The 111,547-nt window shown below is 66.4% G+C and carries 109 protein-coding genes, 1 tRNA gene and 1 riboswitch (1 of these 111 running past the window's edge); of the genes, 43 read left to right on the forward strand and 67 right to left on the reverse strand.

The window, feature by feature from the left end:
• The 5 genes from H7F16_RS01265 to H7F16_RS01285 form a co-directional block, all read right to left on the reverse strand.
• Positions 1 to 793, reverse strand: partial view of an adenosine deaminase gene (locus H7F16_RS01265; RefSeq protein ID WP_185795743.1) — the 5' portion only. It extends 185 nt beyond the left edge of the window; only the first 793 of its 978 coding nucleotides appear in the window; it begins with the start codon at positions 791 to 793; its stop codon lies beyond the left edge, outside the window.
• Positions 790 to 1,983: a phosphopentomutase gene (locus H7F16_RS01270; RefSeq protein WP_185795744.1), complete on the reverse strand. Its 1,194-nt coding sequence runs from the start codon at positions 1,981 to 1,983 to the stop codon at positions 790 to 792. The genes H7F16_RS01265 and H7F16_RS01270 overlap by 4 nt, the downstream gene beginning before the upstream one ends.
• Complete coding sequence (locus H7F16_RS01275) at positions 1,980 to 3,287, reverse strand: thymidine phosphorylase (protein WP_185795745.1); 1,308 nt, start codon at positions 3,285 to 3,287, stop codon at positions 1,980 to 1,982. Before H7F16_RS01275 ends, H7F16_RS01270 begins: the two co-directional genes overlap by 4 nt.
• Position 3,288: 1 nt before the next feature.
• Positions 3,289 to 3,681, reverse strand: a complete 393-nt coding sequence (locus H7F16_RS01280) for a cytidine deaminase (RefSeq protein WP_185795746.1) — start codon at positions 3,679 to 3,681, stop codon at positions 3,289 to 3,291.
• Positions 3,682 to 3,951: 270 nt separating this feature from the next.
• Positions 3,952 to 5,049, reverse strand: coding sequence for a cupin domain-containing protein (locus H7F16_RS01285; protein WP_185795747.1), 1,098 nt, complete (start codon positions 5,047 to 5,049; stop codon positions 3,952 to 3,954).
• 152 nt (positions 5,050 to 5,201) lie between these two features.
• Here H7F16_RS01285 and H7F16_RS01290 point away from each other — a divergent pair, with 152 nt between their 5' ends.
• From H7F16_RS01290 to H7F16_RS01310, 5 genes are all read left to right on the forward strand, one after another.
• Positions 5,202 to 7,481: an NADP-dependent malic enzyme gene (locus H7F16_RS01290; RefSeq protein ID WP_185795748.1), complete on the forward strand. Its 2,280-nt coding sequence runs from the start codon at positions 5,202 to 5,204 to the stop codon at positions 7,479 to 7,481.
• A gap of 145 nt (positions 7,482 to 7,626) precedes the next feature.
• Positions 7,627 to 8,427 (forward strand): outer membrane protein, encoded by an 801-nt coding sequence (locus H7F16_RS01295; RefSeq protein ID WP_185795749.1) that lies wholly within the window; start codon positions 7,627 to 7,629, stop codon positions 8,425 to 8,427.
• A gap of 224 nt (positions 8,428 to 8,651) precedes the next feature.
• Positions 8,652 to 10,544 carry an AMP-binding protein gene (locus H7F16_RS01300; RefSeq protein ID WP_185795750.1) on the forward strand — a complete coding sequence of 631 codons (1,893 nt, stop codon included), beginning with the start codon at positions 8,652 to 8,654 and terminating at the stop codon, positions 10,542 to 10,544.
• Positions 10,545 to 10,602: 58 nt separating this feature from the next.
• The gene (locus H7F16_RS01305; protein ID WP_185795751.1) at positions 10,603 to 10,995 is read left to right on the forward strand and encodes a hypothetical protein; all 393 of its coding nucleotides are present in this window, start codon (positions 10,603 to 10,605) and stop codon (positions 10,993 to 10,995) included.
• Positions 10,992 to 12,398, forward strand: a complete 1,407-nt coding sequence (locus tag H7F16_RS01310) for a sigma-54-dependent transcriptional regulator (protein WP_185795752.1) — start codon at positions 10,992 to 10,994, stop codon at positions 12,396 to 12,398. The genes H7F16_RS01305 and H7F16_RS01310 overlap by 4 nt, the downstream gene beginning before the upstream one ends.
• A gap of 307 nt (positions 12,399 to 12,705) precedes the next feature.
• Here the strand turns inward: H7F16_RS01310 and H7F16_RS01315 are convergent, their stop codons facing one another.
• Complete coding sequence (locus H7F16_RS01315) at positions 12,706 to 13,473, reverse strand: NAD kinase (protein ID WP_185796594.1); 768 nt, start codon at positions 13,471 to 13,473, stop codon at positions 12,706 to 12,708.
• Between the two features lie 232 nt (positions 13,474 to 13,705).
• Between H7F16_RS01315 and glyA the strand changes: the two genes are divergently transcribed.
• The 3 genes from glyA to H7F16_RS01330 all read left to right on the forward strand — a co-directional run bounded on the left by glyA (position 13,706) and on the right by H7F16_RS01330 (position 16,913).
• Positions 13,706 to 15,001 carry a serine hydroxymethyltransferase gene (glyA, locus tag H7F16_RS01320; RefSeq protein ID WP_185795753.1) on the forward strand — a complete coding sequence of 432 codons (1,296 nt, stop codon included), beginning with the start codon at positions 13,706 to 13,708 and terminating at the stop codon, positions 14,999 to 15,001.
• A 209-nt stretch (positions 15,002 to 15,210) separates the two neighbouring features.
• A complete protein-coding gene (locus H7F16_RS01325) occupies positions 15,211 to 16,101 on the forward strand; it encodes a DUF817 domain-containing protein (RefSeq protein WP_185795754.1) in 891 nt (296 codons plus the stop codon).
• An 8-nt stretch (positions 16,102 to 16,109) separates the two neighbouring features.
• Entirely contained in the window at positions 16,110 to 16,913 is an 804-nt protein-coding gene (locus tag H7F16_RS01330) for an alpha/beta fold hydrolase (protein ID WP_185795755.1), read from the forward strand.
• 9 nt (positions 16,914 to 16,922) lie between these two features.
• On the opposite strand, the gene H7F16_RS01335 is transcribed toward H7F16_RS01330, so the two are convergent.
• From H7F16_RS01335 to H7F16_RS01395, 13 genes are all read right to left on the reverse strand, one after another.
• On the reverse strand, positions 16,923 to 17,405 hold the full coding sequence (locus tag H7F16_RS01335) for a cytochrome b (RefSeq protein WP_185795756.1): 483 nt from the start codon (positions 17,403 to 17,405) through the stop codon (positions 16,923 to 16,925).
• A gap of 185 nt (positions 17,406 to 17,590) precedes the next feature.
• Positions 17,591 to 19,315 (reverse strand): coiled-coil domain-containing protein, encoded by a 1,725-nt coding sequence (locus tag H7F16_RS01340; protein ID WP_185795757.1) that lies wholly within the window; start codon positions 19,313 to 19,315, stop codon positions 17,591 to 17,593.
• Positions 19,312 to 20,442 (reverse strand): protein-glutamate methylesterase/protein-glutamine glutaminase, encoded by a 1,131-nt coding sequence (locus H7F16_RS01345; protein WP_422121100.1) that lies wholly within the window; start codon positions 20,440 to 20,442, stop codon positions 19,312 to 19,314. Before H7F16_RS01345 ends, H7F16_RS01340 begins: the two co-directional genes overlap by 4 nt.
• A 6-nt stretch (positions 20,443 to 20,448) precedes the next feature.
• Positions 20,449 to 21,294, reverse strand: a complete 846-nt coding sequence (locus tag H7F16_RS01350) for a CheR family methyltransferase (RefSeq protein WP_241741121.1) — start codon at positions 21,292 to 21,294, stop codon at positions 20,449 to 20,451.
• Between the two features lie 15 nt (positions 21,295 to 21,309).
• On the reverse strand, positions 21,310 to 21,840 hold the full coding sequence (locus H7F16_RS01355; protein WP_241741124.1) for a chemotaxis protein CheW: 531 nt from the start codon (positions 21,838 to 21,840) through the stop codon (positions 21,310 to 21,312).
• Between the two features lie 10 nt (positions 21,841 to 21,850).
• The gene (locus tag H7F16_RS01360; RefSeq protein ID WP_185795759.1) at positions 21,851 to 23,530 is read right to left on the reverse strand and encodes a methyl-accepting chemotaxis protein; all 1,680 of its coding nucleotides are present in this window, start codon (positions 23,528 to 23,530) and stop codon (positions 21,851 to 21,853) included.
• A 30-nt stretch (positions 23,531 to 23,560) separates the two neighbouring features.
• Complete coding sequence (locus tag H7F16_RS01365) at positions 23,561 to 24,043, reverse strand: chemotaxis protein CheW (RefSeq protein WP_185795760.1); 483 nt, start codon at positions 24,041 to 24,043, stop codon at positions 23,561 to 23,563.
• Positions 24,040 to 26,106, reverse strand: coding sequence for a chemotaxis protein CheA (locus tag H7F16_RS01370; RefSeq protein ID WP_185795761.1), 2,067 nt, complete (start codon positions 26,104 to 26,106; stop codon positions 24,040 to 24,042). The genes H7F16_RS01365 and H7F16_RS01370 overlap by 4 nt, the downstream gene beginning before the upstream one ends.
• On the reverse strand, positions 26,106 to 26,471 hold the full coding sequence (locus H7F16_RS01375; RefSeq protein ID WP_185795762.1) for a response regulator: 366 nt from the start codon (positions 26,469 to 26,471) through the stop codon (positions 26,106 to 26,108). The genes H7F16_RS01370 and H7F16_RS01375 overlap by 1 nt, the downstream gene beginning before the upstream one ends.
• On the reverse strand, positions 26,468 to 26,779 hold the full coding sequence (locus tag H7F16_RS01380; protein ID WP_185795763.1) for an STAS domain-containing protein: 312 nt from the start codon (positions 26,777 to 26,779) through the stop codon (positions 26,468 to 26,470). The genes H7F16_RS01375 and H7F16_RS01380 overlap by 4 nt, the downstream gene beginning before the upstream one ends.
• Before the next feature lie 208 nt (positions 26,780 to 26,987).
• Positions 26,988 to 27,704, reverse strand: a complete 717-nt coding sequence (locus H7F16_RS01385) for a hypothetical protein (RefSeq protein ID WP_185795764.1) — start codon at positions 27,702 to 27,704, stop codon at positions 26,988 to 26,990.
• Positions 27,705 to 27,809: 105 nt separating this feature from the next.
• Entirely contained in the window at positions 27,810 to 29,357 is a 1,548-nt protein-coding gene (locus H7F16_RS01390; protein WP_185795765.1) for a CsgG/HfaB family protein, read from the reverse strand.
• On the reverse strand, positions 29,348 to 29,872 hold the full coding sequence (locus H7F16_RS01395; RefSeq protein ID WP_185795766.1) for a hypothetical protein: 525 nt from the start codon (positions 29,870 to 29,872) through the stop codon (positions 29,348 to 29,350). Before H7F16_RS01395 ends, H7F16_RS01390 begins: the two co-directional genes overlap by 10 nt.
• 188 nt (positions 29,873 to 30,060) lie before the next feature.
• Here H7F16_RS01395 and H7F16_RS01400 point away from each other — a divergent pair, with 188 nt between their 5' ends.
• Positions 30,061 to 30,426 (forward strand): hypothetical protein, encoded by a 366-nt coding sequence (locus H7F16_RS01400; protein ID WP_185795767.1) that lies wholly within the window; start codon positions 30,061 to 30,063, stop codon positions 30,424 to 30,426.
• 361 nt (positions 30,427 to 30,787) lie between these two features.
• Here the strand turns inward: H7F16_RS01400 and H7F16_RS01405 are convergent, their stop codons facing one another.
• The 8 genes from H7F16_RS01405 to H7F16_RS01440 form a co-directional block, all read right to left on the reverse strand.
• A complete protein-coding gene (locus tag H7F16_RS01405; RefSeq protein WP_185795768.1) occupies positions 30,788 to 31,039 on the reverse strand; it encodes a hypothetical protein in 252 nt (83 codons plus the stop codon).
• 132 nt (positions 31,040 to 31,171) lie between these two features.
• Positions 31,172 to 31,804, reverse strand: coding sequence for a response regulator (locus H7F16_RS01410; protein ID WP_185795769.1), 633 nt, complete (start codon positions 31,802 to 31,804; stop codon positions 31,172 to 31,174).
• A gap of 380 nt (positions 31,805 to 32,184) precedes the next feature.
• Positions 32,185 to 32,260: transfer RNA gene (locus H7F16_RS01415), tRNA-Ala, on the reverse strand.
• An 81-nt stretch (positions 32,261 to 32,341) separates the two neighbouring features.
• On the reverse strand, positions 32,342 to 32,788 hold the full coding sequence (trxC, locus tag H7F16_RS01420; protein WP_185795770.1) for a thioredoxin TrxC: 447 nt from the start codon (positions 32,786 to 32,788) through the stop codon (positions 32,342 to 32,344).
• 58 nt (positions 32,789 to 32,846) lie between these two features.
• Positions 32,847 to 33,164 (reverse strand): DUF3775 domain-containing protein, encoded by a 318-nt coding sequence (locus H7F16_RS01425; protein WP_185795771.1) that lies wholly within the window; start codon positions 33,162 to 33,164, stop codon positions 32,847 to 32,849.
• Between the two features lie 88 nt (positions 33,165 to 33,252).
• Positions 33,253 to 33,564: an AzlD domain-containing protein gene (locus H7F16_RS01430; protein ID WP_185795772.1), complete on the reverse strand. Its 312-nt coding sequence runs from the start codon at positions 33,562 to 33,564 to the stop codon at positions 33,253 to 33,255.
• Positions 33,561 to 34,247 carry an AzlC family ABC transporter permease gene (locus H7F16_RS01435; RefSeq protein WP_241741127.1) on the reverse strand — a complete coding sequence of 229 codons (687 nt, stop codon included), beginning with the start codon at positions 34,245 to 34,247 and terminating at the stop codon, positions 33,561 to 33,563. The genes H7F16_RS01430 and H7F16_RS01435 overlap by 4 nt, the downstream gene beginning before the upstream one ends.
• Before the next feature lie 343 nt (positions 34,248 to 34,590).
• The gene (locus tag H7F16_RS01440) at positions 34,591 to 35,565 is read right to left on the reverse strand and encodes a 1-phosphofructokinase family hexose kinase (RefSeq protein WP_185795774.1); all 975 of its coding nucleotides are present in this window, start codon (positions 35,563 to 35,565) and stop codon (positions 34,591 to 34,593) included.
• A gap of 176 nt (positions 35,566 to 35,741) precedes the next feature.
• Here H7F16_RS01440 and wrbA point away from each other — a divergent pair, with 176 nt between their 5' ends.
• The gene (gene wrbA, locus H7F16_RS01445) at positions 35,742 to 36,335 is read left to right on the forward strand and encodes an NAD(P)H:quinone oxidoreductase (RefSeq protein WP_185795775.1); all 594 of its coding nucleotides are present in this window, start codon (positions 35,742 to 35,744) and stop codon (positions 36,333 to 36,335) included.
• A gap of 152 nt (positions 36,336 to 36,487) precedes the next feature.
• Here wrbA and H7F16_RS01450 read toward each other — a convergent pair whose 3' ends face one another.
• Both H7F16_RS01450 and H7F16_RS01455 read right to left on the reverse strand, forming a co-directional pair.
• A complete protein-coding gene (locus H7F16_RS01450; protein WP_185795776.1) occupies positions 36,488 to 37,414 on the reverse strand; it encodes an MBL fold metallo-hydrolase in 927 nt (308 codons plus the stop codon).
• 73 nt (positions 37,415 to 37,487) lie between these two features.
• Positions 37,488 to 37,919, reverse strand: a complete 432-nt coding sequence (locus tag H7F16_RS01455; protein ID WP_185795777.1) for a metallopeptidase family protein — start codon at positions 37,917 to 37,919, stop codon at positions 37,488 to 37,490.
• Positions 37,920 to 37,998: 79 nt separating this feature from the next.
• Here H7F16_RS01455 and gltX point away from each other — a divergent pair, with 79 nt between their 5' ends.
• The 9 genes from gltX to H7F16_RS01500 all read left to right on the forward strand — a co-directional run bounded on the left by gltX (position 37,999) and on the right by H7F16_RS01500 (position 47,782).
• On the forward strand, positions 37,999 to 39,327 hold the full coding sequence (gltX, locus tag H7F16_RS01460) for a glutamate--tRNA ligase (RefSeq protein ID WP_185795778.1): 1,329 nt from the start codon (positions 37,999 to 38,001) through the stop codon (positions 39,325 to 39,327).
• Positions 39,328 to 39,414: 87 nt separating this feature from the next.
• Positions 39,415 to 40,779 (forward strand): MATE family efflux transporter, encoded by a 1,365-nt coding sequence (locus H7F16_RS01465; RefSeq protein ID WP_185795779.1) that lies wholly within the window; start codon positions 39,415 to 39,417, stop codon positions 40,777 to 40,779.
• Positions 40,780 to 40,845: 66 nt separating this feature from the next.
• Positions 40,846 to 40,951, forward strand: a riboswitch (glycine riboswitch).
• 141 nt (positions 40,952 to 41,092) lie between these two features.
• Entirely contained in the window at positions 41,093 to 42,229 is a 1,137-nt protein-coding gene (gcvT, locus tag H7F16_RS01470; protein ID WP_185796597.1) for a glycine cleavage system aminomethyltransferase GcvT, read from the forward strand.
• 10 nt (positions 42,230 to 42,239) lie between these two features.
• Entirely contained in the window at positions 42,240 to 42,599 is a 360-nt protein-coding gene (gene gcvH / locus H7F16_RS01475) for a glycine cleavage system protein GcvH (protein ID WP_185795780.1), read from the forward strand.
• A gap of 100 nt (positions 42,600 to 42,699) precedes the next feature.
• Complete coding sequence (gene gcvP, locus H7F16_RS01480) at positions 42,700 to 45,537, forward strand: aminomethyl-transferring glycine dehydrogenase (protein WP_185795781.1); 2,838 nt, start codon at positions 42,700 to 42,702, stop codon at positions 45,535 to 45,537.
• 157 nt (positions 45,538 to 45,694) lie between these two features.
• The gene (locus H7F16_RS01485; protein ID WP_185795782.1) at positions 45,695 to 46,288 is read left to right on the forward strand and encodes a DUF1285 domain-containing protein; all 594 of its coding nucleotides are present in this window, start codon (positions 45,695 to 45,697) and stop codon (positions 46,286 to 46,288) included.
• On the forward strand, positions 46,288 to 47,064 hold the full coding sequence (locus tag H7F16_RS01490; protein WP_185795783.1) for a hydroxypyruvate isomerase family protein: 777 nt from the start codon (positions 46,288 to 46,290) through the stop codon (positions 47,062 to 47,064). The genes H7F16_RS01485 and H7F16_RS01490 overlap by 1 nt, the downstream gene beginning before the upstream one ends.
• Before the next feature lie 73 nt (positions 47,065 to 47,137).
• Positions 47,138 to 47,323, forward strand: a complete 186-nt coding sequence (locus H7F16_RS01495) for a zinc-finger domain-containing protein (RefSeq protein ID WP_185795784.1) — start codon at positions 47,138 to 47,140, stop codon at positions 47,321 to 47,323.
• Positions 47,324 to 47,434: 111 nt separating this feature from the next.
• Entirely contained in the window at positions 47,435 to 47,782 is a 348-nt protein-coding gene (locus H7F16_RS01500; RefSeq protein WP_185795785.1) for a phasin family protein, read from the forward strand.
• A gap of 25 nt (positions 47,783 to 47,807) precedes the next feature.
• On the opposite strand, the gene H7F16_RS01505 is transcribed toward H7F16_RS01500, so the two are convergent.
• A complete protein-coding gene (locus H7F16_RS01505; RefSeq protein ID WP_185795786.1) occupies positions 47,808 to 48,305 on the reverse strand; it encodes a hypothetical protein in 498 nt (165 codons plus the stop codon).
• A 139-nt stretch (positions 48,306 to 48,444) separates the two neighbouring features.
• Here H7F16_RS01505 and polA point away from each other — a divergent pair, with 139 nt between their 5' ends.
• Complete coding sequence (gene polA / locus H7F16_RS01510; RefSeq protein WP_185795787.1) at positions 48,445 to 51,264, forward strand: DNA polymerase I; 2,820 nt, start codon at positions 48,445 to 48,447, stop codon at positions 51,262 to 51,264.
• A complete protein-coding gene (locus H7F16_RS01515) occupies positions 51,246 to 51,830 on the forward strand; it encodes a YdeI/OmpD-associated family protein (protein ID WP_185795788.1) in 585 nt (194 codons plus the stop codon). Before polA ends, H7F16_RS01515 begins: the two co-directional genes overlap by 19 nt.
• Positions 51,831 to 51,899: 69 nt before the next feature.
• Here the strand turns inward: H7F16_RS01515 and H7F16_RS01520 are convergent, their stop codons facing one another.
• The 3 genes from H7F16_RS01520 to H7F16_RS01530 all read right to left on the reverse strand — a co-directional run bounded on the left by H7F16_RS01520 (position 51,900) and on the right by H7F16_RS01530 (position 54,449).
• A complete protein-coding gene (locus H7F16_RS01520) occupies positions 51,900 to 52,364 on the reverse strand; it encodes a DUF1203 domain-containing protein (protein ID WP_185795789.1) in 465 nt (154 codons plus the stop codon).
• Positions 52,365 to 52,479: 115 nt separating this feature from the next.
• Positions 52,480 to 52,860, reverse strand: a complete 381-nt coding sequence (locus tag H7F16_RS01525; protein ID WP_185796598.1) for an HIT domain-containing protein — start codon at positions 52,858 to 52,860, stop codon at positions 52,480 to 52,482.
• 11 nt (positions 52,861 to 52,871) lie between these two features.
• Positions 52,872 to 54,449: a DUF5928 domain-containing protein gene (locus H7F16_RS01530; RefSeq protein ID WP_185795790.1), complete on the reverse strand. Its 1,578-nt coding sequence runs from the start codon at positions 54,447 to 54,449 to the stop codon at positions 52,872 to 52,874.
• A 166-nt stretch (positions 54,450 to 54,615) separates the two neighbouring features.
• On the opposite strand from H7F16_RS01530, the gene H7F16_RS01535 reads away from it, so the two are divergent.
• From H7F16_RS01535 to H7F16_RS01545, 3 genes are all read left to right on the forward strand, one after another.
• Positions 54,616 to 55,434, forward strand: coding sequence for a sulfotransferase family protein (locus H7F16_RS01535; RefSeq protein ID WP_185795791.1), 819 nt, complete (start codon positions 54,616 to 54,618; stop codon positions 55,432 to 55,434).
• A 101-nt stretch (positions 55,435 to 55,535) separates the two neighbouring features.
• Positions 55,536 to 56,234, forward strand: a complete 699-nt coding sequence (locus H7F16_RS01540; RefSeq protein ID WP_185795792.1) for an SDR family NAD(P)-dependent oxidoreductase — start codon at positions 55,536 to 55,538, stop codon at positions 56,232 to 56,234.
• 82 nt (positions 56,235 to 56,316) lie between these two features.
• Positions 56,317 to 57,849 carry a cryptochrome/photolyase family protein gene (locus H7F16_RS01545; protein ID WP_185795793.1) on the forward strand — a complete coding sequence of 511 codons (1,533 nt, stop codon included), beginning with the start codon at positions 56,317 to 56,319 and terminating at the stop codon, positions 57,847 to 57,849.
• 22 nt (positions 57,850 to 57,871) lie between these two features.
• Here H7F16_RS01545 and H7F16_RS01550 read toward each other — a convergent pair whose 3' ends face one another.
• Complete coding sequence (locus H7F16_RS01550; protein ID WP_241741133.1) at positions 57,872 to 59,359, reverse strand: MORN repeat-containing protein; 1,488 nt, start codon at positions 59,357 to 59,359, stop codon at positions 57,872 to 57,874.
• Positions 59,360 to 59,580: 221 nt separating this feature from the next.
• On the opposite strand from H7F16_RS01550, the gene H7F16_RS01555 reads away from it, so the two are divergent.
• The 5 genes from H7F16_RS01555 (at position 59,581) to H7F16_RS01575 (ending at position 68,087) form a co-directional block, all read left to right on the forward strand.
• Complete coding sequence (locus H7F16_RS01555; protein ID WP_185795795.1) at positions 59,581 to 61,239, forward strand: NAD+ synthase; 1,659 nt, start codon at positions 59,581 to 59,583, stop codon at positions 61,237 to 61,239.
• Between the two features lie 115 nt (positions 61,240 to 61,354).
• On the forward strand, positions 61,355 to 62,356 hold the full coding sequence (locus H7F16_RS01560) for an AAA family ATPase (protein ID WP_185795796.1): 1,002 nt from the start codon (positions 61,355 to 61,357) through the stop codon (positions 62,354 to 62,356).
• Positions 62,356 to 63,240, forward strand: a complete 885-nt coding sequence (locus tag H7F16_RS01565; protein ID WP_185796599.1) for a DUF58 domain-containing protein — start codon at positions 62,356 to 62,358, stop codon at positions 63,238 to 63,240. Before H7F16_RS01560 ends, H7F16_RS01565 begins: the two co-directional genes overlap by 1 nt.
• On the forward strand, positions 63,241 to 65,997 hold the full coding sequence (locus H7F16_RS01570; protein ID WP_185795797.1) for a DUF4159 domain-containing protein: 2,757 nt from the start codon (positions 63,241 to 63,243) through the stop codon (positions 65,995 to 65,997). It begins immediately after the preceding gene.
• On the forward strand, positions 65,994 to 68,087 hold the full coding sequence (locus tag H7F16_RS01575; RefSeq protein WP_185795798.1) for a hypothetical protein: 2,094 nt from the start codon (positions 65,994 to 65,996) through the stop codon (positions 68,085 to 68,087). Before H7F16_RS01570 ends, H7F16_RS01575 begins: the two co-directional genes overlap by 4 nt.
• 15 nt (positions 68,088 to 68,102) lie before the next feature.
• Here the strand turns inward: H7F16_RS01575 and H7F16_RS01580 are convergent, their stop codons facing one another.
• The gene (locus H7F16_RS01580; RefSeq protein WP_185795799.1) at positions 68,103 to 68,792 is read right to left on the reverse strand and encodes a DUF599 domain-containing protein; all 690 of its coding nucleotides are present in this window, start codon (positions 68,790 to 68,792) and stop codon (positions 68,103 to 68,105) included.
• A gap of 87 nt (positions 68,793 to 68,879) precedes the next feature.
• Here H7F16_RS01580 and H7F16_RS01585 point away from each other — a divergent pair, with 87 nt between their 5' ends.
• The 5 genes from H7F16_RS01585 to H7F16_RS01605 all read left to right on the forward strand — a co-directional run bounded on the left by H7F16_RS01585 (position 68,880) and on the right by H7F16_RS01605 (position 74,160).
• Positions 68,880 to 70,313 carry an FAD-linked oxidase C-terminal domain-containing protein gene (locus tag H7F16_RS01585; protein WP_185795800.1) on the forward strand — a complete coding sequence of 478 codons (1,434 nt, stop codon included), beginning with the start codon at positions 68,880 to 68,882 and terminating at the stop codon, positions 70,311 to 70,313.
• 72 nt (positions 70,314 to 70,385) lie between these two features.
• Positions 70,386 to 71,462 (forward strand): FAD-binding protein, encoded by a 1,077-nt coding sequence (locus tag H7F16_RS01590; protein WP_185795801.1) that lies wholly within the window; start codon positions 70,386 to 70,388, stop codon positions 71,460 to 71,462.
• 1 nt (position 71,463) lies between these two features.
• The gene (gene glcF, locus H7F16_RS01595) at positions 71,464 to 72,738 is read left to right on the forward strand and encodes a glycolate oxidase subunit GlcF (RefSeq protein ID WP_185795802.1); all 1,275 of its coding nucleotides are present in this window, start codon (positions 71,464 to 71,466) and stop codon (positions 72,736 to 72,738) included.
• A gap of 40 nt (positions 72,739 to 72,778) precedes the next feature.
• Positions 72,779 to 73,579, forward strand: a complete 801-nt coding sequence (locus H7F16_RS01600) for a trypsin-like serine peptidase (RefSeq protein ID WP_185795803.1) — start codon at positions 72,779 to 72,781, stop codon at positions 73,577 to 73,579.
• 122 nt (positions 73,580 to 73,701) lie between these two features.
• Positions 73,702 to 74,160: an Hsp20 family protein gene (locus H7F16_RS01605; RefSeq protein WP_185795804.1), complete on the forward strand. Its 459-nt coding sequence runs from the start codon at positions 73,702 to 73,704 to the stop codon at positions 74,158 to 74,160.
• A gap of 195 nt (positions 74,161 to 74,355) precedes the next feature.
• Here H7F16_RS01605 and H7F16_RS01610 read toward each other — a convergent pair whose 3' ends face one another.
• Both H7F16_RS01610 and H7F16_RS01615 read right to left on the reverse strand, forming a co-directional pair.
• A complete protein-coding gene (locus tag H7F16_RS01610; RefSeq protein ID WP_185795805.1) occupies positions 74,356 to 74,910 on the reverse strand; it encodes a peptidoglycan-binding protein in 555 nt (184 codons plus the stop codon).
• A 175-nt stretch (positions 74,911 to 75,085) separates the two neighbouring features.
• Positions 75,086 to 76,564 carry an NAD-dependent succinate-semialdehyde dehydrogenase gene (locus tag H7F16_RS01615; protein WP_185795806.1) on the reverse strand — a complete coding sequence of 493 codons (1,479 nt, stop codon included), beginning with the start codon at positions 76,562 to 76,564 and terminating at the stop codon, positions 75,086 to 75,088.
• Positions 76,565 to 76,674: 110 nt separating this feature from the next.
• Here H7F16_RS01615 and H7F16_RS01620 point away from each other — a divergent pair, with 110 nt between their 5' ends.
• Positions 76,675 to 77,454 carry an alpha/beta hydrolase gene (locus H7F16_RS01620; RefSeq protein WP_185795807.1) on the forward strand — a complete coding sequence of 260 codons (780 nt, stop codon included), beginning with the start codon at positions 76,675 to 76,677 and terminating at the stop codon, positions 77,452 to 77,454.
• 31 nt (positions 77,455 to 77,485) lie between these two features.
• On the opposite strand, the gene H7F16_RS01625 is transcribed toward H7F16_RS01620, so the two are convergent.
• The 3 genes from H7F16_RS01625 to ubiA form a co-directional block, all read right to left on the reverse strand.
• Entirely contained in the window at positions 77,486 to 77,815 is a 330-nt protein-coding gene (locus H7F16_RS01625) for a hypothetical protein (RefSeq protein ID WP_185795808.1), read from the reverse strand.
• Positions 77,816 to 77,836: 21 nt separating this feature from the next.
• A complete protein-coding gene (locus H7F16_RS01630) occupies positions 77,837 to 80,242 on the reverse strand; it encodes an OmpA family protein (protein ID WP_185795809.1) in 2,406 nt (801 codons plus the stop codon).
• Positions 80,243 to 80,373: 131 nt separating this feature from the next.
• Positions 80,374 to 81,357 (reverse strand): 4-hydroxybenzoate octaprenyltransferase, encoded by a 984-nt coding sequence (gene ubiA / locus H7F16_RS01635; RefSeq protein WP_241741135.1) that lies wholly within the window; start codon positions 81,355 to 81,357, stop codon positions 80,374 to 80,376.
• 30 nt (positions 81,358 to 81,387) lie between these two features.
• On the opposite strand from ubiA, the gene H7F16_RS01640 reads away from it, so the two are divergent.
• From H7F16_RS01640 to H7F16_RS01650, 3 genes are all read left to right on the forward strand, one after another.
• On the forward strand, positions 81,388 to 82,113 hold the full coding sequence (locus tag H7F16_RS01640) for a 16S rRNA (uracil(1498)-N(3))-methyltransferase (RefSeq protein ID WP_241741137.1): 726 nt from the start codon (positions 81,388 to 81,390) through the stop codon (positions 82,111 to 82,113).
• Positions 82,110 to 82,649 carry a hypothetical protein gene (locus H7F16_RS01645; protein WP_338401965.1) on the forward strand — a complete coding sequence of 180 codons (540 nt, stop codon included), beginning with the start codon at positions 82,110 to 82,112 and terminating at the stop codon, positions 82,647 to 82,649. The genes H7F16_RS01640 and H7F16_RS01645 overlap by 4 nt, the downstream gene beginning before the upstream one ends.
• 109 nt (positions 82,650 to 82,758) lie before the next feature.
• Positions 82,759 to 84,105: a glutamate--cysteine ligase gene (locus H7F16_RS01650; protein ID WP_185795813.1), complete on the forward strand. Its 1,347-nt coding sequence runs from the start codon at positions 82,759 to 82,761 to the stop codon at positions 84,103 to 84,105.
• A gap of 177 nt (positions 84,106 to 84,282) precedes the next feature.
• Here the strand turns inward: H7F16_RS01650 and H7F16_RS01655 are convergent, their stop codons facing one another.
• The 5 genes from H7F16_RS01655 to H7F16_RS01675 all read right to left on the reverse strand — a co-directional run bounded on the left by H7F16_RS01655 (position 84,283) and on the right by H7F16_RS01675 (position 86,891).
• Positions 84,283 to 84,837: a F0F1 ATP synthase subunit B gene (locus H7F16_RS01655; protein ID WP_185795814.1), complete on the reverse strand. Its 555-nt coding sequence runs from the start codon at positions 84,835 to 84,837 to the stop codon at positions 84,283 to 84,285.
• Positions 84,838 to 84,841: 4 nt separating this feature from the next.
• Complete coding sequence (locus H7F16_RS01660) at positions 84,842 to 85,387, reverse strand: F0F1 ATP synthase subunit B' (RefSeq protein WP_185795815.1); 546 nt, start codon at positions 85,385 to 85,387, stop codon at positions 84,842 to 84,844.
• Positions 85,388 to 85,470: 83 nt separating this feature from the next.
• A complete protein-coding gene (locus tag H7F16_RS01665) occupies positions 85,471 to 85,710 on the reverse strand; it encodes a F0F1 ATP synthase subunit C (RefSeq protein WP_185795816.1) in 240 nt (79 codons plus the stop codon).
• A 58-nt stretch (positions 85,711 to 85,768) separates the two neighbouring features.
• Entirely contained in the window at positions 85,769 to 86,542 is a 774-nt protein-coding gene (locus tag H7F16_RS01670; RefSeq protein WP_185795817.1) for a F0F1 ATP synthase subunit A, read from the reverse strand.
• A gap of 1 nt (position 86,543) precedes the next feature.
• Positions 86,544 to 86,891: an AtpZ/AtpI family protein gene (locus tag H7F16_RS01675; RefSeq protein WP_185795818.1), complete on the reverse strand. Its 348-nt coding sequence runs from the start codon at positions 86,889 to 86,891 to the stop codon at positions 86,544 to 86,546.
• A 211-nt stretch (positions 86,892 to 87,102) separates the two neighbouring features.
• On the opposite strand from H7F16_RS01675, the gene H7F16_RS01680 reads away from it, so the two are divergent.
• Positions 87,103 to 87,447 carry an ArsR/SmtB family transcription factor gene (locus H7F16_RS01680; protein WP_185795819.1) on the forward strand — a complete coding sequence of 115 codons (345 nt, stop codon included), beginning with the start codon at positions 87,103 to 87,105 and terminating at the stop codon, positions 87,445 to 87,447.
• Between the two features lie 187 nt (positions 87,448 to 87,634).
• Here the strand turns inward: H7F16_RS01680 and H7F16_RS01685 are convergent, their stop codons facing one another.
• Positions 87,635 to 89,140: a malonate--CoA ligase gene (locus H7F16_RS01685; protein WP_185795820.1), complete on the reverse strand. Its 1,506-nt coding sequence runs from the start codon at positions 89,138 to 89,140 to the stop codon at positions 87,635 to 87,637.
• 195 nt (positions 89,141 to 89,335) lie between these two features.
• Between H7F16_RS01685 and H7F16_RS01690 the strand changes: the two genes are divergently transcribed.
• The gene (locus H7F16_RS01690) at positions 89,336 to 89,503 is read left to right on the forward strand and encodes a hypothetical protein (protein WP_185795821.1); all 168 of its coding nucleotides are present in this window, start codon (positions 89,336 to 89,338) and stop codon (positions 89,501 to 89,503) included.
• Here the strand turns inward: H7F16_RS01690 and H7F16_RS01695 are convergent.
• From H7F16_RS01695 to rplS, 3 genes are all read right to left on the reverse strand, one after another.
• Positions 89,472 to 90,281, reverse strand: a complete 810-nt coding sequence (locus tag H7F16_RS01695; protein ID WP_185795822.1) for a division plane positioning ATPase MipZ — start codon at positions 90,279 to 90,281, stop codon at positions 89,472 to 89,474. The genes H7F16_RS01690 and H7F16_RS01695 overlap by 32 nt on opposite strands.
• A gap of 257 nt (positions 90,282 to 90,538) precedes the next feature.
• Positions 90,539 to 90,760, reverse strand: coding sequence for a 50S ribosomal protein L31 (gene rpmE, locus H7F16_RS01700; protein ID WP_185795823.1), 222 nt, complete (start codon positions 90,758 to 90,760; stop codon positions 90,539 to 90,541).
• Between the two features lie 10 nt (positions 90,761 to 90,770).
• Positions 90,771 to 91,145 (reverse strand): 50S ribosomal protein L19, encoded by a 375-nt coding sequence (rplS, locus tag H7F16_RS01705; protein ID WP_185795824.1) that lies wholly within the window; start codon positions 91,143 to 91,145, stop codon positions 90,771 to 90,773.
• 414 nt (positions 91,146 to 91,559) lie between these two features.
• Here rplS and H7F16_RS01710 point away from each other — a divergent pair, with 414 nt between their 5' ends.
• Complete coding sequence (locus tag H7F16_RS01710) at positions 91,560 to 92,453, forward strand: DMT family transporter (RefSeq protein ID WP_185795825.1); 894 nt, start codon at positions 91,560 to 91,562, stop codon at positions 92,451 to 92,453.
• On the opposite strand, the gene trmD is transcribed toward H7F16_RS01710, so the two are convergent.
• From trmD to ffh, 6 genes are read right to left on the reverse strand one after another with little or no spacing between them, the layout of a single operon-like run.
• Positions 92,450 to 93,271 (reverse strand): tRNA (guanosine(37)-N1)-methyltransferase TrmD, encoded by an 822-nt coding sequence (gene trmD, locus H7F16_RS01715; protein WP_185795826.1) that lies wholly within the window; start codon positions 93,269 to 93,271, stop codon positions 92,450 to 92,452. The genes H7F16_RS01710 and trmD overlap by 4 nt on opposite strands.
• Positions 93,268 to 93,777, reverse strand: a complete 510-nt coding sequence (gene rimM, locus H7F16_RS01720) for a ribosome maturation factor RimM (protein WP_185795827.1) — start codon at positions 93,775 to 93,777, stop codon at positions 93,268 to 93,270. The genes trmD and rimM overlap by 4 nt, the downstream gene beginning before the upstream one ends.
• Before the next feature lie 57 nt (positions 93,778 to 93,834).
• A complete protein-coding gene (rpsP, locus tag H7F16_RS01725; protein WP_185795828.1) occupies positions 93,835 to 94,188 on the reverse strand; it encodes a 30S ribosomal protein S16 in 354 nt (117 codons plus the stop codon).
• A 57-nt stretch (positions 94,189 to 94,245) separates the two neighbouring features.
• Positions 94,246 to 94,542: a chorismate mutase gene (locus H7F16_RS01730; RefSeq protein ID WP_185796600.1), complete on the reverse strand. Its 297-nt coding sequence runs from the start codon at positions 94,540 to 94,542 to the stop codon at positions 94,246 to 94,248.
• Positions 94,543 to 94,556: 14 nt separating this feature from the next.
• Positions 94,557 to 95,090 carry a GNAT family N-acetyltransferase gene (locus tag H7F16_RS01735; RefSeq protein ID WP_185795829.1) on the reverse strand — a complete coding sequence of 178 codons (534 nt, stop codon included), beginning with the start codon at positions 95,088 to 95,090 and terminating at the stop codon, positions 94,557 to 94,559.
• Positions 95,087 to 96,586: a signal recognition particle protein gene (gene ffh, locus H7F16_RS01740; protein WP_185795830.1), complete on the reverse strand. Its 1,500-nt coding sequence runs from the start codon at positions 96,584 to 96,586 to the stop codon at positions 95,087 to 95,089. Before ffh ends, H7F16_RS01735 begins: the two co-directional genes overlap by 4 nt.
• Before the next feature lie 327 nt (positions 96,587 to 96,913).
• Here ffh and H7F16_RS01745 point away from each other — a divergent pair, with 327 nt between their 5' ends.
• Together H7F16_RS01745 and H7F16_RS01750 are read left to right on the forward strand one after the other, a co-directional pair.
• Entirely contained in the window at positions 96,914 to 97,798 is an 885-nt protein-coding gene (locus tag H7F16_RS01745) for a LysR family transcriptional regulator (RefSeq protein WP_185795831.1), read from the forward strand.
• Positions 97,795 to 98,700, forward strand: coding sequence for a DMT family transporter (locus H7F16_RS01750; RefSeq protein WP_338401939.1), 906 nt, complete (start codon positions 97,795 to 97,797; stop codon positions 98,698 to 98,700). The genes H7F16_RS01745 and H7F16_RS01750 overlap by 4 nt, the downstream gene beginning before the upstream one ends.
• A 49-nt stretch (positions 98,701 to 98,749) precedes the next feature.
• On the opposite strand, the gene H7F16_RS01755 is transcribed toward H7F16_RS01750, so the two are convergent.
• From H7F16_RS01755 to H7F16_RS01810, 12 genes are all read right to left on the reverse strand, one after another.
• Complete coding sequence (locus H7F16_RS01755; protein WP_338401940.1) at positions 98,750 to 99,511, reverse strand: ion channel; 762 nt, start codon at positions 99,509 to 99,511, stop codon at positions 98,750 to 98,752.
• Positions 99,508 to 101,013: an aldehyde dehydrogenase (NADP(+)) gene (locus tag H7F16_RS01760; protein WP_185795832.1), complete on the reverse strand. Its 1,506-nt coding sequence runs from the start codon at positions 101,011 to 101,013 to the stop codon at positions 99,508 to 99,510. The genes H7F16_RS01755 and H7F16_RS01760 overlap by 4 nt, the downstream gene beginning before the upstream one ends.
• A gap of 79 nt (positions 101,014 to 101,092) precedes the next feature.
• Complete coding sequence (locus tag H7F16_RS19950; RefSeq protein WP_185795833.1) at positions 101,093 to 102,664, reverse strand: histidine kinase dimerization/phosphoacceptor domain -containing protein; 1,572 nt, start codon at positions 102,662 to 102,664, stop codon at positions 101,093 to 101,095.
• A gap of 217 nt (positions 102,665 to 102,881) precedes the next feature.
• Positions 102,882 to 103,592 carry a phosphate regulon transcriptional regulator PhoB gene (gene phoB, locus H7F16_RS01770; RefSeq protein ID WP_185795834.1) on the reverse strand — a complete coding sequence of 237 codons (711 nt, stop codon included), beginning with the start codon at positions 103,590 to 103,592 and terminating at the stop codon, positions 102,882 to 102,884.
• Positions 103,589 to 104,299, reverse strand: a complete 711-nt coding sequence (gene phoU, locus H7F16_RS01775; protein WP_185795835.1) for a phosphate signaling complex protein PhoU — start codon at positions 104,297 to 104,299, stop codon at positions 103,589 to 103,591. The genes phoB and phoU overlap by 4 nt, the downstream gene beginning before the upstream one ends.
• Positions 104,300 to 104,309: 10 nt before the next feature.
• Positions 104,310 to 105,104 carry a phosphate ABC transporter ATP-binding protein PstB gene (pstB, locus tag H7F16_RS01780; RefSeq protein ID WP_185795836.1) on the reverse strand — a complete coding sequence of 265 codons (795 nt, stop codon included), beginning with the start codon at positions 105,102 to 105,104 and terminating at the stop codon, positions 104,310 to 104,312.
• 11 nt (positions 105,105 to 105,115) lie between these two features.
• Positions 105,116 to 106,447: a phosphate ABC transporter permease PstA gene (gene pstA, locus H7F16_RS01785; RefSeq protein ID WP_185795837.1), complete on the reverse strand. Its 1,332-nt coding sequence runs from the start codon at positions 106,445 to 106,447 to the stop codon at positions 105,116 to 105,118.
• Complete coding sequence (gene pstC / locus H7F16_RS01790) at positions 106,444 to 107,901, reverse strand: phosphate ABC transporter permease subunit PstC (RefSeq protein ID WP_185795838.1); 1,458 nt, start codon at positions 107,899 to 107,901, stop codon at positions 106,444 to 106,446. The genes pstA and pstC overlap by 4 nt, the downstream gene beginning before the upstream one ends.
• A gap of 57 nt (positions 107,902 to 107,958) precedes the next feature.
• A complete protein-coding gene (locus tag H7F16_RS01795; RefSeq protein ID WP_185795839.1) occupies positions 107,959 to 109,011 on the reverse strand; it encodes a PstS family phosphate ABC transporter substrate-binding protein in 1,053 nt (350 codons plus the stop codon).
• A gap of 176 nt (positions 109,012 to 109,187) precedes the next feature.
• Positions 109,188 to 109,835, reverse strand: a complete 648-nt coding sequence (locus tag H7F16_RS01800) for an aspartate/glutamate racemase family protein (RefSeq protein WP_185795840.1) — start codon at positions 109,833 to 109,835, stop codon at positions 109,188 to 109,190.
• Positions 109,835 to 110,671, reverse strand: a complete 837-nt coding sequence (locus tag H7F16_RS01805) for an ABC transporter permease (RefSeq protein ID WP_185795841.1) — start codon at positions 110,669 to 110,671, stop codon at positions 109,835 to 109,837. Before H7F16_RS01805 ends, H7F16_RS01800 begins: the two co-directional genes overlap by 1 nt.
• A 1-nt stretch (position 110,672) precedes the next feature.
• Positions 110,673 to 111,536 carry an ABC transporter permease subunit gene (locus H7F16_RS01810; RefSeq protein WP_185795842.1) on the reverse strand — a complete coding sequence of 288 codons (864 nt, stop codon included), beginning with the start codon at positions 111,534 to 111,536 and terminating at the stop codon, positions 110,673 to 110,675.
• Positions 111,537 to 111,547 lie beyond the last annotated feature (11 nt).

Genomic DNA, 111,547 nt, shown 5'->3' on the forward strand with positions numbered 1-111,547 from the left:
CGCGCTCGTAAAGCTGGCTGATCGGATGCTTGCGCCAGCCGTCATAAATGCCCAGCGCGATGTTCGATCCGGGACAGACTTCGAGAACGATGCCCGCTTCCGCGATTTCATCGACCAGCGCCAGGTCCTCGATGGCCCGCACCCCGTGCCCGATGCGCTCGACGCCCAGATCGCGGATCGCATCGCGCACCGAGTCGGGTCCGCCCCATTCGCCCGCATGGGCAGTCAGCCGCAAACCCGCCTCGCGGGCGCAGTCGAATGACCAACGGAAGTCCTTGGGCGCACCGATCTTCTCATCCCCCGCGATGCCGAACCCGACGATCCAGTCCCCCGCCGTTTCCGCCGCACAGCGCGCCGTCTCGCGCGCCTTGTCGGGGCCGAAATGCCGGATGCAGGTGATGATGCCGCGCAGGGTGATGCCGAAATCGCGCTCGGCCTTGTCGCCCGCCTCGCGGATGGCGTGCAGGTATTCGCGCCATGCCCCCACATCCCGCCCTCCGCAGAAATCGGGCGACAGGAAGGTTTCGGAATAGACAACGCCGCTTGCGGCACTTTCCTCAAGCACCGCAAGCGTCAGGCGGTGGTAATCCTCGGGCTTGACCAGCACGCTTGTCGCCGCCTCGTAGACCTTCAGGAAATCCCAGAAGTCCTTGTATTTGTAGTGCCCCCCGGCATCGAAGATGCCGCCGATATCGCGTTTTTTCTCTTTCGCCAGTCCGGCGATGAAAGCGGGCGGGGCCGCCCCTTCCAGATGCAGGTGCAGTTCCACCTTGGGCAAAGAGGCAACGCTCACAGGAAACTCCTCCCCTTCTCGATCCGCAGGCCCAGATGGGCCGCAACGCTTGCCCCCACATCGACAAAGTCGCACAGCCCGATCTCGCCCGCCCCGACACCCGCGCAGACGACAGGCACCCGCTCGCGCGTGTGTTCCGTGCCGCGCCACGTCGGATCATTGCCGTGATCGGCGGTAAAGATCGCCAGATCCCCCGCCCGCAACCGCGCCAGAAACCCGCCCAGACGGGCATCGAACCATTCAAGCTGCCGCGCATAGCCCGACACATCGCGCCGGTGTCCGAAATTGCTGTCGAATTCGACAAAGTTGGCAAAGGTCAAGGAACCTTCCTCGGCCACATCGACCAAGCGGTCGAGATGTTCGAAAAGGGCAGCATCATCCTTGCCCTTCCACAGCGTGCTGATCCCGCGATGGCTGAAGATGTCGCCGATCTTGCCGATGGCATGGGTCGCCCGCCCCGCCCCCGCGACCACATCGAGCAAAGTCGGCGCAGGCGGCGGAATCGCGAAATCGCGCCGGTTTCCCGTGCGGTGGAAATCGCCCTCCGTCCCGACAAAGGGCCGCGCGATCGCCCGCCCCACCTTCATCGCATGCAGGCGCGGCGCGATATCGGCGCAAAGCTTCACCAACCGCTCCAGCCCGAACACCTCTTCATGCGCGGCGATCTGAAAGACCGAATCCGCGCTCGTGTAGCAGATGGGCCAGCCCGTCCGCAGATGCTGCGCGCCGAACCGGTCGATGATCTCGGTCCCCGAGGCATGGCAATTGCCAAGAATCCCGCTCACCCCTGCCAAGCGGCAGACCTCGGCCACCAGATCGGCGGGAAAGGCCGGAACCCTGTCGGGAAAATAGGTCCAGTCCCACGGCACCGGCACCCCCGCCAGCTCCCAATGGCCCGACGGCGTGTCCTTGCCGCGCGACACCTCGGTCGCAGCCCCCCAGCGCCCCTTGGGCACCGCCGCCAGCCGTGGCGCGGCGGCACCTGTGGCAAGCCGGATCGCCGCACCCAGCCCCAGCGCGTCGAGGTTCGGCATCCGCAGCGGCCCCGACCGCCCCTCCTCGGCCCGCCCCGCCGCACATTCGGCAGCGATATGGCCCAGCGTGTTCGCGCCTTCGTCGCCAAAGGCCGCCGCATCCGGCGCGCCGCCGCAGCCCACGGAATCCATCACAACCAGAAAGGCCCGCATCACTGCACCCGCTTCAAGACAAGGGGCGGCTCGTCGGGTTCCGACGTTCCGATCCGGTAGGCCGCCCTGACGGCCGCCACGGCCCGATCCGCCGCCGCCTCGTCCGCCGCATGCACCATGCACAGCGGCACACCCCGCGCCACCCCCTCGCCCAGTCCGGCAAGGTCCGACAACCCGACCGAAGGGTTCACGCGATCCCCCTCGCGCAGACGGCCGCCGCCCAGATGGACCACCGCCTCGCCCAGCGCCCGCCCGTCGATGGCGACGACGAAACCGTCGCTCTCGCAATCGACCTCGCGCATGACGGGGGCCGAAGGCAGGCGGTCCGGCCAGCGGTCGACGAAATCGGCAGGGCCGCCCTGTGCCGCAACCATGCGGCCGAAATATTCCGCCGCCTGCCCGCTTTCCAGCGCGTCGATGATGCGCCCGGCCCCGTCCTCGGCATCGGCGGCAAGCCCGCCCAGCGCCAGCGCCTCGCCCCCCAAGGCCGCGGTCAGATCCCACAGCGCCGCGTTGATGCTGGTGCCCGTCAGCGTCTCCATCACCTCGATCACCTCCAGCGCATTGCCCGCCGCCGTGGCAAGCGGCTGGCTCATATCGGTGATCAGCGCGCTGGTCATGCACCCCGCCCCCTGCGCGGTGGACACCAGCGCCCGCGCCAGGGCCTCGGCCTTCTCGAGCGTATCCATGAAGGCGCCCGAGCCGCATTTCACATCGAGCACCAGCGCCTCGAGCCCCGCCGACAGCTTCTTGGACAGGATCGACGCGGTGATGAGGTCGATGCTCTCGACCGTCGAGGTGACGTCGCGTATCGCATAAAGCCGCTTGTCCGCAGGCGCGATCTCGGCATTGGCGGCCACGATGGCGCAACGCACCTCGACCATCTGCGCGCGCAGCTGCGCCTCGCCCAGCCCCACGCGGAACCCGGGGATGGATTCGAGCTTGTCGAGCGTCCCCCCCGTATGCCCGAGGCCCCGCCCCGAGATCATCGGCACATAGGCCCCGCAGGCGGCCAGCGCGGGGGCAAGCAGCAGCGACACGCAATCCCCGATGCCGCCCGTGGAATGCTTGTCCACCACGGGACCGTTCAGGTCCCATTCCAGCACCTTGCCGGAATCGCGCATCCCCTTGGTCAGGGCCACGCGCCCCTCCTCGCCCAGACCCTTCAGCAGCACCGCCATCGCAAAGGCGCCGGCCTGGGCATCGGTCACCGTGCCATCGGCCAATCCGGCGGCGAACCAGCGCAATTCCTCGGCCGAAGGCTTGGCCCCGTCGCGCAGCCCCGCGATGATCGCCCGCGCGTCCACCTCAGGTCCGGTCCATATGGGCGGCGGTAAAGACACCGGGCAGCAGATCGGCCACGGTCATCACCTTCTGCTTGCCATCGGTGGTGCACAGGGTCACCCGCACGTCCTGCGCGGCGAATTCCGCGATCTTCTGCCGGCAGCCGCCACAGGGCGGCACCGGATCGGGGCTGTCGGCGATCACGCAGACCTCGGCGATCCGCGTCTCTCCGGCGGCAATCATCGCGGCAATCGCCCCCGCCTCGGCGCAGGTGCCTTCGGGATAGGCGACATTCTCGACATTGCAGCCCACATGCACCTCGCCCCCGACCCCGCGGATCGCCGCCCCGACCTTGAAGCGCGAATAGGGTGCATAGGCGCGGTCGCGAACGGCGGTGGCAGCGGCAAGCAGCGTCATGGTCTCGTCCTTCCAGCAATTTCCGTCAATTTGCGACCGCTGCCCCCCATATGCAAGGCGCGCGAATTTTCTGCGAAAATTCAGGGGGGCTTTCCGCCCCCCTCGCGGCGCGGCCGCTCACCCCCCGAGGATATTTGGGGCAAGAGGAAGGGGCCAAGGGCTTTCCCTTTCATCCTTGTCCAAATACTCGCGGGGGGAGAAGCCTGCCGGTTCAACGAACCGTCAGGCGCGGGGGGGCGGCAGCCCCCCTGAATTTTCGCAGAAAATCCGTCAGACCGCCGTGGTCGGGGGATTGCCCGGCAAGGTCACCTCGAGCAGTTCCAGATCGGCCGAGGGCTGCGCGTATCGCGTGGCCATTCCCGGCGGGATGACGAAGGCATCGCCCCGCGACAGGGTGAAGGGCTCCTTGCCCTCGCCTTCCAGCACCATCGTGCCGCCCATGACAAAGGTGAAAAGAATATCCCCCCCGTGTTTCGTCCAGACCGTCTCTGCGCCGTCGGGCCGCGCCACCATGACCGAGGCGACGCCCCTGGTGTTGGCATGGATCGTCGTATCCCGCGCCACGAATCCGGGCAGGCGGAAGGGTTTGAACGCGCCCTTAGCCCCGACATCGTAGACGAAGCGCTGCCCCTGCCATTCGCGCTCGGGGCGCAGATGCGGGGTAGGCAGGGTCATCTCGTGGTCGATCTCGGTGACATGTTCGGCCGGAACGCCGATCTCGATCACCTCGATCCCGTCACTGGCATGCAGCACGCGGTGGCGGATTTCGGGCGGCTGGATGAAGCAATCCCCCGCCGTCAGCCGGATCGGGGCGCCCTGATCCTCATAGACCACATCGACCCAGCCGTTGATGCAGAAGATGAGCTGGAACCCCACCTTGTGGAAATGCACCATGTCGGGCACCGGCCCGCCGTCGGGGATGCGGATATGGCTTGCGATCATCGCCCCGCCAAGGCGCGAGGGGACAAGGTCGCGGTACTGCATCCCCGCCCGCCCGATCACCCAGGGCGCCTGATCCGCCAGCCGCCGCACGACAAAGGCATGTTCCGTCGCCGGCAGCACCATCGGCGGGTTCGCCTCGTCGATCTCGACCCGCGTGCCGTTCGGGGCCACCAGCACCCGCGCGCCGTCTGCAAAGGTGTCGGGGTCGTCGGTCAGGATGCGGATCGTCCCCGCAGGCTCTGCCGCGCCCTTCTGGATGCGGATGCGCAGGCCATGCCCCGACAGCACCGCCACCTCGGGGTTGTCGGCGGGGTAGATCATGTCCAGCCGGAAGCCGAGCGTCTTGGTCCAGAACGGCAGATCGTCGCGCAGTTCGGCCGTCGGCAGGCGGATTTCGGCACGGGTTTCGGTCTTTTTTTCCAGCATGGCGCGTCTCCGGTTTTGCGGGCCAAGATGATGCGGCAGAAGGGGTATTTGCAAGCCACCCCGAAAACTCTTATTCGGGAAGCGGGACTTGACGCCCGGCGTGACAGCGGAAAAACTCGTTTAACGTTAAACAATATCCGGAGACGGCAGCGATGGATGACGGAAAGCCGACAAGCGCACGGCAGGCGGCGCTGGATTACCACGAATTCCCGAAGCCCGGGAAACTCGAGATCCGCGCCACCAAGCCGCTTGCCAACGGACGCGACCTGTCCCGCGCCTATTCCCCCGGCGTCGCCGAAGCCTGCCTCGAGATCAAGGCCGACCCCGCCACCGCCTCGCGCTACACAAGCCGCGGCAACCTTGTCGCCGTGGTGACGAACGGCACTGCCGTCCTCGGCCTTGGCAACATCGGCGCGCTGGCCTCCAAGCCGGTGATGGAGGGCAAAGCCGTCCTCTTCAAGAAATTCGCCAATATCGACTGCTTCGACATCGAGCTGAACGAACCCGACCCCGAAAAGCTGGCCGCCATCGTCTGCGCCCTCGAACCCACCTTCGGCGCGATCAACCTCGAAGACATCAAGGCGCCCGACTGTTTCATCGTCGAGAAGCTCTGCCGCGAGCGGATGAACATTCCCGTCTTTCACGACGACCAGCACGGCACCGCCATCGTCGTGGGGGCTGCCGCCACCAACGCGCTGATCGTCGCGGGCAAAAGGTTCGAGGATATCAAGGTCGTCTCCACCGGCGGCGGGGCTGCGGGCATCGCCTGCCTCAACATGCTGCTGAAACTGGGCGTGAAGCGCGAGAATGTCTGGCTTTGCGACCTTGCGGGCCTTGTCTACGAAGGCCGCAACGAACAGATGACCGCGCAGAAAGAGGAATATGCGCAAAAGACCGACCTGCGCAGCCTCGATCAGGTGATCGACGGCGCCGACCTCTTCCTCGGCCTCTCCGGCCCCGGCGTCCTCACCCCCGCGATGGTGGCCAGAATGGCCAAGCGCCCCATCGTCTTTGCCCTTGCCAACCCCTCGCCCGAAATCCTGCCCGACGATGTCCGCTCGGTCGCGCCCGATGCGATCATCGCCACGGGGCGGTCGGATTTTCCCAATCAGGTCAACAACGTCCTCTGCTTTCCCTTCATCTTCCGTGGCGCGCTCGACGTGGGGGCCACGGTCATCAACAAGCAGATGGAACTGGCCTGCATCGAAGGCATCGCGGCCCTTGCCCGCGCCACCACCAGCGCCGAGGCCGCCGCTGCCTATTCGGGCGAGAAGCTCTCGTTCGGGGCCGATTATCTGATCCCGAAACCCTTCGACCCGCGCCTGATCGGCGTGGTCGCCACCGCTGTCGCCCGCGCCGCGATGGAAACCGGCGTCGCCACCCGCCCCATCGCGGATATCGAGGCCTACAAACGCCAGCTTGACGGGTCGGTCTTCAAATCGGCCATGATCATGCGCCCCGTGTTCGAGGCGTCGAAAGTCAGCGCCCGCCGCATCGTCTTTGCCGAGGGCGAGGACGAGCGCGTCCTGCGCGCGGCCCATGCGATGATGGAGGAGACCAACGACGTCCCGATCCTGATCGGCCGTCCCGAAGTGGTCGAGATGCGCTGCGAACGGGCGGGCCTGCCGATCCGTCCGGGCGTCGACATCCACCTTGTGAACCCCGAGAACGACCCGCGCTACCGCGATTACTGGGGCACCTATCACGAGCTTATGGCCCGCCGCGGCGTGACGCCCGACATCGCCCGCGCCGTGATGCGCACCAACTCCACCGCCATCGGCGCGATCATGGTCCATCGGGGCGAGGCCGACAGCATGATCTGCGGCACCTTCGGCCAGTATCTCTGGCACCTTGGCTATGTGCGGCAGGTCCTTGCCCGTGGCGGCCTGCACCCCGTGGGGGCGCTGTCGCTGATGATCCTCGAGGATGGCCCGCTTTTCGTGGCCGACACGCAGGTCCACCCCGAACCCACCCCGCAGCAGATCATGGAAACCGTGATGGGCGCCGCCCGCCACGTGCGCCGCTTCGGGCTTGAACCGAAGATCGCGCTTTGCACGCAAAGCCAGTTCGGCAACATGGAGAACGCCGCCGCCCTGCGGATGCGCGCCGCGCTCGAACTGCTCGACGCGCGCGAACCCGACTTCTGCTACGAGGGCGAGATGAACGTGGACTCGGCACTCGACCAGCAGCTGCGCGACCGTCTCTTGCCGCACAGCCGGATGGAGGGGGCGGCCAACGTCCTCGTCTTCGCCTCGACCGATGCGGCGGCGGCCACGCGCAACATCCTCAAGATGAAGGCGAACGGGCTCGAGGTCGGGCCGATCCTGATGGGCATGGGCAACAAGGCGCATATCGTGACGCCCTCGATCACCGCGCGCGGTCTTCTGAACATCTCGGCGCTGGCCGGAACGCCGGTGACGCATTACGGCTGAGCGGGCGCTTCACCACCAAAAGAGCGACCGCTTATCTTAAGTCACCCCGCAGCAACAAATGCGCGGTGACGCCGCCTTGCAAAGAAGTTTAGCCCTGCCGTCCTGACTGCGCCGTCGCGCCGTCATTGATCTTGCAGGAAAATCCATGACCACCCGACTGACCCAGATCGCCGCGACAGCAGCGGCGACCCTTCTTCTTTCCACCTCGGCCCATGCGGGCGCACCCGAACAGACCGCCCCCGAAACCGCGCTTGCCATGCCGGCGGCCCCGCGCGCCCTTTCGCCCTTTGACGGGGCCTGGGTCGGCCTGTCCATGGGAAAGGGCTACAGCGCCGTCGGGGTCAGGGCCGGTGTCGGCCTGAACGATACGGAATTGAACATCCTGTCGCTGTCCTATCCCGACAGCGGCGCCAGCGGCGCGGTCTTCGGGGCCGAGGCGGGCTATGGCCGCAGCTTCGGAAACGGCTGGTACTGGGGCGCGCAGATCGACCATCTGGTGACCGACCTCGAAGCCAATGCCGACCTCGGCATCCACATCCGCAACCCGGGTAACGTCGGCCCGCCCGCGATCGACGGTGATTTCGGCTACAGCGTCCGCGTCAAATCCATGACCTCGGCCTTGGGGCGCATCGGCTACAAGATCAACGACAGTTCCATGATCTACGGCCTTGGCGGCCTGACGGTCGGCCGGATCGATGCCTCGCTCGTCGGCATCAATCCCGCGAATTCCATGCACAGCTTCGTGCTTCCCGCCGTGACCCTCGGGCTTGGCATCGAGACGATGGTCGCGGAAAAGACCTCGCTCAAGTTCGAATACCGCAGCACCAACTTCGGCTCGGAAACGCTGGACTACATCGACGCGGGCGGGGGTTTTCCGGTGAATTTCCATTCCTCGGTCAGCAGCCGGGCGGATTCGGTCCGCGTCGTGCTGGTCCACCGCTTCTGACAGCCGGACGCGACAAAGACGGCACCGGGGCGGGGCAAAGTTTGCAAACTTTGCCCCGCTTCGCTTTCAAAGGCGAACTGGCGCGCCCTTTGCAAAACTTTGCAGCCCGTTCTGCGCCTTTTCTGCAAACATAATGCCGCACCCCCTGCCGCACCCCCGCAACAGCGTTGCGCGAAAGCCCCCCGCCCTTGTAACAAACCGCAACTCGTGGAGGAGGGCATACCGTGGCATACCGTGAGATCTACGCAAAGTGGAAGGCCGACCCCGAAGCCTACTGGCTCGAAGCCGCAGGCGCGATCGACTGGGTAAAGCGCCCCGCCACCGCACTGAACGCCAGCCGCGCGCCGCTTTACGAATGGTTCACCGATGCCCGCGTCAACACCTGCTGGAACGCGGTAGACCGCCATGTCCTTGCCGGACGCGGCAAGCAGGCGGCCATCATCCATGACAGCCCCGTGACGGGAACCAAGCATGTCATCACCTATGCCGAACTGCTCGACCGCGTCTCGCGCCTTGCAGGGGCGCTGAAAGCGCGCGGCGTGGGCAAGGGCGACCGTGTCATCATCTACATGCCGATGGTCCCCGAGGCGCTGGAAGCCATGCTTGCCTGCGGCCGCATCGGCGCGATCCATTCGGTGGTTTTCGGCGGTTTCGCCGCAGCCGAACTCGCCGTGCGCATCGACGATTGCAAACCCAAGGCGATTCTCGCCGCCTCATGCGGGATCGAACCGAACCGCGTGGTGCATTACAAACCGCTTCTCGACGGCGCGATCGACCTTGCCAGCCACAAGCCCGATTTCTGCGTCATCCTGCAACGCGAGCAGGAAGTGGCGAAACTGGTCGAAGGCCGCGACCTTGCGTGGCATGCCTTCCAGTACGGCGTGGATCCCGCCCCCTGCGAACCGGTCGAGGGCAACCACCCCGCCTATATCCTTTATACCTCGGGCACGACCGGCGCGCCCAAGGGCGTGGTCCGCCCGACGGCAGGCCACCTTGTCGCGCTGGCATGGACCATGCGGGCGATCTACGATTGCGGCGCGGGCGATGTGTTCTGGGCCGCCTCCGACGTGGGCTGGGTCGTGGGCCACAGCTACATCTGCTACGCCCCGCTCATCGCGGGCTGCACCACCATCGTCTACGAGGGCAAGCCCGTCGGCACCCCCGACGCGGGCGCCTTCTGGCGCGTGATCGAGGAACACAGGGTCCGCGCCTTCTTCACCGCGCCCACGGCGCTGCGCGCGATCAAGCGCGACGACCCCGAGGGCAAGCTGGTCAAGGATTACGACCTCTCCCGCCTCAAGGCGCTTTACCTTGCCGGCGAACGCGCCGACCCCGATACGATCCACTGGGCGCAGCGGCACCTGAACGTGCCGGTCGTCGACCATTGGTGGCAAACCGAAACCGGCTATGCCATCGCGGCGAACCCCCTGGGGATCGAACATCTGCCGGTCAAGGTCGGCAGCCCCTCGGTCGCCATGCCCGGCTTCGACGTGCAGGTGCTGGACGAAGGCGGCCATCCCCTTCCCGCAGGCCAGCTCGGCGCCATCGCGATCAAGCTTCCCCTGCCCCCCGGCACCCTGCCGACATTGTGGAACGCCGAAGAGCGGTTCCGGAAATCCTACCTGTCGCACTTCCCCGGCTTCTACGAAACCGGCGACGCGGGCTATATCGACGAGGACGGCTATCTCTACATCATGGCCCGCACCGATGACGTCATCAACGTCGCGGGCCACCGCCTTTCCACCGGCGCGATGGAGGAGGTGCTGGCCAACCACCCCGAGGTTGCCGAATGCGCCGTGATCGGCGTGTCCGATGCGCTCAAGGGCCAGTCGCCGCTGGGGTTCCTGTGCCTGAACAAGGGCTGCACCACCCCGCACGACCAGATCATCCGCGACTGCGTGCAACTGATGCGCGACAAGATCGGCCCCGTGGCCGATTTCAAGCGCGCCGTGGTGATCGACCGCCTGCCCAAGACCCGCTCGGGCAAGATCCTGCGCGGCACGATGGTCAAGCTTGCCGATGGCGAGGCATTCAAGATGCCCGCCACCATCGACGACCCCGCCATCCTTGACGAAATCCGCGCGGCGCTTCAGGGGATCGGGCTGGCCAAGGGCTAGGCGCGCCCTGCCCGCAACGCACTGGACCGCACCCCGCCCTGCGCGTAACCTTGCAGGCATGAGCCTCGCCGCGAACCCGCCCCCCTGCCCCTGGGCCGCCGCCGCCCCCCTGATCGGGGATGGCGCGGCGCTGCGCGGCATCCTCGACCTTGCCGGCCCCGAGACCGGGCAGCGTATCCTCGTGCAGATGGAACTCGACCTCGCCGCCACGCTCTCGGCCCTGCAAGAGGCCGTGGTGAGCGGCGATTTCCGCACGATCCGCGCGCAAAGCCATGTGCTGGTCTCGATCGTCGGCACGATCGGCGCGATGCGGCTCCATGCGGCCGCGCGCCGCCTGAACGAAAGCGCCCATGCCGAAGATGCGGCGCGCGTCGCCTTCGAAACCGCCGAACTTGCCCGCGACGGGGCCGCCCTCGCACGGGCAATAGGGCGCATCAGGGCGCAAGCATGACGACACCCCTGCTGCTGATCGAGGACACGCCGTCGCTCCAGATGGTCTACCGTTCGGTGCTGACCTCGGCGGGCCATGCGGTGCGCGTCGCTGCCACCGCCGCCGACGGCCTTGCCGCCTTTACCGAGGTGAAGCCCTCGGTCGTCCTGCTCGACCTCGTTCTGCCCGACCGCGACGGGCTGGACCTGATGGCCGACATGCTGGCCCAGCGGCCCGAGGTGCATGTGATCGTCATCACCGCCAACGGCTCGATCAACAAGGCGGTCGAGGCGATGCGCGCGGGGGCGCATGATTTCCTTGTCAAACCCTTCGACGAGACCCGCTTTCTCGGCGCGGTCGACAATGCCCTGACCGGACGCCCCCCCGCCGGACGCGCCGCACGCCCCGCGCCGCGCCCGCGCGCCGCCCCGGCCACGGCAAGCCCCGCCTCGGATGCCTTCATCGGCGCGTCCGAGGCGATGGAGCGCATCCATGCCAAAATCCGGTCGGTCGCCCGCTCGATGGCAACGGTGTTCATCACCGGCGAAAGCGGCACAGGCAAGGAACTCTGCGCGCTGGCGGTCCATGACAATTCGGCCCGCGCCTCGGGGCCCTTCATCGCGCTGAACTGCGGCGCGATCCCGCAGGACCTGCTGGAATCCGAGGTTTTCGGCCATGTGAAGGGCAGCTTCACGGGGGCGATCTCGGACAAGCCGGGGGCGGCGGCGGCGGCAGATGGCGGCACGCTGTTTCTGGACGAGATCTGCGAAATGGCCCCCGCGCTGCAAACGAAACTGCTGCGCTTCCTGCAAACCTCGACCGTGCAGCCCGTCGGGGCGACGCGGCCGCGCAAGGTGAATGTCCGCATCGTCTGCGCCACCAACCAGGACCCGCTCGAGGCCGTCCGCCGCGGCCGGTTCCGCGAGGATCTATACTACCGCCTCTTCGTCGTGCCGATCCACATGCCCCCGCTGCGCGAGCGGGGCGAGGATGTGATCGAAATCGCCCGCGCCGCCCTTCAGCGTTTCTCGGCCGAGGAAGGCCGCAACTTCACCGGCTTCTCGCCCGAGGTCGAAACCCTCTTTCTCCGCCATCCCTGGCCGGGCAACGTGCGCCAACTGCTCAACGTCATCCGCCATGTCGTGGTGCTGAACGACGGCGGCCTCGTCACACCCGCCATGTTGCCCGAAAGCCTGCCGCGCGGGCTTGAAGCCGCCGCCCCCGAACCAGAAAGGGACCACGCCGCCGCAGCCGACCCGACGCGGCTTGGCGACCTGATCGGCCGCCCCCTCGCCGAGGTGGAGCGCCTGCTGATCGAAGCGACCCTCGCGCGGTGCAACGGATCGGTGCCAAAGGCGGCGCGGATGCTCGAACTCTCGCCCTCGACGCTGTATCGCAAGATCGAAGGCTGGAAGGACGCCTAGCGCGGCCCCGCTTCCGGCTCGGCCATTGGTCGGCGGCACAAGGGACGGCGGCACAAGGGACGGGGGCCACCAGCGCAGAACGGGTCAGGTGCCGCGCGCCGCATCCGGCGCAAAGGGGGGCTGTCTGCCCCCCTCACCCCCCGAGGATATTTTCACGAGTATGAAAGCCGCGAGGCGGTGGCTTTGCCCCTTCGCACTCGGGCAAATATCCTCGGGGGAGTCGCCGCAAGGCGATGGGGGCGGAAAGCCCCCCCTCTACGCTGGCCCCCTGCGCTGGCCCCGAACAGGCACGACCCTGCGGGCAGGGTCAGACGAATTGTTCGTTGATCAAGCGCTCTTCCAGACCGTGCCCCGGATCGAAAAGGATGCGGTGGCGCACGTCCGGGTCGGAACAGACCTCGACGCTCGCCACCTCGCGCACCGAGCCGCGGCTGTCGGCATCGGCCATGACGGGGCGTTTCTCGGCCTCGAGCACCTCGAAGCGCACCACCGCCGTCTTGGGCAGCAGCGCCCCGCGCCAGCGGCGGGGGCGAAAGGCCGCCATCGCCGTCAGCGCCAGCACATCCGACCCGATGGGCAGGATCGGACCATGCGCCGAGTAGTTGTAGGCGGTCGATCCCGCAGGGGTTGCGACCAGCGCGCCGTCGCAGACCAGCTCTTCCATCCGCACGCGGCCATCGACGCTGATGCGCAATTTCGCCGCCTGCGGCCCCGCCCGCAGCAGCGACACCTCGTTGATCGCAAGCGCCCGCGTCTCGACCCCGTCGACACCCACCGCCGTCATCCGCAGCGGGTTGATCACCGCCTCCTCGGCCATGTCCAGCCGCTCGGGCAGGTCGCCGGGCTGGTAGGCGTTCATCAAAAAGCCCACCGTGCCGCAATTCATGCCGTAGACCGGCAGGGCAAGGCGTTCGGTATCGTGCAGCGTCTGCAACATGAAGCCGTCGCCGCCCAGCGCCACCACCACATCGGCCTGCCCCAGCGGGGCCTGCCCGTAGCGCGCCGTCAGCACGCGCAGCGCCTCTTGCCCCGCCGCCGAATTGCTCGCCGTAAAGGTGATCCGCGCAAAGCCCATCGGCCCCGTCCCCCCATATCCGACCCGCACCTTGCGAAGCGCGGGCGGCAAACTCAAGCCCCATCGGCCCGCCTGCGGCGCTTTCCGAAACCCGCCGCCGGTTTCCGATACGTCGCTTTATTTCGCAGCGACCCCCATTGGAGTCGTTTTCTTGCCTTTCCGCATGGCGGCCCTTGCACTAGATAGGCGCCAAGCGCGCATTTCCAGCTTTCCGCCCCGAGAGGAGCCCTTCATGAACGCCCCCCACCGCGACACCGGATTTTTCACCGAAAGCCTGACCACCCGCGACCCCGAGCTTTTCGGCGCGATCACGCAGGAACTCGGCCGCCAGCGGCACGAGATCGAACTGATCGCCTCGGAAAACATCGTCAGCCGCGCGGTGATGGAAGCCCAGGGCTCGGTGATGACCAACAAATATGCCGAAGGCTATCCGGGCAAGCGGTACTACGGTGGCTGCCAGTATGTGGACATCGCCGAAAACCTCGCCATCGAGCGGGCCTGCAAGCTTTTCGGTTGCGATTTCGCCAATGTGCAGCCGAATTCGGGGTCGCAGGCCAACCAGGGCGTGTTCCAGGCGCTGATCCAGCCGGGCGATACCATCCTCGGCATGTCGCTCGACGCGGGCGGTCACCTGACCCACGGCGCTGCCCCCAACCAGTCGGGCAAGTGGTTCAAGGCCGTGCAATACGGCGTGCGCAAGCAGGACCTCGAACTGAACTACGATCAGGTCGCGGAACTGGCGGCCGAGCACAAGCCCAAGCTGATCATCGCGGGCGGGTCGGCCATTCCGCGCATCATCGACTTCAAGCGCATGCGCGAAATCGCGGATTCGGTCGGGGCCTACCTGCTGGTCGACATGGCGCATTTTGCCGGTCTGGTGGCGGCGGGCCTTTACCCCTCGCCCTTCCCGCATGCCCATGTGGCGACCACCACCACGCACAAGACGCTGCGCGGCCCGCGGGGCGGCATGATCCTCACGAATGACGAGACCATCGCCAAAAAGGTCAATTCGGCCATCTTCCCGGGCATCCAGGGCGGCCCCCTGATGCATGTGATCGCCGCCAAGGCCGTCGCCTTCGGCGAGGCGCTGCAACCCGGCTTCAAGACCTATCAGCAACAGGTCATCAAGAACGCGCAGGCGCTGGCGGACGAGTTGATGAAAGGCGGCCTCGACATCGTGACCGGCGGCACCGACACGCATCTGATGCTGGTCGACCTGCGTCCGAAGTCGGTCAAGGGCAACGCGACCGAAAAGGCATTGGGCCGCGCGCATATCACCTGCAACAAGAACGGCATCCCCTTCGACACCGAAAAGCCGACGATCACCAGCGGGGTCCGTCTTGGCACCCCCGCCGGCACGACCCGCGGCTTCGGCGAGGAAGAGTTCCGCCAGATCGGCCGCTGGATCACCGAAGTCGTCGACGGCCTTGCCGCGAATGGCGAAGAGGGCAACGATGCCGTTGAAGCCAAGGTCAAGGCCGAGGTCGAGGCGCTTTGCCAGCGCTTCCCGATCTATCCGGGCCTCTGATCGCTTTCGCACCGGACCGGAAAGGCGCGCTCGCGACGGGCGCGCCTTTTTCCTTGCGTCGCCTTTCCTTGCGTCGGCCGTGGCGGCGGGTGGCCTCTGCCCCCCTGCCGCCGCGACCGCCCGCCCACTTGACGCCCCCGCCCCCTTGACGCCCCCGCCCCGCCCCGCTTCACTCGTCAGCACCTTTACCCGCCATTGCCGAGTGCCCCATGACCCTGCCCCAAGCCACCAGCCGCATCGAACGGACCTTGGGCGACTGGGCGCGCTGCCGCCTGCCGCTGCCGCTTGCCGAATTCGCCATGTTCGTGCTGAAGCAGGGTTGGGCCTGTCTTTTCGGCGGTCTCATGCTGGCGGCCATCCTTGCCAGCAAGGCGGTCTGGCACCCCGACTGGCCGCTTGCCCGCTATGACGCGCTTTTCCTTTTCGCGCTGCTCGCGCAGGCCGCCTTCCTGCGCTTCCGGCTCGAGACATGGGACGAGGCGCGGGTGATCCTTCTGTTCCACCTGACCGGCACGGCGATGGAGTGGTTCAAGGTCCATGCCGGATCATGGTCCTATCCCGAAGCCGCGTTTTTCAAGCTGATGGGCGTGCCGCTGTTTTCGGGCTTCATGTATGCCGCCGTGGGCAGCTACATGGCCCGCGTGATCCGGCTTTTCGACATGCGCTTCACGCCCTATCCGCCCTTTGCGGCCAGTGTGCTGCTGGCAGGGGCGATCTACGCGAACTTCTTCACCCACCATTTCCTGCCCGACCTGCGCGTGGTCCTTTTCGCGGCCACCATCGCGCTTTACGGCCGCACCCGTGTGTGGTTCCGCATCTCGGGGCCGCATATCTGGATGCCGCTGCCGCTGGCGGCGGCCTTGTCCAGCCTTGCGCTCTGGGTGGCGGAAAACATCGGCACGGCCACGGGCACATGGCTTTATTCGGGGCAGATCGCGGGGCAGGCGGTCAGCTTTTCCAAGCTCGGCGCGTGGTATCTGCTGCTTTACGTCTCGTTCGTGACCGTCACGCTGGTCAGCCGCGCCGCCCTTGGCGGGCCTGCTCCCGCCCCAGCACCCGCCTCTCGCCCGGCTGGAAGCCCGAAGCAAAGCGCCCTATAAGCGGCCCCATGCTTGCCCTGACCCGCCACCCCGCCGCCACCCCGACCGATGCGCCGCCGCTGGTCATCGCGCATGGCCTTTTCGGCACGGGCCGCAACTGGGGGGTCATCGCGCGCCGTCTGGCCGATATCCGCGACGTCTGCACCGTCGACATGCGCAACCACGGCGACAGCCCGCGCAGCACGACCCACGGCTACCCCGACCTTGCCGCCGATCTGGCCGAAGTCGCCCGCCACATCGGCGCGCCGATCGACCTTTTGGGCCATTCGATGGGCGGCAAGGCGGCGATGCAGCTTGCGCTGACCGAACCCGCCCTGATCCGCCGCCTGATCGTGGCCGATATCGCGCCTGTCGCCTATGCCCATGACCAGACCCGCCATATCGACGCGATGCGCGCGCTGGACCTGACCGGCCTCTCCACACGGGCCGAGGCCGACCGCCGCCTGTCCGCCCATATCGACGACGCGGGCCTTCGCGCCTTTTTCCTGCAATCGCTCGACCTCAAGGCCGCAGGCGGGCCGCGCTGGCGGCTCAACTTCGACACGCTGGCCGCCGAGATGCCCAAGATCGTCGGCTGGCCCGAAACATCCGGCCGGTTCGACCATCCGGCCCTGTTCCTGACGGGGTCGGAAAGCCATTACGTCAAAGCCGAATACCGCGACAAGATCCGCTCCCTGTTCCCCAAGGCGCGCTTTGCGAGGATTGCCGGAGCGGGCCACTGGCTCCACGCCGAAAAGCCGCGCGAATTCGAGGAAACGGTCAGGGTATTCCTGACCGCCCCCGAGTCCGCACCCGCACCCGTCACGGCCTGAAGCCCGCCCTCAGCCGGGGCGCTTCATCCGCAAAAGAGCGCCATCCTTCAGGATGAACTGGTGCCACAGCGCTGCCAGCACATGGACCGCGATCAGCACGATCAGCACGGGCTTCACCAGCGTATGCAGGTCGGCGATATCCTCGCTTGCGCCGAACCACGCGGCCAGACCGACCAAAGGCGCCACGATCAGAATGGCGTAAAAGGCCCAATGCCCGATCTTGGCGGCCAAGGCTTGCAGCCCCTCGCCCTCGTCCGGCACGCCGCGCGACAGGCGCTGGCCCAGACGCCACACCATCAGCAGGCCGATCAACAGGCCGGCTACGATATGCGCCACCGCCTGCAACGTGTAGCCCGATGCTCCATCCTCGACGCGCGCATCGAAGCCGCCGCTGATGCCTTCACCAAAGACAAGTTGCAGGATCACCAGCACCGCGACGATCCAGTGCAGGCGGATTTGAAGAATACTGTAGCCAAGCGGTTTGCCAGACATGGGCTGTCACCTTTCGATCCGTGGTCAATGGGGCCAGCATGGACCCGCTGCGCTGCGGCGTAAAGCCCGCAGCACCAGGGCGCGGGCCATCAGCCGCCGCAGGGCAGGCCGCCACCGTCCGGCCCGCTGCGCCACGAAAGGGCGCCCGATCCGCGCGATCCGCCTTGATCCCTGTCAAACCCGCGTCAGAAAAGGATGTCGTCCAGATCGTCGCCCGCAGCCACGGGCGCCGTGGGCACTGCCGCCGCCACCGCCAAGGCCGCACCCTCCACGCCCGAAGCCAGCGCACCGCCGACGATGCGGTCGTGCAAGTCGCGCTCGGATTGCATGGTATAGCCCTTGCGCAAGGCCAGCATCCGCGCCGCGCCCTCGGCATCCAGCGGCGGCCTCGGGCCAAGCATCGCCCGCCGCGCCGCAAGCGCCGCATCGACGAAGGCCATCTCGCGCAGCAGAAGCTGGAAGCGCAGCAGGTGCTGCTCGGCCTGCCGCAGCCGCAAGGGCAGGCTTTGCCCCGCCGCGTCGAACAGGCGCGCGGCATCGCCACGCCCTTGCCCGATATCGGCCATCACCGCCCCCAGACTGCCCGCATCGGCAAAGAAACCCTGCAAGGCCGCATCCAGCCCCGCGATCCGGTCGCCGCCCAGCCCATCCGCCAGCGCGGCCGTGCGGCCAAGCACCTCTTGCAGCCGCAGCACGATGGCGTCGCTTTCGTCGGTCAGCGTGCGCAGCCATTGCGCAAGCTCGCGCAGCGCTCGCCCCTCTTCGCCCAGCTTGGCGCAGATCAGCACCGCATTCAGCCCCGACAGCCGCACCTGATGCCCGATCTGGCGCAGCGCCGTTTCGTGCTTCAGGATCGTGCCGAGCCGCTCGCGCAGATCGACCGCGCGCTGCCGCATCTCGTCCAGCCGGCCGCGCACGCGGTCGAGCGCGCCGTCGAAAGCCTCGACACCCCCGGTCGAGGCCGCGGGGGCAAGATAGAAGCTCCGCGCCTTGGCGACCGTCTGCTCTGCCTCGGCGCGCACCGACTCGGCTGTCCTGACCGACACGGCGATTTCGGCCCCCGCCGTCTCGACCGCATGGGCGACCAGCGCCTGCGTCAGTTCCAGCAAAAGCGCCTCGTCACGGTCGCCGCTGCGGGCCTCGGCCAGAATGCCGCGCACCGCCTCGAGCCGCTGGCGCGTGGCATCGCCCGATTGCAGGCCGATCACCAGACGCGCCACATCGGCGTCGATCATCTCCATCTGCCCCGCAAGGGCCGCGTTCGTGCGCGCCAGTTCGCCCTGCCGCGACAGCACCCCTTCGGCCACCCGTCCGAAACGGCCCAGCGCGGGCAGGACGCGGTGGCCCAGCTCCTCGCGCAGTTCCTGCGTCACCTCTTCCATCGCCGCCATGTCCGCGCCGATCACCGACATCGCCTCGCGCACCTCGGCCAGAATGCCCTCGGCCTCGGCGGCCATGACGGCAAGGCGTTCGATGAAGGCCGTCACCTGCGGGCGCGGCGGGATCAGCCCGTTGCCCTGGATGCGCGCGTTGATCGAGACGTTGGCGATGGTGCGCACCACGCGGTCCAGATCGGCCACCTCGACCCTGACGCCGCGCACCGCCAGCCGCAACGAGTCGCTGGCCGCAAGAAAGCTGTCAAATCCCGCCTGCACCTGCCCGACATGGTCGCGCGTGCCGTCGATCAGCGCGGCAAGCCTGTCGCCGTTCTCGGGGCCGAAGGTCACGCGCAAGCGGTCGAACTGCCCGCCCAGCAGCCGCAGCAGATCGACCGAGGCGACCAGATCGTCGCCCGCCGCCAGATAGCTTGCCTCGGTCCGGCGCAGCACCTCGCGCAGCACCTCGTCGGCGTCACCGAACCCCGCAGCGGCCACAGACCCGGCCACCGCTCCCCGCGCCATGATGGTCATCCCGTCGCTCCCAACCGTTGCCTGCGGGCAAAGCCCATGATCGCCGCCGCCATCCGTTCGAGCGACAGCGTCTGCACCGCGCTGCCCATCTCGACCGCCTCGCGCGGCATGCCGTAGACGACGCAACTGGCCTCGTCCTGCGCGATGGTGGGCGCGCCCATCGCCTTCATCTCGCCCATGCAGCGCGCACCGTCATCGCCCATGCCGGTCAGGATGATCCCCAGCGCATTGGACCCCGCCTGCACCGCGGCCGAGCGGAACAGCACATCGACCGAAGGCCGGTGCCGGCTGACCTGCGCGCCGCCGACCACATGCGCCCGATAGCTGGCACCGACACGGCGCAGCATCAGATGCTGGTCCCCCTGCGCGATCACCACCTGCCCCTGCGTCAGCGGCGCGCCGTCGACGGCTTCGGTGATGTTCACCGCGCAAAGCGAATTCAGGCGCTTGGCAAACGCCGCCGTAAAGCCGGGCGGCATATGCTGCACGATGGCGATGGCGGGCGCATCGGCGGGCAGCATTTCCAGAACCACCCGCAGCGCCTCGGTTCCGCCGGTCGAGGCGCCGATGCAGACGATGGGCTCCGTGCGCGGCACCGCCCGCCCGATCACCGGCGGCGGCAGGATCTCGTTCGCCGTCAGCTTCGGCCCCGGCGGGGCAATGCGCACCGGCGCGGGACGCTGCGGCCGCCGCCCGAGGCGGCTTTGCACCGCCGCATGGATCGCGTCGCAAATCCGCACCGTGGCCTCTTGCCGCGACGCCTCGTTCTGCGGCGAGGGTTTCAGGATCACTTCCACCGCCCCCGCCTCGAGCGCCTCGAAACTTTTCTCGGACCCGAACTCGGTATGGCTGGAACAGACCACCACGGGCATAGGCCGTTGCTCCATGATCCGCTTGAGAAAGGTGATCCCGTCCATCCCCGGCAATTCGAGGTCGAGCAGGATCACATCCGGCAATTCGGCCTTCATCAACCGCACGGCGGCAAAGGCATCGCCCGCCGCCCCCATCACGCTCAGGCCCGGATCGCCCTCGACGATCTTGCGCAGCATCGTCCGGGCCGAGGTGGAATCGTCCACGATCAGCACCTTGATCTGCTCGGGCCCCTTGCCGGATTTGTGCGGTGTCAGCATGGCTCAGACTTTCTGGAAAATCGTGGGGCGCACTTGTTTCAGCCCATCCATCCGCACGACCATGCTTTCGGCATGGCCCACGACCAGATAGCCACCGGGGGCGACGTGGCTTGCCAGCCGCGCCACGACCCGTTCCTGATCGGGTCCGTCGAAATAGATCAGCACGTTGCGCAGGAAGATCAGGTCCACGTCGCGGTCAACGGGATAGGTCTCGTCCATCAGGTTCAGGTGGCGGAACCGCACATGGCGGCGCAGTTCCGGCACCACGCGCACCTTGCCCGCCACGCTCGGATGGCGCGACGACATGAAGTAGCGCTTCACCAGATCGGGCGGCACGGTCGACAGTTGGTCCGCGCCATAGACCGCCTCTGCCCCGCGTTCGAGCATGCGCTGCGAGATGTCGGTGGCCAGCACCGCGAAATCGAACATCGCCCCGCGCCGCTGCGCCTCGGCCAGCACCATCGCCGAGGTATAGGCCTCGGCCCCTTCCGAAGCCGCCGCACTCCACAGCTTGAAGCGCGGCTTGCGCGCGCCCTTGGCCTGCGCCAGCCGCTTGGGCAAGGCCTCGTTCACCAGAAAGTCGAAATGGTCGGACTCGCGGAAGAAGCTGGTCGTATTGGTCGTGATCAGGTCGATCACGATCCGCAACTCCTCTTCCATCCCCTGCCCTTCGAGCAACTGGCCCAGATAGGCTTCCATATCGCTCAGCCCGAAGGCCAGCACCCGCTTGCGCAGCCGCTGCTCGATCATCACCACCTTGCTTTGCGGCAGGCTGATCCCGGTCAACGACCGGATCAACTCGCGGAAGCGGTCACTGTAGCTTGTGCCGCCGGCTGTCATCGTATTCATCACACTGGTCCCAAATCACACGACGCCCTGAAACTCGGGCAGGTCCACCCGCTCGAAAAGACGGTCGAGGTCGAGAACGCTGACGACCTCGCCCTTCAACCGCCCGATTCCGGCAATGGCGCTGCCCGACCAGCGCAGCAGATCGGCCTCGGCCATCGGCTTCACCAGTCCGCCGTCCAGTTGCGTCACCTCGATCACGCGGTCGGTCTTGACCCCGATGATCGCCCGCCCGCCGCGATGCGCGACCCAGACGACAAGAATGCGCGTCTGGCCCGTGTCCTCGCCCACGCCCCGCCCCAAAAGGCGGCGCAGGTCGACCACCGGTATATTGGCCCCGCGCAGGTCGATGATCCCCAAAAGGTGATCGGGCGCGTTGGGCATCACCGCCACCGGCCGCAGGTCGAGGATCTCCTGAACCCGGATCACCTCGACCGCGTAAAGGGCGGCATCGGCGACAAAGGTCACCACATCGCCCATGGCAGACCCCTCCACCGCAGCGCCCCGGTCGTCGGGGGCGCCGCTGCCTTCGATTGCGGCATCCAGCATGGTTGCCCCCTTACGCCGCGTCGCGGCGTTTGAAGTTGGCGTCGTTCTCGTCACCGTCTCCGGCAAGGTCGAAATCGAAGCCGCCGTCATTGCGCAGGGGCTTGCGCGGCAGCGCAGGCTGGCGCGCCGCCGCGACCGAGGCGGCAGGCCGCATCCGGCCATTGCCGATGATCACGCCATTCGCGCCCGCATCGTCGATCTTGAAGAACTCGACCGCCGCGGCCAGCGCGTCCGACTGGCTTGCCAGCTCGGTTGCGCTGGACGACATCTCTTCCGACGCGCTGGTGTTCTGCTGCGTCACCTTGTCAAGCTGCTGGATCGACATGCTGATCTGCGCCGAACCCGTCGCAAGCTCGCGGCTGGCTGCCGAAATCTCGGTCACAAGGGCGCTGGTCTTTTCGATGTCGGGCACAAGGCCCAGCAGCATTTCGCCCGCGCTTGCCGCCGTCCGCACGGTGCTTGCCGACAGCGACGAGATTTCCGCCGCCGCCGTCTGGCTGCGTTCGGCCAGCTTGCGCACCTCGGCCGCCACCACCGCAAAGCCGCGGCCATGCTCGCCCGCCCGCGCCGCTTCCACGGCGGCGTTCAGCGCCAGCAGGTCGGTCTGACGCGCGATTTCCTGCACGATCATGATCCGGTCGGCGATGGTCTGCATCGCATCCACCGCATCGGCCACGGCCTTGCCGCTGGTGCGGGCATCTTCCGCCGATTTCAGCGCCATCCGCTCGGTGATCTGGGCATTGTCGGCGCTTTGCTTGATGTTGGCCGACATTTCCTCGACCGAGGCGCTGGCCTCTTCCGTCGATGCCGCCTGCTCGGTCGCGCCCTGGCTCAGCTGTTCCGAGGTGGCCGCCATCTGCGCCGAACCCGACGCCACGTTGCGCACGGCCATCGACACATTGCCCACGACCTCGCGCAGTTTCAGCACCATCTCGTTGACGGTCTCCTGAAGCTGCGCCACCTCGTCATTGCCCTTGGTGGCCATCGTCCGGCGCAGATCGCCCGAAGCAACCGCCGTCGCCAGTTCGATGCACTGCTTCATCCGGCCCGAAATCGACAGCACGACGAAAGCCGCCGAAACCGACCCGACCAGAAGCGAGGCGACCAGCATCCCGATCAGCATCACACGGGCATTGGCATATTCCTCGTTTACAAGGGCAACAGCCGCATTCGACTCCTCATGCACGGCATTGCGCAGGGCCTCGATCGCATCGTTGTTCTCGACCTCGTAGGCCAGCGCATCGCCCAGCAGCAGATCGTTCGCCGCAGCCGATTGACCCGACGCGTTCAGCTTCAGGATGCGGTCCGCCAGTTCGGCGTTCTTTTCATGTTCGACGATATAGGCGTCCAGCAGCGGAATCTGCTCGGGCGGCAGCGTGTCGCGCATCACCTGCAAATCCTTGTCGATCTGCGCGTGGATCGCCTCGCGGTCCGCCATCATCCGCGCAGGGCGGCCGGCATCGGGCACCGACGGATCGACAAGGCTTTCGCGCAGGTTGACCTGCAACAGCAGTTCCTGCGTGATCAGGTCCTCGGCCGTCAGCATCCGCAGCACGTCCGATGCGACCAGTTCCGTGATGGAATCATTCGACGCCTTGAGGTCCCGCAAGGCCATCACCGCCGAGATACCGCTCAGCAGGAAGACAAAGGCGAAGATCGCCCCCAACTTGGTTTTGATCGTGAATTTCATTACTGTCACCCTTGGTTTATTCGTCGTCGATCAGGCCGCAGCCGCTTGCGAGGTCTGGGCAGAGAAGATGGCGGGAAGATCGGGCAGCAGCACGAAGCCCTCCGCTCCCTTGTAAAGTCCGATGAGGTATTCGGGCGGCCACAGGCTCGCCGTTTCCGGCACCCGTTCGATGCGCAGGGTCTCGATGGTCGTGACCTCGTGGACGGCATCGGCCTGAATGGCGACCAGCGCAGGTTCGCCGTCGAGCGGGATTTCCAGCACCAGAATGCGGCTGCGGTCATCCACTCCGGCCTCGGGAATGCCAAGCGCGATCTTCAGGTTCGCCAGCGGCACCACCGACCCGCGCACGTTCACCACATGCGGCACGAAGGCCCCCGCCCCCGGCACCCGCGTCACGGGCAACGGGTCAAGGATCTCGCGCAGCACATCGGCCGGAACCGCCAGCGTCTGGCTGCCCAGCGCAAGCGTGACAAGGGTCAGATGTTCGGTCTTCCGAAGCGATGCGAGTTTCATGCCGCCACCTCTGCAAATGCCATGCCTTGCGTCGCCGCACCGCGCCCGAGGCCGATCAGGTGGCCCACGTCGAGGATCAGCGCCACCGACCCGTCGCCAAGGATCGTCGCCCCCGAAACCGCCCGCACTCCGGCATGCAGCTTCGACATCTGCTTGATGACGGTCTGGTTGGTCCCGACGATCCGGTCGACCACGATGCCCACCCGCGTCTCGCCCGAGCTGACGATCACCACGTTCTGTTCGCCCGGGGCCGAACCCGCGCAGTCGAACAGCGACCGCAGGCGCAGGAAGGGCACGAACTTGCCACGGATATCCAGAAAATCGCCCGAGCGTTTCGGCTCGGCGCGGTCTTTCGGCAGGGCCACGATCTCTTGCACCATCGCCATCGGCAGGGTGTATTTCTCGCCCGCCACCTCGATCAGCAGACCTTCGATGATGGCCAGCGTCAGCGGCAGGCGCAGCGTCACCGATGTGCCCGACCCCAGTTTCGAGTCGATCTCGATGCTGCCGCGCAGCCCTTCGATGGTGCGGCGGACCACATCCATCCCGACACCACGGCCCGACAGCTCGGTCACCTCGGTCGCGGTGGAAAAGCCCGGCTCGAAGACCAGCGCAAAGGTCTGCGCCTCGGTCAGCACGGCCTCGGGCGCGATGATCCCCTGCGACACCGCCTTGGCGCGGATGCGCGCGGGGTCCATGCCGCGCCCGTCGTCCCGCACGCGGATCAGCACCTCGGCCCCGGCATGCTGGGCCGAAAGCTCGATGATCCCCGTGCCGGACTTGCCCTTGGCGGCCCGCTCGTCCTGCGTCTCCATCCCGTGGTCGATGGCGTTGCGCAGCACATGCACCAAGGGGTCGGCCAGCTTTTCGATCACCGTCTTGTCAAGTTCGGTATCCTCGCCCAGCACGTTGAAGGCGACGGGCTTGCCCAGACTGTCCGACAGCCCCGAAATCAGCCGCCGGAAACGCCCGACCAGCGACCGCATCGGCACCATGCGCATCGTCATCGTCGCATCGCGCAATCCCGCCGCCAGCCGCGTGATCTGCTCGGCGGTGGTCATCAGCGCCGGATCGCGGCTCTGGCGGGCAAGCTCGGTCAGCCGCGCCTCGACGATGACCAGCTCTCCCACGGCATCCATCAGCGCATCCAGCCGCTCGGCCGGAACGCGGATCGTCGCCGCAGCCGCCGCCACCGCCGCAGGCACCGCCTCGGCCGCCGGCACCGCTTGAAGCACGGGGGCCACGGCGGGGGTTGCGGCGGGCGCCGCAACGGGGGTCGCAACGGGGGCCACGACAGCAGCATCCTCGACCGCAGGCAGCTCGGTTCCAGCCGCGCCCAGCTCAAAGTCGAAGCCGCCGCTCTCGGGCCAGTCGCGCGTCAGCTTCCATTCGGCATCGGTGAACAGGAACACGTCCTCGACCTGCGCCTCGGTCACCGAACCAGGCAGCACCATGCGCCAGACGATATGGCAGGCATCCGGTTCAAGCAGGTCAAGCGGCGGCACATCGGCCAGATCGGCCACGATCGCCCCGGCCCCCAGCGCCCGCAACTCGCCAAGGACGACCTCGGGCCGCGCGCCAAGGCCCAGCGCCTCGCCCAGCAGCCGGAATTCCAGCGTCAGCGACGCGGCGGCCTGCGGGGCCACCCCGCCCACCGCCGCCACGGCGGCAGCCACGGGCGCGGCCTCGGCCACCGGACAGCCCAAAGCGGCCAGCCCCGACAGGATCGCATCGCGCCGCCCCTCGGGGTCGGCCACGCCATCGACCAGCCCCGGAATCTCGTCCCGCGCCGCCAGCGCAAGGCGGATCAGCTCGGCGCTCACCGGCACCTCGCCCGCGCGGACCTTGTCGAACAGCGTCTCGAACCTGTGGATAAAGGCCGCAAGCTCGACAAAGCCGAACATCGCGCCGCTGCCCTTGACCGTGTGCAGGTCGCGGAACACCTGATTGACCAGCCCCATATCCTGCGGCGCGGCCTTCAGATCCAGCAACCCCCGCTCGAGACTGTCGAGCAAATCGCGCAATTCCTCGCGGAACACGCCTGCCAATTCGTCGTCCACCATTACCCCAGCACCTTCTTCATGACCGCCAGCAACTTGTCTTGCGTAAAGGGCTTGAGCATCCAGCCCAGCGCCCCCGCCTCGCGCGCCTGCGCCTTCAGCCCCTCGTCCCCATCCGTCGACAGCACGACAATCGGCACGCCGCGCCCCATCGGGTGCTGGCGCAGCGCGCGGATCATGCCCAGACCGTCAAGGTTCGGCATGTTCTGGTCGGTGATGATCGCATCGACATGCGCGCTGGTGGCCTTGGCCAGACCATCCTGCCCGTCCACCGCTTCCAGAACGGCGTAACCCGCCTCCTGCAACGTCATGGCAATCATCTTCCGGATCGACGGGCTGTCATCCACCGTCAGGATGGTCTTGGTCATAGGCTTTGCCCTTTGTTGGAATCTTGTGCTGAAAGGCCGCTCACCGGCAGGCCAAAGGGCGGCAGGGCCAGGGCCTGCGCGGCGCTCCAGACGGCGCTGCCCTCGGGCATGTGCAAATGCAGCCGCCGCCCCGTGCGGTCGGCAAGGGCGCTGGCCGAGATGAGGACTTGCAATATGCCGGTATCGACCTGCTCGACGGCCGCGAGGTCCAGCGTCACATCCCCCGCGTCAAGCGCCCCGGTCAGCTCTGCCGCCAGTTCGCGCGCATCCGAATGCCGCAGAACGCCCGTCTTTGCCGTGGTTTTCATGTAATCCTGCCCCCGTTTAAGCCACAGCCGCCACTCCGTTCCACACGCAGGGCGGCGACTTATGCACAAACGGCGCGATGCGGCGCGCTGTTAGGCGGGCGGGCGCAGAAAACAGGTCCCGAAATGAGAAAGCCGCCCGAAACCGGACGACTCTTTCGCATAGGACGCAGGGGCCGGACGAACCGGCCCCCGCATGGAAAGCCAAGGATCAGTAGGGGTTGCCGACCAGCGCGGTCACAAGGCCCGAACCGATTTCAGCCGGATCGCCCATCTGGCCCGAGATGTTGGCGGTCATAGCGCCCGAACCCAGCGCACCGATGGCGGTGGTGCCGACGTTGCCGACCGTGGTGTTCACGTTCGCCAGCGCAAGGTTGACCGACCCGTCGATCGCGCCCGAGTTGACCGAGATGTTCTGCATCGCGACCGGGTTCAGGATCGAACCGTACTGTTCGGCCGACATTCCGGCGGTGGTGCTCAGGCCGGTTGCGGTCGACTCGGCTTTGGCCAGCAGGCCCGAAGCGTCGAAGGTCGCGGTCATGTTGCCCGACTGCAGCGAACCGATGGCGGTGGTCGACAGGTTGCCCAGCGTCAGCGTCAGCGGGTTAAGCACGTTCAGCAACGAGGCCGGAACGTCCGAACCGTAGACGCTGGCGTTCACCTGGCTGTACGACCCGAAGCCGTTCGGGCCGCCGAGGCCGTCGATGATGTCGGCGAAGTCCGACGTGGTGCGCTCGGTGTCGATGTTGATCGAACCGTTCACGTCGTTCAGGTTCTGCGCGACGTTCGACAGGCTCGCCGACAGCTCGGTCGCATCGTTGAGGATGCCCGAAAGCAGCGAGTCCGACGATGCCGGATCGGCGGCAAAGGCCGAACCGCCGAAAGCGACGCCAGCCACGAAGGCGGTAGTGGAGAGAAACTTTTGCATCTGTGTCTTCCTGTATCACGGTCCCGCCCCCCAAGCGGTCCGCTTTTCTATCGGGGGGTATCGGGGGCCCCAATCGCACCGGATCGCTCCGGCGGAATTCTTTTGTCAGCCTCCGCTTTTCGGCAGGAACATCACGCTGCCCTGTGACGGGCTGGGCGCCACGAACATCTCGGTCGGCGGCTGGATGCGCATCACGCTCGGCATCGACGCGGGCTGAAGTGTCGGCGTCGGTGTCGGGGTCGGGGTCGGCTTCGCTGCAAGCAGCGGTCCGGCGGGCGCGGGTGCTGCGGGCGCAGGCTCGGCCTCGGATGTCTTGCGCTCGGCTTCGGCGGGCGCGGGCGGGGTCAGCTTTTCGGCCTGCGCGGCATTTGCCGCCTCGCGGCCCGCTGCTGCGGCAACGCGCATCGCCTCTTGCACGACGACGGCCGTCACGTCGCCCTCTTCGCCGTCCAATCCCAGCCGCGCCGCCTCTTGCAGCAGTTTCAGCGCAAGATTGGCCATCTGGATCGCCTCGGCGGCCAGTTTCATCCGGTCGATGGCGTTCTCGGCGGTCTGCGACTTCTTCGCCGTCTGGATGGCGCGCGTCGCGGTCTTGGTCGCCTCCTTGCCCAAAAGCGAGGCATCGCCGCGCGGACTGCGCGGTTGCTCTCCCTTGGGGTCGGGCTGCCCGCCCTGCGGCGCGCTTTCCTGCGGCGGCGCGGGCAGCATTCCCGGCGGCACGGGCTGGCCCGGCGCCTGCCCCTGCGGCGGAACAGCCGGCGGCGGCAGCGCCCGCTCGACCGGCACGTTCAGGTCGTTGCCCGTCTGCCCCGACACCTCGTAGACCGAGGTGTCCGCCGTCCCGTTATGCTCGACCGCCCCCGCGCCGCCCGGCACCAGCCCGCGGCATTGCGCATAGACGCCGGGGTTCATCACCTGACCCAGCAGCTCGAACGTCGCCAGCGACACCATCTGGCGCAGCGCGAAATTCATCGCCTCGCGCTCCATGCCGCCCGCATCCAGCGACACCAGCGTATCGCCAAAGAACTGCGTGCCGCTGAAGCCCGCTTCCGACATGTAAATCTGCTTCTGCAACGGGATCGACGCCACGACCCGCCCCGTGAAGGCATCGACCATCGACAGGTCCAGACCCACCATGATCCGGCTTTGCCGCTTTTTCGGCCCGAAGCCCGCAACCGACACCTCGTAGCCGCCGCCCGGTATGTAATCGAGGCTGTTGATGCTGCCCGAGATGTAGAAATTCACCGGCACCTGGCTTTTGATGTCACGGATGCCCCATGTCGCTTCGATGACCGAGACGTTGACCTGGCTGCGGTTCACCACCGTCACGCCCGACCGGAACAGCGCCGATTGCACCATGTCGCCCGCGCCTTGGGTCACCATCTTGCCCGAGCCGCCGTCGTTGTAGGTTTCCTTGCCCGTGTTGTCGGTCACCGTGCCGACGGCGAAAACCACGTTGCGCTTGATCTTGCCGCGCAGGCAGCCCAGCGCGGAATCGAAAGCGGTCACGATGTCTTCGATCGGCGGGCCCTGCACCAGATTGGCGCGCTCCCACGGTTTTTCCGTTGCCCCCGGAACGGCGGTGCAGCCAGCCACGGCCAGGGCCGCCGCCCATGAGACCGCTTTCGCCGCAGCGCCCCGCATCAGTTGCATGTCTGCCCCTGCGCGCTTGACGCCATGCTGATGTCGATCCCGAAGGACGCATCGAGGTTCGGCGTCCCCTGCTCCATCGTGGTCATCGTGCCGTCGATGCATCCCGTGCTGTCGGCGCGGATGGTCGAGTCGACGGTGTTGCCGTCGCCCGTCACGTCGATGTTGGTCGTGCCGGTGTTCAGCGCGCCCACCGCATAGCTCGACTGCGTCGAATCCCCGACCTGAAAGGCCGAGTCATTCGTCGCCCCCGCGCCGACCGACACTTCCTGATAGTTCTGCCGGTTGTCATAGGTGTTGATCGTGGTCACGCGTCCGGCATTGCGCGCGGCCAGCATGGCCTGCGCCTGCTGCAACAGAAGCGTCCGTTCCGCGACCGACGAAAATCCCCAGCCCCCGCCCCAGTTCTGGCCGGGGCTCGACCACTCCTGCGCCATCGCGGCACCGCCGCCCAGCAGGGAAACCGCAATCATGACGGCCCGCAGGCCCGCGCATTTCGTTGTCCGTTTCGTCGTCATCTTCATCTTCCAGCCGGCATTCGCCGCGCAGATCCGCTTCGGCTCACATGCCGCGTATTCAGTAGGTCGCACTCACCGACACACCGTTCGGACCGGCCGAGGCCGAGAAACTGCCCGAAGACGAGGTCGTCGAACTCGAGGACGAGCCTCCGCCCGCGCTGGACGACGAGGAACTGCCCCCGCCCGCCGTGGCGCTGCTGCTGGTGCCGCCCCCCGCGCTTGCCCCCGACGCGCTGCCCCCGCCCGCCGTCGTGGCCGATGTGCCCGTCCCCGAGGCCGAAGCCGATGACGCCGTCCCGCCCGATGTCGTGCTGGCCGAGGACGAGCCGCCACCGGCACTTGCCGAAGACGAGCTGCCCGTATTCGTGCCCGGAGGCGTCGAGGGCGACGGCGGGGTCGAAGGCGTGGGCCGCGTCGACGGCGAAGGCGGCGTCTGCGGATCGACCGCGCCGATCCCCGCAACCTGCGGCGCGACCAAAGGCGCGCATTTCATCGCCGCAGGGCGCGAATACTTCTCGTCAAGGATCAAACCCTGCTCTTCCGCCCAGCAATAGACGTTCTCGTATTGCGGCTGCGGCGGCGTGCATGCCACCAGAACGATCGCCGTTGCCGGAAGCAGCGCCATGCCGCCAAGTCTTGTGCCGATCCGGTTCATTGGAAACCCTTTGGACAAATGGATATTTCTCCAATTCCGGATAACATTGCACCCACAGGCAACCAATTTGTCTTAACGCTGCATTGCCACGCCACAGGGTGCCGTTAATATCTTAGGTATCGGTCACCATCCGTATCGCTCCGGTTTCCCTTCAAAACCCTTCTTGTCCCTTCAAAATATGAATGGCAGAAATAATAAAAGCCGGACGCATCGCATCCGGCTTCATAAAATCAGCTCTGCCTATTTTAACGAAAGCGCGCTCAAAGATGTCCGTTCTGTTTCAGCCAGCAGGTCAGGATCGACCTTATCGCCTGCGGCCGGCTCACATCATCGTCGAGCGAGGCGCGGTACCGCTCGAGTGCTGCCAGTTGCCTTGCGTTCAGATGGACCCCGACAAGAAAGCGCTTGCGGTCCACCGCGTCGCCCCATCCGGCAGCGCCGGAATAGTCAACCTGCCCCGCAGCCCCCAGCGCCTGCTCTTGCAAGGGCGTATCGCCGTTCCGGATATCCATGTCCCGTCCTCCGTCGAAGTCTGCCGCAGTATGGGCCAGCACGAAAGATTGTGTAGCTGGCCTTGGGGCTGTAACGGGTGTCGCTGCGGTCTGCGGCACCCGCCTTACGATGCCCGCCCCGCCGCCCGCGCCTCAGGCCAGACCGCTGGCGATCGACTTCATCGCGATCTGCGTGCGGTTGGTGACATTCATCTTGGCGCACAGCGAACGCACGTGCATTTTCACTGTGATTTCAGTCAATCCCAGCTCGCGCGCGACGTCCTTGTTGGTCTTTCCCTGACAGATATGCCGCAGCACATCCATCTCGCGCGGCGAGATGTTGGTCGCTTGCGCCCGCCGCTCGGGCCGCGCCCAGGTGGCGCTCAGCACGCTCGGAATATAGATCTCGCCGGAATCGACGAAGCGGATCGCGTTGGCCATCGACTTGGCGGAAAGCGTTTTCGGGATGAAGCCGGAAATCCCCATTTCCAGCGCCTGAAAAATCGCCTCTTGCCGCACCTGCCCCGAGAACAGCACGACCCGGCCGCCCTTGTTGGCCTTCACCGCCGTCTCGATCCCCTGCAACCCGTGCATCCCCGGCATGTCGAGGTCGAGCAGGATCACGTCGAACGGCCCCTCGGCTTCGATCGCCTCGACCACGGTCTGAAGGCTGTCCGCCCGCGCCACGGTGAACCCGCCGTCGCTTTGCAGAAAAAGATCGATCATATCCACGAGCAGCGCATGGTCGTCGGCTATCAGTATTGATATCTTCGATTTGTCCGGCATGTTATATTTCCCCCTGCCTTGCAGTGGGCGGAAAAGGACAGCAATTCAACTTTCCGACAAGTCTACAAATCCAGCGCGAAAGATATTTAACGGCAGACCTCGGGCGGGGGTATGTGCGTCAGCGTGAGTTATTCCGCGCCTAGCCCTTATCCAAGGTATAAACCTACAGACCTTATTTCCCGAACGACACCGATGCGCATTTGCGCCCGCAACGCCCCGCCCGTTACAACGGGGGGTAAGGCGTGCCTTGACCTGCCCGCCTCTCGTACTGCCGTAACGGAAAGCCTTACCCCCGACCGCGGTCGGGGGTTTTTTCATATACGCCGCCAGCGGCCACGCCACGCCCGCCGTCACAGGCATCGAAACATTCGGGAAAAATCTGGTGGAGCAGAGGGGGATCGAACCCCTGACCTCGTCATTGCGAACGACGCGCTCTCCCAACTGAGCTACTGCCCCCACGGGCGGGCTTCTCGCGCATCGGCGCGGGATTGTCAAGCGAGCGCCCCGCCCCCGATCACGCCCGCAGCCAGCTCCGGCTCAGGCCCGCGCGGCCATATGGCCCTGCACGAAAGCCACGATATCGGCCGCCGGACGCGCACCCGCCAGTCGCGCCACCTCGCGCCCGCGCCGATACAGCACCAGCGCCGGAATCCCGCGAATCTGCGCCCGTTGCGAAATCGCCGGATGGTCCTCGGTGTTCAGCTTCGCCAGCCGCACCTGCGGGGCCAAACTCTTGGCCGCCTTGGCGAATTCCGGCGCCATCATCCGGCACGGCCCGCACCACGGCGCCCAGTAATCCACCAGCAGCGGCAATTCGTCGTCGCGCACCGCCTTGTCATGCGACAACCCGTCAAGTTCATGCACGCGCCCGTCGGCCAGCGCCTCGCCGCAGCTGCCGCATTTCGGCCCGCCCGCCAGCCGCTCGCGCGGGACGCGGTTCGTCTGCCCGCAGGTGGCGCAAACCAGTTTCACCGTCTCAGCCATGATCGCCTCACATTCTATTTGCCGAATATGAGAATCGCGGACGCGCCCTGCAAGGGGGTCACATCAGATCCGCCTCTTCGCCTGCGACATCCACACCCAGCGCCTCGAGCCCCGCTTCTAGGTTCTCGGCCAGATGCGGCATGCCCATCAGATACTGGTCGGTCGGCACCGTCGCCTCGGCATAGGCGGTTTCGACCGCCTCGGCATAGGCATCGGCCTCGAACGCCCCGCGCCCGACCCATGCGATGGCGGTCAGATGCGCCTTTTCATCGTCGTTCAAGCCGTTGATAAAGGCGTGCAACTGCTTTTCGCCCGCCGCCTCTTCGCGCATCAGGAAAATCACCTGAACCACCTTGTCCGAGCTGATCTCGATCATCGCACATCTCCTTGAGCTGCCGCGATGCTCACCCCGCAGCCGTTGCACCGCAAGCCCTTAACGACTGTTACAGCCAATCGTGAAGCGGTCAGACCAGCGCAAAGACCGCGCCATAGGCCACAGGCCCCGCCAGCGTCGCCAGCACCACCGACCGTCGCCAGCCCCAGACCGCCAGCACCGTGACCACGCCCGCCAGCAGCGGCAGCCTTGCCTCCCCGACCATCGGAAGCACCGAGGCGACCACCAGCGTCGCGATAGCCGCAGGCCCCGTCGCGGCCAGAAACCGCGCCATCGGCCCGCCGGCCCGCCCCTCGCCCAGACCAAAGCGAAAGGGGCCATAGCGAAAGGCGTAATTGGCAAAGCCCACGATCAGCGCCAGCGCCAGAACCTCGATCCTCATTTGCGCACCAGCCCCGCCAAAGCACCCGCCACCATACCGCCAAGGATCCCGACCGTGGGCGAGACAGCCAGCGTCCCCGCCACCGTCGCCACCCCGGCCACCCCGATCACCGGCACCGCCGCGCGGGTCAGGATCGACAGCAGCAGCGCCAGAAACAGCGCGGGCAGCATGAAGCCCAGCCCCGCCTCGACGGCCGGATAGTCCTGCAAGGCACCGCCTCCCGCCAGCGTGCCGACCGCCGTGCCCGAAACCCAGGCGGCATAGGCGCCGATCCCGATCCCGAACATGAAAGGCTCCGAAAAGCGCCGCCCCCGCGCCACCTCGCCAAGGGCCGCGCCGAACACCTCGTCCGTCAGGCCCCAGGCCCAACCCCAGGCCAGACGCCGCGCCCCGTCGGCCCCCGCCGCACGCATCAGCGCAGGCCCGTAAAGCACATGCCGCAGGTTCATCGCGACCAGCGTGAACGCCGCCACCAGCAAGGGGGCACCCGAGGCGACAAGCGCCAGCGCCAGAAACTGCGACGCCCCCGCATAGATCACGACCGACAGCATGACCGCCTCGGCCCCCGAAAAGCCCGCCTTGGTCGCGGCCACGCCAAAGGCGAAGGCGATGGGAAAATAGCCCAGTGCGATGGGCAGGGCGGTGACAAGGCCACTCGCAAAACCGGACTTGTCTTGGCTCAAGGAACGCTCCACCCGAAACACCCGCCAAGACCTAGCCGCCCCGCAGGGCAAAGGGCAAGCCTCCCCCGACAGGGCGCAGCCGAAAGATGGGCCATTGCCGAAAGCTGGGCGCAGCCGAAAGATGAAGCCTTCGTAACCCCGCCGTGCAACGCGTCTGCATCGGCTGTGCATTCCGGCTGATGAACAGGGTCTTGCCAGCCGCGCCGCCCCCCTGCGCCAAATCTTGTCCGGCAGGGCAAGTGCCACGCGGTCCGGCGCCGCTTCGACACCTCGCCCGACCGTGGCCACCATCGCCGGAACGCGCGGCCAGAACGCGCGGCCAGAACCAAGCGGAATCAATCGGTTAAACCGTCTCCACCCGGGCCTCGGGCAACAGCCGATCCACATCCTCGGCGCGGCACAGCTCGGTCGCCGCCGACATGACCGCCGCCGCAGCCGCCGCCACACCCTTGGCAAGCGCCTCGGCCTCGGTCCCGCCCTGCGCCAGCGTCAGCACATAGCCGCCCACAAAGGAATCCCCCGCCCCGACCTTCGACCGCACCGCGACCTTCGGTGCCTTGGCAAAGATCCGCAGCCCCTCGCCCGCCAGAACCGACCCGTCCGAGCCGCGCGCGACGATCACCTTTCTGGCCACGCCACGCGCCACCAGCTCTCCCGCGAAATCGGCTGTATCGGCACGGGTCGCAAGCGCGCGTCCCGCCAGCGCCTCGGCCTCTTCGCCATCCATCCGCAGCACTTCCAGCCCCGGCACGGGGTGTTCCACCGCCCGCGTCAGGGCCGCGCCGCTTGTGTCCATCACCACCCGCATCCCCGCCATCGCCGATGCCAGCCTGGCCGGAAAATCCACAGGAACTCCGGGGGGTTGGCTGCCCGAGATCACCGAGAATCCCCCCGGTTTTCCCGCCGCCCGCAGCAGCATGAAGACCCGCTCCTGATCCTCGTCATGCCAGACAGGGCCGGGCAGCATGAAGCGGTATTGCCGCCCCGTCGCCGCCTCGTTCACCGTCAGGCTCTGCCGCGTCTCGCCCGGTCCGGTGATGCCAAGGAACATCACCCCCTCGCGCCGGATCAGCTCGGCCAGACGGTCGCCGGTCAGCCCGCCCAGCGCAACCAGCGCAAGGCTTTCCCCGCCCAGCAGATGCACCGCGCGGCTGACATTCAGCCCCCCGCCACCGGGGTCGAGCTGCGGGTCCGAACAGCGCAGCTTTTCATCGGGACGCATCACCGCGACCTCGGTCGCCATGTCCAGCGCCGGATTCAGCGTCAGCGTCAGGATCGGCGCCTGCTGCCGGAAACCGCCCTTTTCACCCGTTGCCATCGCCGCCTCCCGCACCCGCCGCCCTTTGCGTTATGATAGCGGTAACAAACCCCATGCTACAACCCGCGCAACGGCGCACAGATGCCCTGCGCCCATCGGCATTTGCGGAAACGGGAAAACGGGTTACCTGATCGGCACAGAATTCAAACGCTCCCGTTCAGGAAAGAAGACCCGACATGACCGTCAAACTCGCAATCGTCTACTACTCCACCTACGGCACCAACCACAAAATGGCCGAAATCGCCGCCGAAGCCGCCCGCGCCGCCGGTGCCGAGGTCAAGGTCCTCCGCATCGCCGAAACCGCCCCGGCCGAGGTGGTGAACAGCCAGGACGCGTGGAAAGCCGCCGCCGAGAACCAGTCCTCGGTTCCGGTCGCCACCCCGGCCGACATGGAATGGGCCGACGCCTACATCTTCTCGACGCCCACCCGCTTCGGCAGCGCCACCTCGCAGATGCGGTCCTTCATCGACACGCTGGGCGGCCAGTGGTTCACCGGCAAGCTGGCGAACAAGGCGATCTCGGCCATGACCTCGGCCCAGAACGTGCATGGCGGCCAGGAAGCCACGATCCTCGGCCTCTACACCACCTTCCTGCACTGGGGCGCCATCATCGCAGCCCCCGGCTACACCGATGCCGCGATCTTCGGCGCGGGCGGCAACCCCTACGGCTACAGCCACACCCAGGGCGCCGAATTCGACGAGAAAGTCGTGGCCGCCATCAGCCATCAGGCCAAGCGCACCGTGGAAATCGCGGCCAAGCTCAAGGCCTGATCGCCAAGCGGGGGGCGCTCACCCGCCCCCCCTTCTTTCCGGATACCGACCGCCCGCTTCCTCTTGCCCCAAATATCCACAGGGGGTGAATGGCCGCGAAGCGGACAGAGGGGGCGCGTGCGCCCCCTTTTGCTTTGGGTCGGCCAAACTGGTTAACCGAACATGAACTGGTAACTTGCCGGAACATAGCGGAAGCCCTCGCCCGCCGCCTCGACGAAGCCGATCCCCGGAAAGGGCATGTGATAGCCCGCAAAGGCGATCCGGTCCGCTGCCAGCATCCCCAGCACCTTGCGCCGCGTTGCCGCCGCCTGCGCCTTGTCCTGATCGAAGCGCACCTCCCAATCGGGATGGGCCAGCGACCAGACGTAATGGTTCGCCGTATCGGCCAGCACCGCCAGTTGCTGCCCGCCACTTTCAAGACGATAGGCGAAATGCCCCGCCGTATGGCCCGGAGCGGCCATCGCCGTGATCCCCGACACCACCGCCCCGCCGTCGTCGAGGAAGCTGAACCTGTCGTTCAGGGGCTTCACATTGGCCTCGAACCCCTCGTTCCCCGCCTTGGACCAGTCGTTATGCTCGGCAGCGCCGGTGACGTAGCGCGCCTTGGCAAAGGTCGGGTTCGCCCCGCCCAGCCCGCCGATATGGTCGCCGTGCATATGGGTCAGCACCACGATGTCCACCTGATCGGGCTGCACCCCCGCCGCGGCCAATGCGGCCGTGATCCCCTCGGGGTTCAGGCCGGTGTCGAACAGCACCAGCTCGGCCCCCGTGTTCACCAGAACGGGCGCGAAACTGTTGAAAGTCCTGTCATCGGGAATGAAGTTCGCAGCCGAGACGGCGGCGAATTCCTCGGCTGCGACGTTCATGCCAAAGGTCTCTTGCGGCTTGTCGCCCGCCCGCGATCCGGCCAGCAGCGTGGTCACCTCGAAGGCCCCGACCTTGGCGCGGTGGAAAAGCGGCAGCGCCGGTCCCTGCATAGGCACCGATGCCGCAGCTGCCCCTGTCATCAGGGCGGGCGCAAAGGGCAGAACGGCACCGGCGATCATCGCCTGACGGCGCGAGAGGTTGGGTCTTGTCATGGGCGAATGTCCTTCTGATCAAAAACTATCAAAAGGATAGGACACCCCCCGCAACCGCCCAATCACGCCTTCGTCAGTCGCGTTCCCACCACGGATCGATGGCCGAGATGTCGTCATCCGACCAGCCGAAATGATGCGCCAGTTCATGGACCAGCACATGGGTCACCATGTCGCCAAGTCCCACATCCCCCCTCTCGCACCACTCGTCAAGGATCGGCCGCCGGAACAGCCAGATCGTGTCGGGCTGGGCGGGTTGGTCCATCACCGATTTCTCGGTCAGCGGCACCCCGTCATAAAGCCCCGTCAACTCGAAAGGATCGGTCAGGCCCATCTCTTCGAGCAGCTCGTCGGATGCGAAATCCACCACCCGCAGCGCCACCAGCCCCGCCGCCGCACGGTAGGGCGCGGGCAAGGCGGCGATGGCGTCCTGCGCCAGTTCCTCGATCAGGCCCAGGTCGGGCGCGGTAAACCCGTCCCATGTCGGCGCGTCTTCGGTTTCAGCCATCTCATCCCCCGTTCCAACCCCACAGATATGGACAAAACCCCGCGCCTGTGAAAGAGCAACGCGGTCATTGGAGGCCAAGATGTCCACCGTCACCACCCGTTTCGCCCCCTCGCCCACCGGTTACATCCATGTGGGCAACCTGCGCACCGCGCTGATGAACTACCTGATCGCCCGCAAATCGGGCGGCACCTTCATCCTGCGTCTGGACGACACCGATCAGGAACGGTCCAAGCAGGAATATGCCGACGGGATCATGGCCGACCTCGACTGGCTCGGCATCCATTGGGATCGCGTGGAAAAGCAGTCGCTCCGCATGGACCGCTACCGCGAGGCGGCCGAGGAGCTGAAGGCCAAAGGCCGCTTCTACGAATGTTTCGAAAGCCCCGTGGAACTGGACCTCAAGCGCAAGAAGCAGCTCAACATGGGCAAGCCGCCGGTCTATGACCGCGCCTCGCTCAAGCTGACCGATGCCGAGAAGGCCGCCTTCAGGGCCGAAGGGCGCGACGGCTACTGGCGCTTCCTTCTGAACCAGAACCGCATCGAATGGAACGACGGCATCCTGGGGCCGATCTCGATCGACGCGGCCTCTGTCTCGGACCCGGTGCTGATCCGCGCGGATGGTCAGGTGCTTTACACCTTTGCCTCCTCGGTCGATGACATCGACATGGGCGTCACCTTCATCGTGCGCGGCGCGGACCATGTGACCAATACGGCCACGCAGATCCAGATCATGGAAGCGATGGGCGGCACCCCGCCCAGCTTTGCCCACCATTCGCTGCTGACGGGGGCCAAGGGCGAGGAGCTGTCCAAGCGCCTCGGCACCCTGTCCTTGCGCGACCTGCGCGCCCAAGGGGTCGAGCCGATGGCGCTTCTGTCGCTGATGGCCCGCCTCGGGTCGTCGAAACCCGTGGAACTCGCCACCTCGATGGACGACCTGATCGCGGGCTTCGACGTGGGCAGCTTCGGTTCGGCCCCCACGAAATTCGACGCCGAAGACCTGTTCCCGCTGACGCGCGCGCATGTGCAGTCGCTGCCGCTGTCGGCCGTGGCCGACAAGGTCGCAGCCCTTGGCGTCGCCCCGGCCGAGGCCGAGGACTTCTGGCACATCGCCAAGGCCAACATCACCACGCTGGCCGACCTGAAGGAATGGTCCGACCTGTTCCAGAACGGGGCCGAACCGCTGGTCGATGCGGAAGATGCCGATTTCGTCAGACAGGCGCTGTCGATGCTGCCCGCAAAGCCCTGGACCAAGGCCACCTGGGGCGAATGGACCGAGGCGGTCAAAGCCGCCACTGGCCGCAAGGGCAAAGGGCTCTACATGCCGTTGCGCAAGGCGCTGACGGGCCGCGCGAACGGGCCGGAAATGGCCGATGTCATGCCGCTGCTGAAAACCGTCCGCACAAGCTGACCGCGAAGAGGCGGGGGTTTCACACCCCCGCACCCCCGTGGGATATTTGAAAAAAGAAGAAGGGATGATGCCCTTCGGGGGAACGTCATGTCCACAGCCCATCAGGCGAAATTCGTCCAAGGCAACCTTTTGCGGCATATCGCGGTCATGTCGCTGTCCTCGTCGGTCGGGCTGATGGCGATCTTCGTCGTCGACCTGATCAACATGGTCTACATCTCGTGGCTGGGCGATCCGGTGAAAACCGCCGCCATCGGCTATGCGGGCGCGGTGCTGTTCTTCACCACCGCTTTCGGCATCGGCCTGTCGGTCGGGGTCTCGGCCCGCGTAGCCCGCGCCATCGGCGAACGCGACCTGCCGCTGGCGCGCGAACGCTCGACCTCGGGGCTGCTGCTGGGCGCGGGCTTCGGCGTGGTCTTTGCCGCGCTTGTCTGGGCCGCCCTGCCCGCAATCGTCGGGGTTCTGGGGGCCGAGGGGCGGACCGCCGCCGAAACGCTGTGGTATCTGCAACTGATGACCCCGCTCCAGCCGCTGCTGATGATCGGCATCGTCGGCACGGGAATCCTGCGGGCGCATGGCGATGCGCGGCGCTCGATGATGGTGACGGTCTGGGGCGCGGTGGTTCTGGCGGCGCTCGACCCTGTGCTGATCCTCTGGGCCGATCTGGGCCTGACAGGTGCGGCGCTGGCGGGATGGGGCTCGCGGCTTGCGATCCTTGTCATGGCGCTCTGGCCGATCTGGCGGCACTACGGCGGCTTTGCCCCCGTCACCCTTCGCAGCCTGCGCGAGGCTGCGGGACCGCTCATGTCGATCTCGGGTCCCGCGATCCTGACCCAGCTTGCCACCCCCGTCGGGCAAGCCGTCATCACCCGCATGGTCGCAAGCTATGGCGAGGCGGCCGTGGCCGGCATGGCCATCGCCGGACGCCTGACGCCCGTCGCCTTCGGCATCATTTTCGCGCTGTCGGGTGCGGTCGGCCCGATCTTCGGCCAGAACCTCGGCGCGGGCCGGATCGACCGCGTGCGCCGGGCCTTCCGCGACGCGCTGCTTTTCGCGGGCATGGTGATCGTCGGCATGTCGGCGCTGCTTTTCGCCGCGCGCGGCCCCATCGGGGACGTGTTCCACGCCGAGGGGCTGACCCGCGATCTGGTCTATCTGTTCTGCGGCCCGCTGAGCCTGCTCTTTTTCTTCAACGCCATGATTTTCGTGGCGAATGCGCTGTGCAACAACCTTGGCGCCGCCTTCCAGTCGACGATGGTGAACTGGGGCCGCCATACGCTCGGGACGGTGCCTTTCGCCCTTTGGCTGGGCAGCTATTGGGGCGCGCAGGGCATTCTGATCGGGCAGGCCGCAGGCGGAATCCTGTTCGGCTTCCTTGCCGTCTGGCTGGCCTATCGCGTCATCGCCCGCACCGAACGCACCCGCGCCGGAACCCCCACGGGCCTGACCGCCTGACGCACGGCATACCGTGGTATTCAATTTCCCTCTTGCCAGACGAGGCAAGGTCGGGCTACCCAAGGTCCGTCAGGTTCGGGAGAATCCGGCACTGCGGGGCGACCCGTGGCGTCGGTGCCGAAGGAGCAACCGCCCCGGTAAACTCTCAGGCGCAAGGGACCGTTTCTGACAACGTACTCTGGAGAGTGGCCGTCAGGCCCGCCGAAGGGATAACGATCTCAGGCGCCCGAAGCGGGCAAGGACAGAGGGGGCATCGAGGGACAGGGATCGGCCTGTCTTGAAGATGCCGCGCGATAACGACAGCGGCGCAAGCATGGGGAGAGGGCATTTGTCCGATCTGTTGCGTCTGGGACTGCATGACCTGCATGTCTCACTCGGGGGCAAGATGGTCCCCTTTGCGGGCTATGACATGCCCGTGCAATATCCTGCCGGAGTGATGAAGGAACACATCCACACCCGCACCGCGGCGGGTCTGTTCGATGTGAGCCACATGGGGCAGGTGATCCTGCACCCCAAGGGCAGCATGGCCGACCTTGCACTGGTCTTCGAGGCGCTGATGCCGGTCGATGTGCTGGGTCTGGCACAGGGACGGCAACGCTATGGCCTGTTCACCAATGACGCGGGCGGCATCCTTGACGACCTGATGTTCGCCAACCGCGGCGACCACCTTTTCGTCGTCGTCAACGCCGCCTGCAAACACGCCGACGTGGCCCATATGCGCGCGCATCTGTCCGCCGTGGCCGAGGTCGAGTTCATCGAGAACCGCGCCCTTCTGGCGCTTCAGGGTCCGCAGGCGGGCGATGTTCTGGCCCGACTGATCCCCGAAACCGCCGCCATGCGCTTCATGGATGTGGCCCGCCCCCTGTGGCAAGGGACCGAGCTTTGGGTATCGCGCTCGGGCTACACGGGCGAGGACGGGTTCGAAATCTCGGTCCCCGAGGCGCGGGCCGAAGCCTTCGCCAAGGCGCTGCTGGCCGAACCCGAAGTGCTTCCCATCGGCCTCGGCGCGCGCGACTCGCTGCGGCTTGAGGCGGGGCTTTGCCTTTACGGCCATGACATCGACACCACCACCAGCCCCGTCGAAGCGGGCCTGACATGGGCGATCCAGAAAGCCCGCCGCGCGGGCGGCGACCGTGCGGGCGGCTTCCCCGGAGCGCCGCGCATCCTGTCCGAACTCGCAACCGGCCCCGCCCGCCTGCGCGTCGGCCTGCGCCCCGATGGCCGCGCCCCGATGCGCGAAGGCACCGCCATCTTCTCGGACAAGGACGAGAGCATCGGCACCATCACCTCGGGCGGTTTCGGCCCCTCGGTCGAAGCCCCCGTTGCAATGGGCTACGTCTCGGCCCCAAATGCCGCAACGGGGACCACCCTGTTGGGCGAGCTGCGGGGCAAGCGCCTTCCGGTCACCGTAACCGACCTGCCTTTCCATCCGACATCCTACAAGCGTTAGGGAAAAGATCATGAAATACACCGAAGAACATGAATGGCTGCGCGTCGAAGGCGATCTGGTCGTCGTCGGCATCACCGAACATGCCGCGACCCAGCTTGGCGATGTGGTTTTCGTCGAACTGCCCGAGACCGAAACCATGGTCGCCGCGGGAGACGAGGCCGTGGTGATCGAAAGCGTCAAGGCGGCCTCCGACATCCTTGCCCCCGTCGATGGCGAGATCGTCGAGGTGAACTCGAAACTCGTCGACAACCCCGGCCTCGTGAACGACGACCCCACCGGTTCGGCGTGGTTCTTCAAGATGAAGATCGACGACCTGTCGGTGCTCGACCAGTTCATGGACGAGGACGAATACAACGACCTGATCGCCTGACGATCGGAAAAGCCGGTTCCTGCAAGGACATTTGCAAGATCCCCAAAAGGATTTTGCGGGCGCGGACTGCGCCCGCATCCCCCCGCACCGGAGCAGCGCCATGGCCTTCACGCCCGTCGACTACAACCCCTACGACTTTGCAAACCGCCGCCACATCGGCCCCTCCCCGTCAGAGATGGACGAGATGCTCGCCGCCGTCGGCGTAAGCTCGCTCGACGAGCTGATCGACCAGACCGTGCCGAAATCGATCCGCCAATCTGTCCCCCTCGGCTGGGCGCCCCTATCCGAGCATGACCTTCTGGCGCGGATGCGGACCGTCGCCGCGCGCAACAAGGTGATGACCAGCCTGATCGGCCAGGGCTATTACGGCACCGTCACGCCCCCTGCGATCCAGCGCAACATCCTTGAAAATCCGGCGTGGTATACGGCCTATACCCCCTACCAGCCCGAAATCGCCCAAGGCCGTCTCGAGGCGCTGCTGAACTACCAGACCCTCATCGCAGACCTGACCGGGCTTCCCGTGGCCAATGCCTCGCTGCTCGACGAGGCGACCGCCGCCGCCGAAGCGATGGCGATGGCCGAGCGCGTGGCGAAATCAAAGGCCCGCGGTTTCTTCGTCGACCATGGCTGCCATCCGCAAACCATCGGCGTCATCAAGACCCGCGCCATGCCGCTGGGCATCGAGATCATCGTGGGCGATCCGGCCAAGATGGAGCCGGAAAAGGTCTTTGGCGCGATCTTCCAATATCCCGGCACCTACGGCCATGTCACCGATTTCACCGCCGAAATCGCGGCGCTGCACGCGGCCAAGGCGGTTGCCATCGTGGCGACCGACCTTCTGGCGTTGACCCTGCTGAAAGAGCCGGGCGCGATGGGGGCCGATATCGCCATCGGCTCGAGCCAGCGTTTCGGCGTGCCGATGGGCTACGGCGGCCCGCATGCGGCCTTCATGTCCTGCAAGGATGACATGAAGCGCGCCATGCCCGGCCGCATCGTCGGCGTCTCGATCGACGCGCGCGGGAACAAGGCCTACCGCCTTTCGCTGCAAACCCGCGAACAGCACATCCGTCGGGAAAAGGCGACCTCGAACGTCTGCACCGCGCAGGCGCTTCTGGCTGTCATGGCCTCGTTCTACGCCGTGTTCCACGGGCCAAAGGGGCTGCGGGCGATTGCCGAACGCGTGCATTTCCTGACCAACCGCCTTGCCCGCGCGCTGAAAGCCGCAGGGGCCAAGGTCTCGCCCAAGGCGTTTTTCGACACGATCACCGTCGAGGTGGGCGTGGGACAGGCCGGCATCCTTGCCGCCGCACGGGCCGAAGGGTTGAACTTCCGCAAGGTCGGCACCGACCGCGTCGGCATCAGCCTTGACGAGACGACCGACGAAAAGGTGCTGATCCGCGTGCTGCGCGCCTTTGGCATCGACGGTGTCCCGCCGCACCGCGCCACGCTGGGCTTTCCCGAAGCGATGCTGCGCGAGACGGACTATCTGACCCACCCCGTCTTTCACATGAACCGCGCCGAATCCGAGATGATGCGCTACATGCGCCGCCTGTCGGACCGCGACCTTGCGCTCGACCGTGCCATGATCCCGCTGGGGTCCTGCACGATGAAGCTGAACGCGGCGGCGGAAATGATGCCGATCACATGGCCCGAATTCGGCAGCCTCCACCCCTTTGCCCCCGCCGATCAGGCCCTCGGCTACCGCGAAGCGATCGAGGACCTGACCGCCAAGCTGTGCGAAGTCACGGGATATGACGCCTTCTCCATGCAGCCCAACAGCGGCGCGCAGGGCGAATATGCGGGGCTTCTGACCATCCAGGCCTATCACCGCGCCCGTGGCGAGGGGCATCGCAACATCTGCCTGATCCCCGTTTCCGCCCACGGCACCAACCCCGCCTCGGCCCAGATGGCGGGGATGCATGTGGTGGTGGTGAAATCCGCCCCCAACGGCGACGTCGACCTTGACGACTTCCGCGCCAAGGCGGCCGAAGCGGGCGGAAACCTTGCCGCCTGCATGATCACCTACCCCTCGACCCACGGCGTCTTCGAGGAAACCGTGCGCGACATCTGCCGCATCACCCACGACCATGGCGGTCAGGTCTATCTTGACGGGGCCAACATGAACGCCCTTGTCGGCCTTGTGAAACCGGGCGAGATCGGGTCGGACGTGTCGCACCTCAACCTGCACAAGACCTTTGCCATTCCGCATGGCGGCGGCGGTCCGGGCATGGGGCCGATCGGGGTGAAAGCCCACCTTGCTCCCTATCTGCCGGGGCACGAGGAATCGGGCACCGACGGCGCGGTCAGCGCCGCACCTTACGGGTCGGCCTCGATCCTGCTGATCTCGTGGGCCTATTGCCTGATGATGGGCGGCTCGGGCCTGACGCAGGCAACCCGCGTGGCAATCCTGAACGCCAATTACATCGCGGCACGGCTGCAATCGTCCTACCCGGTCCTGTTCATGGGCAATCGGGGGCGCGTGGCGCATGAATGCATCCTCGACACCCGTCCCTTTGCCGAATTCGGCGTGACGGTGGATGACATCGCAAAGCGGCTGATCGACAACGGCTTCCACGCGCCGACCATGTCATGGCCGGTCGCGGGAACGCTGATGGTGGAACCGACCGAATCCGAAACCAAGGCCGAGATCGACCGTTTCATCACCGCCCTTCTGGCCATCCGCGCCGAGATCGCCGCCGTCGAGAAGGGCGAGATCTCGTCCGAGGACAGCCCGCTGCGCCACGCCCCCCACACGGTCGAGGACCTCGTGGCAGACTGGACTCGCAAATACCCGCGCGAGCAGGGCTGCTTCCCGCCCGGAGCCTTCCGCGTCGACAAATACTGGCCCCCCGTGGGCCGCGTCGACAACGTCTATGGCGACCGCAACCTGATCTGCACCTGCCCGCCGCTCGAGGCCTATGCCGAAGCGGCCGAATAGGGACAGGCAGGTTGGTCGCACCGGGGATCGGGCGCGTCGCGGCGCGCCCGGTTGCCGCCGAACCCGACCCGCGCGCCCCTGCCCGCCCCTGCTGGCCGCGCCGCTTGGCAGCGGGGCCGATGCGGCTTAGACAGGGTGCGAACGCGAAAGGGGCAGCATGACGCCGGACAGCGAAAAAAGCCCGAAACCTTCGGCCGAGGGGTTGGCCGCCGCTGCGGGGGCCGCATCGAAGCGCGGCTTGCCGCCGGTGCATCTGTGGAATCCGCCCTTTTGCGGCGACATCGACATGCGCATCGCCCGCGACGGCATCTGGTTCTATCAGGGCACGCCCATCGGGCGCCCGGGCATGGTCAAGCTGTTCTCCGGCATCCTGAAACGGGAAGGAGACCGGTATTTCCTTGTCACTCCCGTCGAAAAGGTCGGCATCACGGTCGATGACGCGCCTTTTCTTGCGGTCGATTTCACCGCCGAAGGTGCGGGCCGCGATCAGGTGCTGCGCTTTGTCACGCAGGTCGGAGACGAGGTGGCGGCAGGTGCCGAAAACCCAATCAGGGTTGAACGGAACGGCGCCGATGGCGAACCCTCGCCCTATGTCCACATCCGCGCGGGGCTGGATGCGCTGATCGACCGCAAGTCGTTTTACCGGCTGATCGAGCTGGGCGTCCACGAGATGCACGAGGGAAAAAGCTGGTTTGGCCTCTGGTCCTCGGGCAGGTTCTTTCCGGTGATTCCTTCGAGTGACCTGACCTGATGCCCCGTTACGCCGCAAATGTGACCATGCTCTTCACCGAGGTGCCGACGCTCGCGCGTCCGGACCTCGCACGCGAGGCGGGATTCGACGGGGTCGAGGTGCTGTTCCCCTATGACCACCCGCTGAAAGACTGGCAGGCCGCGCTGACCGGAATGCCCGTGGCGCTGATCAACACGCCGCCGGGCGACTGGGCGGCGGGCGACCGGGGCTATGCGGCCGTTCCGGGGGCCGTGGGCGATTTCCGCCAAAGCTTCCTGCGCGGGGCCGAGGTGGCGACGCAGCTCGGGGCCGCGCGGCTGCATGTGATGGCGGGCGTGGCCAAGGGCGAACAGGCGGAAGCCACCTATCGCGACAACCTTGCATGGGCCGCCGAACAGGCCCCCGAGCTGACGCTGTGCATCGAACCGCTGAATGCCGACGACATGCCGGGCTATTTCCTGAACGACTTCGACCAGGCCGCGCGGATCGTCGACGACCTTGGCCTTGCCAGTCTCGGCATCCAGTTCGACCTGTGGCACGCGGCCCGCATCCACGGTGATGCCGATGCCGTCTGGGCGCGGCACAAAAGCCGCGTCAATCACATCCAGATCGCCGGTTTTCCGTCCCGGAACGAACCCGGCGGCGGCGGTTTCGACCTGACCGGCCTTTGCACCGAACTCGACGAAACCGGCTGGTCCGGCTGGGTCGCCGCCGAATATCTGCCCGTCCGCGCCACGGTTCACGGGCTGATGTGGCTGAACGCGCTGAAAAGCCGCGCGCGTCTGATCGGGGCCTAGCCTCCGAAGGGCTTGCCCCTGCCGCGCTCTGGGGTAAAATGCCCGCCACCGCTTAGCAGGAAAGACCGTGCCCATGACCGTCGACGCGCCCGAGACCCAGATCGTCACCACCTGGAAGGTCGCCTGCGACGGGGGAGAAGGCGCGCTTGGCCATCCGCGCGTCTGGCTGGCGATCCCGCAGGACACGGGCTTTGTCGAATGCGGCTATTGCGACAAGCGCTACGTGATCGACCGCGACCACGCCCACGACGACCACTGATCGCGCGGGCCGCGCGCGGCGCTTGGCAAGCCTCTGCCGATTGCGCCGGATCAAGGACGGATCGCATTAATCTGTGCTACCATCGGCTCCGCAATCTAGCGGAGAGCGATCATGGCAAAACCGACCGATCCCAGTCAAGCAGACCCGACCGAACCGGCCAAGGGCGTGATGCAGGCGCAGGTGCGCATGATGGACGCCGTGCTGAAGCAGAATATCGAGGCGCTGGATTTCCTGAAAACCCGCTTCGAGAAAGACCGCGCCATGTTGGGCGAACTGGCCGCCGCCCCCGATGCCACGGCGGCGGGTGCGGTGCTTTCGGGGTTCTGGCAGCGTCTCGCCTCGGATTACATGCAAGAGGCGGGGCGGCTGTCATCGCTGATGCAGGCCACCGCGCAAGAGATCGGCGAAGGCACGCAGGACGAAATCCGCAGCGCGCTGGGTCGCAAGACGGGCAAATAGCCGGCCCGACAGGGCGCGCGCCCTGCTAGCTGACAGGGATGTCGACCGGACCGCAGCGCATCCGCGCCTCGGCCTTCGGGCGGCCGTCGGCGAAATAGTCGACCACATGTTCGCCTGACCAGCTTTGCACCAGATCCCCGCCGTTCGACAGCCCGCGCCCGATGGCGGTGCCGGTGTAGTAATCCTGATAGGAGTAGAACACCGAAACCGTCATGCCATCGGAACAGGTCACATCCGCCTGACCAAGGCCAAGGGCGTTCCGGGTCACCCATGTTCCGCTGCAAGCCACCCCGTCATCGGTCTTACCCGACAACCACCCCTCGCCACGGCCAAAGGCGCGGCCGTTGAACCAGCGGCCCTCGGTTCCGATGCAGGCCAGAATACGCGAACAACTGCCGGAATCATCGGTCACAAGACAGACGGTTCCCTTTGCGTCGTCGGCACCCGGGGCCGCGCTGTTTTCGGCGGCCGCACCCAAGGGCAACACCGCGACAAGACAGGCCAGAACACCACCGGAACGCACATCGGCCACCCTTGCGCAACACATCCCGCAACCATAGGGCGATCCACGTCCCCGATCAACATGCCCGCTCCCTGCATCCGCCCTTTGCCGCCCCGCCGCCCCGTGCCATAACGCGCTGAACCAATCGGAGACGCCGCGCATGACCTTCGGCAAGGGCTGCCACCTTCACCTGATCGACGGATCGGCCTTCATCTTCCGCGCCTATCACGCGCTTCCGCCGCTCACACGCAAATCCGACGGCCTGCCCGTCGGCGCGGTGGCGGGCTTTTGCAACCTGCTCTGGGGCGAACTGACCACCACCCGCAGCCAAGAGGCACCCACCCATCTTGCGGTGATCTTCGACGCGGGTTCCATCACCTTCCGCAACGAGATCTACCCCGAATACAAGGCCAACCGCCCCGAACTGCCCGAAGACCTCCGCCCGCAATTCGCCTTTACCCGCGAAGCCACGCGCGCCTTCAACGTGCCCTGCATCGAGATCGACGGCTACGAGGCCGACGACATCATCGCCACCCTGTCCCGCCGCGCCCGCGAGGCCGGGGGGACGGTGACGATCATCTCCTCCGACAAGGACCTGATGCAACTGGTGGGCAACGGGGTCGACATGCTCGACCCGATGAAGAACAAGCGGATCGGGTTGGACGAGGTGTTCGAGAAATTCGGCGTCGCCCCCGACCGCGTGGTCGATGTGCAGGCGCTGGCCGGAGATTCGGTCGACAACGTGCCGGGCGCGCCGGGGATCGGGATCAAGACCGCCGCCCTGCTGATCAACGAATTCGGCAGCCTCGAATCCCTGCTGGAACGGGCAGGCGAAATCCCCCAGCCCAAGCGGCGCGAGGCGCTGGTGAACAACGCCGATCTGATCCGCATTTCCAAGCGTCTCGTCGCGCTCGATGCCGATATGCCGCTCGACGTCGGGCTGGAAACGCTCGAACTGAAAGAGCCGGACCCCGACACGATCCTCGGCTTTCTCAACGCGATGGAATTCCGCACCCTGACCCGCCGTGTGGCCGAGAAGCTGAAGGTCGAGGCCCCCGCGCTCGACGCCGACAAGGGCACCGAGGTGCAGACGCAGGCCACGCAGGCGGCGACGGCCCCCTTCGTCCATGACGCCTATGAAGCCGTGCGCGATGCGGCGGCCTTGCAGGCATGGGTCGCCCGCATCCGCGAGCGCGGCTACGTGGCGGTCGATACCGAAACCACCAGCCTTGACGAAATGCGCGCCGACCTTGTCGGCATCTCGCTGGCGACCGAGGCGGGGCTGGCCTGCTACATCCCGCTGGGCCACCGCACCGGCACCGACGATCTGTTCGGCACCGCCCAGCGCGCCGAAGGGCAGATGGCCGAGGCCGAGGCGCTGGCGATCCTGAAACCCGTTCTGGAAGACCCCGCGATCCTCAAGATCGGGCAGAACATGAAGTATGACGCCAAGATCTTCGCCCGCCGTGGCGTGCATGTGGCGCCGATCGACGACACGATGCTCATGTCCTATGCCATGCATGCGGGGCTGCACAATCACGGCATGGATGCGCTGTCGGAAACCTACCTCGGCCATGTGCCGATCCCGATCAAATCGCTGCTCGGGTCGGGCAAGGCACAGGTGACATTCGACCGCGTCCCTGTGGATCAGGCGGTGCGCTATGCCGCCGAAGATGCCGATGTGACGCTGCGGCTGTGGCAGCTTTTCAAGCCGATGCTGCACAAGGCGCGGGTGACGACCGTCTACGAAACGCTCGAACGCCCGCTGGTCCCCGTGCTTGCCGATATGGAGATGGCGGGAATCCAGGTCGACCGCGATACGCTGTCGCGCATGTCCAACGCCTTTGCGCAAAAGATGGCGGGCCTCGAGGCCGAGATCCAGGAGATCGCGGGCGAGCCCTTCAACGTCGGCAGCCCCAAGCAATTGGGCGAGGTTCTGTTCGACCGGCTTCAGGTGCCGGGGGGCGAAAAGGGCAAGACCGGGGCCTATGCCACGGGGGCCGACATCCTCGAGGACATCACCACGCTGCAAGATGCCCATCCGCAGGCGGCACGGCTTGCCGCGCGCGTGCTTGACTGGCGGCAGCTGTCCAAGCTGAAATCCACCTATACCGACGCGCTGCAAGACCACATCAACCCCGAAACGGGCCGCGTCCACACCAGCTATTCGATCACGGGTGCCGTGACGGGGCGACTGTCGTCGAACGACCCGAACCTTCAGAACATCCCCGTCCGCAGCGAAGAGGGCCGCCGCATCCGCGAGGCCTTTGTCGCCCCAAGGGGCCGCGTTCTGGTCAGCCTCGACTACAGCCAGATCGAGCTGCGCATCCTTGCCCATGTCGCCGATATCTCCGAATTGCAGCAGGCCTTCCGGCAGGGGGTGGACATCCACGCCCTGACAGCCTCGGAAATGTTCAACGTGCCGCTGGACCAGATGACCAGCGACATCCGCCGCAAGGCCAAGGCGATCAACTTCGGCGTGATCTACGGCATCTCGGGCTTCGGCCTTGCCCGCAACCTGCGCATCCCTCGGGCCGAGGCGCAGGGCTTCATCGACCGCTACTTCGAACGCTTCCCCGGCATCAGGACCTATATGTCCGAAACCGTCAAATCCGCGCAGGCCGCGGGCTATGTGCAGACGCTGTTCGGTCGGAAAATCAACACGCCCGAAATCAACGCCAAGGGGCCGACCGCAGGCTTTGCCAAGCGGGCGGCGATCAACGCGCCCATCCAGGGCACCGCCGCCGATGTGATCCGCCGCGCCATGATCCGCATGCCCGCCGCCATCGCGGACCTGCCCGCGACGATGCTCTTGCAGGTGCATGACGAATTGCTCTTCGAGGTGGACGAGGACGCCGCAGCCACCCTTGTCGCCCGCGCCAAGGATGTGATGGAAGGGGCCGCAGCGCCCGCCGTGCATTTCAAGGTGCCGCTGATCGTCGAGGCGGGCCAGGGCCAGACATGGGCGGCCGCGCATTGACCCGCGCGCCCGTCCCCCTGACCTTTGCCACGCCCGAAGAATGGAACTTCTGGCTCTCGCAGCGCCATGACAAGGCCGCCGATGTCTGGCTGCGCCTTGCAAAAAAGGCCACCGGCACCGCCTCGATCGACTGGGAACAGGCCATCGAGGAGGCCATCGTCTGGGGCTGGATCGACGCGCAGAAAAAGCCCGACGGGCTGCACCACATATTGCACCGCTTCACCCCGCGCCGTGCGGGCAGCCCGTGGACGGCCAAGGCCCGCGCCACGGCCGAAAAGCTGATCGCGGGCGGCTGGATGGAAGACCCCGGCCTTGCCGAAGTCGCCCGCGCCCGCGCCGATGGCCGCTGGGAGGCCGCCTATGCCGGCGATAAGACCGCCGAAATCCCCGATGATTTCCTCACCGCGCTTGACGCCGCACCCGAAGCCGCCGCCACCGCCTTCAACGCCCTCTCTGCCAAGGCCCGCGCGGCACTGGCCTTCCGGCTGTCGACCGCCAAGACCCCGTCGGCCCGCAGCCGCCGCATTGCCGAATACATCGAAACCCTGACGAAAAGCGGCGACTGACCGCTTCAGCCTTGTCCAAATACTCGCGGGGGGTGCGGGGGCGGCAGGCCCCCGCCGCAAGGGCCGTCCCTAGGCCCGTTCGATGCGAAGCTGAAAACAGTTGTTCCGCGCCGAACGGACATGAACGCAAGCCACATCCCCGCGCCCCAGCAGCTCTGCCGCCCGCGCGGGAATGGACTGCGTCGGCACCACCGCGCCCGTGCCATAGACGATGCGCTCGTCCGGCCCGTATCCCCTGACGATGTAATCGGGCGAGGAGAGAACCTCGGGCATCCCTTCCCCGCCCCCCGCTTCGCAGGGCGCGGCACATAGAAAGATCGGCCCCGTCTCGGCATAGGGTTGAAGACTGCCGAAAGGCCGATGCGCCAGCACCAGCATCCCGGCGCCTGCGGGGATCATGCGCAGGCAATGGCGGCACGGGTTGCCGCCCCCGTCGCTGACCCGCCGCTCGGGCGGCAGGCCATAGGCATCGGGACCGCCTGCCTGATAGGCCCGGACGATGTCGGTGGGGATGGGAAGAAATCGCAAGGTCATGGCATCCTCGGACAAAAGACACCGCAACCTTGCAGGCCCCCGCCCCCGGCGCGACCCGTTTCCTGCGCAAACCTTTCTGCCTTCGCACCACGGCGGCTTGCCGCGGCGCGGGGGGTCAGCCCTTTTCGACCATCCGGCCCAGCGGGCGTCCGGCAAGGATATGCAGGTGGTAATGCGGCACTTCCTGCCCGCCATGCCCACCCGCGTTGGTGATGGCACGGTAGCCCGGCCCGCCCGAAGCAAGGCTTGCCCCGATCAGCGCACAGACCGATGCGGCTGTGCGGTGGAAATCGACGATCTCGGCCTCGGACGCCTCGGCTGCGAAATGGTCAAATGTGGCATAAGGCCCCTTGGGAATCACCAGCACATGGTCGGGCGCTTGCGGGGCGATATCGCGGAAAGCCAGCGTATGCGCGGTCTCCAGCACGGTGTTGTTCGGAATCTCGCCACGCAGGATGCGGGCGAAGATATTCGTCGGGTCGTAATCATGCGGCATGATCGGGTCCGTCAATCGGTGAAAAGATGTGGCGTCGCCGCGATCTGGCGCGCCTTGTCCAGCGGAATACCAAGAAACGCCGCCAGCGGCACGGTGTTTTCCTCGACGCCTGCGCTTTCGCGGATGCGGTGATATCCCGCAAAGCCCGCGTCGCGGATCCGGTCGCTTTCGAAACGCACGTCGAAGCGGATCGTCGGCAGCAACCTGTCGAGCGTTTCCTTGGGCGTCGCCTCGCCCGCAAGCCCGACGCGCCGCGCGTGGCCGACCATGTAGTCATCGGTGAAATCGCATTCGATTTCCAGCAACCGCACCGTGGCGCGGTCATTGTAGAAATCCTGCATCAGGTCGATGTTGGCCGGATCGATGCAGAACAGCAGCTTGTCCGTCTTCCAATAGTCGAACAGCATCCGCACCAGCGCGCGCCGGTGCCGCGTGCGCTTCTCGACCGTGGTCTGGATGCCGCCAAGGTCGGGCAGCGGCGTCCCCGCCTCGTTGAACAGATAATCCACCGCCGGCAGGTCCGTCACCTCGCGCAACCGCTGGGCAAGGCGCTTGGCGACATGCCATTTCTTGCAGGTCAGCATAAGCAAGGTCCGCTCGCGCCCGACCGAGGCCTCGCGCTCCCAGAAGCGCGGCGCGAACCGCCGCCCGATCCGGCCACGGCCCGTCAGGAAGCCGAACAGGCTGCGCCCCTCGTTCGAGATCGAGAACCGCACTCCGCGTGCGGCGTAAAGCTGGCCCAGACGCTCTTTCAGCTCCTTCGCATCCGGCGAGATCTTGCGCGCGAACAGATAATCCTGGCTGAGCAGCAGGTCGTAATGGTCGTTGTAGAACGTCAGCGGCATGCCGTAATCGGTGAACATCAGAAAGGTCGGCGTGCGCGAGCGGATCTCGCTTTCGGGCACCAGATGGCGCACCAGCGTCTGGAAGAAGGTCTCGTCCGGAATCCAGGTCGTGCGGAAGAAGCGCATCACATCCTTGCGGGCGGCGCAGAAATCGAGGATCGCCTCGACCGTGCGGCGCCGCAGGCACCACCACTGGCTGCCGATCTGGATTTGCAGGTCCGGCGGGATGGCCCGGTCAAGCCGCAGCTTCCTCTGCAACCGCATCGAGGCGTAGAACAGCGACTTCTGGCTGCGCTCGTTGAACCAGTGGCGATAGATCAACCGCTCTTCCTTGATCCCCGTCTTGATCCAGTCCGAGTTGAAGAAATCGAAGCTTTCGATGTAGTCGGCTTCTTCCCTGTCGACGAAATCATGCGCGTATTCCGCCGATTTGATCGGCATGCAATCGCCCGAGAGCATGTAGAAATGCGTGGCGCGCGGAAAGGCATCGACCGCGGCCCGCACCGCATGCAGGGTGGCGGCCACAAGGCTCCATTCTCCCCAGCCGCATTTCTCGCGCCGCTTGGCAAAGGTCACGTCGGGATTGTCGGCCAGCGCCTTGCGGATGCGGTCATAGGCGTCGCGCGGGGCGCGGGCGTCGAAATGGATCGACACGCAATCCCCCGCCGCCGTCAGGCGCTCGGCCTGCGCGATGATCCCTTCGGGGTCTTTGTGACACAAGAGGATATAGGCGATCTTGGCCATGCAGACCCACGACTGACAAGGGAACGGTGTGCCGCAGCGAACCACAGCTTGCGACAAATAACGTCAACAGTGATTGAAAAGACAGCCTTTCTTTGCTTCTTTAGCCACGAAAGATAAGGGCAGCGCGCAATTCGCCGTATAAGCCCGGTGGGTAGGAGGCAGTTTCATGGGTTTTCCGGGCACTTGGATGACCGAAAGCGAAAGCGTGGTCTATCGCGTGGTTCCGAAATGCGCCTGCTCGACCATCGGGCAGATCATGTTCTATTCCGACCACGGCAAGTTCTTCGATGGCGATATCCACGACTCGACCAAGGGCCTGCACAAATGGGCGCAGGAGAACAGCCAGCCGTTGATCGAGGCGAATGTCAAAGGTCACAAATCCTACGCCTTCACCTGCGTCCGCAACCCCTACACCCGCATCCTGTCGTCGTTCTTCGACAAGATCTGCGGCGTGCAGCGCAACGGCAAACGCTACCGCGGCAACCTCGTGCCGATGCTGGTGCAGAAATACGGGGTCGAGGTCGGCGGCGATGACGGCAAGGAAGAGTTCGACCAGATCGCCAGCTTCCGCCGCTTCCTGCTATTCGCGCGCGACACCATCCGCTTCCGCAAGCCGATGGACCCCGACATCCACTGGTCGGCCATGTCGGGCCATATCTCGACCTTCATCGTCAACGGCGGGCGCTACGACCACATCTTCTTCACCGAAAAGTTCGATGCCGGCATGCAGGCCGTACTCGACAACATGAAGGTCAAGCACAAGGTCGACCTCGCCCTGATCCCGCGCTTCAACGAAAGCGAAGGGCACGGCCCCAAGCGTCTGCACCCGGTCGAGGATTATTTCGACGACCTGTCGCGCCACCTGATGTGGGAAATCTACAAGCGCGATTTCCAGCTGTTCAAATACGACTTCGACAATCCCGCCAACAAGATGCCGCTGGCCGAGGTCGATCTAGACGAGGTTCACGCCAAGCTGGGCGACTAGCGGCAGCCACCGGCTCCCGCCTCACTGGCCCCGCGTCACTTGTCCGGCGTCACTGGCCCCGCGACACTGGCAAGTCCGCCGCCGCGCCCTAGAACAGGGCAATGACTTTATCCCCTACCCGCCCCGCCTATGTTCCCTCGCGCGCGCTCGTCATCGGGGCGTCGGGGGGCATCGGCTCTGCCCTGACCGCCGCCCTGCGCGACCGGGGCAGCGACGTCACCGCCCTCTCGCGCCGGACAGACGGGCTCGACCTCACCGACGAGTCCAGCATCGCCGCAGCCCTCTCGCCACTTGTCGCGCCCTATGACCTGATCTTCCTCGCCACGGGCGCGCTGGAACTTCACGGAAACCGCCCCGAAAAGTCCCTGCGCGCGCTGGACCCTGCCGCCCTTGCCGCACAATTCGCGCTGAACGCCATCGGTCCGGCGCTTGTCCTCAAACACGCGCTGCGGCTGCTGCCGCGCGACCGGCCCGCGCATGTCGCGGCCCTCTCGGCCCGCGTCGGCTCGATCGGCGACAACCGGCTTGGCGGCTGGTATGGCTATCGCGCGGCCAAGGCGGCGCTGAACCAGCTGGTCCACACCGCCGCTGTGGAAATCGCCCGCAGCCATCCCCTCGCGGTCCTTTGCACCTTGCACCCCGGCACGGTGGAAACCCCGCTCACCCGCGCCTATGCCGCAGGCCATCCGACCGTCTCTGCCGCGACCGCCGCCGCCAACCTGCTTGCCGTTCTCGGCGCCCTTACTCCCGCCGACACGGGCGGTTTCTTCGACTGGCAGGGAAAGGCCATCCCGTGGTGACCCCGCTTCCTCTTGCCCCAAATATCCCCGGGAGGGTCCGGGAGGGCAGGCAGCCCTCCCGGCGGTTCGGCCAAAGCCCCGGATGGACGCCATGCGCCTGATCCTCGTCCTTGGCGACCAGCTCACCGAAACGCTCTCGGCGCTGCGCCATGCCGACCCCGCGACCGACCTTGTCGTGATGGCCGAAGTGATGGCCGAGGGCCGCTATGTGCCGCACCACCCGCAAAAAATCGCGCTGGTGCTGTCGGCCATGCGCCATTTCGCGCAAACCCTGCGCGGGGCGGGCTGGCGCGTGGCCTACAGCCGCCTCGATGATCCAGACAACAGCCAGTCCATCCCCGGCGAGTTGCTGCGCCGTGCCGCGGCGACAGGGGCGACCGCGGTGATCGCCACCACCCCCGGCGAATGGCGGCTGATCCATGCGCTCGAGGCCACTCCCCTGCGCGTGACCCTGCTGCCGGACGACCGCTTCCTGTGTTCCGCATCCGAATTCGCCGCCTGGGCCGAGGGGCGCAAGCAGCTGCGGATGGAGTTCTTCTACCGCGAGATGCGGCGCAAGACGGGGCTGATGATGGAGGGCGACAGCCCCGCAGGCGGGCAGTGGAATTTCGACCACGACAACCGCAAACCGGCCAAGCCCGACCTCTTGCGCCCGCGCCCGCCGCGTTTTGCGCCCGATGCGGTGACCGATGAGGTTCTGGCGCTGGTCGAAACCCGCTTTCCCGGCCATTTCGGCAGGCTGCGCCCCTTTGGATGGGGCGTCACCCGCGCCGACGCGCTGGCAGCACTCGACCATTTCGCCAGCCACGCCCTGCCGCGTTTCGGCGACGAACAGGATGCGATGCTGCAAGATGACCCGACGCTCAGCCATGCGCTGATCTCGCCCTATCTCAACCTTGGCCTGCTGACCCCGCTCGAGGTCTGCCAAAGGGTCAGCGCCGAATGGCAGGCCGGACGCGTGCCGGTCAATGCCGCCGAAGGCTTCATCCGCCAGATCATCGGCTGGCGCGAATTCGTGCGCGGTATCTATTTCCTGCAAGGGCCGGACTACACCGCCCGCAACACCCTTGGCCATGACCGCGCGCTGCCCCCGCTTTACTGGGGGGCCAACACAAAGATGAACTGCCTGTCCCGCGCCGTGGGGCAGACAGGCGACATGGCCTATGCCCACCATATCCAGCGGCTGATGGTGACGGGCAATTTCGCGCTTCTGGCGGGGGTCGATCCCGCGCGGGTGCATGAATGGTATCTGGCGGTCTATATCGACGCCTTCGAATGGGTCGAAGCCCCAAACACCATCGGCATGTCGCAATGGGCCGATGGCGGCGTGGTCGGCTCGAAGCCCTATGTCTCGTCGGGGGCCTATATCGACCGGATGTCCGACTATTGCGGCGGCTGCGCCTATAGGGTGAAAGAGAAGTCCGGCCCCGATGCCTGCCCGTTCAATCTGCTTTACTGGCATTTCCTGACACGCCACCGCGACCGCTTCGCCGGCAATCCGCGCATGGCGCAGATGTATCGCACATGGGACAAGATGGACGCTGCGCACCGGACACGGGTTCTGGCCGAGGGCGACGCCTTCCTTGCGCGCCTGTCGGCGGGCGATCCGGTCTGAGCGGAACGCCCTGCCCCGCGCATCAATTCGCGGGCGCGTCCGAGGGGGATGCGGCGGGGGATGCCGCAGGTTCCGCAGGTTGCGCGGGTTCGGCGGGAACCGCCGCCTCGGGCTGGGCGATCAATATGCCGTTGAGCCACTCGCCCGTCGCCACCTCGCCGCTTTTGTAGGACAGCGTTCCCTTGCCCTGCCGCTTGCCTTTGACAAAGCTGCCCTCGTAGCGGTCGCCCCCGGCATAGACGGCGACGCCCTGCCCCTCGATCGCGCCCGCGACCCAGTCGCCGGTATAGGTGAAGCCGTCGGGCATGGTCAGCTGCCCCTTGCCCTGCCGCGTGCCGCCCCTGAATTCCCCCGCATAGACCGTCCCGTCGGGATAGACCGCGCGGCCGAATCCCTCGCGCGCGCCCGCCGTCCATTGTCCGCGATAGCTGTAGCCGTCGGCAAAGGTGATCGCGCCGATGCCATCGGGTTTGGCCGCCCTGAAGCGGCCTTCGTAGACCGATCCGTCGGCATAGCTGGCCTTGCCCTGCCCTTCGATCTGGCCCGCCTTCCAGTCGCCCTCATAGCTTGATCCGTCGGCATAGGTGATCTTGCCGCGCCCGTCGGGGCGGTCCTTGGCCAATGCGCCCGCATAGACGGACCCGTCGGGATAGGTCAGTCTGCCCTGCCCTTCAAGGTGGCCGTCCTTCCAGATGCCGTCAAAGACATACCCGTCCTTGGCGCGGAACACGCCTTTGCCGTTGCGCTTGTCGGCCGCGAAAGCGCCTTCGTAAACATCGCCCGAGGCATAGGTCAGCTTGCCCGCGCCCTGTTTCTGGCCATCGGCAAAGGCGCCTTCGTAGACATCGCCATTGGCCTGCGTCAGCTTGCCCTGACCGTTGATCTGCCCGCCCTTCCAGTCGCCGACATAGGTCAGCCCCTCGGGCAGGGTCAGCGTGCCGCGGCCTTCGCGCAGTCCGGCCTTCAGGCTGCCCTGATAGACCGCGCCGTCGGGATAGGTGATCTTGCCCTGCCCCTCTTTCTCGCCCGCGACCCAGTCCCCTTCGTAGCGATAGCCGCCCTTGGCTTCCATGATGCCCCGGCCCTGCTGCTTGCCGTCGACGAAAGCGCCGGTATAGACCGATCCGTCGGCATAGCTGGCCACGCCCGCGCCGGTGATCTTGCCGCCGGTCCAGTCGCCCTCGTAGGTCGATCCGTCGGCATAGGTGATCTTGCCCTTGCCCTCGGGTTTGCCCTTGGCGAAGCGGCCGACATAGACCGACCCGTTGGGATAGCGGGCCTTGCCCTGACCGCTGATCTCGCCCGCGACCCATTCGCCCGAGTATTCGAAGCCGTTCACCAGCCGGTATGTGCCGGTGCCGTCCTGCAAACCGTCCTTGAAGGTGCCTTCGTAGACCGAGCCGTCGTCATATTGCTTGGTGACGACCTCGCCCGCCTCTTGCGCGCCAAGCGGAGCGCCGAAGGCGACGCACAGACCGATCAGCCCCGCCGCTTGCCACTGCCGCTTCATGCCTTGCCCCATATCCATGCCCTTCGGTCGCGGGTTTTCCCGATCCGCGATCTTTGCGGCAAAGCCTAACCGCCGCCCAACCCGCCGACAAGCGCCGCGCATTGCGGCCGGCGGGTGGCGCGCGCGTGGTTTGGGCGCGCAGGGTTAGGGGCGGTGAACCTTTCCCTCGGCGGTGCTTCTGCTAGAACGAAGCCCAGACCCGCGCAAAGGACCGTTTCCGCATGGCCGATACCTTCCGCCTGACACTGGCGCAGTTGAACCCGACCGTGGGGGCGATTGCCGCCAATATCGCGCAGGCCCGTGCCGTCTGGCAGCAGGCCAAGGCCGCAGGCAGCGACATGGTCGCCCTGACCGAGATGTTCGTGACCGGATACCAGACGCAAGACCTGATCCTGAAACCCGCTTTCGTGCGCGATGCGATGGCGGCTGTGGCAACCCTTGCCTCCGATTGCGCCGACGGCCCCGCGATGGGCATCGGCGGGCCCTGCCTGCAGGCGGGCAAGCTTTACAACGCCTATTACATCCTTCAGGGCGGCAAGGTGACGGCGACGGTGCTGAAACACCATCTGCCCAATGATGGCGTCTTCGACGAAAAGCGCCTGTTCACCCCCGCCGATGTGCATGGCCCCTATGTGGTCAACGGCGTCCGCATCGGCACCCCGATCTGCGAGGACAGCTGGCACCCCGATGTGGCCGAAACGCTGGCCGAGACCGGGGCCGAGATCCTGCTTGTCCCCAACGGCTCGCCCTATCATCGCGGCAAGCCCGACCTGCGCCTGAACCTCATGGTGTCGCGCGTGGTCGAAACGGGGCTGCCGCTCGTCTACCTCAACATGACCGGCGGGCAGGACGATCAGGTTTTCGACGGCTGTTCGATGGTTCTGAATGCGGGGGGCGGGTTGGCGGTGCAATTGCCGCAATTCGACGATTGCATCGAACATGTCACCTTTCACCGCACGGCGCAGGGCTGGCAGGCCGATCACGGAACCCGCGCGCCGGTTCCGCCCGTGGCCGAAGCCGATTACCGCGCCATGACCATCGGCCTGCACGACTACCTTGCGAAATCCGGCTTCTCCAAGGTGGTTCTGGGCCTGTCGGGAGGGATCGACTCGGCCCTTGTCGCCACCATCGCCGCCGATGCCTTCGGCCCCGAAAACGTGCATTGCGTCATGCTGCCGTCGCGCTTCACCTCGCAAGCCTCGCTTGACGATGCCGAAGCCGTGGCCCGCGCCTTGGGCTGCAGGCTCGACACGATCCCGATCACGGGGCCGCAAGCGGCGGTGGGCGACGCCCTTGCCCCGCTGTTTGCCGGAACCGAACCGGGCATCACCGAGGAAAACATCCAAAGCCGCCTGCGCGGGCTGCTGCTCATGGCGCTGTCGAACAAATTCGGCGCGATGCTGCTGACCACGGGCAACAAGTCCGAGGTCGCGGTGGGCTATTGCACGATCTACGGCGACATGAACGGCGGCTTCAACCCGATCAAGGACCTGTGGAAAACCCGCGTCTTCGACACCTGCCGCTGGCGCAACGCCAACCACCGCCCGTGGATGAAGGCCCCCGCGGGCGAGGTGATCCCGCCCCGCGTGATCGACAAGCCGCCATCGGCGGAACTGCGCGAGAACCAGCGCGACGACGACAGCCTGCCCCCCTATCCGGTGCTGGACGCGATTCTCGAAGGGCTGGTGGAAAAGGAGCTTTCGGTGGCCGAAATCGTGGCGCAGGGCCATGACCGCGCCACTGTGAAACGGGTCGAACAGCTGCTTTTCACCAGCGAATGGAAGCGCTTCCAATCCGCCCCCGGCGTGCGGCTGACGCAAAAGGCCTTCTGGCTCGACCGCCGCTACCCGATGGTCAACCGCTGGCGCGACATGGGGTAGGCGGGACTTCTCCGCCTCTCTCACGATCATTTGTGCCCCGCCGCTTTTTGTCATTTGTGCCGCGGGACATACTTCGGTCTAATGCAGCGACAGGATAGCAAAGCGGAGCCAAGCCATGTCCGACGCCGACGACCTCGTGACCCGGATCGAAGTCTTGGGCGACCGCCTCGGACAGGCCAAGGCCTCGATCAACCGCCGCTTCATCGGGCAGGAAAAGGTTGTCGACCTCGTGCTGGCGGCGATGCTGTGCGGGGGCCACGCCCTGCTGGTGGGCCTGCCGGGCCTTGGCAAGACGCGGCTGGTCGATACGCTCTCGACCGTGATGGGCCTGCGCGGCAACCGCATCCAGTTCACGCCCGATCTGATGCCCGCCGATATCCTCGGCTCCGAAGTGCTGGAAACCGCCGAGGGCGGCAGCCGCGCCTTCCGCTTCATCGAGGGGCCGATCTTCTGCCAGTTGCTGATGGCCGACGAAATCAACCGCGCCAGCCCCCGAACGCAATCGGCGCTGCTGCAAGCGATGCAGGAACGCGAGGTGACGATCGCAGGCCAGCACCGCCCGCTTGGCCGCCCCTTCCACGTTCTGGCGACGCAGAACCCGATCGAGCAGGAAGGCACCTACCCCCTGCCCGAAGCGCAGCTTGACCGTTTCCTCGTGCAGGTCGATGTCGAATACCCCACCCGCGAGACCGAGCGCGACATCCTCATCGCCACGACCGGCGCCACCGAGGACGAGGCGCATCAGGTCTTTACCGCGCAAGAGCTGCTCGACGCGCAGGCCATCTTGCGGCGGATGCCCGTGGGCGATCAGGTGGTCGAAGCCATCCTTGACCTTGTCCGCGCCTGCCGCCCCGGCGAGGCCGAGGGGCGCGATCTCGCGGGGTCGCTGTCATGGGGCCCCGGACCGCGTGCGGCGCAGGCGCTGATGCTGACGGTCCGCGCCCGCGCGCTGCTGGACGGGCGGCTTGCGCCCTCGGTCGCGGATGTCGCGGCGCTGGCGCGGCCCGTGCTGACGCATCGCATGGCGCTGTCCTTCGCCGCCCGCGCCCGTGGCGACAGCCTTGCCGGATTGATCGAACGCACGGCCACCCGCACGCTGGGGCTTGCAGCCGCGTGATCCCTGACCCCGACCTTCGCGCCCGTTTGCAGACCGATGCCGAAACCCTCGGCCAATCGCTGCCGCCCCTGCTGGCCGAGGCCGAGTTGCTCGCCTCGACCATCATGATGGGCGAACACGGGCGCAGGCGGGCGGGTCAGGGCGACGAATTCTGGCAATACCGCCCCGCCCATCCCGGTGACAGCGCCCGCATGATCGACTGGCGCCGCTCGGCCCGGTCGGACACGACCTTCGTGCGCGAACGCGAATGGCAGGCGGCGCAGTCGGTGACACTCTGGGTCGATGCCTCGCGGGCGATGGCCTTTCGCAGCGAGCGCAGCACCGTGACCAAGGCCGAACGCGCCCGCCTTCTGGCGCTGGCGGCGGCGGTGCTGCTGCTGCGCGGCGGCGAAAGGGTCGGCCTGTCGGGGGGCGATACGCCTCCGCGCTCGGGCAAGACGCAACTGCTGACGCTGGTGCGCGCGCTGTCATCGCCCGACGGCGCGCAGGAATACGGAGCCCCCGATGCCGACGGGATCGTCAGCCACGGGCGGGCCATCTTCCTGTCGGATTTCCTTGGCCGGATCGAGGGTGTCGAAACCGCGCTGGCCCGTGCCTCGGACCGCGGCGCGCGCGGGGTGCTGGTGCAGGTGCTGGACCCCGCGGAAGAGGATTTTCCCTTTGACGGGCGCACCATCTTTGAATCGATGGGCGGCAGCATCAGCCATGAAACCCTGCGGGCGGGTGACCTGCGGGCGCGCTATCTCGACCGTCTGGCCGAACGCAAGGACCGTCTGCAAAGCCTTGCCCGCGCTGTGGGATGGCATTTCCACTGCCACCACACGGGCGACGCCCCGTTGCCCGCGCTTTTGTGGCTGTACCGCGCGATCGAGGGGGGCCGCTAGATGTGGATGCTTGGCCCCGTGGGCTTTACGGCGCCCGTGCTGCTGCTGGGGCTGATCGCGCTTCCGGTCCTGTGGTTCCTGTTGCGCGCCGTGCCACCCGCGCCGATCCGCCGCCGCTTTCCCGGCGTGGCGCTGCTTTTGGGCCTGACCGACGATCAGGTCGAAACCGACCGCACGCCGTGGTGGCTGCTGCTGCTTCGCATGCTCGCCATCGCCGCCGCCATCATCGCCTTTGCCGGACCTGTGCTGCACCCCGAACAGCGCAAGGCCGGAAACGGGCCGCTGCTCATCGTCTTCGACGCATCCTGGGCCGATGCCCGCGACTGGCCGCGCCGGATCGACCGCGCCACCCAACTGCTTGACGAGGCAGGGCGCAGCGGCCGCCCCGTCGCCGTGATCCGCCTGACCGATGCGCCCGCGCAGGTCGATTTCCAAAGCGCCGATGCATGGGCGGGCCGGCTGGCCGCACTGTCGCCGCAGCCGTGGCTGCCCGCGCAGAACGCCGCATGGGCCGCGATGCTGCCTGCCGGAAACTTCGACAGTTTCTGGCTGTCCGACGGCCTTGACCACCCCGGCCGCGCGGCGCTTGCCGCATCGCTTGCGGACCGTGGCGCGCTGACGGTCTTTGCCAGCCCCCGCCCCGTTCTGGCGCTTTATCCCGCAGGCTTTGCCGATGGCGCGGTGCAGCTTGCCGCCACCCGCCTGCCCGCCGGCGAACCGGCCGAGGTCGAGGTCATCGCCCGTGGCCCCGACCCGTCGGGCATCGACCGCGAACTTGCCCGCGCGACGCTGTCCTTCGGCCTTGGCGCGGCGCGGGCCGAGGCGGCGCTGTCGCTGCCGCCGGAACTGCGCAACCGGATCAACCGTTTCGAGATCGCGGGAATGCGCTCGGCCGGGGCGGTCAGCCTGACCGACGACAGCCTGAAGCGGCGCAAGATCGCCCTGATCGGCGGACGCGAGGACCGCGAGGGGCTGCGGCTGCTCTCGCCCACGCATTACATCCGGCAGGCGGTGGAACCCGTGGCCGACCTGATCGACGGCACCCTGACCGATGCGCTTCTGGCCAGCCCCGATGTCATCATACTGGCCGATGTCGCCAAGCTGACGCAGACGGAACAGGACGGCTTGCTCGACTGGCTCGACAAGGGGGGCATGCTCTTGCGCTTTGCCGGGCCGACGCTGGCGGCATCCGACATCAGCCGCAGCGCCGAGGACCCGCTTCTGCCCGTGCGCCTGCGTGAAGGCGGCCGCACCGTCGGCGGCGCCATGAGCTGGGGCGAGCCAAAGACCCTTGCCCCCTTTGCCGAAGCCTCGCCCTTCCACGGTCTGGCCGTGCCGGCGGATGTGACGGTATCGTCGCAAGTGCTGGCCCAGCCCGACCCCGATCTGGCGCAACGCACCATCGCCGCACTGGCCGACGGCACGCCGCTGGTCACGCGCAAGGCCGTGGGTCAGGGGCAGGTGGTGCTGTTCCATGTCACGGCCAATGCCGAATGGTCCACCCTGCCGCTTTCGGGCCTCTTCGTGCAGATGCTCGAACGGCTGGCGGTTTCGACCCGCCCCGCGGCACCGCAAGCCGCGGACCTTGCCGGACAGACATGGGTTGCCGAAACCCTGCTCGATGCCTACGGCCAGAAGATCGACGCCGACACCAAGGCAGGCGTCGCGGGCGAGGCGCTGGCCGCCGCCATCGCCGCCGGACCGGACCCCGACTTCCGCCCCGGCCTCTACGCCGGATCCGACCGCCGCGTCGCACTGAATGCCGTGGGTGAAAAGGCAGGGTTCACCCTTGCCACATGGGCAGCCGGAACCGTGATCGAGGGGCTCGACGCCGCCAAGGAACAGGCGCTGAAGGGAAGTTTCCTGTCACTCGCCCTTGCGCTCTTGCTGCTCGACATCCTTGCCGCCCTTGCCCTGTCGGGCCGCCTGCCGCGCATCGCGCGGGGTGCGGCGGTGGTCGCCATGCTTGGCCTGCTGCCGCAGGGCGTCAGGGCGCAGGACGATGCCGCCGCCATCCGCGCGACCGAGGCCGTGGTGCTGGCCCATGTGATCACCGGCGACAGCGCCGTCGACGACGTGGCCGAGGCAGGGCTTACCGGCCTTGGCGAAAGGCTGTGGGAGCGCACCTCGGTCGAACCCGAAGCGCCGGTCGGGGTGGATATCGAGAAAGACGATCTCGTGTTCTTTCCCTTCCTCTACTGGCCGGTGACGACCAGCCAACCCCTGCCTTCGGCCAAGGCCTATGCCAAGCTGAACGACTACCTGCGCACCGGCGGGATGATCCTGTTCGACACGCGCGACACCGACATGACGCGCGGCGGCGGCACCTCGGCCGAGGCCGAAGCCCTGCAACGGATCGCGGCGGGGCTCGACATCCCCCCGCTCGAGCCGCTGCCGAAAGACCATGTCCTGACCCGCACCTTCTATCTTTTGCAGGATTTTCCCGGCCGCTACGACGGCGGCATCGTCTGGGTCGAAGCCGCCCCCCCCGATGCCGAACAGGTCGAAGGCATGCCCTTCCGCAACCTGAACGACGGGGTTACCCCCGTGGTGATCGGCGGCAACGACTGGGCAAGCGCATGGGCGGTCGATGATATGGGCGTGTCGATGTTCCCCGTCGGGCGCGGCTTTACGGGCGAGCGCCAGCGCGAGATGGCGAACCGTTTCGGCATCAACCTCATCATGCATGTGCTGACCGGCAACTATAAATCCGATCAGGTCCATGTGCCTGCGCTTCTGGAAAGGTTGGGGCAATGACCTTCGGCGCGGCTTCGGTTCTTTTCGACCCGCTGGTCGGCTGGCCCGTGCTTTACGCCTTGGCGGGGATTGCGGTCCTCGGGCTTGGCCTCGCGGTCTGGCGCGGGCTGGCGGGGGCTTGGCTGCGGGTGCTGACCGCGCTGGTCCTGCTTGCCGCCATCGCCAACCCGTCGCTGCAACAAGAGGACCGCACGCCCCTGTCCGATATCGTGCTGCTCGTCGTCGACGAAAGCGCGAGCCAGTCGCTCTCGGACCGGCAGGTCCAGACCGCCGAGGCCATCGCCCGCGTCACGCAGGCCGTGGCAGCCCTGCCCAACACCGAACTGCGCGTGCTGCGCTTTCAGGACGGGGCCGAGGATGCGGGGTCCCTCGCCATGACCGCCCTGGCCGAGGCTTTGGCCGAAGAGCCGCGGGCAAGGGTGGCAGGCGCGATCCTGATTTCCGATGGCCGGGTGCATGACCTCGACCTTGCCCCTGCCTTGCCCGCACCGCTGCATCTGCTGCTGACGGGCCACGCCACCGACTGGGACCGCCGCCTGATCGTCAAGAACGCGCCCGCCTTCGCCATCCTCAACGAAGAGGTGATGCTGACCCTGCGGATCGAGGATGAAGGCAAGGCACCCGAAGGGGCCGAGGCCGATCTGACCATCGCCATCGACGATGCCGCACCGCAGACCTATCGCATTCCCGTCGGGCAGGACATCGACCTGCCGGTGAAGCTGCCGCATGGCGGAATGAACGTGCTGCAATTCTCGACCCCCGCGCAGACGGACGAATTGACCGACCGCAACAACGCCGCCGTGGTGCAGATCAACGGCGTGCGCGACCGCCTGCGCGTGCTGCTCGTCTCGGGCGAGCCGCATGCGGGCGAACGGGTCTGGCGCAACCTGCTGAAATCCGATGCAAGCGTCGATCTCGTCCACTTCACCATCCTGCGCCCGCCGGAAAAGCAGGACGGCATCCCCGTCTCGGAGCTTTCGCTCATCGCCTTTCCCACGCGCGAACTCTTCGTGGAAAAGATCAAGGAATTCGACCTCATCATCTTTGACCGCTACCGGATGCGGGGCATCCTGCCCATGTCCTATCTGGAGAACGTGGCGAATTACGTGAAAGAGGGCGGCACCGTGCTGGTCGCCGCAGGGCCTGAATTCGGTGCCGTCGACAGCCTCTGGCGGTCTCCGCTGGCCGAGGTGCTGCCGGTGGAACCCACCTCGCAGGTGATCGAACAGGGCTTCCGCCCGAAGCTGACCGAGCTTGGCAAACAGCATCCCGTGACCGAGGGACTCGAGGCGCTGGCGCCCAAGGGCGGCTGGGGCCGCTGGTTCCGGCTGGTCGATGTGAAACCCATCGCGGGACAGGTCGTCATGTCCGGCCCCGGCGACCGCCCGCTTCTGGTGCTGAACCGCGTGGGCGAGGGACGGGTTGCGGTGCTGGCATCGGATCAGGCCTGGCTTTGGGGTCGCGGCTTCGAGGGGGGCGGGCCGCAGCTCGAACTGTTGCGGCGGCTGGCCCACTGGATGCTGAAAGAGCCGGAACTGGAAGAAGAGGCGCTGACGGCAACGGTCAACGGCGCGGTCTCGGCCCAGACGCTGACGATCACCCGCCGCACCATCGCGCCCACGCCCCCCGGACCGCTGACGATCACCGCACCCGATGGCAGCAAGACCGAGATCACCCTGCCCGAAACCGGACCGGGCCGCTACGCCACCGACTGGACCGCGCCTGTGATGGGCCTTTACCGTCTGGAACAGGGCGATCTGACGCGCGTGGTGGCGGTCGGCCCCTCGGCCCCGAAAGAGTTCGAACAGACCATCGCCAGCGGCGACCCGCTTGCCCCCGTCATCGCCCCCACCAACGGCGGCGTGCAGCGGATCGAGGCGGGCGTGCCCGAAATCCGCACCGTGCGCGAGGGGCGTCCGGCCTCGGGGCGCGGCTGGATCGGCATCACCCCGCGCGGGGCCTACGTGACCGAGGATATTTCGGTGGCGCCGGTCTTGCCGGGATGGGTCTGGTTGCTTCTGGCGGCCGCCCTCGCCCTTGCCGCATGGCTGGTCGAGGGGCGCAAGGGCACGGCCCGCCGCACCGCCTGACGCGGGGCCCGAAGGTCAAAGCCCCAGCATGACCTGCCGCGAATGCGACCAGAACTCGCGCCGCAGCAAGACACCCGCAGCCGCGACCGAGGTCACGACCAGAACCCAAGGCCCCAGCAGCCAACCCAGCGCAGCCAGCGCGAAGTAGATCGACCGCAGGCCGCGGTTGAAGCTGCGCGCGGCGGTGATGTTGATCTCGCCCGCCTGCGCGGCGCGCGGCAGGGCGGCGGGGTTGGTGATGTCATTGGGCACCGCCGCCATCAGGATCGAGCAATAGCCGAAAAGGCGATGCGCCCAGATGAACTTGAGCAGCGCATTGGCAAGAAAGGCGAGGATCAGGATGATCTTGACCTCGAGCAGCACCGCCACCGCCTGCAACGACAGGTCCGAGGCGAGCGACTCGAGCCGCTGGGTATTGCCGATCAGCGCCACCCCGCCCCCGATGGCGATCATGCTGGCCGAAGCGAAAAAGGCCGTGCCCTGCCGCAGGGAATCAAGGATCGTCGCGTCGAAGATGCGCGGCTGACGGGTGACGAATTCGACCATCCAATCCCTGCGGTGCCGCTCCATCAGGACAGACACCGAAGGCCGGTTCGCCGGCGGATGCTCGCTCAGCCACCCGCTTGCGAAGAACAGCGCCATCAGCACGGCAAGCCCGATGCCGTCGAGTATGGTAAAGGGGCCAAGGTGCAGCATACTGTCCATGCCCACAGGATTAGCACGGGCGCACGCCTTGTCATCTGTCGAAATTGGTTATATCACCTTACCAATCCCGCAATATGAGGTGCCGCAATGGACATGCCCCTTCCCGATCCTTCGGTGCTGTCGCGGCGGGCGCGCATCTGGGACAGGCTTGCCGCCGCCCTGCCCGCCGATGCGCTGATCACCGACCCGACCGAAACGCGCGCCTATGAATGCGATGCCCTCACCGCCTATCGCTGCCTGCCGCTGGCGGTCACCCTGCCGCGCAGCACCGAAGAGGCGGCAGCGATCCTGCGGATTTGCAGCGAGGAAGGGGTCAAGGTCATCCCGCGCGGGGCGGGAACCTCGCTTGCCGGCGGCTCGCTTCCCACGGCCGATGCGGTGATCCTTGGCGTGGCGCGGATGAACGCGGTGCTGGAAACCGATTACGACAACCGCTTCATCCGCGTGCAATCGGGGCGCACCAACCTGTCGGTCACGGGCGCGGTCGAGGCGGACGGCTTTTTCTACGCCCCCGACCCGTCAAGCCAGCTGGCCTGCGCCATCGCGGGCAACATCGGCATGAACTCGGGCGGGGCGCATTGCCTGAAATACGGCGTCACCACCAACAACCTTCTGGGCGTCACGCTGGTGACGATGGCGGGCGAGGTGCTGACCATCGGCGGCCCCTACCTTGACGCGGGCGGGCTGGACCTGCTGGGCGTGATCTGCGGCTCCGAAGGGCAACTGGGCGTGGTCACCGAGGCGTGGCTGCGCATCCTGCCCAAGCCCGAAGGCGCGCGCCCCGTGCTGATGGGCTTTGCCTCGAACGAGGTGGCGGGGGCCTGCGTATCCGACATCATCAAGGGCGGGCTTCTGCCCGTCGCCATCGAATTCATGGACCGCCCCTGCATCGTCGCCACCGAAGCCTTCGCCCATGCGGGCTACCCCGATTGCGAGGCGCTTCTGATCGTCGAGGTCGAGGGCAGTCCCGCCGAGATCGACGACCAGTTGGCCCGCATCAAGACCATCGCCACGCGCCACAACCCCGTCGCCTACCGCGAGGCCGCGACCGAGGACGAGGCGAAACGCATCTGGCTTGGCCGCAAGTCGGCCTTTGGCGCGATGGGGCAGATGGGCGATTACATCTGCCTCGATGGCACGATCCCGGTCTCGGAACTTGCCCATGTGCTGCGGCGCATCGGCGAGTTGACCGCCAGCTACGGCCTGCGGGTCGCGAATGTGTTCCATGCGGGCGACGGCAACATGCACCCGCTCATCATCTTCGACGCCAACAAGGCGGGCGATCTGGAACTGGCCGAGGCGCTGGGGGCCGACATCCTGCGACTTTGCGTCGAGGTGGGCGGCTGCCTGACGGGCGAGCATGGCGTGGGCGTGGAAAAGCGCGACCTGATGCATGTGCAGTTCAGCGCGGCGGATATGGAGGCGCAGCTGCGGGTGAAGGATGTGTTCGACCCCGCATGGCTGCTGAACCCGGCCAAGGTGTTCCCGCTGGACGTGACCGCATCGCGCCGCGCGGCCTGACCCGTCGCGGCGGGGGGTTTCACACCCCCCGCACCCCCCGTGGGATATTTGAGGCAAGAGGAAAGGGCCAAGATGCGACCCGCAACCGAGGCAGAACTGGCCGGGATCATCGAAGGGGCCGAGGGGCCGCTTGCCATCACTGGCGGCGGCACAAGGCGATTGGGCACGGCACGGGGCGCAAGGCTTGAAACCGGCGGTCTGTCGGGCATCAGCCTTTACGAACCGGGCGCGCTGACGCTGGTGGTCAAGGCGGGAACGCCACTGGCCGAGGTCGAGGCCACGCTCGATGCCGAAGGCCAGCGCCTGCCCTTCGAGGCCCCCGATCTGCGCGGCCTGCTGGGCCGCACGGGGCAAAGCACCATCGGCGGCGTGGTGGCCACCAATGCCAGCGGCCCGCGCCGCGTGCAGGCGGGGGCCTGCCGCGACAGCCTGATCGGGGTGCGGTTCGTCGACGGGACGGGCACCGTCATCCGCAACGGCGGGCGGGTGATGAAGAACGTCACGGGCTATGATCTGGTCAAGCTGGTGGCCGGTTCGCGCGGCGCCTTGGGCGTGCTGACGGAAGTGGCCTTCAAGCTGCTTCCCAAACCCGAAACCCGGACGAGCCTGCGGATCGACGGGCTGTCCGATGCGGCGGCGGTGGCGGCGATGGCCTCGGCGCTGACCTCGCCCTTCGATGTCACGGGGGCGGCGCATTGGCCCGGGCGCGGCACTTTCCTGCGGATCGAGGGGTTCGCCGCATCGGTCGCCTATCGCCGTGCGGAACTGCAACGGCGGCTTGCGGGCTTTGGCGCGGTGGATGTGGCCGTGGACGACCCCTGGCCCGCGATCCGCGATGTGGCCCCCTTTCACGATGCGGCGGGCGATGTGTGGCGGCTGTCCACCGTGCCATCGGAAGCGGCGGCTTTGGCGGCGCGGGCCGGGGCCGATCAGGTTCTTTACGACTGGGGCGGCGGGCTGGTCTGGCTGCGCCTTGCCGAAGGCACCGACCTGCGGGCGCGGCTCGGCCCGTTTCAGGGCCATGCCACGCTTGTCCGCTCGGCAAGCGCGCTGCAAAGGTTCCAGCCCGAACCCGCACCCATCGCCGCGCTGACGAAAGGTCTGCGCGCCAAATTCGACCCGCGCGGCCTGTTTTCGGTGGAAATCTGACATGCAAACGACCTTTACCCCGGAACAGCTTGCCGACCCCTCGACCGCACGGTCGAACGAGATCTTGCGGGCCTGCGTGCATTGCGGCTTTTGCACCGCGACCTGCCCGACCTATCAGGTGCTGGGCGACGAGCTGGACAGCCCGCGCGGGCGCATCTACCTCATCAAGGAGATGCTCGAGAGCGGCCGCCCCGCCGATGCCCGCACCGTCAAGCATATCGACCGCTGTCTGGGGTGCCTTGCCTGCATGACGACATGCCCCTCGGGCGTGCATTACATGCATCTGGTCGATCACGCGCGCGCCCATATCGAGGCGACCTACCGCCGCCCCTTGGGCGAGAGGATGCTGCGCTGGATGCTGGCCAAGACCCTGCCCTACCCCATGCGCTTCCGGCTTGCGCTGGCTTTGGCAAAGCTGGGCCGTCCCTTTGCGGGGCTGATGCCCGATGCCCGCCTGCGCGCCATGCTGGCGATGGTGCCTGCCCGCATCCCCCCCGTCAGCCGCAACGACGACGCGCAAAGCTTCGCCCCCACCGCGCCGAAACGGCTGCGCGTGGCGCTGATGACGGGCTGCGCGCAAAGGGCGCTGAACACCGACATCAACGATGCCACCCTTCGCCTGCTGCGCCGTCTGGGCTGCGAGATCGTCATTCCCCAAGGCATGGGCTGCTGCGGCGCGCTGACCCATCACATGGGGCGCGAAGGGGAAAGCCACGCTTTTGCCGCCGCCAACATCCGCGCCTTTCTCGGGGCCGGAGAGCTTGACGCCATCGTCATCAACACCAGCGGGTGCGGCACCACGGTCAAGGATTACGGCCATATGTTCCGCAGCGATCCGCTGGCCGCCGATGCGGCAAGGGTGGCGGCGCTGGCGGTGGATGTGACCGAACTTCTGGCCCGGCTCGACCTGCCGCAGGGCGCGGCCAAGGGGCTGCGCGTCGCCTATCATGCCGCCTGTTCGCTACAACACGGCCAACAGATCAAATCCACGCCGAAAGACCTGTTGAAGCGCGCGGGTTTCGAGGTGGTCGAACCCGCCGACAGCCACCTCTGCTGCGGCTCGGCCGGCACCTACAACCTGCTGCAACCCGCGATTTCGGCCGAGTTGAAAGCGCGCAAGGTGCAGACGCTCGAGGCGCGGAAACCCGATGTGATCGCTGCGGGAAACATCGGCTGCATGATGCAGATCGGCTCGGGCACGGCGGTTCCCGTGGTGCATACGGTCGAGCTGCTCGATTGGGCGACAGGCGGGCCGAAGCCCAGGGCGCTGGAATGACCGCCACATTTTCGCCCCAATCCGTTTCTACCCAAGCGCGATGACATCCCTGCCCTGGGCCTTGATCGCCTGCCTTTCCCTGCCCGTCGCGGCGGGGGCGCAAGAGTTGCGCTCGCTCGCCTCGGTCGATCAGGGGCGCGGCTGGGATGCGGTGGGGCGGATCAACATCGGCCCGAACGGCTTTTGCACCGGCACGCTGATCGAGGATGATCTGGTGCTGACCGCCGCGCATTGCCTTTACGACAAGGCGACGGGGCGGCGGGTCGACGCCTCGGAACTGACCTTCCTTGCCGGATGGCGCAACGGTCGGGCCGAAGCCTATCGCAACGTCACCCGCGCGATGGCGCATCCCGATTACCGGCCCGACGCCAAGCCGCTCGACAGCGTGGGCAGCGACCTTGCGCTTTTGCGGCTCGATCATCCGATCCGCCTGCCGCAGGTGCAGCCCTTTGCCACCGATGCCGCCCCCGAAGCGGGTGACGAGGTGGGCATCGTCTCATACGCGCAGGACCGGTCCGAGGCCCCCTCGCTTCAGGAACTGTGCAAGATCATCGCCCGCAGGCCCGATGTGCTGGTGCTGTCCTGCGCCGTCGACTTCGGCGCTTCGGGCGCTCCGGTCTTTACCGTGCAGGACGGGCTGGTTTCGGTCGTCTCGGTCGTCTCGGCCAAGGCCGAGGTCGAGGGGCAACCCGTCTCGCTGGCCGTGCCCTTGGCCGAGGCGCTGGCAACGCTGGAAGACGAGATGGACGCAGGCAGCCCCGCCACCCCCGGCGTGCGGGTGCTGTCGAACGGGTCGGGCGGCGCGAAATTCGTCAAGGTCGTGCCGACCGAGTCCCCTTGAAAGCCGGTTTTCCTCTTCCCAAATGAAGCCTGTCGCGGGGTGCCATAACGGGCCTTTCGGCATCAACCGCCCGTCCGCCTGGCGGAGGGCTTCACATAGCATCGCTCGATGGAGGATGACCCATGCGTAACCTTGATTTCGCACCGCTTTACCGTGCAACCGTCGGCTTCGACCGGATCGCCGACCTGATGGACCGCGCGCTGACCGCCGATGTGGCCCAGCCGACCTATCCGCCCTACAACATCGAAAAGACCGCCGACGACGGCTACCGCATCTCGATCGCGGTCGCGGGCTTCACGCCCGAGGAACTGAACGTCGAGGTCAAGGATGGCACCCTGCTCGTCGCCGCCCGCAAGTCGGACGAGGCCGAGAGCAAGACCTACCTGCATCGTGGCATCGCGACCCGCGCCTTCGAGCGCCGCTTCGCGCTGGCCGATCATGTCCGCGTGACGGGGGCCACGCATGAACACGGCATGCTTCACATCGACCTTGTCCGCGAAACGCCCGAGGCGCTGAAACCCCGCCGGATCGAGATTTCGCGCGCGGGCGAAACCAAGGCGCTGGAAGCAAAGCCGAACTGACCGGATCGGCCCGTTCGCGGCGCGGGCCACCCTACCGGCAGCGCCGCTGCGGCCCTGTGCCTCGCTTGCACGACACAAGAAAAAGGGGCGCATTCCTGCGCCCCTTTGCGTTTCCGGCCCCCTTGGGGGAAGGGCCACCGGAAACCGGCTGTCCGGGGCCACAGTCCGGCCCCGGCGCCGCTGGTCATCGGGCTGTCAGAAGATCAGCCCATCATAGATGCCAAAGGCCCCTTCGCGCGATGCCAGACGGCCCGCCTGCCCCATGTCGGAAGCATAGGCCGAAACCGCGTTATAGGTGCCCGGACCGAAAGAGCCGTCGATCCCGCCGTAGTAATAGCCCTGCGCGGCAAGGCGGCGCTGGATGGCGCGGCGTTCCGACAGGCTGTAGCTGTTGAAAGCCTGCGCGGCGGCGGTGCGGTAGACGCTGGTCGCATAGGTCGGGCGCGGTTGGTAGACCGGCTCTTCGTAGCGGGGCTCCTCGTAGTAGCGCGGCTGGTGGTAGACGACGCGCGGCGGCTGCTGGTAGACGGGGGGCTGCTGGTAGACGGGCGGTTGCTGGTAGACGGGCCGGTTGCGCGGCGGCAGGACGCCATAGTCCCGCAGGACCGTGCCAAGCACGATGGTGCCGACAACGCCCTTCAGAACGTCCTGTTCGCGCTGGTCCCACGCCTTGGCGGGAAGGGCAGCCCCGAGCGCAAGGGAAAGCGCGGTCAGGGCGGTGATGGCGGTGTTCTTGACAGTGGGCAGCATGTCAAACTCCTGTTGCATGTCGGGGGCGGTCATTCGCCTTGACAGCAACATGCGACTGCCCGCCCCGCTAGGCAAAGTCAGGGGTTTGATATGGGATAACATCCGCGATTCCAAAGGCTTGCGCAGATGCGAAAAGGGGGCCTCGCGGCCCCCTTCCATTGCGGTGACACCCCGGTCAGACGCTGAGGCAGATGTATTTCATCTCGAGGTAATCTTCCATCCCGTGATGGCTGCCCTCGCGCCCCAGACCCGACTGCTTGACCCCGCCGAAGGGCGCGACCTCGGTCGAGATCAGGCCGGTGTTGACGCCGACCATCCCGTATTCCAGCGCCTCTTGCACGCGGGTGATGCGGCCGATGTCGCGGGCGAAGAAATACGAGGCAAGGCCGAAGATCGTGTCATTGGCCAAAGCCACCACTTCCTCTTCCGTCTCGAACTTGAACAGCGGTGCAAGCGGGCCAAAGGTCTCTTCGTTCGTGACAAGCATCTCGGGGGTCACGCCGGTCATGATCGTCGGTTCAAAGAAAGACCCGCCCAGCGCATGGCGCTTGCCGCCGGTTTCGATCTTTGCCCCCTTGGCCAGCGCGTCGGCGATATGCTCCTCGACCTTGATCACGGCCTTGTCGTTGATCAGCGGCCCGAAGGTCACATCCTCGGACAGGCCATCGCCCACCTTGGTCTTGGCCACGGCCTCGCCCAGTTTCTTGGCAAAGGCGTCATAGACACCGGCCTGCACATAGATGCGGTTGGCGCAGACGCAGGTCTGGCCATTGTTGCGGAACTTCGAGATCATCGCCCCCGCAACGGCGGCATCCAGATCGGCATCGTCGAACACGATGAAGGGCGCGTTGCCGCCCAGCTCCATCGAGCATTTCATCACCTGATCGGCCGCCTGCCGCAGCAGGATGCGGCCCACCTCGGTCGAGCCGGTAAAGGTCAGCTTACGCACGGCGTGGTTCTCGCAGAACTCCTTGCCGATGTCCGACGAGCGGATCGAGGTGATGACCGCGAAGATGCCCGCAGGCAGGCCCGCGCGTTCGCCCAGCACCGCCATCGCCAGCGCCGAAAGCGGCGTCTCGGCCGCGGGGCGGGCGACGAAACCGCAGCCTGCCGCCAGCGCGGGGCCGACCTTGCGGGCGATCATCGCATTGGGGAAGTTCCACGGGGTGATCGAGCCGACCACGCCGATGGGCTGCTTGATGACCGTGATGCGCTTGTCGCGCTGGTGGCCGGGAATGGTCTCGCCATAGACGCGCTTGGCCTCTTCGCCGAACCATTCGATGAACGAGGCACCATAGGCGATCTCGCCCTTGGCCTCGGCCAGCGGCTTGCCCATCTCGGCGGTCAGGATCTTTCCCAGATCGTCCTGATTGGCCATCATCAGGTCATACCACTTGCGCAGCACGGCGGCGCGTTCCTTGCCGGTGCGGGCGGCCCAGTCCTTCATCGCGGTCTGGGCGGCGGCAATGGCGCGGGCGGTCTCGGCGCGGCCAAGGTTGGGCAGGTGGCAGATCACGTCGCCCCGCGCGGGGTTCGTCACGGGAAAGGTGGTGCCATCATCGGCATCGATCCATTGGCCCGCGACATAGGCCTTGGTCACAAGCAGGGACGGGTCTTTCAAAAGCGACGCAAGGTTGGTGACGGAATCGAGCATGTGGACCTCCAGCATTTCGGGTTAAGGATGGATTGCACCGCAAGACGGGTCTTGTCCAGTTGCAGGATCGCGCGCGTCGGAAATTTGATCAAAAATGGCGGGATTCACCCATGTCGCTCGATGATGATTACGCCAATGGCGCCTATATCAAGGGGGGCGACGCCTATTACCCCCGCTGGCAGCGCCAGTCGCAGGCCTTCCGCGAGGCGATGGGGCCAAGGGCGCAGCTTGGCCTTGCCTATGGCACAGGCCCGCGTCAGGCGATGGACCTGTTCCTGCCCGACACTGCGCCCAAAGGGGTGCTGGTCTTCGTGCATGGCGGCTACTGGATCGAAGGCCATCGGGACCTGTGGTCGCATCTGGCCGCAGGGGCCACGGCGCGGGGCTGGGCCTGCGCCCTGCCGTCCTATACCCTCGCCCCTGCCGCGCATATCCGCGACATGACGGCCGAGATCGCGGCGGCGGTGGCTTTGGCGGGGCAAAGGATCCGTGGCCCCGTGGTGGTGACAGGCCATTCCGCAGGCGGGCATCTGGCGGCACGGATGGGCTGCGCCGACATTGCCGCGAATGTCGTGCGGGTCGTGCCGATCTCGCCGCTGTCCGACCTCGCCCCGCTGATGCAGACGTCGATGAATGCCGACCTGCGGCTGGACGAAGCCGAATGCGCCGCCGAATCCCCCGCCCGCCTGCACCTGCGCAGCGGGACCGGGGCGCACATCTGGGTCGGCACGCAAGAGCGCCCGGCGTTTCTGTGGCATGCGCGGCTTTTGTCGGAACGCTGGGGCTGCCCCTGGACGCCCGAGGCAGGGCGGCACCATTTCGACATCATCGACGGGCTGTCCGACCCGATGTCGCCGCTGATGCGGGCCTGTCTGGACGGGCTGGGCTAGGGTCAAATCCGTTGGAACGGATTTGCCGCCCTCAACTCGACGCGTGCATCCGCTCGATATAGGCGCGCATCTCTTCGGCCTCGTGGCGCGCATCGCGCAGCCCATCCATCGCGGCGCGCAACTCGGCCTCGGTCTGGGCGATCTGGTTCAATAGCTCGGCCTCGCGCTGTTCCAGATAGAGGATCGCCTGGTCCCGCGTCTCCTCGGCCTCGTGCAGCGATTGGGCCAGACGGTCCATCTCGGCCACATCGCCGCCCGCGACACGGGTGAAACGGTGCAGCAGCCAATAGGCGAACCACCCCATGGCAAAGGCGGCCAGCAGGATGATTGCGGTCGCGGCGATGAATTCGGTGCGGTTCATGGTGTCACTCTTCTGCGCACATCAGTTATTCGCGGGGCGCGGCTTCGGACGCAAGGTCTTTTCCTGCGGCGCGATGGACGGGCTGGTGTCCGATGAAAAATCTGGCCCTTCCGCCACGGTCCCTGCCGGGGCGGCTTCGGCTGCCGCAGCGCCGGTTGCGGGCGCAGGCGACGGGCCAGCCGGGGCCGCCGCGATCAGGTTGAACTCGATCCGGCGGTTGGCCTCGCGGCCCTCTTCGGTTTCGTTGTCGGCGATGGGCTTTTCTTCGCCATAGCCGACCGCCTTCATCGTCGCCACATCCACGCCCTGCTGGGCCATCGCCACCAGCACGGCTTTGGCGCGGTCTTCCGACAGACGCTTGTTGCCGCCCTCGGACCCCTGGCTGTCGGTATGGCCCGCCACCTCGATCGGAACGCCGGGGCATTTCTTCAAAAGCACCGCAAGCGCGGTGACCAGACCTTCCGAGGCTTCGGAAATCTTCGCCTCGCCCGGTTCGAAACCGATCTTCTGCACGCGCAGAAGCGTGCCGATGTCGGCAAGGCAGGCTTCGGGCGTGGCGGGGGTGCCCAGTGCCTGCACCACGGTGCCACGGATCACCGGACCCGAGGTTGCCGCAACCGCGCCACCCTGCGGTGCCACGGGGGCCGGTTCCTCGCCGATCAGATGGAATTCGATCCGGCGGTTCGCCTCGCGTCCGGCATCGGTGGCGTTATCGGCGATGGGGCGCTCCTCGCCATAGCCGATGGCGGACATTTCCGACACATCGACGCGGCGGCCCTGCAACGCCACCAGCACCGCCTCGGCCCGTGCCTGCGACAGGGCCTTGTTGCCCTCCTCGCTGCCTTGCGCGTCGGTATGGCCTGAAATCTCCATCGGCAGCGCCTTGCACTGTTCAAGCGCGCTCGCCATCGCCGTCATCAGCCCCGCCGCCGATCCGTCGATCTCGGCCGATCCCGGCTCGAAGGTGATCTTCTGCTTGGCAACCAGCGCATTGACGCGTTCCACGCATTCCTGCGGCGTGGGCAGGGCCGCCAGCGGATCGAGCTTTTCGTCATAGCGGACCGAGACCTTGAACGCCTTGCCCTGCCCCAGCTTGTTCGACAGGATCTGGCTGATGCGGTCCTTGGCCCCCTGCATGCCGGTGACGCCCGACACCTCGACCGTATCGGCGCGGACCGACAGCTTGCCTTCGTGCAGTTGCGACAGCGCCTCAAGCCCCGCCAGCACGCGCACGGGCCAGCCCTCGGGCAAGTCGGGGTCGTTGCGGGTGGCGATGTAGACCTTTGACGAACCGAACTGCGCCTTGGCGAAATTGTCCACGGCCTTGCGCTGCATCGCATCGGTCACACGGCCACGCAATTCGACCTTGCCCGTATCGGCCAGAACGGCGGTGAATTCCGCCGGACCAGCGGGGGCGGCATCGGCCTTTTTCGGCAATTTGGCGTCGAGCGAGAACACATCGGGCAGCGCCGTCTGCAATTCGCCCACCACACGGTCGAACACATCCTGCGGCGTATCCTCGACCGCGACCAGCGAGACATCGGCATCCGAAAAGGTGATCGTCCCCGCCCCGAGGGCCGCGACGGCGGCAATCCCCGCCTCGGCCGCCTCGGCCCAGCTTGGCGTGGGCACGCCAAGGCCGACGATGCAGCCCGCCTTGCCCTCGACCCCGGCTTTGGCGGCGGCGGCAAGAATGCGGTTGCGGGCGGCTTCGGTATCGGCAGAGCAGGCATCGAACCGCGCGCCCTCGGCGTCCTTGACGAAGCGCAGGGTAAAGGGCGTCAGAACGGGGCGCGGCGCGGAAATATCGATGCTGATCTTCAGACCCGCTGGCTTGTTGCGGGCAAGCTCTGCCTCGAGACTGCGCTTCTCGGCCTCGCTGGCGGCGATGGCGGTGACCGAAACCCCGTCGGCGGCGACCGAGATCTTCGACCTTGGCAACAGCTTCAGCGCGGCGATGCCAAAGTCGAAAGCCGGCTGCCAGCCCGCAGGGGCCGGAAAGGACGAGCTTTCCAGCATGTCGGTCACCGGGATCTCTCCGGCGATGTCCGAGGCCGCCGTGGACAGCACGACCTTGGCCCCGCCCGATGGCAACAGGCCGATCAACTGGATGCCGTCATCGTTGCGCAGCATCTCGATGGAAAAGCGCGGCGCTTCGAGTTCGCGCGCGGGCGTCACCTTGAGCCGGTCGCGGATCCGGCTGGAATCGATCTGGCTGCCCACGATGTTGAGAAGGCGGAACCGCGCAGCCTCGGTCGGGGCGGTGCCGGTGATATGCACCAGCATCCCGTCGGGTTCGATGGTCGCCCAGTCGATGCCCTGCGCTGCCAGCCGCTCGGTCAGGGCGCGCTGCGACAGCGCCTCGACCGCAAGCGACGCGCCCCAACTGACCAGCACCGCCAGCAGCCCGGCAAAGGCAAAGGCCATGACGGCCAGCGCGCCTTGCGAAAACCGTGAAAAAAACTGGGCAAATCGGGGCATAGGGCGGCTTTCGCTATTCTTGGGGCGGCGATTCCCGCGTCCCCGCGATGCTTACGGCCCCCGCCCGCGCCGATCAATCAAACCAGTGCCGAAGCGGCAAGAAACAGCGCAACGATCAGCCCCGCGTCACGGTTCGACCGGAAGATCCGCATGCACAGCCCCGCATCGTCGGTGTCAAGCCGCCGCATCTGCCAGACCATATGCCAGCCAAAGGCCCAGACCCCCAGCAACGCGACCAGCAGGGCCACGGGCGACCCTGCGGGCAGCAGCGCCGCCATCACCGCCCCCGCCATCAGCACGACCGAGGCGACCAGAAACCCCGCCAGCCAGCGCCCCGTCGCCTGTCCGAACAGCCGCGCGGTCGATTTCACGCCGATCAGCGCGTCATCCTCTTTGTCCTGATGGGCATAGATCGTGTCATAGAACAGCGTCCATGCGATGCCCGACGCATAAAGCAACCCAGCCGCCCAGCCGACGCGGCCGGAATGCGCCGCCCACAGCAGAACCGCGCCCCAGTTGAAGGCCAGCCCCAGAAACACCTGCGGCCACCATGTGAAACGCTTGGCAAAGGGATAGATCGCCACCAGCCCCAGCGAGGCGATGCCAAGCCCCACCGCCAGCCAGTTGTAGCTGAACAGGATCAGCGCCGCCGCAAGCGCCTGCACCACCATCCAGATCGCGGCCTGTTTCGGCGTGACCTGCCCCGAGGGCAGCGGGCGGCTGCGCGTGCGGGCCACGGCGGCGTCGAAATCTCGGTCGGCAAGGTCATTCCAAGTGCAACCCGCCCCCCGCATCAGAAAGGCCCCGAGGGCACAGGACAGGGCAAGCCACGCATCCCAAGGTGCAAAGCCGCCGTCTTGCGCTGCGGCCAGCGCGATGGCCCACCAGCACGGGAAGAGCAAAAGCCAGGTCCCGATGGGCCGGTCCGCGCGGCTCAGCCGCAGATAGGGGCGCGTCGCGGCGGGGGCGAAACGGTCGACCCAGTTGCCCTTGGGCGCATCGGCGACACGTCCTGCATCCGGACCCGCATCGGGGGCCGCATCTGGGCCAGCCTCTGGCATATCGGTCGCTCTCGCCATAGGGTGCCGCTCATGTCTGATGCAAAGATACGCCTCTATGTAGAGCAGCCCTTGGCCGATGGGCAAGCCGTGGTCCTGTCGCAGGATCAGGCGCACTACCTCTTTTCCGTCATGCGCCTTGCACGGGGGGATGCGGTGCTTGTGTTCAACGGCCATGACGGCGAATGGCGCGCCGAGGTGGCCGAGGCCGGCAAGCGCGGCGGCATCCTGACCTGCACGGGCCAGACGCGGCCGCTGCAACTGCCGCCCGACCTCTGGCTTCTCTTCGCGCCGATCAAAAAGGCCCGCACCGATTTCATCGTCGAAAAGGCCGCCGAAATGGGGGCCGCGCGGATCGTTCCCGTGCAGACGCGCCACACCAATTCAGAACGCATCCGTCAGGATCGTCTGCAAGCCCACGCCGTCGAAGCCGCCGAGCAATGCGGCGGAACCTTCGTGCCCGAGGTGGCCGAACTCGTCGCACTCGACCGCCTGCTTGCCACTTGGCCCAAGGATCGCCGCATCCTGTGGTGCGACGAAACCAAGGTCGGCGCGCAGGTGGCGCTTTCAGGCGCGGAACCCGGACCCTGGGCCATCCTCATCGGCCCCGAGGGCGGCTTTTCCGGGGCCGAGCAAATCCGCCTGCGCGCCATGCCGCAGGTGCTGCCCGTCAGCCTTGGCCCGCGCATCCTGCGCGCCGATACGGCGGCGGTGGCCGCACTTGCGCTGTGGCAGGCCACGCTGGGGGATTGGCGGTGATCCGCCCCGAAGTGCTGCAAGCCCTCAACCGCTGGCGCGAGGTCATCGCCTCGGGCGGGGTGGCGCTGGCGGGCCTCTGGATCGCGTGGCAGGGCGGCTATGTCCTGCTGCCCTTCGGTCTTTGCGTCATCGCCCTCGCCGCAGCCCTTGCCTTGCAGGCCCTGCGCCGCCTGCGCTTTGCCCAAGCCCCCGCCACCCCCGGCGTGGTCGAGGTGGACGAAGCCCAGATCGCCTATCTGTCACCCGATGGCGGCGGCTTCGTCGGGCTGCCCGATCTGGTCGAGATCCGCCTGCTGACCCTGCGCGGCAAACGCTTCTGGCGGTTGCGGCAGGCCGACGGTCAGGCGCTGCTGGTTCCGGTCGATGCGATGGGGGCCGACCAGCTTTTCGACGCCTTCGCCGCCCTGCCGAACATGGACAGCGCCGCCCTGCTGGCCGCGCTGGAAACCAAGGCCTCGGGCAACGCCCTGCCCGCGCTGGACGGGATGTCGCATCCCGTCTGGCACCGCCCCGGCGCGGGGCTTGCCCGCCGCTGAACCGCCCGCCCGCGCCTTACGTCTTGCCTGCCCCCTCTTGACTTGCCCGCCGCCGCGAAGCACCTCTGTCATCCTGAACGAAACCGTCAACTTTCCCGGAGCGCCCTTCATGTCGATACCCCAATCCGGTGGCGGAGTGATCGAGCATTTCGGGCAATTGGCCGAGATGATGGAAGCGGGCAACAAGCCCAAATCCGAATGGCGCATCGGGACCGAGCATGAAAAATTCGGCTGGCTGACCGACAGCCGCCGCCCCCTGCCCTATGCGGGCGCGGCCTCGATCAGCACGCTGTTCACCGAACTTTCGTCGCGCTACGGCTGGACCCCCGTGCGCGAGGGTGAAAACACCATCGGCCTTACGCGCAACGGGGCCAACATCAGCCTCGAACCGGGCGGGCAGTTCGAACTCTCGGGTGCGGCCGTGGCCAACATGAACGAAACCGCCGCCGAATTGCAGACCCATTTCGACGAGGTGCGCTCGATCGCGGACCCGCTGGGAATCAGGTTCATGGGGATCGGGGCCGCGCCGGAATGGGGCCATTCCGACATGCCGGTCATGCCCAAAGGGCGCTACCGGCTGATGACCGATTACATGGGCCGCGTCGGCACGCATGGCACGCAGATGATGTACCGCACCTCGACCGTGCAGGTGAACCTCGACTATGCGTCCGAAGCCGACATGGTCAAGAAACTGCGCGTCTCGCTGGCGCTGCAACCGGTGGCGACGGCGCTCTTCGCCTCGTCTCCCTTCTTCGACGGCAAGCTGAACGGCCACAAATCATGGCGCTCGCGCATCTGGCGCGGCCTGGACAACAGCCGCACGGGCATGCTGCCCTTCGCCTTTGACGAGGGGTTCGGCTTTCAGGCCTATGTGGATTGGGTGCTGGATGTGCCGATGTATTTCGTCTACCGCGACGGCAAATACATCAACGCGCTCGGCCAGTCCTTCCGCGACTTCCTCAAGGGCGAACTGCCCGCCATGCCGGGTGAAAAGCCCACGCTGTCGGATTGGGCAGACCATATGACGACGGTTTTCCCCGAAGCGCGGGTCAAGAAATACATCGAGATGCGCGGGGCTGATTGCGGCGATCAGGCCCATATCAACGCCCTGCCCGCCTTCTGGGTCGGGCTGATGTATGACCAGACCGCACTCGATGCTGCGTGGGATCTGGTCAAGGGCTTCGACGCCGAAACCCGCGAGGGGCTGCGGGTCGCGGCTTCGGTCGATGCGCTTCAGGGGGCTGCGAACGGTGTCAAACTGCTCGACCTTGCCCGCGCTGCCGTGGCGCTGTCGCATGCGGGGCTTGCCGCGCGGGGCATGGACGAGGAACGCTTCCTCGCCCCCCTGATGCAGTCGATTGCCACGGGCCAGACACAGGCCGACCGCTGGCTTGCGCTGTATAATGGCGCATGGGGCAAAAGCCTGACCCCGATCTACGAAGCGGCCAGCCTGTAACGCGTTTTCTGGCGCAGAAAACGCGCCGGAATTTGACGCAAATTCCGGTCCCACCGCTGGACACCGTTTTTTGCGTCAAAAAACGCCGCGAAATCTGCGTCAGATTTCGCCGCCCCGCCAAAGCAAAAGGCCCGCAGATCGCTCTGCGGGCCTTTTCGATTTTCCTGAAGCACAGCCTCAGTGCAGCTTGGCATCGACCTGCGCGATGGCGGCGTCGATCGACGCGGCAGCGCCCTCGGCCGTCATCTGCTTGGCAAGCACATCGCCCGCCGCAGCCACGGCGACCGTGATCGCCTGATCCTTCACCGCACGGATCGCCGACTGTTCGGCCGAGGTGATCTGGTCCTCGGCAGCGGCAACGCGGCGCGCGATCGACAGTTTCAGATCGGCCTTGGCCTGCGCCGCGGCAGCCATCGCCTCGTCCTTGGCGGAAGCGATGATGCGCTCGGACTGTTCGATCACTTCCTTCTGCTTCTTCTCATAGGAAGCGAGCAGTGCCTTGGCCTCTTCCCGCAGGGCGCGGGCTTCTTCCAACTCGGCCTTGATCTGCACGGCGCGTGCATCGAGCAAGCCGCCGATCTTCGCCGGAACCTTTGCGTAAATCAGGATGCCGATGAAGAGCAGAAACGCCAGCAGCACCACGAAGTTGGTGTTGTGCAGCGACAGGAACGGCCCACCCGCCGCGAAAGCGGGCGAAGCGGTCAGCGCCAAAAGGGCAATCAGCTTTTTCATCGCATCAGCCTTTCAGACGGGCGGCAACCGCCGCGTTCACGCTTGCCGCATCGGCCTTGCCCCCGAGGGCCGAGACCAGTTCCTTGGCGGTGTCCTTGGCGACTGCGGTCACAGCCTCGATGGCACCGGCACGGATTTCGGCGATACGCTTTTCCGATTCCGCAGCCTTGGCCGAGATTTCGACATCCGCCTTGGCCGTTGCCTTGTCGAGGTCCTTCTGGATCTCGGCACGGGCTTCCGCGACGATCTTGGCCGCTTCCACGCGGGCACGGGCCAGCGCGTCGTTATAGGCCTGTTCGGCGGCCACGGCCTTTTGCTTCAGCTCTTCGGCTGCGGCGAGGTCGTTGGTCATCGTTCCCTTGCGCTCGGCCAGAACGGCACCGATGCGCGGAAGCGAAATCCGCGTCAGGATGAAATAGATCACGACAAGCGTGACCACGAGCCAGAAGATCTGGTTCGGGAAGGTCGAGAAATCGAGCTGGGGCATCCCAGCCGAACCCGCCTCATGTGCGGCGCCGGCTACTTCGGCCGCCGTTGTTTCGGTCGCCATGTCGTCCTCCGTCGGCCCCTTGAACTTTGAAGGGGGGCGCGGGCAAGCACCCGCGCACCCCTCTCGTCAGGATGCGAAACGGATCAGACCGCGAACATCAGCAGAAGCGCGACGAGGAACGAGAAGATCCCCAGAGCTTCGGCGAAGGCCAGACCGATGAACAGCGTGGCGGTTTGCGAACCGGCAGCCGACGGGTTGCGCAGGGCACCCGCAAGGAAGTTGCCCGCAACGGCGCCAACGCCGATGGCGGCTGCGCCCGAACCGATGGCGGCAAGACCGGCACCGATGAATTTGCCCAAAGCGGCTGCAGCGACGAGTTCCATTTGTATCTCCTTGACGATGGATATTCGCGATGTTGGTAGAACTGACAGGCGGCTGGCCTTAGTGGCCCGGATGCAGCGCATCCTTGAGGTAGACGCAGGTCAGGATGGTAAAGACGTAGGCCTGGATAAAGGCCACCAGCACCTCGAGCCCGTAGATGGCGGTGATCGCCAGAACGGAAACGGGGGTCACAACGACGCCGATGGTCGAAATCAGGATCATCGGGGCAAAGGCGGCAAAGACCTTCATCACCGCGTGGCCGGCCATGATGTTGCCCGCAAGACGGATCGAGTGGCTGACAGGACGCACGAAGTAGGAAATCAGCTCGATCACCGCGATGATCGGACGCAGCACCAGCGGCGCATCCTTCATCCAGAACAGGCCGAGGAAATGCGCGCCATGCAGCACGAAGCCCAGCAGCGTCACGGCGATGAACACGCCAAAGCCAAGGATCGCGGTGACGGCGATATGCGAGGTGGTGGTGAACGACCCGGGGATCAGCCCGAGGAAGTTCGAGAAGAGGATGAACAGGAAGACGGTGAAGATATAGGGGAAGTACTTCACGCCGTCATGGCCGGTAACGTCCTCGACCATCTTGTAGACGAAGCCGTAGGCAAGCTCCGCCACCGATTGCACACGGCTCGGGATCACGGCGCGGCCGCGCGTGCCCAGCACGAAAAGGCCGATCACGCAAAGCACCGCAAGCGCCATCCACAGCGTCACGTTGGTGGGCGTATACCACTGGATCGGGCCTTCGCCGAACAGCGGATGGATCTTGAACTGGTCCAACGGGTGGAACGCAAGTCCGCCTTCGCTATGAGCTTCGCCTGCCACGTCAGTCTTCCTCTCGCTTGGCAGCCGCCGCCGCCGTCCGTTCCTGCACTTCTTGCGCCGACCGCAGCATGGTTTTCACCCCCGCCGCCAATCCCGCCAGTATGAACAGCACCAGAAAGATCGGAATGGTCCCGAAAAGGGTATCCAGCCCGTATCCGATGCCGAAGCCGATCGCGAGACCGGCCACAAGCTCTATGACCATGCGCCATGCCAGCTGGGCCTGCGAATAGTCTTCCTTCTGGTGGGTCCGGCGCGGTCCTTCGACCACCGCCTTCGCCGCTTCGATCCGTTTCTCGAGTGCCGCGAGGCGCTCTTGATCGGGTTCTTCCGCCACGGCGCGCCCCTCCATCAGTCGGGCGGAAACTACGGAGCGAAGGGGGCCAAGTCAAGCCGCGAATCCGGCGCGCAAATGCGGCGCAACACACTGGAATATATGGGATTTATCTGACGAAGCCGAAAGGTCGCAGCCCGCGCCCGCATCCTCCGGCACAGGCTGCGCCGGCTTTGGCATATTCAACCATCCGGTTGACGATCGGCGCCCGTGGCCCCAAGGTCACCCGATGGCCGCCACGCTCGACACCATCTTTTCCGCCCTTGCCGACCCGACGCGCCGGGCGATCCTGACCATGCTGCTCGAAGATGACATGGCGGTCACCGATGTGGCCGAACCCTTCCGCATGTCGCTGGCCGCGATTTCCAAACATCTTGCCGTGCTGGCCGATGCGGGGCTGATCGCGCAGGAAAAGCGCGGCCGGGTGAAATGGTGCAAGCTGGAACCCGACGCCCTGCGCGCGGCCTCGATCTGGATGCGCGGCTTTGGCCAGTTCGATCCGCTCGATCTGGATGATTTCGAACGTTTCCTGCAAGCCGAGCTGTCAGACCCGCCCGCCGACGGCATGCCATGACGGGGTGGCCATGACGGGGTGGCCATGACGGGGTGGCCATGACGGGGTGGCCATGAAGGCGGGGGGCCAGCCCCCCGCGCCCCCCGGGATATTTGACCGAGTATGAAAGGGTGAAGCGCGCACCTTCCCTTTCACCTTTGCGCAAATACTCTCGGGGGGTGCGGGGGGCAGACGGCCCCCCGCCGCTTCAGCCGAACCAGCCCTTGTAGGTTTCGCGCAACAGGTTCTTCTGCACCTTGCCCATCGTGTTCCTTGGCAGCGCCTCGACCACCACGGCCGCCTTGGGCTGTTTGAAACGGGCCAGCGCGGGGGCGATTTCGGCAAGCACCCCCGCGGCATCGAGCGCCACGCCCTTTTGCGCGACAAGCACGGCAAAGACCGCCTCGCCGAAATCGCGGTGCGGCAGGCCGATCACCGCGCTTTCCAGCACGCCGGTCGCCGCGTCGAGCAGCAGCTCGACCTCTTTGGGATAGACGTTGTAGCCGCCCGTGATGATCAGATCCTTGGCGCGCCCGACGATGGTGACATAGCCGTCCGCATCGCGCGTGCCGATGTCACCGGTGATGAACCAGCCATCGGGGCGCAATTCCTCGGCGGTCTTTTCCGGCATCTGCCAATAGCCGCGGAACACGTTGGGGCCGCGCACCTCGATCATCCCCGTCTCGCCCGTGGCAACCCCGGCCCCGTCGGCCATGATGCGCAGCTCCACCCCCGGCAGGGGCAGGCCCACGGTTCCGGCGCGGCGCTCGCCGTCATAGGGGTTCGAGGTGTTCATGTTCGTCTCGGTCATGCCGTAGCGTTCAAGGATGCGATGCCCCGTCCGCGCCTGCCAAGCGTCATGGGTTTCCGACAAAAGCGGGGCCGAGCCTGAAACGAAAAGCCGCATATGCGCGACAAGGGCCGCATCGAGCGCGGGGGCGTCGAGCAGCCGGGTGTAGAAGGTCGGCACCCCCATCAGCACCGTCGCGCGCGGCAGCATCCCGATGACCTGAGACGCATCGAACCCCGCCAGCCAGATCATCGACGCGCCCGACAGAAGCGCCACGTTCGACGCGACGAAAAGCCCGTGGGTGTGAAAGATCGGCAGGGCATGCAGCAAGACATCCCTTGGCGTGAAGCGCCATTCCCCGACCAGCACTTCGGCATTGGACAGAAGATTGGCATGGCTCAGCATCGCGCCCTTGGACCGCCCTGTCGTGCCCGAGGTGTAGAGCAGCGCCGCAAGATCGTCGGGCGCGCAACCGGCAGGGCGCAGGGTTTCCGCCGCGCCCTCGGCCAGATCGCGCAGGCTGCCCGCGCCGGTCGCCTCCATCGTCAGCAGGTCGGCCCCGTGGCGGGCGGCGGTTGCGGCCAGTTCCAGCGCGCGGGCGGCATCGCAGACAAAGACGCGGGGACGGGCGTCGCCCAGAAAATAATCCACCTCTGCCGCTGTGTAGGCCGTGTTCAGCGGCAGGAACACCGCCCCCAGCGCCACGGCGGCGGCGTAAAGCGCCAGCGCCTCGGGCGTCTTGGGCACCTGCGCTGCGATGCGGTCGCCCTTTTGCACGCCCATGCCGGACAGGGCATTGGCCTGCCGCGCCATCAGCCGGAAAAAACCGTCGCGCGACAGCGTGCTGCCATCGGCGCGGATCAGCAGCGGTTTCGCATCGCCCGCAAGGGGGGCGAAAAGCGCGTCGAACAGGGGATTTGCCATGCCAAGCTCGCATTCAGGGGTTTGCGCTGTTCTGGCACAGGGGCAACCGACCCTCAACCCGCCCGTCAGCCCGGCCGGGCAAAAGGGACGATTCCGCAGCAAACCCGCAGAATCACCGAGTTTCAGCCCAAATCCCGCCTAGGTTGCAGCGCCTTCTTTCCCGATGTGGAGCGGCAAGGGAACGGAGGGCGGCGTATGAAACTGGGGCTTGCCTTGTTGGCGCGGCTCACCCTGTTCCGGCACCGCCGCGAACAGGTCGACCCGCATTTCGCCCAGCGCCTGCAGCGCATCGGCGCGCGCGAGGGCCTGCGCGCCGTGCAGGCCGGTCCGTTCAGAAATCCGCACGCACGCCCGGCAGTTTGATCTCGGCCACCAGATCGCGCAATTCCTGACGCGCGGCGATGTTGGACATGTTCAGCTGGTCCACCCCCGTTTCGCGCAGGTCGAGCAGTGTCAGACCGCGCGGGAACAGTTCGCGGAAGATGACCCGCTCGGAAAAGCCCGGTGCCACGCGAAAGCCGATGCGGCGGGCCAGTTCTTCCAAAGCCGCGCCGACCTTTTTCTTGTTGTGCATCTGCTGCGCGCCAAGGCGGTTGCGCACGACGATCCAGTCGATCGGCTTCAACCCCGCCTGCGCACGGCTTTGCCGCGCCGCCCAGACCATTTCGGCATAGATCGACGGCCCCTTCACCTTGCCGGTTTCGGGATCGACCCGCGCCAGAAGGTCGAAATCGACGAAACTGTCGTTTAGCGGGGTGATCAGCGTATCGGCCAGCGTATGGGCGACCTGGCTCAGCCGCGTGTGCGAACCGGGGCAGTCGATCACGATGAAATCCGACACGGGCTCCAAGGCGTTCATCGCGGCGGCAAGGCGGGCGTCAAAGGGGTTTTCGCCGGGCTGAAGCGTCGCGGCATCCACCTCGGGCAGGTCGCGGTAGTCGGGGGTCGGCAGGGTCAGCCCCATGCGCGCCAGATAGGCCCTGCGGTTTTCGATATAGCGCCCGAAACTCTTTTGCCGCAGGTCGAGGTCGAGCGCGCCGACCCGATAGCCAAGCCGCGCCAGCGCCGTCGCAACATGCATGCAGGTCGTGGATTTGCCCGACCCGCCCTTCTCGTTTCCGACGACGATGATATGCGCCATGACCAGTACTTTCCCCAAAGGCAGCGAACGCGCCGTTCATGGCAAGGTCGGGCGTAAAGGGAAAGGGGGCAAGTCCAGATTTTCGGCCGGCTGTCTGCCACGGGTCGCGTTTTCCGGCGCGGGGAACGCCCGGGAAATTGACGCGCATTCCCGCATTCAGCCGCTGCCGCCGCGTTCCGCGCCGGATTTCACAGCCCCGCCGGATGCGAAAAGGGCGCGCCTTGCGGCACGCCCCTTCCCTGTCGATGCGATCGGGATCAGAAACCCAGACCGGCGTATTTGTTCTTGAACTTCGACACGCGGCCGCCGGTGTCCATCAGCTTGGCCGATTGACCGGTCCATGCGGGGTGCGCCAGCGGGTCGATGTCGAGCGCCATCTGGTCGCCCTCTTTGCCCCAGGTCGATTTGGTCTGGAACACGGTGCCATCGGTCATCTTGACGTTGATGACGTGGTATTCGGGGTGAATGCCTTTTTTCATCTGACAGACCTCACTCGGCTTTTTCTTTGTAGTTCGTGACTTCGGCGATACGCGCCGATTTGCCACGACGGGTGCGCAGGTAGTACAGCTTGGCGCGACGGACGCGGCCACGACGCACGACTTCGATCGAGTCGATGTTGGTCGAATACAGCGGGAACACGCGCTCCACACCTTCGCCGAACGAGATTTTGCGGACCGTGAACGAGGCCGAGATGGTCATGCCGCCCTTGCGGCCGATCACGACGCCTTCGTAGTTCTGCACGCGGGAACGCGAGCCTTCGGTCACTTTGTAGCCGACACGCACGGTGTCACCGGCCTTGAAATCCGGGATGGTCTTGCCGAGGGCGGCGATCTGCTCGGCCTCGATCTGCGCGATCAGGTTCATGCGCAATCCTTTCCTTGTCCACGGTTTGCCCGTGAAAGTGATGCCGCCCCAGAGCTCTCGGTCCTCATCGGGTCCGCCAAGTGGCGCCCGCCAGAGATCAGGCCTGCTTACCGTTGTCGCCGCCCCTGTGCCCGTGATCCTGCCGAGGGGGGCAGTAGGCAAAGGGAATCGGGTCCGACGGGTGAAATCCACCCCGGACGGGCGGCGTATAGGGGGAACGGAGGGGCGGGTCAAGCAGGCCCGACGCTGCGGCCGCATTCCGGCCGCCGGGGGTTTCACACCCCCGGACCCCCGTGGGATATTTGAACGAGCATGAAAGCGGAAGGGGCAAGGCAGGTCTGGCGCTTCGCCGCTTGTGAAGCGCCCCGCCGCAATGCGAGACTGCGTGGCGGCACCCCCGCCCGAAAGCCGAAGATGAGCCTTGCCCCGCCCCGTCCCGCGCTTGTCGCGCCGCGCGCCCTGAAGGGTGTGGCGCTGGTGGCGGGGGCGACGCTGCTTTTTGCGGTGGCGGATGTGCTGGGCAAATACCTGATGACGCGCCATCCCGTTCCGGTGGTGCAGGCGGGGCGCTATCTGGTCAACACGCTGCTGCTTCTTGCCGCATTCTATCCGCGCCACGGCAAGCTGCTGTGGCGCACGGGGCGGCCCGCGATGGTGACGGGGCGGGCGGTCTTTCTGGCGGCCTCGAGCCTGACGATGGGGTTTGCGCTGCAACGCATGCCCGTGGGCGAGACCGTGGCCGTCATCTACCTTGCCCCGTTTCTGGTGATGGTTCTGGCAGGCCCCCTGCTGGGCGAAACCGTGTCCCCTGCGGCCTGGGTCGGGGCAGGAATGGCCTTTCTGGGGGTGCTTCTGGTGGTGCGTCCGGGCACGGGGCTCGATCCGGTCGGGGTTGTCTTTGCCCTGACCAATGCGGCGCTGTCGACGGGGTATCACCTGATGACGCGGGTTCTGATACGCAGCGAAAGCACGATGGCCATGCTGTTCCATGTGGCGCTGACCGGATTTGCGATCTTTGCCGTGCTTGCCCTGCCCGCCCTGTCCGGCTTTGCACCGTCGCTGACCGACCTGCTGCTGATCGGGGCGCTTGGCCTGCTGGCCACGGTGGGCCATTTCCTGTTCACCGCCGCCTACCGCGAGGCCCCCGCCTCGCTGCTCGCGCCGGTGAATTACCTGCACCTCGTCTGGGCGACGCTGCTTGGCTGGGGGGTATTCGCGCATATGCCCGATGCGATCAGCCTGTGCGGCATGGCGCTTGTCGTCGTGGCCGGCGGGGCCGTCGCGCTGCGGGCCAGTCGCACGGGCTAGGGCTTTTTCGCAGTCGCGGCCGCGATCAGATCGGGGCGCCGCGCCTCGGTCAGGCGAAGCGCCTCGGCCCGCCGCCATTTGGCAATCTCGCCGTGGTTGCCCGACATCAGCACGGGCGGAATCTCGCGCCCCTCCCAGACTGCGGGCCGCGTGAATTGCGGATGCTCCAGCAACCCGTCCGAGAAGCTTTCCTCCTCGGTCGAGGCATGGTTGCCAAGGACGCCGGGGATAAGCCGCACGGTGGCGTCGATCATGGCCTGCGCGGCGATTTCGCCCCCTGTCAGGACAAAGTCGCCAAGGCTGACCTCCTCGATCTCCCACTGGTCCAGCACCCGCTGGTCCACACCTTCGAAACGGCCGCACAGAAGGGTGATGCCCTCGGCTGCGGCCCATCTGCGGGCGGTGGCCTGATCAAAGGGCTTGCCGCGCGGGGAAAGATACAGCACCGGCCAGCGGGCGCGGTCTTTCGGCGTGCCGATAGCGGCCTGCCGCAAGGCGCGGTCGACCACATCGGCGCGCAGCACCATGCCGGCCCCCCCGCCTGCGGGCGTGTCGTCGACGTTGCGGTGCTTGCCCTCGCCAAAGGGGCGCAGGTCGATGGGGTCAAGCGCCCAAAGCCCCATATCCATCGCCTTGCCCGTCAGCGACAGGCCCAGCGTGCCGGGAAAGGCGTCGGGAAACAGCGTGATGATCTTCGCCCGCCACGCGCCCTTGGCGACAAGCGGTTCCTCCATCAGGTCGCGCGGGCGCGCGGTGGCGCTGATCGAAATCCGCCCGTGCGAACGGCGCGGCGGCGCTTCGGGCGCGTCGCCGGTCATTCCAGACCTTCCGGCAGGTCGGCCACAATCCGCCCGGCCTTGAGGTCGACGGTCGGCACCACCGCCAGCGTAAAGGGAATGAGCAACTGCCCCTTCACCCCTTCGCCCGCGATTTCGAGCATGTCGCCCGCCCCGTGATTGTGCACGGCCAGAACCTTGCCAAGCACCGCCCCGCCCGTGTCCTGCACGGTCAGGCCGATCAGGTCGGCATGGTAGAATTCGTCATCGGGCAGCGAAGGCAGCCGGTCGCGGTCGGCGTAAAGGCTGGTGCCTTTCAGCGCGTCGGCCTGTTCCTTGGTCGCCACCCCGGCCAAGCGCGCACCCAATCCGCCCGAAACATGGGCGCGGGTCAGCTTGACGGTAAAGGATTTGCTGCCGTCCTCGGTCCAGAGCGGGCCGTAGGAGGCGATGTCTTCGGGGTCAGAGCAGAAGCTTTTCAGCCGCACCTCGCCCGCAACGCCGAAAGACCCGGCGATGGCGCCGACGCAAACGCGGTCAGGTGTCATGGGGGGCCTCCTGCGGGGAAAGTCGGGGCCACCCGCAAGGGGCGGCCCCGGATCGGATCACTCGGTCGCCGCAGCGGCGGCACGCGCGGCTTTCTTGGCGGCACGTTCGGTCATCATCTTGCCCGGAACGGCGGCTTTCGGGTTCGAGCGGACTTTCTTCTCGACAACGCCAGCGGCTTCCAGCATCCGCGACACGCGGTCGGTCGGCTGCGCGCCCTGACCCAGCCAATGCTTGATCCGGTCAAGGTCCATCTTGATGCGGTTCTCGTCGTCCTTGGCGAGCAGCGGGTTATAGGTGCCCAGCTTTTCGAGGAAGCGGCCATCGCGGGGCATACGGCTGTCAGAGGCGACGATCGAGTAGAACGGACGCTTCTTCGAGCCACCACGGGCCAGACGGATTTTCATAGCCATAGTCTTAGTCTCCTTCGGTTTTCGCAGGATGCGCAGTCGCTGCGCACCTTTTTGGGGTTATTTCTGTAGTTTCTCGTGATGCCTGATGACTTCGCTGATGATGAAGTTCAGGAATTTCTTGGCAAATTCGGGGTCGAGGTCGGCTTCCTGCGCCAGACGTTCCAGCCGCTCGATCTGCCGCGCCTCGCGTGCGGGGTCGCTGGGGGGCAGGTCATGCGTGGCTTTCAGCTTGCCCACCGCCTGCGTGCGTTTGAACCGCTCGGCCAGCGTATAGACAAGGATCGCGTCAAGCCGGTCGATGCTGTCGCGATGATCCTTCAACAGTTCGGCGGCACGGGTGACGGCATCGGTCATCTGGTCATGCGGGGTCATTGCAAAGCCTCCGGCGCGGGATGGCGGAACACAAGGCAGGGCGGCGTGCCGATGGACTGCGCCGAGGCGTCGAGCGAAGCCCCCAGCCGCAGCGCCAAGGCGCGCGAACGGGCATTGCCCTCGGCGACGTAGGATACCGCCGTGGTCCAGCCAAGGCTGCGATAGGCCCAGTCGCGCGCGGCAAGTGCGGCCTCATAGGCCAGCCCCTTGCCTTCGGCCTGCGCGTTCCACACCGACCAGCCGATTTCGCGTTCGGGCCAGGTTTCCGGAAACCACGGGCCGGTCATGCCAAGCGGGGTCGGGTCGGTCTTGGCCTGCCAGACGAACATCCCGAAGCCCCGCACCGCCCAATGGCCAATCAGGTGGCAGAACCCGCGCCAGGTGTTCGACAGGTCATACTCTCCCGTGCGGATGAACCGGCCACGATCCGAGGCCAGCATGGCATCGAACGCAGGCCAATCGCCGGCCTCTGGCGCACGCAGCACCAGCCGTTCGGTCGTCAGCACGGGAACACCGGACAGGGAGATCATTTCTTCTTCATCAACCCCGACAGGCTCGGCGGCAGCGAAAGCCCGCCGCGCGGCATTCCGGGGAAGCCACCGCCCTGCCCCATGCTCTGCTTCATGCCTTTTGCGGCTTCTTCCAACTCGGCGGGCGACATCTTCGACGGGTCGGGCAGACCGCCCTTGCCCATCATCTGCTTGAGCGCCTGCTTCATCATGCCGCCCTTGCCCATCTTCTTCATCATGTCGGCCATCTGCTTGTGCTGCTTGAGCAGACGGTTCAGGTCCGACACGTCAAGGCCCGCGCCCGCCGCGATGCGCTTCTTGCGGCTGGCCTGCAGCAGGTCGGGATTGGCCCGCTCGCGCTTGGTCATCGACTGGATCAGCGCGATCTGGCGCTTGAGCATCTTGTCATCAAGGCCCGCTTCCGCGGCGGCGGCCTGCATCTTGCCCATGCCGGGCAACATGCCCATCAGGCCCTGCATGCCCCCCATCTTGATCATCTGCTCAAGCTGCATCCGCAGGTCGTTCATGTTGAACAGACCCTTGGCGAAGCGCTTGGCCATCCGCTCGGCCTGTTCGGCCTCGAATGTCTCTTGCGCCTTCTCGACCAGCGCGACGATGTCGCCCATGCCCAGAATGCGGCCCGCGACGCGCTCGGCCTCAAAGGTTTCCAGCGCGTCCATCTTCTCGCCAAGGCCGACGAAGCGGATGGGCTTGCCCGTGATCGCCCGCATCGACAGCGCCGCACCGCCGCGCCCGTCGCCGTCCATCCGCGTCAGGACCACACCGGAAATGCCGACCTTGCCGTCGAATTCGGCGGCCACGTTCACCGCGTCCTGACCGGTCAGACCGTCGACGACAAGCAGCGTCTCGCGCGGGGCGGCGATGTCGCGCACCGCCTGCACCTCGTCCATCAGCACTTCGTCGATATGCAGGCGACCCGCGGTATCGAGGAACAGCACATCATAGCCGCCAAGGTTGGCTTGCGTCTTTGCCCGCTTGGCGATCTGCACGGCGCTTTCGCCCTTGACGATGGGCAGGCTGTCGACGCCGACCTGCGCCGCCAGAATGGCAAGCTGCTCCATCGCGGCGGGGCGGTTGGTGTCGAGCGAGGCAAGAAGAACCCGCTTGCCGTTCCGGTCCTTGAGCCGCTTTGCCAGCTTTGCCGTCGTCGTGGTTTTCCCCGACCCCTGCAAACCGACCATCAGGATCGTCGCGGGCGGGTTGTCGATCTTCAGCGCATCGGGTTCGCCATCGCCGGCAAGCACGCGGATCAGCTCGTCATGGACGATCTTGACGACCATCTGCCCCGGCGTGATCGACTTTGTGACGGCAACGCCCGTCGCCTTGTCCTGCACCCGCTTGATGAAATCGCGCGCCACCGGCAACGAGACGTCGGCTTCAAGCAGCGCCACCCGCACTTCGCGCAGGGCGGTGATGACATCGGCCTCGGTCAGCGCGCCCGCCTTTGTCAGACGGTCGAATACGCCACCAAGGCGTTCTGACAGGCTTTCGAACATCGGCGCACCTCATGCGGCGGGACAGGGATGGCCCCGATATGGGGCCGGCGGACAGCGTGACCAAGACCCAATGCGCTGCGACACCTGCGGGCGCAACGCGCTGGCAGATGGCGATCCCGGCATGGGCCAAGGGACCGGAAGCGTTTGGCCTCCGGGGAATTGATGCAGCCCCTACGCCCAAGCGGCGGCAGAGTCAAGCAATGCAGGCCCATCCGGCGCGGGCAAAGGGCCTTGCGCGCAGAATCCGCACCTGTCGCGCCGGTCTCCCCCTTGCGCCTGCGCCGCGCTTCTGGCCCAATGCGCCCGACCTGTTCATGGACGCACAGCATGGCCATCGACACCTGGGACGAAATCCGCACCGCCTTTCAGGTCGCCCGCCTTGGCACCGTTTCCGGCGCGGCCGAGGTGCTTGGCGTTCACCATGCCACCGTCATCCGCCACATCGACGCGCTGGAAAAGCGGCTCGGCACGCGGCTCTTCCAGCGCCACGCGCGCGGCTACACCCCGACCGAGGCGGGAAACGACCTGTTGACCGTCGCCCAGACGACCGACGAGCAGTTCGCCCAGCTTGCCAACCGGATCAAGGGTCTGGGCGAAACCGTCGCGGGCGAGCTGGTGGTCACCTCGATCGTCGGCGTGGCCGACCTGCTGATGCCGATCCTCAAGGAATTCCAGATCCAGCACCCCGCCGTCATCCTGCGCTTCCTGACCGACATGCGCGTATTCCGGCTCGACTATGGCGAGGCGCATGTCGCGATCCGCGCCGGGTCCGCCCCCGAAGAGCCGGACAATGTGGTCCAGCCCCTCGCCCGCCTGCGCACCGGCCTCTATGCCGCCCGCGCCTATGTCGAACGCCACGGGCTGCCCGCCTCCGAGGCCGAATTTTCCGCCCACCGTTTCGCGGTCACCGACAGCGTCGACAGCCGCGCGCCCTTCAACCGCTGGCTGCGCGGCCTTGTCCCGCCGCAGGCGCTGACCTACCGCGCCACGGAACCGGCGGCGCTTGAATCGGCCATCCGCGCCGGTCTGGGCATCGGCTTTCTCGCGGCCTTCCGCGCGCAGAACGACCCCGATCTGGTCGAGGTTCTTCCCCCCCGCCCCGAATGGGAGGCCCCGCTCTGGATCGTCACCCATGTCGATCTGCATCGCACCCGCAAGGTGCAGGCCTTCCTCAACGTGCTGAAGGAAGCGGCGAAGGGTTGGACCTTGTGACCGGCAGCACAGGCGCGACGCTGACCCAACCGCAGCGCGGACATCTGGCGATGCTCGCCTTCTCGGCGCTGGTCGCGGGCTCTTTCAGCCTCGGCTCGATGGCCGCCCCCTTCATCGCGCCGATGGCGCTGACCTCGGTGCGCTTTCTGCTGGCGGGCATGATCGTGGGGGCCGTCGCTTGGGCGGCGGGCGGGTTGCGGCGTAAGATGCTTGCTGCCCCGTGGCGCTATCTCGTCCTCGGGGCGCTGATGGCGATCTATTTCGTCGCCATGTTCCAGGGGCTGAAAACCGCGCCCCCCGTATCATCCTCGGCGGTTTTCACCCTGACCCCGGCGATGGCGGCGGGCTTCGGCTGGTTCACGCTGCGCCAGCGCGTCACGCCCCGCATGGGGCTGGCGCTCGGCGTCGGCGGCGTCGGTGCGCTTTGGGTGATCTTCCGCGCCGACCTGCAAGCCCTGCTCAATTTCCACATCGGCAAGGGCGAGTTCATCTTCTTCTGGGGCTGCATCGCCCATGCGCTCTACGCCGCCCTCGTGCGCAAGCTGAACCGCGGCGAAAGCCCGGTCGCCTTCACCTTCGGCATGATGGTGGCAGGCTGGCTTTTGCTCACCACGCTCGGCTGGGGGGATCTGCGGGCGACCGACTGGGCCGCCCTGCCCGCCATCGTCTGGATCACGCTGCTCTACATCGCCATCGCGGCAAGTGCGGCGACCTTCGTGCTGCTGCAATACGCCACGCTGCGCCTGCCTGCCGCCAAGGTCATGGCCTATACCTACCTTGTCCCGTCCTGGGTGATCGGCTGGGAAATCGCCCTTGGCCGTGGCGCGCCGCCCCCCGCCATCCTGATCGGCGTGGCGCTTTCGGTCACGGCGCTGGCCCTGCTCCTCAAGAACGAACACTGACCCCGCGATCCGTGGCGCAAAGGCCGCCCCCCCACCCACACAGGCACCGTCAGACGGCGCCCTCGTCCTCGATGTTCAGGACCGTCCCGCAGGCCTTGCAATGCACCGCGTCGAAATCGTGCCGCCGCAAGCCGCAGGTCGGGCATTTGTGGTCCACCTTTGGCGGGCGGACCAGAACCTGTATCAGCCGGATGAACAGCGACACGCCGAAGATCATCACCAGCACCGAAAGCAAACGCCCGTCCGTGCCGGTCAGGGTGATGTCGCCAAAGCCCGTGGTCGTCAGCGTGGTGACCGTGAAATACAGCGCATCGGCGTAATTGGTGACATCGCCGTTCCGCCCGACCTGGGTTTCATACACCACCGCCGTCACCACAAAGACAAAGACGGCAAGGTTCAGCCCCGCCAGAACGCTTTGCTCGTTGCGCCGGAAAAACCGCGAATCCTGCCGCAGGCGGTTCAGCATGGCGTAGGACCGCGTCAGCCGGAACACCCGCGCCACCCGCAGGAAGGCCAGCCCCTCGCCCGCAAGCGGCGCCAGAAGCGAGGCGATGACGACGATATCCGCAATCCCCGCAAGGCTGAAGATCTCGGATTTCCGGTCGCGCACCACCCAGATCCGCAGCCCGAACTCCAGCCCGATGGCGATGCCAAGCAGCACGTCCACCGCCTCGACCCAAGGGGCGCGGGCGATGAACGAGGTCGCGACGACGAAAGCCACCGTCAGCAGGTCAAAGACCAGAAGCGCATAGCGAAAGCGCATCGCGCCGCGCGACGTACCTTCGTAAAGCGCCTCCAGCCGCGCCCTCACCGGATTTCTTCGGGCAAAAGGGCGGCGGGCAGGTTCTGGTAGCTGACAGGGCGCAGCCAGCGGCGGATCGCCAGCGTGCCCACGCTCGTCGCGCCGAAATTGGTCGATGCCGGATAGGGCCCGCCATGCACCATGGCCTCGCAGACCTCGACCCCCGTCGGGAAGCCGTTGGCAAGGATCCGTCCCGCCTTGCGCTCAAGGATCGGCATCAGCCGCTGCGCAAGGGCCGTATCGCCCGCGTCCATCTGCAAGGTGCAGGTCAGTTGCCCCTCAAGCCCCTTGGCGATCTCGATCACCTGCGCCTCGTCCCTTGTGCGGACGATCAGGCCAAGCGGGCCAAAGACCTCATGCCCAAGCGAGGCATCGGCAAGCCATTTCTCGCCCGACACCTCGAACACATAGGGCGCGGCGTTGCGACGGTCGCACATGTTCGTCAGCACGGCCCGCACGCCTGCGGTGGAAGCGATGCGCTCGGCCCCCTGCCGGAAGGCCGCAGCAATCCCGTCGGTCAGCATGACCTGCGGGCCGATGGCACCGACCGCCGTCTGCGCGGCGGCGACGAAGGCATCGCCCGCAGCCCCCTCGGGCACCAGAACCAGTCCGGGATTGGTGCAGAACTGCCCCGCCCCCATGGTCAGCGATCCGGCCCATCCCTGCGCGATGGCCTCGCCCCGCGCCGCAAGCGCGGCAGGCAGCAGGAACACAGGGTTCACCGAACCCAGTTCGCCAAAGAACGGAATCGGCACGGGGCGCTTGGCGCACAGGTCGAACAGCGCCCGTCCCCCGCCCAGCGATCCGGTGAAGCCGACGGCCGTGACCAGCGGATGCTGCACCAGCGCGGCCCCCAGATCATTGCCCACGCCCTGCACCAGCGAAAACACCCCCGGATGCAGCCCGCAGGCCCTGATTGCGGCGTCGATGGCCTGCGCCACGATCTCTCCGGTCCCCGGATGGGCCGGATGGCCCTTGACCACCACGGTGCAGCCCGCCGCCAGAGCCGAAGCCGTATCCCCCCCCGCGGTCGAGAAGGCGAGCGGGAAGTTCGACGCCCCGAACACCGCCACAGGCCCGAGCGGCCGCTGCATCATCCGGATATCGGGGCGCGGCAGGGGCTTGCGGTCGGGCAAGGCCGCGTCGTGGCGGGCATCAAGAAAACCGGTCTGGCGGATATGGCTTGCGAACAGGCGCAACTGCCCCGTGGTGCGCCCGCGCTCGCCTTCCAGCCGCGCCGTGGGCAGGCCCGTCTCGGCACTGCCGATGGCGGTCAACTCGGCCCCGCGCGCCTCGATCTCATCGGCGATACGGTCAAGAAAGGCGGCCCGCGCCTCGCGCGTCAGCGCCGCATAGGACCAGAAGGCATCTTCCGCCGCACGCACCGCACGGTCGACTTCCGCGACCGAAGCATTGGCAAACTCGGCCCCCTCGCCGCTTGCGGGCGATGACCGGAAGGTCGCAGGCCCCGCGACCCATTCCCCCGCAATCAGATGTTTTCCGCTCAGCATGGCCCGACCCTCTCGTCAATTCCGCGTTCCGGCCGACATGCCAGTTTCCCGGGCCAAGGTCAAAGGGCGCGGCAGGGGTCTAGATCACGGGCAAGGGAAAGCTGACCTGCATCCGCACCCCCGCACCGGTCGAACCCGCCCCCGAGATGCGGGTGATCTCTCCCCCGATCTGGTGCACCAGCGCGTCGATGATCGCCGCCCCCGACCGGCGCGGCGGCGGATCGGGCAGGCCCACCCCGTCGTCCGAGACTTCCATGACCCCCGTCTCGCCCGTGCGGTTCAGACTGACGCGGATCGTTCCCGCCGCGCGGTCGCGAAAGGCGTGCTTGACCGCATTCGTCAAAAGCTCTGCCGCGATCAGCGCAAGCGGTGTCGTGGTCTCGGGCCCCAGCACGATTCCGGGTTCCGCCTCGCAGATCACCGAAATCCCCTTTTCGCGCGGCACGATGGCGGGGCTGGCCGCGATTTCCTGCAAGGTTTCCGAAAAATCGACATGCACCCCGTCGGCTGCGCGATACATCAGGTCATGCACGCGGCTGATGGCGCCGATGCGCGTCTTCAACTCGTTCCCGTCGATCCCCGCCTTGCCGCGCATCTGCATGTTGATCAGCGACACGATCAGCGACAGGTTGTTCTTCACCCTGTGGTTCGTCTCGCGCATCAGGTGGATGCGTTCGTCGGCCAGTTTCTCGGCCGCCTCGACCCGCCGCCGCGCGATTTCAAGCGCGAAACGCTGCGCCATGCGCTGGCGCAGACGACCCGCCGAAAGCGCCGAAAACAGGCCGATGATCGCAAGCAACCCCCAGACCGGCATGGCGCGATTGGTCCAGGCCGCAAAGACCGTGGCCGTGGGGGTTCCGAAATTCACGTAAAGCGGCAGCCCGTCCAGCTTGCGATAGGCATAGAGCCGCTTGATCCGGTCCGATGCGGCAACGGTGACCATCGATCCTGCCGGACTTTGCTTGATCGCCTCGCGGATCGCGGCCGAGGGGGGAAGCATCATCGGGTCCGAAGGGATGTTCCGGATCAGCAGTTTTCCGTCCGCGCGCATGATCGAGGCCGCATCCCCCTGTCCGGGGGCGATTCCGGTCAGGAAGTCGGCGACAATCCGCGACTCGACCGCCGAGACGATCATCATCTTCCGCGCGCCCGCCGGGCGCTGCAACGGCGTGGCGATGACAAAGGAATCCTGCCCGTCCGGTTCAAGCCTGACGCGGTCGATGAAGAACTCCGCCCCGCCGGCGATGGCGGAAATATAGTCGCGCGGTTCGCTCTGCCCCGAAACCGGGAACATCCGGCTCGATGCGACATAGCCTGCATCGACATCGATCACCGCGATGCCCAGCATCGTCGAGGTTCCCGCTTCGATCCCGCGCAGAAAATCGTGGAACTCGCGGCTGCGCAGAAAGGCGTCGTCGCGCCCGTCGGCCCGCACGCGCACCGAGGAATGCACGATCGACTGCGTCTGGATCAGCCGCTCGATGTATTGGCCGATCAGGGCGGAATTGTCCGTCGCGTGGCGGCGCGTCGTCTCGACCTCGCCCTGCCATGCCAGCAGCCCCCAGATCACGGCCCCGACCAGCGGCAACAGCACGCTGCCAAGCCTGATGGCAATAAAGGCACGTCTCTCGTCGCGCGACGCTTTCTGCACGGCGGGAACCCTTTGATAACGCTGGGGGGGCGGGAAACGCGGGCCTGACCTGAACCGATGCAACCCTGAACGGAACAGACGGCCACTCGCGCCACCTGACGATAGTGTAGGGCACTTCCGACACGCCGGTCAATCGCCGCTGCGGCGCGGCAAAGCGGCTGCCCTGTCAGGCGTTTTGCATCAGCCCCTGCCCGAACGGCCCCTATCCGCGCGGCCCCTAGCCCAGCGCATAGCCCGCGCCGCGCACGGTGCGGATCGGGTCGGGCAACCCGTCCTGCATCAGCGCCTTGCGCAGACGGCCCACATGCACGTCGACGGTGCGGGTATCGACATAGATGTCGCGCCCCCAGACCCGGTCGAGCAGTTGCTCGCGGCTCCAGACCTTGCCGGTCTTTTCCAGAAATGCCGCCAGCAGGCGAAACTCGGTCGGGCCGAGTTTCAGCACCCCGTCGCCGCGAAACACCCGGTGCGTTTCCGGATCAAGCCGGATGTCGCCCCATTCAAGCACCACCCCCGCGGTCGAGGGGCGCACGCGGCGGATCTGCGCCCGCGCCCGCGCCATAAGCTCGACCATCGAATAGGGCTTGATCACATAGTCATCCGCCCCCGTCTCGAGCCCGCGCACGCGGTCCACCTCTTCGGCGCGGGCCGACAGCATTATGACCGGAATCCCCCGCGTCTCGGGGCGCATCTTCAGGCGGCGGCACACTTCGATCCCCGACACCTTGGGCATCATCCAGTCAAGGATGATCATGTCGGGTGCATCCTCGTCGACCAGCAGCAAGGCATCCTCGCCATTGTCCGACTGGATCACATCGAAGCCCTCGGCCTCGAGGTTGTAGGCCAGAACCTCGCGCTGCGACGGCTCATCCTCGACCAGCAGGACGCGGGGATGATGCAGCGGCGATTTTCCGGCCAGACGGGTCATTCGCGCGTCCCGACGCCCTGCACCACCTCGGCCTTGGGCCGCTCGTCGCCGGGCATGGACCCCGAGACAAGATAGATCACCTGTTCCGCGATCCCCGTGGCATGGTCGCCCACGCGTTCGATGTTCTTTGCGATGAAATGCAGATGCATCGCCGCGGTGATGTTGCGCGGGTCTTCCATCATATGCGTCAGCAATTCGCGGAACAGCGCGTTGTACATCTGGTCGACCTCGTGGTCGCGCTGGCGGATATCCTCGGCGGCCACGGCATCGCGGGCGATATAGGCGTCAAGCGCGTCCTTCAGCAGCACGACCACGGTTTTCGCCATGCGCTTGACCGATCCGGTCGAGGTCGCAAGCGGCTGCATCTGCGACAGCACGGCGGCGCGCTTGGCAAGGTTCTTGGCGTAATCCCCCGCCCGCTCCAATGCGGCGGCAATGCGCATCACGGTCAGCACCGTGCGCAGGTCGGTCGCGGCGGGCGAGCGCAGCGCGATCAGGCGGGCGCATTCGGTCTGGATGTCCTGTTCCAGCGCGTCGATGGCCTTGTCGCCCGCACGCACACGCTGGGCCAGTTCCTCGTCACGGTTGTCAAGCGCATCGGCCGCGTCAAGAAGCGCCGCTTCGACAAGCCCGCCCATGCGCATCACATGGGCCTGCACGGCCTCGAGATCGCGGTCGAACGCGGAAAGGATGTGGTTCTGTGCCATGTCTGTCCCCTTAACCGATCCGGCCGGTGATGTAGGATTCCGTCCGCGGATCGCGCGGGCTGGTAAAGATCGTCCCCGTCTCGCCATATTCGACAAGGCTGCCAAGATGGAAGAACGCCGTGCGCTGGCTGACGCGCGCGGCCTGCTGCATCGAATGGGTCACGATCACCACCGAAAACTGCGCCCGCAACTCGTCGATCAGCTCTTCGACCTGCGCCGTGGCGATCGGGTCGAGCGCCGAGCAGGGCTCGTCCATCAAAAGCACCTCGGGCGAGGTCGCAACCGCCCGCGCGATGCAAAGCCGCTGCTGCTGCCCGCCCGAAAGCCCGGTGCCGGGGGCGGCAAGACGGTCTTTCACCTCGTTCCACAGCGCCGCCTTGCGCAGCGAGCTTTCGACGACCTCGTCGAGTTCCGCCTTGCTCCGCGTCAGCCCGTGGATCTTGGGGCCGTAAGCCACGTTGTCATAGATCGACTTGGGGAACGGGTTCGGCTTCTGGAACACCATGCCCACCTTGGCGCGCAACTGCACCGGATCGACGCGCGGATCATAGATGTCCTGCCCGTCCATCTCGATCTTGCCCGTCACGCGGGCCGAAGCCACCGTGTCGTTCATCCGGTTCAGGCAGCGCAGAAAGGTCGACTTGCCGCAGCCCGAGGGGCCGATGAAGGCTGTCACGGTCTTGTCGAGGATATCGACATCCACATCCTTCAGCGCATGGTTGGTTCCATAGTGGACCTGCACCCCGCGGGCGGACATCTTGGCCTTTTCGGTCACGGCTCTCTCCGTCAATCGCATGTCGTTCATATCGGTCCCCATTACCAGCGGCGCTCGAAGCGGCGACGCAGGATGATCGCCACGGCATTCATCGTCAGCAGGAACAGCATCAGCACGATGATCGCACCCGAAGCCCGTTCCGCAAAGGCCGGATCGGCGCGCTGCGTCCAGCTGTACACTTGCACCGGCAGCGCCGAGGCAGGGTCGAAGAACCCCTCGGGCGGTGCGGCGGGATAGTCTTTCACGAAAGCGACCATGCCGATCAGCAGCAGGGGCGCGCTTTCGCCCAAGGCCCGCGCAAGGCCGAGGATCGTGCCGGTCAGGATGCCGGGCATGGCAAGCGGCAGCACGTGGTGGAAGATCGCCTGCATCTTCGACGCGCCCACACCCAGCGCCGCATCCCGCACGCCCTGCGGCACCGATTTCAGGCTGGCCCGCGTGGCGATGATGATGGTCGGCAGCGTCATCAGCGTCAGCACCAGCCCCCCCACGACAGGGGCCGATTGCGGCAGGCCGAGGAAGTTGATGAACAGCGCCAGCGCAAGGATGCCGAAAACGATGGACGGCACGGCGGCAAGGTTGGCGATGTTGATCTCGATCAGGTCGGTCCAGCGGTTCTTGGGCGCCAGCTCCTCGAGGTAGATCGACGCCGCCACCCCGATGGGCAAAGACAGCACCAGCACGATCACCATCATATAGGCCGACCCAAGGATCGCCACGCCAAGCCCCGCGCTTTCGGGGCGCAGCTCGGACGCATCGGGATTGGTCAGGAATTTCCAGTTGAAGCTGGTCACGATCAGCCCCGCATCGGCCATCCGCTGCGCGAGTTCAAGTTGCTCGGGGCTGATATTGGCATCGCGCTTGGCACTTTCCAGCGTGACGCGGCCCTTGAAATAGCCGTCCACGCGGCCATTCGCCATCGCCTCGAAGGTCTGCGTCGTGCCGACCAGCGCGGGGTCGGCCAGCACCCGCTCGCGCAGGTCGGCGGCGGCCTCTTTCGACAAAAGGCCCATCAGTTCCTTGGGTTTCAGCCCGCCGGTATCGACGCCCGCCTGATCCAGCATGTCCTGCAACGCTTCCTGGATCAGCTTGCCGTAGCCCACGGTCGTAACCTTGGCCATCGCCGCCGGGTCGCGCTTGCCCGATTTGTCGAGCTTCTTCTCGTCCAGCGGAATGGTCAGGGCCACGCTGGTCTGCTGAAAGGCCGACAGACCGTTGCCCAGCACCGAGGACAGCAGCACCAGCAGCGCCAGAAGGCCCAGACCCACGGCCGAAAGCCCGATCATCCGGAACCGCCGCTCGGCCGCGTTGCGCGCCTTGGTCCGCGCATCCGGCGCAAGAAGCGAGGTCACATGTCCGGTTGCGTCACTCATTCATACTGCTCCCGGTATTTGCGGACGATGTAGAGGGCCAGCACGTTCAACCCCAGCGTAAAGACAAAGAGCGTCAGACCCAGCGCAAAGGCGACCAGCGTCTCGGGGCTGGCGAATTCGGTGTCGCCGGTCAGCTGGCTCACGATCTTGACGGTGACGGTCGTCATCGCCTCGAAGGGGTTCAGGCTCAGCTTCGCCGCCGCCCCCGCGCCCAGCACGACGATCATCGTCTCGCCGATGGCGCGGCTAGCGGCCATCAGGATCGCGCCGACGATACCGGGCAAGGCGGCGGGGAAAACCACCTGCTTCACCGTCTCGGACTGCGTGGCCCCCAGCCCGTAAGACCCGTCGCGCAGCGCCTGCGGCACGGCGTTGATGATGTCATCCGACAAGGACGAGACATAGGGGATCAGCATGATGCCCATCACCACACCGGCGGTCATCACGCTTGATGAGGAATCGCCGATCCCCATCGGGCGCGCCAGCCAGTCGCGCAGGAACGGACCCACCGTCATCAGCGCGAAAAGCCCGTATACGATCGACGGAATACCGGCGAGGATCTCGAGCGCCGGTTTCGCCACCGACCGCAGGCGCGGCCCGGCGTATTCCGACAGGTAGATCGCCGCCATAAGGCCCACCGGCACCGCGACCAAAAGCGCGATGGCCGACACGTAAAGCGTGCCCCAGAGCAGCGGCCAGATGCCAAGCGACGACCCGCCGCCGAATTTCGGTGCCCATGTCAGCGACAGGAAGAAATCCTTCGCCGGATAAAGCCGGAAGAAATGCCAGCTTTCGAACACAAGGCTCAGGATGATGCCGACGGTCGTCAGCACCGCAACCGAGGACGCAGCCACCAGCAGCACGCGGATGAACTGTTCGACGACGTTGCGGGCGCGGAACTCGGGCGTCACGCGCATCGCAGCCAGCAGGAACCCCGCCACCGCCAGCGCCAGCGCCGCGACCGCAAGCCATGCGCGGCCCGTGGCCACCTCGGCGCGGTAGACCGCAGCGGCCTCGGCCACATGCGGGTTGATATCGGCGGCAAGGGCCACCCCGGCATCGGCCAGCCGCGTTTTCAGCGCGGTGGTATCGGTGACCAGCTTGGCGAATTCCGCCTCGGGCAGGCCGCGCTCCGCCAGCACATCCATGCCCGAAGCGATCCGGCGCACATCCGACATCACCAGATCGCGGCTCGACCCGTCGGCGATATCCTCGGGCAGGATCATGCCCGTCACCTGCGCCTCGATCAGCACGGGCTGCACCAGCAGCCAGACCAGCATCAGGGCAAAGGCCGGAACCGCCGTGAACAGCGCAACGCCCATTCCGTAATAGGCGGGCAGCGAATGCAGGTTCCGCGTATCGCCCTTGACCGAGGCGATGGCTTTTTGCCGCCCCACGACAAAGCCGAGGGCGGCAAGAACCAGAAGCAGCAGCGAAAGAAGACCGACGGTCATGTCACATCCTGCAAAGCAAAGGACGGGGGCGGCAGATGTGCCGCCCCCCGTTTCAACTTATTCCAGCGGCCCCATGACCGTCTCGGCGGCCACGGCGGCCTGCGTCGCGGCCAGCTCCGGATCGGGGACCAGACCGTATTGGGTCAACTCGCCCTCGGGTCCGACCATATCGTCCGAAACGAAGAACTCGATGTATTCCTTAAGGCCGGGGATCACGCCGATATGCTGCTTTTTCACATACATGAACAGCGGGCGCGACACGGGGTATTCCCCGCTCGACACCGTCTCGACCGAAGGCGTCACACCCGAAACGGTGGCCACTTTCAGCTTGTCGGTGTTGTTTTCGTAGAAGGACAGACCAAACACGCCGATCGCGGTCGGGTTCGCCTCAAGCCGTGCCAGCGTCTCGGTATAGTCGCCGTCGATGTCGACCGAAGCGCCATCGGTGCGGGTTTCGAAGCAGGCGGCCTCGGCCTCTTTCTTCTTGGCCTCGTCATCGGCGCCGGTCGAAGCGGCAAGGTAAAGGTCATAGGCGCCGTTGGCCTTGCAGCCTTCGAGCAGAACCTTGAGGTCGAACACCTCGCGCGTGCCGTGCTTGGTGCCGGGGATGAAGGCAAGGATATCCTGCGCCGGAAGGGCCGCGTTCACATCGGACCACTGCTTTGCGGCATTGGCGGCCAAAGCGCCGTCCTTGGCCACGTTCTTGCCCAGCGCAAGGAACACATCCGAAGGGGTCAGGGCGAAATCGGCCCCGTCCACGGCGCTGGCAAAGACGATCCCGTCATAGCCGATGCGGATTTCCATGATATCGGTGACGCCGTTCTTGGCGCATTCGTCGATGTCCGACTGCTTGATCCGGCTGGACGAGTTGGCGACGTCGATGGTGTTTTCGCCCACGCCTTCGCACAGTTTCTTGCGGCCAGCACCCGAACCGCCGCCTTCGACGACGGGGGTCGGGAAGTCGAAGTTCTCGCCGAAGGCTTCGGCAACGATGGTGGCATAGGGCAGCACGGTCGAGGAACCGGCGACTTGCAGGTTGTCGCGGGCTTCGGCGGCGCCGGCCGCAGCCAGCACGGCCAGGGCCGAAACGGTGAATTTCAGGACGGTCATGGATCTCTCCTTCTAGGGCGACCGCAATCTCTCGCGGCTTCGCCATCTGCCTAGCGGGGGTCTATGACGCCTACGTAATAGGTTTATGACAGTTTTGTTGCAAAAGGCCCCGCGCCCCTTGGGCCGGAACGGGCGGGCCTTTGCACGTTTTGCGCCTAACGCCTTGTTCTGGCGACCTAATCCCGCACCAAGGCTTGGGCAAGCCGCGCCGACGCGGCCACGCCGTCGATCAGCACAAGCCCGGTTTTGTCACGAAGCGCGGGCAAAAGCGGGGCCATTCCCGCGCATCCCAGCACCGCCGCACCGATTCCGTCCTGCGATTCGGCGGCTGCGATCTCGGCGGCCAGCCGTGCGACCGTCGCGGGGCTGCCCTCGTCCACCTCGAGCACCCGCAACCCCGAGGCGCGGACCGCAGCGCATATCCCGCCAAAGCCGTAGCCCTCGATGTTGCCTGCGATCACCGGCACCGAAACCGCCAGCGTGGTGACCACCGAAAAGCGGTGCCCCAGCAAGGCGGCCATATGGAACGCCGCCTGCCCGATGCCGATCACGGGGCAATGCGCAGCCCTGCGGATTTCGGCCAGCCCCGTGTCGTCGAAACAGGCGATCACGATGCAACCCACGCCTTCGCGCCGCGCGGCGGGCAACAGCGCCAGCACCCCTGCCACCGCCGCCGCGCCATCCTCGGGCCCCTGTATCGCGGGCGGCCCGTCATGGTTGGTCCAGCCGATCACCTCGGCCTGCGGCACCGCCGCGCGGGCCACCGCGACCACGCCTTCGGTCATCGAAACCGTGGCATTGGGGTTGATGTACAAAAGCCGCATCACACAGCCTTGCCCGCATCCGACCCGTGCCGCGCCCGCCTGCGGTTCATCACCCAGACCGAGACGAGGAAGGCCGCGATGACCACAAAGGAAAAGGCCGTCGTCAGCGTGCCCAGCGCAAAGATCACCGGCGTCGTGACATTCGTCGTCATCCCGTAAATCTCGAGCGGCAGCGTGTTGTAGGACCCCGAGGTCAGCAGCATCCGCGCGAATTCGTCGTAAGACAGGGTAAAGCCGAACAGCGCCACCCCCATCAGCGAGGGCGCGATGATCGGCAGCACCACATGCCGCACCACCTGCCACGCGCTGGCCCCCTGGTCGCGGGCGGCCTCTTCATAGGCGGGGTTGAAGCGGTTGAAGACCGCGAACATCACCAAAAGCCCGAAAGGCAGCGTCCATGTCAACTGCGCCCCGAACCCCGATGTCGCCCAGTGGATCGGCACCCCCGCCTGCGTGAACACCAGCCCCACCCCGAGCGAGATCAGGATTGACGGGATCACCAGCGCCGTGATCACCAGATAGAACAGCACCGCCGACCCCCTGAACCGCTTGCGGAACGCCAGCCCCCCCATGACCGACACGACGATGGTCGTGACCATCACCATCAGCCCCAGCGCGAACGAGCGGCGGAAACTGCCCCAGATATCGCCCACGGCCTGCGTCTCGAACAGTTCGTGAAACCAGTTCAGCGACACCCCCTGCATCGGAAATGTCAGCCCGCCCCCCGGGCCCTGAAAGCTCAGGATGCCGATGGTGATCGTGGGGCCGTAAAGGAACAGGACGTAAAGCCCGAAGAAGGTGGCAAGGACGTAAAAGCTGCGCGGTCTCGGTTCCATCTCACAACTCCTTGCGGATATCGACAAGCCGCAGCAGCAGGCCCACCACCATCAGCACCGTGACAAGCAGCACCACCGCCGTGGCCGAGGCCGAGGGGTATTGCAGCAGCCCCACATCGTTGGAAATCAGCCGCCCCACATTGGCCGACTGCGACCCCGACATGAAACGCACGGTGACGAAATCGCCCATCACCAGCGTCAGGACAAAGATCGTCCCGATCATGATGCCGGGTTTCGTCAGCGGGATGATCACATTCCACAGGATCTGCGCGCCCGAAGCGCCCGCATCCCGCGCCGCCTCGATCAGGCTGCGGTCGATCCGCATCATCGTGTTCAGGATCGGGATGACCATGAAGATCGTGTTGATATGGACAAAGGCAAGGATCACCGAAAAGTCGGAAAACAGCAGCCATTCCAGCGGCTGGTCGATCACGCCCATCGACAAAAGCGTGGAATTGGCAATTCCGTTGCGGCCCAGAAACGGAATCCAGCTGATCATGCGGATCACGTTCGACGTCCAGAAAGGCACGGTGCAAATCAGCGCCAGCGCGATCTGCCATGTCAGGGTGCGCACGTGGAAGGCAAGGAAATAGGCCACCGTAAAGCCGACCCCCAGCGTCAGCGCCCATGTGATCAGCGCATAGCGGAAGGTGTTCCAGAACACGTCATAGGTGACCGCCGAGCCGAAGAGGAATTCATAATTCTCGAAACTGAAGGCCGGCACGATCGAGAATTCGGTCGCCTGCCAGAAACTGACCACCGCAATCATGACGACCGGCAGGATCAGGAACACCGCCAGCACCAGCACAAGGGGCGCGGCCAGCAACCAGCCCGTCACATCGGCAGATTTGAGAAGTCTTTGCACGGCGCTCTCCG

Origin of the sequence: Paragemmobacter straminiformis (assembly GCF_014243445.1) — a bacterium.
In the GTDB taxonomy this organism is placed as follows: domain Bacteria; phylum Pseudomonadota; class Alphaproteobacteria; order Rhodobacterales; family Rhodobacteraceae; genus Paragemmobacter; species Paragemmobacter straminiformis.

Bases quoted from the DNA above. Each gene is read 5' to 3' on its own strand.
- H7F16_RS01525 (WP_185796598.1), bottom strand. From the start codon at position 52,860: ATGCCGCATGATTACGACCCGACGAATATCTTCGCCCGCATCCTGCGT.
- rimM (WP_185795827.1), bottom strand. From the start codon at position 93,777: ATGACACCTGACCGCGTTTGCGTCGGCGCCATCGCCGGGTCTTTCGGC.
- H7F16_RS01690 (WP_185795821.1), top strand. From the start codon at position 89,336: ATGAAACTGGGGCTTGCCTTGTTGGCGCGGCTCACCCTGTTCCGGCAC.
- H7F16_RS01425 (WP_185795771.1), bottom strand. From the start codon at position 33,164: ATGATCGAGATCAGCTCGGACAAGGTGGTTCAGGTGATTTTCCTGATG.
- H7F16_RS01390 (WP_185795765.1), bottom strand. From the start codon at position 29,357: ATGCAACTGATGCGGGGCGCTGCGGCGAAAGCGGTCTCATGGGCGGCG.
- H7F16_RS01575 (WP_185795798.1), top strand. From the start codon at position 65,994: ATGACCTTCGGCGCGGCTTCGGTTCTTTTCGACCCGCTGGTCGGCTGG.
- H7F16_RS01620 (WP_185795807.1), top strand. From the start codon at position 76,675: ATGTCGCTCGATGATGATTACGCCAATGGCGCCTATATCAAGGGGGGC.
- H7F16_RS01365 (WP_185795760.1), bottom strand. From the start codon at position 24,043: ATGAAACTCGCATCGCTTCGGAAGACCGAACATCTGACCCTTGTCACG.
- H7F16_RS01495 (WP_185795784.1), top strand. From the start codon at position 47,138: ATGACCGTCGACGCGCCCGAGACCCAGATCGTCACCACCTGGAAGGTC.
- H7F16_RS01305 (WP_185795751.1), top strand. From the start codon at position 10,603: ATGAGCCTCGCCGCGAACCCGCCCCCCTGCCCCTGGGCCGCCGCCGCC.
- phoU (WP_185795835.1), bottom strand. From the start codon at position 104,299: ATGGCACAGAACCACATCCTTTCCGCGTTCGACCGCGATCTCGAGGCC.
- H7F16_RS01500 (WP_185795785.1), top strand. From the start codon at position 47,435: ATGGCAAAACCGACCGATCCCAGTCAAGCAGACCCGACCGAACCGGCC.
- H7F16_RS01805 (WP_185795841.1), bottom strand. From the start codon at position 110,671: ATGGAACCGAGACCGCGCAGCTTTTACGTCCTTGCCACCTTCTTCGGG.
- H7F16_RS01385 (WP_185795764.1), bottom strand. From the start codon at position 27,704: ATGCAAAAGTTTCTCTCCACTACCGCCTTCGTGGCTGGCGTCGCTTTC.
- H7F16_RS01650 (WP_185795813.1), top strand. From the start codon at position 82,759: ATGTCGATACCCCAATCCGGTGGCGGAGTGATCGAGCATTTCGGGCAA.
- gltX (WP_185795778.1), top strand. From the start codon at position 37,999: ATGTCCACCGTCACCACCCGTTTCGCCCCCTCGCCCACCGGTTACATC.
- H7F16_RS01630 (WP_185795809.1), bottom strand. From the start codon at position 80,242: ATGGCCTTTGCCTTTGCCGGGCTGCTGGCGGTGCTGGTCAGTTGGGGC.
- pstC (WP_185795838.1), bottom strand. From the start codon at position 107,901: ATGACCGTCGGTCTTCTTTCGCTGCTGCTTCTGGTTCTTGCCGCCCTC.
- H7F16_RS01570 (WP_185795797.1), top strand. From the start codon at position 63,241: ATGTGGATGCTTGGCCCCGTGGGCTTTACGGCGCCCGTGCTGCTGCTG.
- H7F16_RS01550 (WP_241741133.1), bottom strand. From the start codon at position 59,359: ATGAAGCGGCAGTGGCAAGCGGCGGGGCTGATCGGTCTGTGCGTCGCC.
- H7F16_RS01455 (WP_185795777.1), bottom strand. From the start codon at position 37,919: ATGGCTGAAACCGAAGACGCGCCGACATGGGACGGGTTTACCGCGCCC.
- H7F16_RS01610 (WP_185795805.1), bottom strand. From the start codon at position 74,910: ATGCTGCCCACTGTCAAGAACACCGCCATCACCGCCCTGACCGCGCTT.
- pstB (WP_185795836.1), bottom strand. From the start codon at position 105,104: ATGAACGACATGCGATTGACGGAGAGAGCCGTGACCGAAAAGGCCAAG.
- H7F16_RS01665 (WP_185795816.1), bottom strand. From the start codon at position 85,710: ATGGAACTCGTCGCTGCAGCCGCTTTGGGCAAATTCATCGGTGCCGGT.
- H7F16_RS01335 (WP_185795756.1), bottom strand. From the start codon at position 17,405: ATGTCTGGCAAACCGCTTGGCTACAGTATTCTTCAAATCCGCCTGCAC.
- H7F16_RS01710 (WP_185795825.1), top strand. From the start codon at position 91,560: ATGAGCCTTGCCCCGCCCCGTCCCGCGCTTGTCGCGCCGCGCGCCCTG.
- gcvH (WP_185795780.1), top strand. From the start codon at position 42,240: ATGAAATACACCGAAGAACATGAATGGCTGCGCGTCGAAGGCGATCTG.
- H7F16_RS01730 (WP_185796600.1), bottom strand. From the start codon at position 94,542: ATGACCGATGCCGTCACCCGTGCCGCCGAACTGTTGAAGGATCATCGC.
- H7F16_RS01560 (WP_185795796.1), top strand. From the start codon at position 61,355: ATGTCCGACGCCGACGACCTCGTGACCCGGATCGAAGTCTTGGGCGAC.
- H7F16_RS01655 (WP_185795814.1), bottom strand. From the start codon at position 84,837: ATGAAAAAGCTGATTGCCCTTTTGGCGCTGACCGCTTCGCCCGCTTTC.
- H7F16_RS01355 (WP_241741124.1), bottom strand. From the start codon at position 21,840: ATGCTGGATGCCGCAATCGAAGGCAGCGGCGCCCCCGACGACCGGGGC.
- H7F16_RS01540 (WP_185795792.1), top strand. From the start codon at position 55,536: ATGACTTTATCCCCTACCCGCCCCGCCTATGTTCCCTCGCGCGCGCTC.
- H7F16_RS01795 (WP_185795839.1), bottom strand. From the start codon at position 109,011: ATGACCGTCCTGAAATTCACCGTTTCGGCCCTGGCCGTGCTGGCTGCG.
- ubiA (WP_241741135.1), bottom strand. From the start codon at position 81,357: ATGCCAGAGGCTGGCCCAGATGCGGCCCCCGATGCGGGTCCGGATGCA.
- H7F16_RS01375 (WP_185795762.1), bottom strand. From the start codon at position 26,471: ATGACCAAGACCATCCTGACGGTGGATGACAGCCCGTCGATCCGGAAG.
- glcF (WP_185795802.1), top strand. From the start codon at position 71,464: ATGCAAACGACCTTTACCCCGGAACAGCTTGCCGACCCCTCGACCGCA.
- H7F16_RS01465 (WP_185795779.1), top strand. From the start codon at position 39,415: ATGTCCACAGCCCATCAGGCGAAATTCGTCCAAGGCAACCTTTTGCGG.
- H7F16_RS01605 (WP_185795804.1), top strand. From the start codon at position 73,702: ATGCGTAACCTTGATTTCGCACCGCTTTACCGTGCAACCGTCGGCTTC.
- H7F16_RS01745 (WP_185795831.1), top strand. From the start codon at position 96,914: ATGGCCATCGACACCTGGGACGAAATCCGCACCGCCTTTCAGGTCGCC.
- H7F16_RS01515 (WP_185795788.1), top strand. From the start codon at position 51,246: ATGGGCGGCCGCGCATTGACCCGCGCGCCCGTCCCCCTGACCTTTGCC.
- H7F16_RS01330 (WP_185795755.1), top strand. From the start codon at position 16,110: ATGCTTGCCCTGACCCGCCACCCCGCCGCCACCCCGACCGATGCGCCG.
- H7F16_RS01530 (WP_185795790.1), bottom strand. From the start codon at position 54,449: ATGGCCAAGATCGCCTATATCCTCTTGTGTCACAAAGACCCCGAAGGG.
- H7F16_RS01310 (WP_185795752.1), top strand. From the start codon at position 10,992: ATGACGACACCCCTGCTGCTGATCGAGGACACGCCGTCGCTCCAGATG.
- H7F16_RS01625 (WP_185795808.1), bottom strand. From the start codon at position 77,815: ATGAACCGCACCGAATTCATCGCCGCGACCGCAATCATCCTGCTGGCC.
- H7F16_RS01545 (WP_185795793.1), top strand. From the start codon at position 56,317: ATGGACGCCATGCGCCTGATCCTCGTCCTTGGCGACCAGCTCACCGAA.
- H7F16_RS01350 (WP_241741121.1), bottom strand. From the start codon at position 21,294: ATGAATACGATGACAGCCGGCGGCACAAGCTACAGTGACCGCTTCCGC.
- H7F16_RS01405 (WP_185795768.1), bottom strand. From the start codon at position 31,039: ATGGATATCCGGAACGGCGATACGCCCTTGCAAGAGCAGGCGCTGGGG.
- H7F16_RS01800 (WP_185795840.1), bottom strand. From the start codon at position 109,835: ATGCGGCTTTTGTACATCAACCCCAATGCCACGGTTTCGATGACCGAA.
- H7F16_RS01280 (WP_185795746.1), bottom strand. From the start codon at position 3,681: ATGACGCTGCTTGCCGCTGCCACCGCCGTTCGCGACCGCGCCTATGCA.
- H7F16_RS01695 (WP_185795822.1), bottom strand. From the start codon at position 90,281: ATGGCGCATATCATCGTCGTCGGAAACGAGAAGGGCGGGTCGGGCAAA.
- gcvP (WP_185795781.1), top strand. From the start codon at position 42,700: ATGGCCTTCACGCCCGTCGACTACAACCCCTACGACTTTGCAAACCGC.
- trmD (WP_185795826.1), bottom strand. From the start codon at position 93,271: ATGACCGGCGACGCGCCCGAAGCGCCGCCGCGCCGTTCGCACGGGCGG.
- H7F16_RS01450 (WP_185795776.1), bottom strand. From the start codon at position 37,414: ATGACAAGACCCAACCTCTCGCGCCGTCAGGCGATGATCGCCGGTGCC.
- H7F16_RS01680 (WP_185795819.1), top strand. From the start codon at position 87,103: ATGGCCGCCACGCTCGACACCATCTTTTCCGCCCTTGCCGACCCGACG.
- H7F16_RS01315 (WP_185796594.1), bottom strand. From the start codon at position 13,473: ATGGGCTTTGCGCGGATCACCTTTACGGCGAGCAATTCGGCGGCGGGG.
- H7F16_RS01580 (WP_185795799.1), bottom strand. From the start codon at position 68,792: ATGGACAGTATGCTGCACCTTGGCCCCTTTACCATACTCGACGGCATC.
- H7F16_RS01660 (WP_185795815.1), bottom strand. From the start codon at position 85,387: ATGGCGACCGAAACAACGGCGGCCGAAGTAGCCGGCGCCGCACATGAG.
- H7F16_RS01735 (WP_185795829.1), bottom strand. From the start codon at position 95,090: ATGATCTCCCTGTCCGGTGTTCCCGTGCTGACGACCGAACGGCTGGTG.
- H7F16_RS01490 (WP_185795783.1), top strand. From the start codon at position 46,288: ATGCCCCGTTACGCCGCAAATGTGACCATGCTCTTCACCGAGGTGCCG.
- H7F16_RS01325 (WP_185795754.1), top strand. From the start codon at position 15,211: ATGACCCTGCCCCAAGCCACCAGCCGCATCGAACGGACCTTGGGCGAC.
- H7F16_RS01395 (WP_185795766.1), bottom strand. From the start codon at position 29,872: ATGACGACGAAACGGACAACGAAATGCGCGGGCCTGCGGGCCGTCATG.
- H7F16_RS01600 (WP_185795803.1), top strand. From the start codon at position 72,779: ATGACATCCCTGCCCTGGGCCTTGATCGCCTGCCTTTCCCTGCCCGTC.
- H7F16_RS01430 (WP_185795772.1), bottom strand. From the start codon at position 33,564: ATGAGGATCGAGGTTCTGGCGCTGGCGCTGATCGTGGGCTTTGCCAAT.
- ffh (WP_185795830.1), bottom strand. From the start codon at position 96,586: ATGTTCGAAAGCCTGTCAGAACGCCTTGGTGGCGTATTCGACCGTCTG.
- H7F16_RS01555 (WP_185795795.1), top strand. From the start codon at position 59,581: ATGGCCGATACCTTCCGCCTGACACTGGCGCAGTTGAACCCGACCGTG.
- H7F16_RS01535 (WP_185795791.1), top strand. From the start codon at position 54,616: ATGGGTTTTCCGGGCACTTGGATGACCGAAAGCGAAAGCGTGGTCTAT.
- H7F16_RS01295 (WP_185795749.1), top strand. From the start codon at position 7,627: ATGACCACCCGACTGACCCAGATCGCCGCGACAGCAGCGGCGACCCTT.
- H7F16_RS01685 (WP_185795820.1), bottom strand. From the start codon at position 89,140: ATGGCAAATCCCCTGTTCGACGCGCTTTTCGCCCCCCTTGCGGGCGAT.
- polA (WP_185795787.1), top strand. From the start codon at position 48,445: ATGACCTTCGGCAAGGGCTGCCACCTTCACCTGATCGACGGATCGGCC.
- H7F16_RS01370 (WP_185795761.1), bottom strand. From the start codon at position 26,106: ATGGTGGACGACGAATTGGCAGGCGTGTTCCGCGAGGAATTGCGCGAT.
- H7F16_RS01615 (WP_185795806.1), bottom strand. From the start codon at position 76,564: ATGCTCGATTCCGTCACCAACCTTGCGTCGCTTTTGAAAGACCCGTCC.
- wrbA (WP_185795775.1), top strand. From the start codon at position 35,742: ATGACCGTCAAACTCGCAATCGTCTACTACTCCACCTACGGCACCAAC.
- H7F16_RS01760 (WP_185795832.1), bottom strand. From the start codon at position 101,013: ATGCTGAGCGGAAAACATCTGATTGCGGGGGAATGGGTCGCGGGGCCT.
- H7F16_RS01285 (WP_185795747.1), bottom strand. From the start codon at position 5,049: ATGCTGGAAAAAAAGACCGAAACCCGTGCCGAAATCCGCCTGCCGACG.
- phoB (WP_185795834.1), bottom strand. From the start codon at position 103,592: ATGACCCGTCTGGCCGGAAAATCGCCGCTGCATCATCCCCGCGTCCTG.
- H7F16_RS01585 (WP_185795800.1), top strand. From the start codon at position 68,880: ATGGACATGCCCCTTCCCGATCCTTCGGTGCTGTCGCGGCGGGCGCGC.
- H7F16_RS01675 (WP_185795818.1), bottom strand. From the start codon at position 86,891: ATGGAGGGGCGCGCCGTGGCGGAAGAACCCGATCAAGAGCGCCTCGCG.
- trxC (WP_185795770.1), bottom strand. From the start codon at position 32,788: ATGGCTGAGACGGTGAAACTGGTTTGCGCCACCTGCGGGCAGACGAAC.
- glyA (WP_185795753.1), top strand. From the start codon at position 13,706: ATGAACGCCCCCCACCGCGACACCGGATTTTTCACCGAAAGCCTGACC.
- H7F16_RS01360 (WP_185795759.1), bottom strand. From the start codon at position 23,530: ATGAAATTCACGATCAAAACCAAGTTGGGGGCGATCTTCGCCTTTGTC.
- H7F16_RS01640 (WP_241741137.1), top strand. From the start codon at position 81,388: ATGTCTGATGCAAAGATACGCCTCTATGTAGAGCAGCCCTTGGCCGAT.
- H7F16_RS01410 (WP_185795769.1), bottom strand. From the start codon at position 31,804: ATGCCGGACAAATCGAAGATATCAATACTGATAGCCGACGACCATGCG.
- H7F16_RS01520 (WP_185795789.1), bottom strand. From the start codon at position 52,364: ATGACCTTGCGATTTCTTCCCATCCCCACCGACATCGTCCGGGCCTAT.
- rpsP (WP_185795828.1), bottom strand. From the start codon at position 94,188: ATGGCTATGAAAATCCGTCTGGCCCGTGGTGGCTCGAAGAAGCGTCCG.
- H7F16_RS01440 (WP_185795774.1), bottom strand. From the start codon at position 35,565: ATGGCAACGGGTGAAAAGGGCGGTTTCCGGCAGCAGGCGCCGATCCTG.
- pstA (WP_185795837.1), bottom strand. From the start codon at position 106,447: ATGAGTGACGCAACCGGACATGTGACCTCGCTTCTTGCGCCGGATGCG.
- H7F16_RS01590 (WP_185795801.1), top strand. From the start codon at position 70,386: ATGCGACCCGCAACCGAGGCAGAACTGGCCGGGATCATCGAAGGGGCC.
- H7F16_RS01485 (WP_185795782.1), top strand. From the start codon at position 45,695: ATGACGCCGGACAGCGAAAAAAGCCCGAAACCTTCGGCCGAGGGGTTG.
- H7F16_RS01290 (WP_185795748.1), top strand. From the start codon at position 5,202: ATGGATGACGGAAAGCCGACAAGCGCACGGCAGGCGGCGCTGGATTAC.
- gcvT (WP_185796597.1), top strand. From the start codon at position 41,093: ATGGGGAGAGGGCATTTGTCCGATCTGTTGCGTCTGGGACTGCATGAC.
- H7F16_RS01380 (WP_185795763.1), bottom strand. From the start codon at position 26,779: ATGAAAACCACGGCAAAGACGGGCGTTCTGCGGCATTCGGATGCGCGC.
- rplS (WP_185795824.1), bottom strand. From the start codon at position 91,145: ATGAACCTGATCGCGCAGATCGAGGCCGAGCAGATCGCCGCCCTCGGC.
- rpmE (WP_185795823.1), bottom strand. From the start codon at position 90,760: ATGAAAAAAGGCATTCACCCCGAATACCACGTCATCAACGTCAAGATG.
- H7F16_RS01340 (WP_185795757.1), bottom strand. From the start codon at position 19,315: ATGACCATCATGGCGCGGGGAGCGGTGGCCGGGTCTGTGGCCGCTGCG.